General features: G+C 64.3%; 94 protein-coding genes, 1 tRNA gene and 1 pseudogene (2 of these 96 only partly in view). 55 read left to right on the top strand and 41 right to left on the bottom strand.

From position 1 onward, the window contains the following. The 10 genes from P9273_RS07455 to P9273_RS07410 all read right to left on the bottom strand — a co-directional run. Window positions 1-2,382, bottom strand: the 5' portion of a protein-coding gene (locus P9273_RS07455; RefSeq protein WP_278048298.1) for an efflux RND transporter permease subunit. 777 nt of this gene lie to the left of the window's left edge; only the first 2,382 of its 3,159 coding nucleotides appear in the window; its start codon is at window positions 2,380-2,382; its stop codon lies off the left edge, out of view. Then, window positions 2,382-3,599 carry an efflux RND transporter periplasmic adaptor subunit gene (locus tag P9273_RS07450; RefSeq protein ID WP_278048297.1) on the bottom strand — a complete coding sequence of 406 codons (1,218 nt, stop codon included), beginning with the start codon at window positions 3,597-3,599 and terminating at the stop codon, window positions 2,382-2,384. Before P9273_RS07450 ends, P9273_RS07455 begins: the two co-directional genes overlap by 1 nt. Before the next feature lie 231 nt (window positions 3,600-3,830). Next, on the bottom strand, window positions 3,831-4,907 hold the full coding sequence (locus P9273_RS07445) for an ABC transporter ATP-binding protein (protein WP_278048296.1): 1,077 nt from the start codon (window positions 4,905-4,907) through the stop codon (window positions 3,831-3,833). Further along, window positions 4,904-5,704 (bottom strand): ABC transporter permease, encoded by an 801-nt coding sequence (locus P9273_RS07440; RefSeq protein ID WP_278048295.1) that lies wholly within the window; start codon window positions 5,702-5,704, stop codon window positions 4,904-4,906. Before P9273_RS07440 ends, P9273_RS07445 begins: the two co-directional genes overlap by 4 nt. Window position 5,705: 1 nt before the next feature. Then, window positions 5,706-6,566: an ABC transporter permease gene (locus P9273_RS07435; protein ID WP_278048294.1), complete on the bottom strand. Its 861-nt coding sequence runs from the start codon at window positions 6,564-6,566 to the stop codon at window positions 5,706-5,708. 68 nt (window positions 6,567-6,634) lie between these two features. After that, window positions 6,635-7,639: an ABC transporter substrate-binding protein gene (locus P9273_RS07430; RefSeq protein WP_278048293.1), complete on the bottom strand. Its 1,005-nt coding sequence runs from the start codon at window positions 7,637-7,639 to the stop codon at window positions 6,635-6,637. A gap of 65 nt (window positions 7,640-7,704) precedes the next feature. Further along, a complete protein-coding gene (locus P9273_RS07425) occupies window positions 7,705-9,180 on the bottom strand; it encodes an aldehyde dehydrogenase (protein ID WP_278048292.1) in 1,476 nt (491 codons plus the stop codon). Then, complete coding sequence (locus P9273_RS07420) at window positions 9,177-10,229, bottom strand: LLM class flavin-dependent oxidoreductase (RefSeq protein ID WP_278048291.1); 1,053 nt, start codon at window positions 10,227-10,229, stop codon at window positions 9,177-9,179. Before P9273_RS07420 ends, P9273_RS07425 begins: the two co-directional genes overlap by 4 nt. 5 nt (window positions 10,230-10,234) lie before the next feature. Next, window positions 10,235-12,073 carry an alpha/beta fold hydrolase gene (locus P9273_RS07415; protein ID WP_278048290.1) on the bottom strand — a complete coding sequence of 613 codons (1,839 nt, stop codon included), beginning with the start codon at window positions 12,071-12,073 and terminating at the stop codon, window positions 10,235-10,237. Next, window positions 12,066-12,653, bottom strand: coding sequence for an amino acid synthesis family protein (locus P9273_RS07410; RefSeq protein ID WP_278048289.1), 588 nt, complete (start codon window positions 12,651-12,653; stop codon window positions 12,066-12,068). Before P9273_RS07410 ends, P9273_RS07415 begins: the two co-directional genes overlap by 8 nt. A 139-nt stretch (window positions 12,654-12,792) precedes the next feature. On the opposite strand from P9273_RS07410, the gene P9273_RS07405 reads away from it, so the two are divergent. Continuing rightward, complete coding sequence (locus tag P9273_RS07405; protein ID WP_278048288.1) at window positions 12,793-13,470, top strand: GntR family transcriptional regulator; 678 nt, start codon at window positions 12,793-12,795, stop codon at window positions 13,468-13,470. A 151-nt stretch (window positions 13,471-13,621) separates the two neighbouring features. Next, window positions 13,622-13,709, top strand: a tRNA-Phe gene (locus tag P9273_RS07400). Window positions 13,710-13,841: 132 nt separating this feature from the next. On the opposite strand, the gene P9273_RS07395 is transcribed toward P9273_RS07400, so the two are convergent. Beyond that, window positions 13,842-14,873, bottom strand: a complete 1,032-nt coding sequence (locus P9273_RS07395; RefSeq protein ID WP_278048287.1) for a hydroxyacid dehydrogenase — start codon at window positions 14,871-14,873, stop codon at window positions 13,842-13,844. A gap of 146 nt (window positions 14,874-15,019) precedes the next feature. Between P9273_RS07395 and P9273_RS07390 the strand changes: the two genes are divergently transcribed. The 7 genes and pseudogenes from P9273_RS07390 to P9273_RS07360 form a co-directional block, all read left to right on the top strand. Continuing rightward, the gene (locus tag P9273_RS07390; protein WP_278048286.1) at window positions 15,020-16,093 is read left to right on the top strand and encodes a LacI family DNA-binding transcriptional regulator; all 1,074 of its coding nucleotides are present in this window, start codon (window positions 15,020-15,022) and stop codon (window positions 16,091-16,093) included. Window positions 16,094-16,169: 76 nt separating this feature from the next. After that, window positions 16,170-17,159, top strand: coding sequence for a sugar ABC transporter substrate-binding protein (locus P9273_RS07385; RefSeq protein ID WP_278048285.1), 990 nt, complete (start codon window positions 16,170-16,172; stop codon window positions 17,157-17,159). Between the two features lie 122 nt (window positions 17,160-17,281). Further along, on the top strand, window positions 17,282-18,268 hold the full coding sequence (locus tag P9273_RS07380; protein ID WP_278048284.1) for an ABC transporter permease: 987 nt from the start codon (window positions 17,282-17,284) through the stop codon (window positions 18,266-18,268). Continuing rightward, a complete protein-coding gene (locus P9273_RS07375; protein WP_278048283.1) occupies window positions 18,265-19,041 on the top strand; it encodes an ATP-binding cassette domain-containing protein in 777 nt (258 codons plus the stop codon). The genes P9273_RS07380 and P9273_RS07375 overlap by 4 nt, the downstream gene beginning before the upstream one ends. Before the next feature lies 1 nt (window position 19,042). Beyond that, window positions 19,043-19,897 carry a sugar phosphate isomerase/epimerase family protein gene (locus tag P9273_RS07370; RefSeq protein WP_278048282.1) on the top strand — a complete coding sequence of 285 codons (855 nt, stop codon included), beginning with the start codon at window positions 19,043-19,045 and terminating at the stop codon, window positions 19,895-19,897. A 95-nt stretch (window positions 19,898-19,992) separates the two neighbouring features. Beyond that, the gene (gene pcaD, locus P9273_RS07365; protein ID WP_278048281.1) at window positions 19,993-20,805 is read left to right on the top strand and encodes a 3-oxoadipate enol-lactonase; all 813 of its coding nucleotides are present in this window, start codon (window positions 19,993-19,995) and stop codon (window positions 20,803-20,805) included. Beyond that, window positions 20,798-21,081 (top strand): annotated as a pseudogene (locus P9273_RS07360) (4-carboxymuconolactone decarboxylase); the annotation flags it as partial. The gene pcaD and the pseudogene P9273_RS07360, both read left to right, overlap by 8 nt. 69 nt (window positions 21,082-21,150) lie before the next feature. Here the strand turns inward: P9273_RS07360 and pcaF are convergent. From pcaF to P9273_RS07345, 3 genes are read right to left on the bottom strand one after another with little or no spacing between them, the layout of a single operon-like run. Further along, the gene (gene pcaF / locus P9273_RS07355; protein ID WP_278048280.1) at window positions 21,151-22,356 is read right to left on the bottom strand and encodes a 3-oxoadipyl-CoA thiolase; all 1,206 of its coding nucleotides are present in this window, start codon (window positions 22,354-22,356) and stop codon (window positions 21,151-21,153) included. Continuing rightward, window positions 22,357-23,160, bottom strand: coding sequence for a CoA-transferase subunit beta (locus P9273_RS07350; protein ID WP_278048279.1), 804 nt, complete (start codon window positions 23,158-23,160; stop codon window positions 22,357-22,359). Next, entirely contained in the window at window positions 23,157-24,014 is an 858-nt protein-coding gene (locus tag P9273_RS07345; protein WP_278048278.1) for a CoA transferase subunit A, read from the bottom strand. Before P9273_RS07345 ends, P9273_RS07350 begins: the two co-directional genes overlap by 4 nt. 108 nt (window positions 24,015-24,122) lie before the next feature. Between P9273_RS07345 and P9273_RS07340 the strand changes: the two genes are divergently transcribed. The 8 genes from P9273_RS07340 (at window position 24,123) to P9273_RS07305 (ending at window position 31,587) form a co-directional block, all read left to right on the top strand. Further along, window positions 24,123-24,893: an IclR family transcriptional regulator domain-containing protein gene (locus P9273_RS07340; protein ID WP_278048277.1), complete on the top strand. Its 771-nt coding sequence runs from the start codon at window positions 24,123-24,125 to the stop codon at window positions 24,891-24,893. Between the two features lie 91 nt (window positions 24,894-24,984). Further along, window positions 24,985-25,710 carry a GntR family transcriptional regulator gene (locus tag P9273_RS07335; protein ID WP_278048276.1) on the top strand — a complete coding sequence of 242 codons (726 nt, stop codon included), beginning with the start codon at window positions 24,985-24,987 and terminating at the stop codon, window positions 25,708-25,710. Between the two features lie 2 nt (window positions 25,711-25,712). Further along, window positions 25,713-26,744: an ADP-ribosylglycohydrolase family protein gene (locus P9273_RS07330; RefSeq protein WP_278048275.1), complete on the top strand. Its 1,032-nt coding sequence runs from the start codon at window positions 25,713-25,715 to the stop codon at window positions 26,742-26,744. Further along, entirely contained in the window at window positions 26,741-27,715 is a 975-nt protein-coding gene (locus P9273_RS07325; RefSeq protein WP_278048274.1) for a PfkB family carbohydrate kinase, read from the top strand. Before P9273_RS07330 ends, P9273_RS07325 begins: the two co-directional genes overlap by 4 nt. 39 nt (window positions 27,716-27,754) lie before the next feature. Further along, window positions 27,755-28,834, top strand: coding sequence for an ABC transporter substrate-binding protein (locus P9273_RS07320; protein WP_278048273.1), 1,080 nt, complete (start codon window positions 27,755-27,757; stop codon window positions 28,832-28,834). A 28-nt stretch (window positions 28,835-28,862) separates the two neighbouring features. Continuing rightward, window positions 28,863-29,732, top strand: a complete 870-nt coding sequence (locus P9273_RS07315; protein ID WP_278048272.1) for an ABC transporter permease — start codon at window positions 28,863-28,865, stop codon at window positions 29,730-29,732. After that, window positions 29,732-30,520: an ABC transporter permease gene (locus tag P9273_RS07310; protein WP_278048271.1), complete on the top strand. Its 789-nt coding sequence runs from the start codon at window positions 29,732-29,734 to the stop codon at window positions 30,518-30,520. Before P9273_RS07315 ends, P9273_RS07310 begins: the two co-directional genes overlap by 1 nt. Window positions 30,521-30,522: 2 nt before the next feature. Next, on the top strand, window positions 30,523-31,587 hold the full coding sequence (locus P9273_RS07305) for an ABC transporter ATP-binding protein (RefSeq protein WP_278048270.1): 1,065 nt from the start codon (window positions 30,523-30,525) through the stop codon (window positions 31,585-31,587). Window positions 31,588-31,617: 30 nt separating this feature from the next. On the opposite strand, the gene P9273_RS07300 is transcribed toward P9273_RS07305, so the two are convergent. Then, a complete protein-coding gene (locus tag P9273_RS07300) occupies window positions 31,618-32,646 on the bottom strand; it encodes a LacI family DNA-binding transcriptional regulator (RefSeq protein ID WP_278048269.1) in 1,029 nt (342 codons plus the stop codon). Between the two features lie 353 nt (window positions 32,647-32,999). Here P9273_RS07300 and P9273_RS07295 point away from each other — a divergent pair, with 353 nt between their 5' ends. The 14 genes from P9273_RS07295 to P9273_RS07230 all read left to right on the top strand — a co-directional run bounded on the left by P9273_RS07295 (window position 33,000) and on the right by P9273_RS07230 (window position 47,354). Beyond that, window positions 33,000-34,613 carry an extracellular solute-binding protein gene (locus tag P9273_RS07295; RefSeq protein ID WP_278048268.1) on the top strand — a complete coding sequence of 538 codons (1,614 nt, stop codon included), beginning with the start codon at window positions 33,000-33,002 and terminating at the stop codon, window positions 34,611-34,613. A gap of 80 nt (window positions 34,614-34,693) precedes the next feature. Further along, window positions 34,694-35,554 carry a carbohydrate ABC transporter permease gene (locus P9273_RS07290; protein ID WP_040984053.1) on the top strand — a complete coding sequence of 287 codons (861 nt, stop codon included), beginning with the start codon at window positions 34,694-34,696 and terminating at the stop codon, window positions 35,552-35,554. After that, window positions 35,551-36,507, top strand: a complete 957-nt coding sequence (locus P9273_RS07285; protein ID WP_278048267.1) for a carbohydrate ABC transporter permease — start codon at window positions 35,551-35,553, stop codon at window positions 36,505-36,507. Before P9273_RS07290 ends, P9273_RS07285 begins: the two co-directional genes overlap by 4 nt. After that, window positions 36,504-37,592, top strand: a complete 1,089-nt coding sequence (locus tag P9273_RS07280) for an ABC transporter ATP-binding protein (protein WP_278048266.1) — start codon at window positions 36,504-36,506, stop codon at window positions 37,590-37,592. Before P9273_RS07285 ends, P9273_RS07280 begins: the two co-directional genes overlap by 4 nt. A 199-nt stretch (window positions 37,593-37,791) precedes the next feature. Continuing rightward, window positions 37,792-38,862 (top strand): ABC transporter ATP-binding protein, encoded by a 1,071-nt coding sequence (locus tag P9273_RS07275; RefSeq protein WP_278048265.1) that lies wholly within the window; start codon window positions 37,792-37,794, stop codon window positions 38,860-38,862. A gap of 35 nt (window positions 38,863-38,897) precedes the next feature. Then, window positions 38,898-39,986 carry a Gfo/Idh/MocA family protein gene (locus tag P9273_RS07270; RefSeq protein WP_278048264.1) on the top strand — a complete coding sequence of 363 codons (1,089 nt, stop codon included), beginning with the start codon at window positions 38,898-38,900 and terminating at the stop codon, window positions 39,984-39,986. A gap of 35 nt (window positions 39,987-40,021) precedes the next feature. Beyond that, entirely contained in the window at window positions 40,022-40,936 is a 915-nt protein-coding gene (locus P9273_RS07265) for a sugar phosphate isomerase/epimerase family protein (protein ID WP_040996014.1), read from the top strand. Window positions 40,937-41,002: 66 nt separating this feature from the next. Continuing rightward, entirely contained in the window at window positions 41,003-41,947 is a 945-nt protein-coding gene (locus tag P9273_RS07260; protein ID WP_278048263.1) for a sugar ABC transporter substrate-binding protein, read from the top strand. 130 nt (window positions 41,948-42,077) lie between these two features. After that, a complete protein-coding gene (locus P9273_RS07255; protein WP_278048396.1) occupies window positions 42,078-43,028 on the top strand; it encodes an ABC transporter permease in 951 nt (316 codons plus the stop codon). Between the two features lie 5 nt (window positions 43,029-43,033). Beyond that, window positions 43,034-43,807, top strand: a complete 774-nt coding sequence (locus P9273_RS07250; RefSeq protein ID WP_278048262.1) for an ATP-binding cassette domain-containing protein — start codon at window positions 43,034-43,036, stop codon at window positions 43,805-43,807. A 4-nt stretch (window positions 43,808-43,811) separates the two neighbouring features. Next, complete coding sequence (locus tag P9273_RS07245; RefSeq protein ID WP_278048261.1) at window positions 43,812-44,993, top strand: aldose 1-epimerase family protein; 1,182 nt, start codon at window positions 43,812-43,814, stop codon at window positions 44,991-44,993. 82 nt (window positions 44,994-45,075) lie between these two features. Beyond that, entirely contained in the window at window positions 45,076-46,161 is a 1,086-nt protein-coding gene (locus tag P9273_RS07240) for a fatty acid desaturase family protein (protein WP_278048395.1), read from the top strand. Between the two features lie 44 nt (window positions 46,162-46,205). Further along, window positions 46,206-46,520 carry a MocE family 2Fe-2S type ferredoxin gene (locus P9273_RS07235; protein ID WP_278048260.1) on the top strand — a complete coding sequence of 105 codons (315 nt, stop codon included), beginning with the start codon at window positions 46,206-46,208 and terminating at the stop codon, window positions 46,518-46,520. A 30-nt stretch (window positions 46,521-46,550) separates the two neighbouring features. Further along, the gene (locus tag P9273_RS07230) at window positions 46,551-47,354 is read left to right on the top strand and encodes a 3-methyl-2-oxobutanoate hydroxymethyltransferase (RefSeq protein ID WP_278048259.1); all 804 of its coding nucleotides are present in this window, start codon (window positions 46,551-46,553) and stop codon (window positions 47,352-47,354) included. An 18-nt stretch (window positions 47,355-47,372) separates the two neighbouring features. On the opposite strand, the gene P9273_RS07225 is transcribed toward P9273_RS07230, so the two are convergent. Both P9273_RS07225 and P9273_RS07220 read right to left on the bottom strand, forming a co-directional pair. Then, a complete protein-coding gene (locus P9273_RS07225) occupies window positions 47,373-48,869 on the bottom strand; it encodes an HAL/PAL/TAL family ammonia-lyase (RefSeq protein ID WP_278048258.1) in 1,497 nt (498 codons plus the stop codon). Beyond that, on the bottom strand, window positions 48,866-49,867 hold the full coding sequence (locus P9273_RS07220; protein ID WP_278048257.1) for an ornithine cyclodeaminase family protein: 1,002 nt from the start codon (window positions 49,865-49,867) through the stop codon (window positions 48,866-48,868). Before P9273_RS07220 ends, P9273_RS07225 begins: the two co-directional genes overlap by 4 nt. A gap of 112 nt (window positions 49,868-49,979) precedes the next feature. Here P9273_RS07220 and P9273_RS07215 point away from each other — a divergent pair, with 112 nt between their 5' ends. The 7 genes from P9273_RS07215 to P9273_RS07185 all read left to right on the top strand — a co-directional run bounded on the left by P9273_RS07215 (window position 49,980) and on the right by P9273_RS07185 (window position 59,330). Continuing rightward, window positions 49,980-51,422, top strand: coding sequence for a DHA2 family efflux MFS transporter permease subunit (locus P9273_RS07215; RefSeq protein ID WP_278048394.1), 1,443 nt, complete (start codon window positions 49,980-49,982; stop codon window positions 51,420-51,422). Between the two features lie 279 nt (window positions 51,423-51,701). Next, complete coding sequence (locus P9273_RS07210; protein WP_278048256.1) at window positions 51,702-52,688, top strand: ABC transporter permease; 987 nt, start codon at window positions 51,702-51,704, stop codon at window positions 52,686-52,688. A gap of 88 nt (window positions 52,689-52,776) precedes the next feature. Next, complete coding sequence (locus tag P9273_RS07205; protein ID WP_278048255.1) at window positions 52,777-53,802, top strand: sugar ABC transporter substrate-binding protein; 1,026 nt, start codon at window positions 52,777-52,779, stop codon at window positions 53,800-53,802. An 80-nt stretch (window positions 53,803-53,882) separates the two neighbouring features. Next, window positions 53,883-56,006 carry an ABC transporter permease gene (locus P9273_RS07200; RefSeq protein WP_278048254.1) on the top strand — a complete coding sequence of 708 codons (2,124 nt, stop codon included), beginning with the start codon at window positions 53,883-53,885 and terminating at the stop codon, window positions 56,004-56,006. Further along, window positions 56,003-57,058, top strand: a complete 1,056-nt coding sequence (locus P9273_RS07195; RefSeq protein WP_278048253.1) for a hypothetical protein — start codon at window positions 56,003-56,005, stop codon at window positions 57,056-57,058. Before P9273_RS07200 ends, P9273_RS07195 begins: the two co-directional genes overlap by 4 nt. Next, entirely contained in the window at window positions 57,058-58,554 is a 1,497-nt protein-coding gene (locus P9273_RS07190; protein WP_278048252.1) for a sugar ABC transporter ATP-binding protein, read from the top strand. The genes P9273_RS07195 and P9273_RS07190 overlap by 1 nt, the downstream gene beginning before the upstream one ends. A gap of 368 nt (window positions 58,555-58,922) precedes the next feature. Next, window positions 58,923-59,330 (top strand): carboxymuconolactone decarboxylase family protein, encoded by a 408-nt coding sequence (locus tag P9273_RS07185; RefSeq protein ID WP_040984089.1) that lies wholly within the window; start codon window positions 58,923-58,925, stop codon window positions 59,328-59,330. Between the two features lie 44 nt (window positions 59,331-59,374). Here the strand turns inward: P9273_RS07185 and P9273_RS07180 are convergent, their stop codons facing one another. The 11 genes from P9273_RS07180 to P9273_RS07130 all read right to left on the bottom strand — a co-directional run bounded on the left by P9273_RS07180 (window position 59,375) and on the right by P9273_RS07130 (window position 69,645). Continuing rightward, a complete protein-coding gene (locus P9273_RS07180) occupies window positions 59,375-60,262 on the bottom strand; it encodes an amidohydrolase family protein (RefSeq protein ID WP_278048393.1) in 888 nt (295 codons plus the stop codon). Further along, window positions 60,262-61,290, bottom strand: coding sequence for a vWA domain-containing protein (locus tag P9273_RS07175; protein WP_442920193.1), 1,029 nt, complete (start codon window positions 61,288-61,290; stop codon window positions 60,262-60,264). The genes P9273_RS07180 and P9273_RS07175 overlap by 1 nt, the downstream gene beginning before the upstream one ends. Window positions 61,291-61,529: 239 nt before the next feature. Next, a complete protein-coding gene (locus P9273_RS07170) occupies window positions 61,530-62,411 on the bottom strand; it encodes an AAA family ATPase (protein ID WP_278048250.1) in 882 nt (293 codons plus the stop codon). 8 nt (window positions 62,412-62,419) lie between these two features. Beyond that, window positions 62,420-63,424, bottom strand: a complete 1,005-nt coding sequence (locus P9273_RS07165) for a xanthine dehydrogenase family protein molybdopterin-binding subunit (RefSeq protein ID WP_278048249.1) — start codon at window positions 63,422-63,424, stop codon at window positions 62,420-62,422. 1 nt (window position 63,425) lies between these two features. Continuing rightward, the gene (locus P9273_RS07160; protein WP_278048248.1) at window positions 63,426-64,793 is read right to left on the bottom strand and encodes a xanthine dehydrogenase family protein molybdopterin-binding subunit; all 1,368 of its coding nucleotides are present in this window, start codon (window positions 64,791-64,793) and stop codon (window positions 63,426-63,428) included. 10 nt (window positions 64,794-64,803) lie between these two features. Beyond that, window positions 64,804-65,286, bottom strand: coding sequence for a (2Fe-2S)-binding protein (locus P9273_RS07155; protein WP_278048247.1), 483 nt, complete (start codon window positions 65,284-65,286; stop codon window positions 64,804-64,806). A gap of 60 nt (window positions 65,287-65,346) precedes the next feature. After that, a complete protein-coding gene (locus P9273_RS07150; RefSeq protein WP_278048246.1) occupies window positions 65,347-66,141 on the bottom strand; it encodes an FAD binding domain-containing protein in 795 nt (264 codons plus the stop codon). Between the two features lie 12 nt (window positions 66,142-66,153). Further along, a complete protein-coding gene (locus P9273_RS07145) occupies window positions 66,154-66,597 on the bottom strand; it encodes an SRPBCC family protein (protein ID WP_278048245.1) in 444 nt (147 codons plus the stop codon). A 105-nt stretch (window positions 66,598-66,702) separates the two neighbouring features. Continuing rightward, complete coding sequence (locus P9273_RS07140) at window positions 66,703-67,530, bottom strand: AraC family transcriptional regulator (RefSeq protein ID WP_278048244.1); 828 nt, start codon at window positions 67,528-67,530, stop codon at window positions 66,703-66,705. Between the two features lie 305 nt (window positions 67,531-67,835). After that, entirely contained in the window at window positions 67,836-68,834 is a 999-nt protein-coding gene (locus tag P9273_RS07135; RefSeq protein ID WP_040995969.1) for an ABC transporter permease, read from the bottom strand. Between the two features lie 67 nt (window positions 68,835-68,901). After that, window positions 68,902-69,645, bottom strand: coding sequence for an ATP-binding cassette domain-containing protein (locus tag P9273_RS07130; protein ID WP_040996233.1), 744 nt, complete (start codon window positions 69,643-69,645; stop codon window positions 68,902-68,904). Window positions 69,646-70,090: 445 nt separating this feature from the next. Here P9273_RS07130 and P9273_RS07125 point away from each other — a divergent pair, with 445 nt between their 5' ends. Then, a complete protein-coding gene (locus tag P9273_RS07125) occupies window positions 70,091-71,080 on the top strand; it encodes a sugar-binding protein (protein ID WP_040995967.1) in 990 nt (329 codons plus the stop codon). Window positions 71,081-71,267: 187 nt separating this feature from the next. On the opposite strand, the gene P9273_RS07120 is transcribed toward P9273_RS07125, so the two are convergent. Beyond that, complete coding sequence (locus P9273_RS07120) at window positions 71,268-72,374, bottom strand: NAD(P)-dependent oxidoreductase (protein ID WP_278048243.1); 1,107 nt, start codon at window positions 72,372-72,374, stop codon at window positions 71,268-71,270. Here P9273_RS07120 and P9273_RS07115 point away from each other — a divergent pair. Beyond that, a complete protein-coding gene (locus P9273_RS07115; RefSeq protein ID WP_278048242.1) occupies window positions 72,358-73,254 on the top strand; it encodes an NAD-dependent epimerase/dehydratase family protein in 897 nt (298 codons plus the stop codon). The genes P9273_RS07120 and P9273_RS07115 overlap by 17 nt on opposite strands. Before the next feature lie 101 nt (window positions 73,255-73,355). Next, entirely contained in the window at window positions 73,356-74,132 is a 777-nt protein-coding gene (locus P9273_RS07110; RefSeq protein ID WP_278048241.1) for a FadR/GntR family transcriptional regulator, read from the top strand. 16 nt (window positions 74,133-74,148) lie between these two features. Here P9273_RS07110 and P9273_RS07105 read toward each other — a convergent pair whose 3' ends face one another. Beyond that, entirely contained in the window at window positions 74,149-74,436 is a 288-nt protein-coding gene (locus P9273_RS07105) for a DUF3175 domain-containing protein (RefSeq protein WP_040996231.1), read from the bottom strand. Between the two features lie 304 nt (window positions 74,437-74,740). On the opposite strand from P9273_RS07105, the gene P9273_RS07100 reads away from it, so the two are divergent. From P9273_RS07100 to P9273_RS07070, 7 genes are all read left to right on the top strand, one after another. Next, on the top strand, window positions 74,741-75,913 hold the full coding sequence (locus P9273_RS07100) for an MFS transporter (RefSeq protein WP_278048392.1): 1,173 nt from the start codon (window positions 74,741-74,743) through the stop codon (window positions 75,911-75,913). Between the two features lie 155 nt (window positions 75,914-76,068). Then, window positions 76,069-77,097 (top strand): LacI family DNA-binding transcriptional regulator, encoded by a 1,029-nt coding sequence (locus tag P9273_RS07095; RefSeq protein ID WP_040995955.1) that lies wholly within the window; start codon window positions 76,069-76,071, stop codon window positions 77,095-77,097. 291 nt (window positions 77,098-77,388) lie between these two features. After that, entirely contained in the window at window positions 77,389-78,513 is a 1,125-nt protein-coding gene (locus tag P9273_RS07090) for a sugar ABC transporter substrate-binding protein (protein WP_040995953.1), read from the top strand. A gap of 75 nt (window positions 78,514-78,588) precedes the next feature. Further along, window positions 78,589-80,133: a sugar ABC transporter ATP-binding protein gene (locus P9273_RS07085; protein WP_278048240.1), complete on the top strand. Its 1,545-nt coding sequence runs from the start codon at window positions 78,589-78,591 to the stop codon at window positions 80,131-80,133. Further along, window positions 80,130-81,110: an ABC transporter permease gene (locus tag P9273_RS07080; RefSeq protein ID WP_278048239.1), complete on the top strand. Its 981-nt coding sequence runs from the start codon at window positions 80,130-80,132 to the stop codon at window positions 81,108-81,110. Before P9273_RS07085 ends, P9273_RS07080 begins: the two co-directional genes overlap by 4 nt. Next, window positions 81,107-82,093: an ABC transporter permease gene (locus P9273_RS07075; RefSeq protein WP_040996228.1), complete on the top strand. Its 987-nt coding sequence runs from the start codon at window positions 81,107-81,109 to the stop codon at window positions 82,091-82,093. The genes P9273_RS07080 and P9273_RS07075 overlap by 4 nt, the downstream gene beginning before the upstream one ends. A gap of 44 nt (window positions 82,094-82,137) precedes the next feature. Next, entirely contained in the window at window positions 82,138-82,650 is a 513-nt protein-coding gene (locus tag P9273_RS07070; protein WP_278048238.1) for a gluconokinase, read from the top strand. A gap of 28 nt (window positions 82,651-82,678) precedes the next feature. Here the strand turns inward: P9273_RS07070 and P9273_RS07065 are convergent, their stop codons facing one another. From P9273_RS07065 to P9273_RS07020, 10 genes are all read right to left on the bottom strand, one after another. Then, on the bottom strand, window positions 82,679-83,824 hold the full coding sequence (locus tag P9273_RS07065; protein WP_278048237.1) for a hypothetical protein: 1,146 nt from the start codon (window positions 83,822-83,824) through the stop codon (window positions 82,679-82,681). 214 nt (window positions 83,825-84,038) lie between these two features. Continuing rightward, window positions 84,039-84,488: an RrF2 family transcriptional regulator gene (locus P9273_RS07060; protein WP_040984137.1), complete on the bottom strand. Its 450-nt coding sequence runs from the start codon at window positions 84,486-84,488 to the stop codon at window positions 84,039-84,041. A gap of 235 nt (window positions 84,489-84,723) precedes the next feature. Beyond that, entirely contained in the window at window positions 84,724-85,710 is a 987-nt protein-coding gene (locus P9273_RS07055; RefSeq protein WP_278048236.1) for a sulfate ABC transporter substrate-binding protein, read from the bottom strand. A gap of 197 nt (window positions 85,711-85,907) precedes the next feature. Continuing rightward, window positions 85,908-86,948 (bottom strand): sulfate/molybdate ABC transporter ATP-binding protein, encoded by a 1,041-nt coding sequence (locus tag P9273_RS07050; protein ID WP_278048235.1) that lies wholly within the window; start codon window positions 86,946-86,948, stop codon window positions 85,908-85,910. Between the two features lie 69 nt (window positions 86,949-87,017). Next, window positions 87,018-87,902 (bottom strand): sulfate ABC transporter permease subunit CysW, encoded by an 885-nt coding sequence (gene cysW / locus P9273_RS07045; protein ID WP_278048234.1) that lies wholly within the window; start codon window positions 87,900-87,902, stop codon window positions 87,018-87,020. Then, window positions 87,895-88,746 carry a sulfate ABC transporter permease subunit CysT gene (cysT, locus tag P9273_RS07040; RefSeq protein WP_278048233.1) on the bottom strand — a complete coding sequence of 284 codons (852 nt, stop codon included), beginning with the start codon at window positions 88,744-88,746 and terminating at the stop codon, window positions 87,895-87,897. Before cysT ends, cysW begins: the two co-directional genes overlap by 8 nt. A gap of 89 nt (window positions 88,747-88,835) precedes the next feature. Next, window positions 88,836-89,864, bottom strand: coding sequence for a sulfate ABC transporter substrate-binding protein (locus P9273_RS07035; protein WP_278048232.1), 1,029 nt, complete (start codon window positions 89,862-89,864; stop codon window positions 88,836-88,838). Between the two features lie 199 nt (window positions 89,865-90,063). After that, on the bottom strand, window positions 90,064-90,750 hold the full coding sequence (locus P9273_RS07030) for a M15 family metallopeptidase (protein ID WP_278048231.1): 687 nt from the start codon (window positions 90,748-90,750) through the stop codon (window positions 90,064-90,066). Window positions 90,751-90,787: 37 nt separating this feature from the next. Beyond that, window positions 90,788-92,878 carry a penicillin-binding protein 1C gene (pbpC, locus tag P9273_RS07025; protein ID WP_278048230.1) on the bottom strand — a complete coding sequence of 697 codons (2,091 nt, stop codon included), beginning with the start codon at window positions 92,876-92,878 and terminating at the stop codon, window positions 90,788-90,790. Between the two features lie 217 nt (window positions 92,879-93,095). Next, entirely contained in the window at window positions 93,096-98,576 is a 5,481-nt protein-coding gene (locus P9273_RS07020; RefSeq protein ID WP_278048229.1) for an alpha-2-macroglobulin family protein, read from the bottom strand. Between the two features lie 277 nt (window positions 98,577-98,853). On the opposite strand from P9273_RS07020, the gene P9273_RS07015 reads away from it, so the two are divergent. The 6 genes from P9273_RS07015 (at window position 98,854) to P9273_RS06990 (ending at window position 113,497) form a co-directional block, all read left to right on the top strand. Next, window positions 98,854-100,782 (top strand): autotransporter assembly complex protein TamA, encoded by a 1,929-nt coding sequence (locus P9273_RS07015; protein WP_278048228.1) that lies wholly within the window; start codon window positions 98,854-98,856, stop codon window positions 100,780-100,782. Window positions 100,783-100,784: 2 nt separating this feature from the next. Then, window positions 100,785-106,835 carry a translocation/assembly module TamB domain-containing protein gene (locus tag P9273_RS07010; RefSeq protein ID WP_278048227.1) on the top strand — a complete coding sequence of 2,017 codons (6,051 nt, stop codon included), beginning with the start codon at window positions 100,785-100,787 and terminating at the stop codon, window positions 106,833-106,835. 276 nt (window positions 106,836-107,111) lie between these two features. Continuing rightward, window positions 107,112-108,770: an ABC transporter substrate-binding protein gene (locus P9273_RS07005; protein WP_278048226.1), complete on the top strand. Its 1,659-nt coding sequence runs from the start codon at window positions 107,112-107,114 to the stop codon at window positions 108,768-108,770. Window positions 108,771-108,920: 150 nt separating this feature from the next. Further along, window positions 108,921-109,955 carry an ABC transporter permease gene (locus P9273_RS07000; protein ID WP_040995920.1) on the top strand — a complete coding sequence of 345 codons (1,035 nt, stop codon included), beginning with the start codon at window positions 108,921-108,923 and terminating at the stop codon, window positions 109,953-109,955. Between the two features lie 11 nt (window positions 109,956-109,966). Next, entirely contained in the window at window positions 109,967-111,124 is a 1,158-nt protein-coding gene (locus P9273_RS06995) for an ABC transporter permease (protein ID WP_278048225.1), read from the top strand. Between the two features lie 51 nt (window positions 111,125-111,175). Continuing rightward, entirely contained in the window at window positions 111,176-113,497 is a 2,322-nt protein-coding gene (locus P9273_RS06990) for a dipeptide ABC transporter ATP-binding protein (protein ID WP_278048224.1), read from the top strand. A 13-nt stretch (window positions 113,498-113,510) separates the two neighbouring features. On the opposite strand, the gene P9273_RS06985 is transcribed toward P9273_RS06990, so the two are convergent. Continuing rightward, a complete protein-coding gene (locus tag P9273_RS06985) occupies window positions 113,511-114,101 on the bottom strand; it encodes a transglycosylase SLT domain-containing protein (protein ID WP_278048223.1) in 591 nt (196 codons plus the stop codon). 213 nt (window positions 114,102-114,314) lie between these two features. Here P9273_RS06985 and P9273_RS06980 point away from each other — a divergent pair, with 213 nt between their 5' ends. Then, window positions 114,315-115,343 carry the 5' portion of a trimethylamine methyltransferase family protein gene (locus P9273_RS06980; RefSeq protein WP_278048222.1) on the top strand. The gene runs 510 nt beyond the window's last position, so the window shows 1,029 of its 1,539 coding nt (coding positions 1-1,029); its start codon is at window positions 114,315-114,317; the stop codon falls past the right edge of the window.

Here is a 115,343-nt window from a genome sequence, read left to right as displayed (position 1 = left end):
CGGTTTGGTGGTCCATTTCGCGATGGCCGAGAGCGGCACCTGCGAACCGCTCGACGTCGTCAGATAGATCTGGTCGAGCGCCTTGAGGTTACCGCGCAGCGACGGCAGCACCTCGAGGATCACGTCATAAGTCGAAAGCTGCGTGAAATACTGGGCGATCTGACGCTGTCCGAAGGCGTCGTTGAGCGTGTTGTCGACATCGTTCGCCGTCAGGCCGTAACGCGCTGCCTGGTCGCGATCGACCTGCAGCGTGAGCGTCGTGCCGGAGCTCATCTGGTCGGTCGAGACGTCGCGCAATTCGGGCAGGCGCTGCAAGGCCGTCAGCAGCTTGGGCGCCCAGCTGTCGAGCGTATCGAGGTCACTGCTTTCCAGCACATATTGATATTGCGACGCGGACAGCTTGCCGCCGACGCGCACGTCCTGCGAGGCCTGCATGAACAGCCGCGCGCCCTGGACGACCGAAAGCTTCGGCTGCAACCGCCGGATGACCTGATCGGCCGAAGCATCGCGCTCGTCGCGCGGCTTTAACTGGATGAACATGCGGCCGGTGTTCTGCGTGTTGCCGCTTCCGCCCGTTGATGCCGCGAAATGCGCGACCGCCGAATCCGTGGAGACGATCCGTGCGAACTGCGCCATGTAGGACTGCATCTGGCCGGCGGAGACATCCTGGCCGGCGATCACCTGGCCGAAAATCAGACCGGTATCCTGCTGCGGGAAGAAACCGCTGGGAACCAGGGTGAAGAAATAGCCGGTGAGCGCCACGCAGGCCAGGAACGCCAACAGTGTGATGAAACGATGCCTGAGCGCCCGGTCGAGGCCGCGTTCATAGGCGCGCAGCATGCCGTCGAAAACGCTTTCGCTCCACCGGTAGAGCTTGCCGTGATGCTCCTCGGCCGCCGGCTTGATGAAGCGTGAGGCCAGCATTGGCGTCAGGGTCAGCGAAACACAGGCCGAAACCAGTATGGTCATGGCCAGCGTGACCGCGAACTCCTTGAACAGGCGGCCGATGATGCCGCTCATCAAGAGTAGCGGGATCAGCACCGCCACCAGCGATATCGAGATCGACATGATGGTGAAGCCGATCTCGCTCGCGCCGCGGATCGCGGCCTGCATCGGCTTCTCGCCATGCTCGATGTAGCGGACGATGTTTTCCAGCATGACGATGGCGTCGTCGACGACGAAGCCGATGGAGATCGTCAGCGCCATCAGCGACAGATTGTCGATCGAATAGCCGGCGGACCACATCAGGCCGCATGCGCCGAGCAGCGCTAAAGGCACGGTGAAAGCCGGAATGGCCGTCGCCCAGATGTTGCGGAGGAAGAGAAAAATCACCATCACGACCAGCCCGATGGTGAGCATCAGTGTGAACTGAACGTCGGCTACCGAAGCGCGGATGGTCTGCGTGCGGTCGGAAAGCACCTGCAGCTTCAGCGACGCCGGCATCGAGGCAGTCAGCATCGGCAACTCGGCCTTGATCTTGTCGACCGTGTCGATGATGTTGGCGCCCGGCTCCTTGAAGATCACGAGCACGACGCCGCGCGTCGTGTCGGCCCAGCCGGCCTGGGTGTAATCCTGCGCGTCGAGCACCGCCCGGCCGACATCCTTGACCCGCACCGGCGCCCCGTTCCGATAGGCGATGATGGCGTTGTTCCAGTCGTCGGCCGCGGTCATCTGGTCGTTGGAGAAGATGGTGAAGGAGCGCACCTCGCCCTGGATGTTGCCCTTGGGCAGGTCGACCGTGCCGATCGAGAGCGGGGTGCGTACCGCTTCCAGCGACAGCCCCCTTGCCGCTAGCTTGGCCGGATCGAGCTGGACGCGGATCGACGGCGTCTGCTGGCCGCCGACCAGCACCTGGCCGACGCCGTCGACATGACTGATCACCTGCGCAAGCTTGGTGTAGACGTCGTCGCTCAGCGTCGTCAGCGGCAAGTCGGTCGAGCTCGCGCCGATCAGCATGATCGGCGAATCCGTCGGATTGACCTCCCTGTAGGTCGGGGGATTGGGCAGGGTCTTCGGCAATTGTCCGCCGGCGGCGTTGATGGCCGACTGCACCAGCCCGGCGGCCGCGGCGATATCGACGTTGAGATCGAATTGCAGGGTGATCTGGCTGGAGCCGGACAGGCTGCTCGACGTCATCTCGGCAATGCCGGGGATCTGGGCGAACTGCGTCTCCAGCGGCTGGGTGACCGACGACGCTATGGTGATCGGGTCGGCGCCCGGCAGGCTGGTGGATACCTGGATCGTCGGAAAGTCGACATTCGGCATCGGCGCGACCGGCAGGTTGAGATAGGCGACCACGCCGACAAACAGCACGCCGATCATCAACAGCGAGGTTGCGACCGGATAGCGGATGAAGGGTGTTGAAACACCGATGGCAGCCATCAGCCTGCGCCTTTCTCAGCCGCGCCGCCCTGGGTCTGTCCGGCACCTTGTGCCGGCGTGGCGTCGACGCTTGCGCCATCGACCACCCGGTACTGGCCGGTAACCACGACACGCTGCCCTTGGTTGAGCCCGTCGGTGACGACCGTCTCGCCGCCATCCGAAGGACCGGTCTTGACGGTTTGCCGACGGACCTTGCCGTCGTCGCCGACGACATAGGCGAAGAGCCCATCCGGGCCGTGCTGGACGGCTTCGTCCGGCACCACGATCGCGCCTGCCATCGTGCCGATGCGGATACGCGTGTTGACGGAAAGACCAGGCCACAACGCATTGTCCTGATTGGCGAATGTCGCCTTGAGCGAGATCGTGCCGGATGCCTGGTCGACCTGGTTCTGGACCGCTTCCAGCCTGCCGCTGGCCAGCACCGTCTTCATGTCGGCGCCAAGCGTGTCGATCGCAACGGGACCGGCCGCGAAGACCTTGTTGATGGTCGCAACCTCGTCCTGCGGCTGCGTGAACGACACGTAGATGGGCTGGAGCTGCACGATCGTGAACAGACCGGCGCTTTGATCGGCCTGAACGATGTTTCCGGGGTCGATGGTGCGAAAGCTCGTCTTGCCGGTCAGCGGTGAGGTGATCCTGGTATAATCAAGATTTAGCTGTGCCGCTTCGATCGCGGCCTTGTCGCCCTCGATCGTGGCGGCGGTGGAATTGACCACCGCCTGCTGATTATCGACGTCCTGCTGGGTTTCGAAGGTTTTTTGCAGAAGTGTGGAGAGGCGTTTGAGCACGACCTGCGCATTCCTCAGCGTCGCCTCGTCCTCCGCCTCCTTGGCCTTCGTCTGGTCGAGCGCCGCCTGATACGGGCGAGGATCGATCTCGGCGAGCAGGTCGCCCTGCTTGACCATCTGCCCTTGCTCGACCGGAACTTTGTCGACGACGCCGGCGACCCGGCTCGAGATGCTGACGCTGTTCAGCGGCGTGACCGTTCCGAGCCCATAGAGGTAAAGCGGGAAATCGGCCTTCCGCACGGTGGCGACGGTGACCGGGACCTTGGGCGCGGGCTGCGCCGACGCCGCAGTCGTGGCTGCCTTTGCGTGGGCGTGATTGCGCCACACGCCATAGCCGCCGCCGAGCAGGATGAGTATGGCCAAAAGCACGATGCTGCGAGAGCGCTTCGGCCGGTTGCGAATGGGCTGTTGTGTTGATGAAATGCTCATGGCGCCGTCCACCTGGCAGGCAAGAATTATCAAGCCTTTTCAGGATGGTTGGAGGTTGAGATCGACCTCGTTGATCGGCGGGACAGTAGTCCTGCCGATGCGGCGCTGTCAGCTTACAGATCGGTCATGTTGCGCTGCGGCATTCAAGGTTGCGTGAGCCCGCCTTGACCCGGCAATCGCGGCAAAATCAAAATTTGTTCATAGCGGCTCGACCCGAAGGGCAATCGACGGTCAGGCGGGAAACAGGAAAGCCGCGCCAGGATCGAAAAACACCGGGCGACGGGAAGGCGCGACTTCCTGCGCCGCGAGCGCGGCGGAGGTCGGCCGGATGTCAATTTCCTGGCCGGCGCTTGTGCGCGCGACAATTCGCCGGCGCTCGCCGTAGAAGGCGACATCGACGATCTCGACCGAAAGCTCCGCATTGTTCGGCGAGCGCTCCAAACGAAAAGCTTCCGGCCTGATCATCAGCCTGGTCTTCTGCCCCCGCTCGAAGCTGCCGTTCGCGCTTATGCCGGAGACGAGCGCGCCATCGGCGAGGCGGATGGTGGAGGTGCCGCCCACCGTTTCCAGATGTTCCGCGGCGAGGAAATTCGAGTTGCCGATGAAGCCGGCGACGAAATCGGTGGCGGGTCTGAGATAAAGGTCCTCACCGGTACCGATCTGCTCGATGCGGCCTTCGCGGAAGAGGGCGATGCGGTCTGACAGATGCAGCGCTTCTTCCTGATCGTGGGTGACGTAGAGGATGGTGACGCCGGTCTCGCGATGGATGCGTCGGATCTCGGCCTGGATTTCTTCACGCAGTTTTTTGTCGAGCGCCGAGAGCGGCTCGTCCATCAGAAGGATCGGGGGATCGTAGGCCAGCGCGCGGGCGAGCGCGACACGTTGCTGCTGACCGCCCGAGAGAGCCGCGGGCAGACGTTCGGCGAAGTTTTCCAGCCGCACCAGCGAGAGCATGTCGGCGACCTTCCGCTTGACCTCGACATCGGGCCGGCGGCGGACGCGGAGCGGGAAAGCGACGTTTTCGGCGACGGTCAGATGCGGGAAGAGTGTGTAGCGCTGAAAGACCATGCCGATGTTGCGCTTGTGCGAGGGCACCGAAAGCAACGACTTGCCTTGCAGCAGCACGTCGCCGGAGGTCGGATCCTGAAAGCCGGCAATGGCATAGAGCGTGGTCGATTTGCCTGAGCCGGACGGTCCGAGAAAGGTCAGGAACTCGCCCTTCGGGATATCCAGCGTGACATCGTGAACGGCGGTGAAGGCGCCGAACGCCTTGCGCAAGTTACGGATCGAGAGGAAGGGCTGGGTCATGTCTGCAGCTTTCGGCGCAAGAGTGCCGTCACGATCATCAGGGCCAGCGTGAGCGCGACCAGCAGGCTGGAGGCGGCGGCGATCACGGGCGTGAGATCGGAGCGAAGGCTGCCCCAGATCTTGACCGGCAAGGTCTGCAAGGTGGGGCTCGCCATGAAGATCGCCACGACCACCTCGTCCCAGGAGGCCAGGAAGGAAAAGATCGCGGCGGAGAAAATGCCGATGCGGATCGACGGCAGAGTGATGCGTAGCTTGGCCTGCAGCGGGCTCGCGCCGCAGACGATGGCCGCGTCCTCGATCGACTTGTCGAAGCCTTCGAGCGCGGTGGCGATCGGGATGATGGCGAAGGGCAGGGCAAGCACGGTGTGAGCGACGACGAAGCCGACGGTCGTGCCGCCAAGGCCAAGCCTCAGGAAGAAGGCATAGATGGCAATGGCAAAGACGACGACCGGCAGGACCATTGGCGTGAGCAGCAGCCCGCGCAGGATCTCGCGGCCGCCGAACTGGCCGCGAACCAGCGCGAAGGAGGCGAGCAGGCCGATGGCGACGGCGAGGATCGCCGTCATCGTAGCAATGCGGGCGCTGGTCAGCGCGGCCTCGATCCAGGACGGATCGGCAAACAGCTCCTGATACCATTTCAGCGTCCAGCCGGGCGGTGGGAACGCCAGCCAGCGCGACGAGCCGAAGGACAGCAGGACGATGAAGACCACAGGCAGCAGAAGGAAGGCCGCAACGAGCGTGGTGAAGGCAAGCAGCGCGACCTTCAGCCAGCCGAGACGGTCATAGTCGAGCAGCATCTCAGGCGCCTCCGGTCGTGCGTCTTGCGCCGACCAGGCGCAGTTGCAGCGCGTAGAGCGCCATGGTGACGACGAGCAGGATGAAGGCGGCAGCACTCCCCAGTCCCCAGTTGAGCAGCGACTGGATCATCTGCGCGATCATTTCGGCGAGCATCATGTTCGACGTGCCGCCGAGCAGCGCGGGCGTGACGAAATAGCCAAGCGACATGACGAAGACCATCAGGCCGCCGGCGGCGATGCCGGGAAGCGAGAGCGGCAAAAGGATGCGGCGGAAGGCGGCAAGCGGGCTCGCGCCGCAAAGGGCGGCCGCGCGCAAAGTCATCGGATCGATGGCCCGCAAGGTGCCGACCAGCGGCAGGATCATGAATGGCAGCATGATATAGACCATGCCGATGGTGACACCGGTGAGATTGTTGATGAGCGGCAGCGGCTGGTCGATGATGCCCGCGGCCATCAGCGCCCGGTTGATGACACCGGTGCGCTGCAACAGCACCATCCAAGCATAAGTGCGGGTCAACAGGTTCGTCCACATCGAGAGGATGATGATGCCGAACAGGATCGAGGCGAGCGCAGGCGGCATGATGGCCAGCATCCAGGCGACCGGGAAGGCGACGAGCACGGTGACGATGGTGACGACGGCGGCGACCAGGAAACTGTTGAAGAACACCCGCGCATAGGTGCCGTCGCCCAGCAGCGCCGCGTAATTCTGCAGGCCCGGAGCGGGATCGGTGACGCTACGCAGCAACAGCGCCAGCACCGGCACGACGAAAAACAGTCCGATAAGGATCAACGCCGGAAGCAGGCCGCCAAGGCCTGCCGGTATCCGAGGGGTTGCGATCCCTTGCTGTGCTTCTACCGACATCTCGGTATCCCGGATTGGCGATCGGGACGGCCGGTGCCGTCCCGAATTTTGTCATGAAGGAACGCGCGTCACTTCGCCTGCCAGGCGTACCAGCGCGTGGCGATCTCGTCGCGATGCTCGGCCCAATAGTTCATGTCGAGGTTGATCTGGCTCTCGACATGGGCGTCGGGCAGGCCCTTGACCACGTCAGCGGGCATCTCTGCCTTGGCCTTGGTGTTGATCGGCGCATAGCCGCTGGCCTCCGCGAACTTCGCCTGGCCGGTGGGGCTGGTCGCAGCGGCGAGGAATTTCATGGCGGCGTCCTTGTTCTTGGCGCCCTTCGGCACGACAAGCACATCGGCGGCGGTGAGGTTCTGGTTCCAGGAAACGCCGACGTCGGCGCCGTCCTTTTCCAGCGCGAAGACGCGGCCGTTCCAGAGCTGGCCGAAAGCGGCCTCGCCGGAGGCGATCAACTGCTGCGATTCAGCGCCGCCGCCCCACCAGACGATGTCGGACTTGATGGTGTCGAGCTTCTTGAAGGCGCGGTCGAGGTCGAGCGGATAGAGCTTGTCGGCCGGCACGCCGTCGGCGAGCAGCGCGATCTCGATCACACCTGGCGCCGACCATTTGTAGAAGGTGCGCTTTCCGGGAAATTTCTTGGTGTCGAACATGTCGGCCCAGCTCGCCGGTTCGCCGGAGACGGCGCCTTTGTTCCAAGCGAGCACGAAGGAATAGTAGAAGCTGCCAACGGCGTTCTCATTCGAGAAGCGCGGGTCGAGATCGGCCTTCGGCACGACGGCGAAGTCGATCGGCTCGAGCAGGCCATCCTTGGCCGCCTTGATGGCGAAGTCCATCTCGACGTCGACGACGTCCCAAGTGACGTTCTTGGCGTCGACCATGGCCTTCAGCTTGCCGTAGTCGGTCGGACCGTCCTGCAACACCTTGATGCCCGACGAAGCGCTGAATGGTTCGGCCCAGGATTTGGTTTGGGCTTCCTGGGTCGTCCCACCCCAGCTGGTGAAGACCATTTCGTCGGCCTTCGCGGCCGTCGTCGCCATCAACCCGGCAAGGATGCCGGCAAAAATCAGTTTCATGTCGTTCTCCTCTGATTTGTTTGTTCCGTTTCTTGTTCTTGTCAGTCCAACCTTCGTCACGCCCCTCAGCGCATGACGAAGGGATCGGGGATCGGGTCGTCCGAGGTGCGGATCCACACAGATTTCGGGCGCGTGTAGTCGCGGATGGCGTCGAGGCCGCCCTCGCGGCCGAGGCCGGAAAGGCCGTAGCCGCCGAAGGGCACCAGCGGCGATACGGCGCGGTAGGTGTTGACCCAGACGACGCCGGCATGGATGCCGCGCGCCATGCGATGCGCCTTGGCGAGATTCGAGGTGAAGATGCCGGAAGCGAGCCCGAAGGGCGTGTCGTTGGCTAAAGCCAGCGCCTCGGCCTCGGTGTCGAAGGCGAGCACGCTGAGCACCGGGCCGAACAGCTCTTCGCGCACGCAGGCGAGGGCCTGGTCCTGCGCCTCGATGATGGTCGGCGCGTAGTAGTATCCGTCGGTCTTGTCCTTCGGCCGCGCGCCGCCCGTGACGAGCCGCCCGCCCGCCGCCACGCTTTCCGAGACGATCGCCTCGATCCTTTCGCGCTGGCGCGCCGTCGCCAGCGGGCCCACCTCGGTCGCCGGGTCCTGCGGGTCGCCGATGACGATGGCTTCGGCCTTGCGTTTCAGCCGGGCGAGAAAATCATCCTTGACCGACCGCTCGACCAAGAGCCGCGAGCCGGCGACGCAGCTCTGGCCTGTCGCCGCGAAGATGCCCGCCACGACGGCATTGGCCGCGCTGTCGAGATCGGCGTCGGCGAAGACGACGACCGGGCTTTTGCCGCCGAGCTCGAGCGTCGTGTAGGCGAGGTTCTCGGCCGTGTTGGCGACGATCCGCCGGGCGGTCGAAGGACCGCCCGTGAAGGCGACGCGCGCGACCAGCGGATGGCTTGTCAGGCGATGCCCGCAATCGTGGCCGAAGCCGGTGATGATGTTGACGCTGCCCGCCGGGAAGCCGGCTTCGTGGACGAGTTCGGCGAAAGCGAGCAGCGGCGCCGGGCCATCCTCGGAGGCCTTGAGAACCACCGTGCAGCCGGCGGCCAGCGCCGGGCCGAGCTTGACCGCCGACAGGAAGAGCTGAGAGTTCCATGGCACGACGGCCGCGACGACGCCGATCGGTTCGGGCCGCACCGTCACCTCCATGTCGGCCTTGTCGATCGGGATGAAGGCGCCTTCGTGCTTGTCGGCCAGCCCGCCATAATAGCGGTAATAGTCGCCGACATAGGCGATCTGCGAGCGCGTCTCGCGGATGATCTTGCCGGTATCGCGCGTTTCCAGCTCGGCCAGCCGGCCGGCATTGGCAGCGACGAGATCGCCGAGCTTCACCAGCAGCTTGCCCCGCGCGGTCGCGGTCATCGCCGCCCAAGGGCCGGAACGCAGCGCCCGACGCGCGGCCTCCACGGCGCGGTCGACATCGGCAACGGACGCGGTCGGCATCGTCGCCCAGGGCAGGCCCGTGGACGGATCGACGCTGTCGAAGCTGGAGGCGGGCTCAGTGAACTGGCCGTCTATGTAGTTCCTGAAGACAGTGCTGCTCATCGCGCGTCTTCCTCCTGGAAGGCCGGCATCACCTTGTCGATGAACAGCTGCAGCGATTTCTTCTTGCGCTCGTGCGAAAGTCCGCTGTCGATCCAGATCGAGTACTGGTCGTAGCCCTGCGCCTCGTAAGTCTTCAGCCTGGCGATCACCTCGTCTGCCTCGCCGATGACCAGGTTCTGCCGGATCTTCTCCGGTGCGTATTGCGGCATCGCCGCGATCTCTTCCTCGGTCAGCGGCTCCAGGACGCCTTGGCGGACGGGTTTCTTGTTCTGAAACCAGGCGCCGAACTGGCAGTAGAACTGCGACAGGTCCTGGGTCAGGCTGTCGGCGTCGGCGGCGTCCTCTGCGACGAATGTGTGCATCAAGAGCATGATTTCCGGCCGCGGAATGTCCGGATGCGCCTGGCAGGCGGCGTTGAAGCGCTCCATCAGACTCGCGACCTCGCCGTCGCCGGAGGCGAGCGGCGTCACTTGCACCTGGCATCTGTTGGCGACCGCGAAGTCGTGCGAATTCGGGTCGCGCGCGGCCACCCAGATCGGCGGGTAGGGTTTTTGCAAAGGCTTGGGAGACGAGGTGGTCGGCGGGAACTGCCAGAACTCGCCGGAATGCTCGTAGTCCCCGTCCCAAAGGCCGCGGATCGCCGGAATCATCTCGCGCATGCGCTGGCCGGCGCCCCATGCATCCAGCCCGGGGAAGACGCGCTGATACTCATAGCTGTAGGCGCCGCGCGCGATGCCCAGATCCAGCCTGCCGCCGGTGACGACATCGGCCATTGCCGCTTCGCCCGCGAGTTTGATCGGATGCCAGAAGGGCGCGATGATCGTGCCGGTGCCGAGACGGATGGTTTTCGTCTTGGCGGCGAGATAGGCGATGTTGATGAACGGGTTCGGCGAGATGGTGAATTCCATCCCGTGGTGCTCGCCGATCCAGGCTGTCTCGAAGCCGGCCTGCTCCGCCAGCAGGACCAGTTCTTCCAGTTCCGCCAGCAGTTCGGAATGCGGCTTGGCGAGGTCCGAGCGCTCCATATGGACGAAAAGCGAAAACTTCATCGGTCTCACCGCTGGCCGGAATGGATTGGGCCGGAATGGATCGGCGCCGACGGTGCCGGCTTGGCGAGCGGCCGGACCTCGCCTTCGACTTCGTTGCCGACATAGACGCCGAACGTGTCCTCGGCGCGCTCGCGTGCGTAGCGGGCGAGCATCGAACGCACTGCCGGGTCGGCGATCTTCAATTCGGCGATGCGCTCAATCTCGACAAAGCGGATCTGGCCGTCGCCCGAGACGGGGGCGTCCACCGTTCCGCGATAATAGACGTGCGTGCGGGCAGTGTCCGTCGCGTCGTCCCACACCGCGTAGAGGAAGCCGAGCTCGGCATCGATCGCCTTGGCGGCGAGTTTTCCCCTGAGGCTGCGGGCATCGTTCGCGGCACCGAGGCCCCAGCCGGCGGGCAATTGGTGGAACCCCTCTGCGGTCTCGAAGAAGAGCACGCGGCCTTCGTTCTCCAGAATCGCGCCCACTTCCGTTCCGGGTGGAGCGGCAGCCGCAAGTGCTTCCTGGCTGAGGCCGGGCGTCACATAGGCGCCCCGGCAGTATCCGAGAGGCTGCGCACCATTGTGGCTGAAGTCATGGACGCGGCCGATGAGGATCGAATGATCGCCGGCATCGATCAACTGCTCCATGCTGCAGTCGAACACCGCGACCGATCCCTCGATCAGCGGATTGCCGGTCTGTCCCGGCTGCCACGCGACGGACGCGAACTTGTCAGGAACCTTCGAGGCGAAGATTCCGGACGCGGCCTTCTGAGCTTCCGCCAGGATGTTGACGGCAAAGCCCCTGGAGGTCGAGAAGGCCTGATGCCCCAGCGCCTTCTTGGCGATGCAGACCAGCACCAGCGGCGGATCGAGCGAGACCGAGGTGAAGGAGTTTGCGGTGAAGCCGCGCGGGTCGCCGGCCTCGTCGATGGTGGTGACGATGGTGACGCCGGTCAGGAACGAGCCCAGCGCACGTCGGAACTCCATGGCGTCGAATGCGGGGGCATCGAATGCGGGGGCGTCGAACGCCGGAGCCGCCTCGGCGCTTGCGGGAACATCTTCCACCCGGTCGAGAAAGGCCATGATGCGCGGAGTCACCTTTTGCGGCGAAGCGATTGTCATCATGTGCTTTTCGCCGCTCAGCACCAGGCACCGTCCGGCCGGAGCAAGACGCGCCATGGCTGCCGACATGGCGGGCGTGGAGTTGCGATCTTCCGAGCCGGTCATGAACAGTGCGGGTACGGCAAGGTCGGCCAGCCGATCGGCATGTGCGGTATCGGCGCTGGCAAAGAGGCGGTAGGTGCGGGCATAGCCCTCGGCGTCGACGCTTTCGAGCGCCGCGCGGGCCGTCGCGGCCGCGTCTGAGAGGCCCGGCGGAATCGGATTGCCGAACCAGCGCGCGATCGTCGCGGCGATGGCTGCCGGATCGCCGGGGCCGCCGAGCGCTGCCGCCCGTTCGCGCACTGCCTGCGCAAGCTCGGGAGGGCGGCGAAAGACAGCGTTGAGGCAGACCAGCGCGTTGACGCGAGCCGGCGCGCGAAGGGCGATTTCCTGTGCCACCAGCGCGCCCATCGAGTGGCCGACGACAGCGACGCGGCCCAAGCCGAGATGATCAAGCAGGCGGATCGCCTGATCGGCGAAGTCGGAGAGGCCGGCGTTTTCCGGGGGCAAAGGCGAAGCGCCATGGCCGAGCATGTCGATGGCGATCACGTCGAACCGATCTTGCATGGCGGCGATCTGCGGCTGCCAGATCGCCGCATCCATGCCGACGCCATGGATGAGCAGGACCGGCGCGCCCGCACCGGCACGGACGAAGCCGGTGCCGTCGGTCGCCTTGCTGCGGATCGTCGCGGCGTCAGCCATGCAGGTCTCCGAGCTCCTTCAGGTCCTGATAGCGATCGCCGATGCGGTGATGCGGCCGGCCGCCGATCGATGCGCCGAGCGCCACCACCAGCTCGTCCGGGGCAGGGGCGTCGCCGATCTGGAAATGCACGGTGAGATAATGCGAGCGGCGGCCTTCGTCGTTCTTGTCCATCAGCGGAATCATGATCGGCGTGTTGGGACCGCCGCGCAAATTGGTGAAGGCGAGATAGGTCTTGGCGCCGACGGCGCGGCGATAATGGTTGCCGAAATGCAGGGTGTGGATCAGCGCCGAGGCATGCTCGATCTCGCCTGACGTGCCGCAGATGGCGGCCTTGCCGTAGCCTTCGATTGCTTCGCCCGAACCCGCGACACCGATGATCTCATTGGTCAGCGTTTCGCCGAGTACTGGCGCGAAGGCGCGGATTTCGGGAGAGAGATCCTCGACGAAGCCGCGGCCGGCCCATGGGTTGGTGAGCACAGCGGCGACGCCGATCAGGCGCAACGGCCGCGGGGCTGCCTTGCCGCCCTCGATCAGCGTGTTCTCGGTATAGGTCACGATCTTGCGAATAGCCGGCTGCATGAAATTCCTCGGGATGGAGCCGCTCGCGGCTGCATCGATTCCTCTATCGTCTTATGGTATACCATGCTATGGAGTGCCGCGTGCCTTGTCAATCGGTCATGGAATCTGTTTTTGTGACGAGGCTAGGGATTTGAGGAAAATGGCTGACACGCTTCGCATCGACCGCTCCGCCAAGACGTTGAGGACGCTGGCGCTGGAGCGCATGCGCGAGGCGATCATGGATTTTCATTTCCAGCCCGGCGAAAGGCTGGTCGAGAGGCCGTTATGCGATCAGCTCGGGGTCAGCCGGTCGGTGGTGCGCGAGGTGCTGCGGCAACTGGAGGCCGAAGGCCTTGTGCAGATGATACCGGGGCACGGGCCGGCTGTGGCCAAGCCAGATCTCGGCCGAACCGACGAGATCTACGAGTTGCGCGCGCTGCTGGAAGGCATAGCGGCGAGGGCTTGCGCCACCTCGGCCACCGACGATCAGATCGCCTCGCTCGATGCGGCGCTGGCGAAGCTGCTCGAGGCGTGGGCGTCGGGCGTGCCGGCCGAGGTGATGCGGGCGACGGCGAGCTTTTACGAGGTGCTGTTCGAGGCCGCCGACAAGCGCATCGCCTGGGAGATCGTTACCGGCCTCAATGTCCGCATCAACCAGCTGCGCTCGATGACGATCCTGTCGCAGAACCGCCGCGAGCCGGCGATCGCTGAAATGCACGCGATCATGGATGCGATCCGTTCGCGCAAGCCGGAAGCGGCGGAGGCCGCGGCCCGACGGCATGTGGAGACGGCTTGGAAGATCGCGCGCGACGCGCTTCGGCTCGGCACGCTTGATTAGGATACAGGTGCTGGAATTCCTGACGGTGCCTCGAAAAACGAAGAGGCAGATATTGCCGCCTTGCCAGGCTGCCTGCGTCTGGAGAGCAGACATTTGTCTGGGATTGCAAAACATGCGATACAGTTAGTCCGCCGCGGTTACGCTGCGGATTGGAGGGTTGGCTCGAGTGGTCGATGGCAGCCGCCTGAAAAGCGGTACGGCGAGTAATCGTCGCGGGGGTTCGAATCCCTCACCCTATTTTGGCGCCGCTCCGGAACCCGAGAGCGGCGCCAGTCATTTGAACATCGGCGCATCGCCATGGAAATGCAGCCCTAACACCTCTTAGGGTGCTTGCGTCAATTGGGCAGGAGTGAACGCTAATGCCTTTCCTGTCAGTTCCTGTCGACCGGCTTCGAGCGCATCCGCGAAACCGTCTCACGTTCGGCGCGCTTGGAGCGCAGCGGCGGCAGGCCGCGATCGACGAGGTCCATGTCCTCCAGCACCATGTCGCCCATGCGCTTGAAGGCGATATCGAGCGCTCCGGCACGGTGGGCCGAGCGCAGGAAGCCGGGGAGCGCGCGGACGGGATGGTCCTTGGCCAGCGGCTCCTCCGGGAAGACATCGCTTGCGGCAACGATGTGGCCGCTCTTCACCGCTTGCATCAGTGCCGGGAAGTCGACGACCCCGGCGCGGCTGAGCAGGATGAAGGCCGCGCCCTTGCGCATTTTGGCGAATGAGTCTGCGCCGAGGAAACCCTGGTTCTCGCTGGTGACGGAAGCGACGACGAAGACGAAATCGCTCTGCGACAGCACCTCGTCCAGCGAGGCCGGCTGGACGCCGTTGTCGATCAGGATCGACGGCGGCAACCACGGATCATAGACCTTGGTGCGGGTGCGAAAACCTATCAGCAGACGGTTGAGCGCGCGGCCGAGATCGCCGAAGCCGATGATGCCGACATCGGCGCCGGACAAGAGCCGCGCCGTCTGATTGCCGTCGCCGCCCCACAATTCCTTGCCCTGCCGGAAGGCGAGGTCGGCATCGACGATGTTGCGCGCCAGGTTGAGGGCCATTGCAAGGCCAAGCTCCGCCACCGGCTCGGCAAAGACAAGGCCGGTGGTGACGACATGGATGCCGCGCGCGAACAGCGTCTCATAAGGCATGTTGTTGAGGAGGTTGGTCTCGACGTTGAAGATGCAGCGCAGCGCCTTAAGCTTCTCCAGCGTCTCGGCTGAAATCGGCGGCTGACCGATGATGTAGCGCGCGTCCGCCAGCGTTTCGGCGGGTAAGGCGGAAACGCCTTCCGGCGTGGTCTCGACAATGCGATAATGGCTGCGAAGGCGGGCCAGTTGCGGCGGCGTGAAGATCAGGTCGAGCGTGCGCGGTTCGGGTGCGCTGATGACCAGCGGCAAGGTGTTAGCGGACATGTTCTCCTCCCGGGACACGATTGGATCGCGTCAACACATCTTTCCAGTCTTACTCCCGGTGAAACGATTTACAAGAACGAAAAATCGATTTATCGGTTAGATTAGCGAGGCGGCGAAACCCGCTGTCTGCCCTCGGGAGGAGGTCAATGGCGCAACAGGAAGCCAAGCAGAGGCGTCCGTCGATTCACGACGTGGCAAGCCATGCCGGCGTGTCCGCTGCCACCGTCTCCAAGGTGCTGGCCGGCGTTACCACGGTGAGGCCGGAGAACGCCCGGCGTGTGTTCGATGCCGTCGAACGCCTGGGCTACCGCGTCGATCCTCTGGCCTCCGACATGCGCAGGGCCAAACGCCGCATCATCGGCGCCATCATGCCGGAATTCGAAAGCGAGTTCTTCGGCTCGATGGTCACCGAACTGGAAGGGCTTGCCGAGCAGCGCGGCTACACGCTGGTCGCGGCATCGAGCCGTGAATCGGAAACGCGCGAGAAAGAAATCCTTGCCCGCATGCATGACTGGCGCGTTGCCGGCGTGGTGCTGGCGCCGGTGCGCAACGAGCACGGGCCGGCCGCCGCCTTCATGAAAGCCAACGGCATGACCGGCGTGCTGATCGACCGCGTCTTGTCCGACGACGCTTTCGACACGGTCTCGGCCGACAGCGCCGCGGCAAGTGCCGAGGTGGCGCGCGCGCTTGTCGGCCAAGGTCACCGGCACGTCCTGGTCGTCGGGCTTGGCCAGCAGGCGGCAACGGTGCGCGCCCGCCTCGAAGGGTTTCGCACCCAGGCGCTGGCGCTCAATCCGTCGGTGCGCATCGACGTCGTGCTCTCCGAGAGCGAAGTCGAGCCTTTGCGGACGCTGCTTCGCGACTATTTCAGCAAACGAGAGGCTGGAGACGACCGGCCGACAGCGGTCTATTCGCTCTTCCTCAAGGGCACTCTGGTGGCGCTGTCGGAATTCCGTCGGCGCGGCTGGCACTGCCCGAACGACATCTCGCTTGTCGGCTTCGACGACGCCGAATGGATGCAGGCGACATGGCCGGCGATCGCAGCTGTGGTGCAGCCGGTGCGCGAGATCGCCGGCAATGCGATGGAGGTTTTGTTTCGCAGGATCGAAGGCGACGGCGGACCGCCCAGGGCGCGGCTCGAACCCTGCAAGGTTTTGATGCGGGAATCCGTTGGCTCGCCAGGCAGCGGCCCGCATTCCGGGGGAGGAGACCGACAATAGCCCCCATTGTCGACAACGCAAGAAAGGCGCCGGCCCTGGCCGAGGCATCCGGCGCAAACAACAAATGGAGGATGGAATGACATCGCTTTTCCCAAAGATGAATCGATTTGCGCTTGCCATGGGCGTGGCGCTTGCGTGCGCCACGGTCGGCGTGGCTAAAGCCGAGGACGGCGAATACGGCGTGTTGATGAAGACTTTGGCCAACCCGTTCTGGGGCGCGATGGCACAGGGTGTCGCCGACGGCGCCAAGGAAGCAGGCGTGAAATATTTCCAGCAGGCGGCTGAGAGCGACCAGGCGGCCGAGCCGCAGCTCAATCTCTGCAATACGATGCTGGAGCGCAAGCCGGTGGCGATGATCACCGCCGCCATCAACTCGACCAATCTCTTGCCCTGCCTGAAATCGGCGCAGGACGCCGGCATCAAGATCGTCGACCTCGACAACAATCTCGATCAGGCTGTGCTCGACAAGGAAGGCGTCAAGGTCACCTTCCATATCGGTTCCGACAATGTCGCCGCCGGCGCGCAAGGGGCTGAATATCTCGTCTCCAAGCTCGGCAAGGACGCCAAGGGTCCGGTGCTGGTGATCGAAGGCCTCTCCGGCAACATTACCGGCGAGAAGCGAGCCAAGGGCTTCGCCGACAAGCTGAAGGAACTCGCGCCCGGACTTGAGGTCGTTGCCTCGCTGCCTGGCGACTGGGATCGCGGCAAGGCGGCCTCGATCGCCACCGACACGCTCACCGCCCATCCCGATCTCGTCGCCATCTTCTGCGCCAATGACGGCATGGCGCTCGGCGCCGTGGAATCGGTCTATGCGGCGGGCAAGGGTTCCCAGGTGACGATCATCGGCGTCGACGGCAATATTGATGCGGTGAAATCGATCAAGGAAGGCCGCCTCAACGCCTCTGTCGCGCAGCTTCCCTATCTGGTCGGCAAGCAGGCGGTGGAGAACGTCAAGAAGGCGCTCGGCGGCGAGAAGGTTCCGGAAAGCATTGCCGTGCCCACGTTGGTGCTGACCAAGGACGTGCTCGACGCCGGCAAGGAGCCGATGCTGCAATATGTGAAGTGAGGGAATAGGCAGTAGGCAGTAGGCAGTAGGGAAGTAAGCAGCTCGCACCGCTATCATCCTTTCCCTACTGCCTAAGCCCTACTGCCTACTACCTTACTGCTCGCTCTTAAAGGTGCAAAGACATGGCTTCTGAACAGCCCGGCTTCTGGGCTCGGGTGCAGCGCGCATCCGTCGAAAGGCTCCACATCAGGCTGGAGTCGCTGGTGGTGCTTCTGGCGCTGAGCACGGCGATGGCACTTTTGTCGCCTTTCTTTCTGTCGCTCAGCAATTTCCTCAACATCCTTCTCGCTACCTCGACGATCGGTGTGCTCGCGATCGCCGCCACCTTCGTCATCGGTTCGGGCGGGCTCGACCTTTCGCTGGGTTCGGTCATGGGCCTTGCCGGCGTGGCCGGCGCCTTCGTCGCCCTCAATCTCGGATGGCCGTCGGTGCTGGCTGTGATCGCTTGCATCCTGGCCGGCGGGATCGCCGGCTACATCAACGGACAATTGGTCACCCGCGCCTTCGTGCCGGCCTTCATCGTTACGCTCGGCATGCTGGGCCTTGCGCGCGGTCTGGCGCTGGTCATCTCGAAGGGCAGGGCGATTTATGGCCTACCGCCCGAGATCGTCTATATCGGGCAGGGCAGGCCCTTCGGCATCCCGATGCCGGTGATCATCTTCGTGGTCACCGCGATTGTCGCGCATGCGGTGCTCGCCTATACGCGCTTCGGCCGCCACACGCTGGCGCTGGGCGATAGTGAAGGTGCCGCCCGCGCGGCCGGCATCCGTGTCGAGCATCATCGCCGCATCATCTACACGCTGTCGGGCGCGCTGGCCGGCCTTGCCGGGCTGCTCTTCACCGCCCGGGTGAATGCCGGCGATCCGACGGCCGGCATCAATTATGAGCTCACCGCCATCACGGCGGCGATCATCGGCGGCACCAACCTGTTCGGCGGCCGCGCCTCGATCCTTGGCACGATGATCGGCGCGCTGATCATGGGCGTGCTGCAGAACGGGCTGACGCTGCTTGCCGTGCAATCCTACTACCAGCAGATGGCGATCGGTGCGGTGCTGATCCTCGCCGTCTTCATCGACCAGTACCAGGTGCGGAAGGAGTCACGCGTATGACCCTGCTTTCGCTTCGCGGCATCCGCAAGAGTTTCGGCGCGGTCGATGTTTTGCATGGCGTCGACCTTTCAGTCGCGGCTGGCGAGGTGGTCGGCCTGGTCGGCGACAATGGCGCCGGCAAGTCGACGCTGATGAAGACCATTACCGGCATCTACCGGGCCGACACCGGCTCGATCGAATTCGATGGCAAGGACATCCTCGCGCTGGATCCCGGCCAACGGCGGCGCCTCGGCATCGAGATGATCTACCAGGACCTCTCACTGGCCAAGCAGCAGGACGTGGCGTCGAACATCTTCTTGGGACGCGAACCGACGAAGCGATTGCTCGGCCTGTTCCCCGGCTTCGTCGACAAAGGCGAGATGGACCGCCAGGCCGCCAGGATGATCGAGCGGCTCGGCGCGCATCTGCCGTCCATCAATCGCTCGGTCGGGTCCTTCTCCGGCGGCCAGCAGCAGACCGTGGCGATCGCGCGCGCGCTCACCTTCAATCCAAAACTCGTCATCATGGACGAGCCGACGGCGGCGCTGGCCGTGCGCGAGGTGCAGAGCGTGCTCGACCTCATCCGGCGGCTGAAATCGGAAGGCATTGCCGTCATCCTGATCTCGCATCGGCTGAACGACGTTTTGTCGGTCACCGACCGTATCGTGGTGCTGCGCCACGGCCGGGCGGATGCCGATCTCGTCACCGTCAACACCAACATGAACGAAGTCGTCAGCCGCATCGTCGGCGGCGGCGATACGGCCGCAGCGGCGGCGCATGAGCAACGAGGCTGACATGAACACCTTTGGACTGCACACTTTTGCCATCGCGCCGGTCTGGGACCTCGCCCGCATCGAGCCGCAGATGGATCGGCTGAAGGAGCTCGGCATCGGCCTGATGGAGATCCCGCTGCTCAGACCCGAGGAGATCGACACCAAGCGCACGCGCGGCTTCGCCAATCACTATGGCGTTGAGCTTATCCCCTCGCTCGGCCTGCCGCGAGCGCTTGACGTGGTCGAGCGGCCGGACGAGGCGCTCGACTTCCTGCAGCCGGCCTTCACGGTCTGCAACGAGGTCGGCGCCGAAGCGCTGGGCGGCGTCACCTACGGGACGATCGGCAAGACCACCGGCCGCGCGCCGACGCAGCGCGAGATCGACGGCATGTGCCGCTTTCTCGAACGTGCAGCGAAGTCGGCGAAGTCGCGCAGCCTCAAGCTCGGCATCGAGCCCTGCAACCGCTACGAGACGCATCTGATCAACCGCGGCATCGACGCGGCGCGGATCATCGAGCGGGTCGGCGCCGAGAACATCTTCATCCATCTCGACACCTACCACATGCATATCGAGGAAGAGAGTTTTGCTTCCGGTTTCGAGGCGGCGGCGCCCTATCTCGGCTACGTGCATGTGTCGGAAGCCAATCGCGGCGTGCCAGGGCGCGGCATGCTCAACTGGGCGGCCTGCATGAAGGCGATCGCCGAGATCGGCTATGAGGGCGCGATCACGCTCGAAAGCATGAACCATGTCGATGTCGATATCGCCGGGGGTCTCGCCGTATGGCGGCCGGTGGCGGAAGATCCGCGCGACGTCATCGAAGTCGGACTGCCGTTCCTGCGCGAGGAGGCGAGGAAGGCGGGGCTGACGCTCGGGTAGCATCACACTCCGAGGGAGCGGCCGAAGCAACCCTGGACGGTTTGGATTTACCGAACCAAATTGCTCTTGCAATGTGGCTTTGGAGGATTGAAATCGTGCCATTCGTCAGCATAGGCGGCGTCACGCTGCATCATCGCCATATCGAGGCGACCGGCACGTCGCGTCCGATTATCTTCATCAATTCGCTGGGCACCGATTTCCGCATCTGGGACGACGTCGTCGCGCGGCTCACCGGTGAAATGCCGATGCTGGTCTATGACAAGCGCGGCCATGGGCTGTCGGATATCGGCAGCGGCGTGCGCTCGATCGACGACCACGCCGACGATCTGAGCGGCCTCATCGATCATTTCGGTTTCGACAAGGTGGTGCTCTACGGCCTGTCGGTCGGCGGCATGGTCGCGCAGCAGCTCTATGCACGCCGGCCGGAGCTCGTCGAGGCGCTCATCCTCAGCGACACCGCCCATAAGATCGGCACGGCCGAGAGCTGGAAGGCGCGTATCGCGACCGTCGAGCGCGACGGCATCGAGGCAATTGCCGACGGCATCATGAAAGTGTGGTTCACACCGGAGTTCCATGCCAGGCGCGCGGAGGATCTGGCCGGCTGCCGCAACATGCTCACCCGGCAGGCGCTGCCGGATTACATCGGCACCTGCATTGCGGTGCGCGATGCCGATTTCACCGACAGCGCCCGGCGCATCGCGGTGCCGACGCTGTGTGTCGTCGGCGACCAGGACGGTTCGACGCCGCCGGATCTGGTCCGCTCGCTGGCCGAGCTGATCCCCGGCGCGCGCTTTGAGGTGATCCGCAATGCCGCGCACATCCCGTGCATCGAGCAACCCGACGCGCTCGTCAGCCTGATCCGCGATTTCGTCGCGTCGTTGCCCGAGGGAAAGCCTGCTCATGGATGATGTCACGAAAAACCGCTACCGGACCGGTCTCGATGTCCGCCGCTCAGTGCTCGGCAGCCGCCGTGTCGACCGTGCCGAGGATGCCGCGACCGATTTCGACCGGCGTTCCAGCAACTGATCATCGGGGCGGCATGGGGAACCGTATGGGCGCGGCCCGGCTGCTCGAAGCGCGAGCGCTCGATCGTGACGCTGGCGCTGCTTGTCGCGGTCGCCCATGACGAGGAAGTGGCAATGCGCGCCACCGCCCATACGAGCGCCACGCGGGACGACATCTGCCCGCGCAGGTCGAAAGCCAAGGTCATTGATGCACACGTTCTCGGCACACGCTAGCGTGCCTCTATCATTTCAAACGCGTTCGAGCGCTATCGCGATGCCTTGGCCGACGCCTATGCACATGGTGGCCAAGGCTAGCTTGCCGCCGCGCTCGCGCAGCTCGATCGCCGCCGTGCCGGTGATGCGCGCACCCGACATGCCGAGCGGATGACCGAGCGCGATCGCACCACCGTTTGGATTGACGTGCGCAGCGTCTTCGGCAATGCCGAGCTCACGCAGAACGGCAATGCCCTGGGAGGCAAAGGCTTCATTGAGCTCAACCACATCGAACCGGTCGGGCGTCAGGCCCAGACGCGCGCAAAGCTTCTTGGTGGCCGGCGCCGGGCCAATGCCCATGATGCGCGGCGCCACACCGGCGACGGCACCCCCGAGGATGCGGGCGATGGGCGTCAGGCCGTGCTTCTTCGCCGCGGCTTCCGACGCGATGATGAGTGCGGCTGCGCCGTCATTGACGCCGGAGGCATTGCCGGCCGTGACGGTGCCGCCCTGGCGGAACGGCGCCGGCAACTTGGCCAGCGCTTCGATGGTGGTGCCTGCTCGGGGATGTTCGTCCTTCGACACGACGATCGCGTCGCCTTTCCGCTGCGGGATGGTCACCGGCGTGATTTCCTTCGCCAGGCGGCCATTGGCCTGTGCGGCCATTGCCTTGTCCTGGCTGCGCACGGCGAAGGTGTCCTGATCGGCTCTGCTGACGGCAAAATCCTCGGCCACGTTCTCGCCGGTCTCCGGCATGGAATCGACGCCATATTGCTTCTTCATCAGCGGGTTGACGAAGCGCCAGCCGATGGTGGTGTCGTAGATTTCGGCATTGCGCGAGAAGGCGGTGTCCGCCTTCGGCATGACGAAGGGCGCGCGGCTCATCGATTCCACGCCGCCGGCGATCATCAGCTCGGCCTCGCCGGCCTTGACGGCGCGCGCGGCGATGGTGATGGCATCCATGCCGGAACCGCACAAGCGATTGATGGTCGAACCCGGAATGTCCTGGGGCAAGCCGGCAAGCAGCAGCGCCATGCGCGCGACATTGCGGTTGTCCTCGCCCGCCTGATTGGCGCAGCCATAGATGACGTCGTCGACAGCCGACCAGTCGACGCCGACGTTGCGCTCGACCAACGCTTTGAGCGGGACGGCCGCGAGATCATCGGCGCGCACGGAGGACAACGAGCCGCCGAAACGGCCGATGGGCGTGCGGATGTAATCGCAGATGAAGGCTTCTGTCATCTAGGCAGCTTTCCCTTTGGCGGTTCGTTGATGCGCCGCCTGGGTGCGGGCCTGCAGGTCGCGCAATGTCTTCAGCTCGAGTTCCGTCGGCGCCGGTGTCTCGTCAAGGGCCTCGGCGAATTTTACGACCCAGCCACAAGTCTCCTGCACCTGCGCGCGCGTGACGCCGGGATGCAGCGACACCACGGTGAACTCCTTGGTCGCCGGGTCCGGTCTCCAGATGGCGAGATCGGTGATCAAAAGCGTCGGGCCGGCGGTGTCGATGCCGAGCCGCTTGCGGTGGTCGCCGCCCTCGCCATGGCCGAAGGAGGTGAAGAAGTCGATCTTCTCGACCATGCCGCGCTTCGACTGCGCCATGGTGATGTAGACCTGCCTCGACGAGGTGGCGATCTCCGGTGCGCCGCCGCCGCCAGGCAGCCGGGTCTTGGGATGCGCATAGTCGCCGATGACGGTGGTGTTGATGTTGCCGAATTTGTCGAGCTGGGCGGCACCCAGGAAGCCGATCGAGATGCGGCCGCCCTGCAGCCAGTAGCGGAACATCTCCGGCACCGCGACGGTGGTGACCGCCGTCTCGCACAATTCGCCGTCGCCTATCGACAGCGGCAGGACATCGGGCGCCGTGCCGATGGTGCCGCTCTCATAGATCAGCGTGATATCGGGCGCATGGGTCAGCCGCGCGACGTTGCAGGCGGCCGACGGCGCGCCGATGCCGACGAAGCAGACATCGTCGCTTTTCAAGGCGCGACTGGCGGCAATCGTCATCATCTCGTTGGGAGTGAAGCCCATATCGTTGGCGTCGCTCATGCGGCTTTCCTCAGATGCTCGACGCGGCCGGCAAAGTCGTCCGCGTCGCTCTCGATGACGTTCTTCCGGATCCAGGCCTGGAAGCGGTCGCGGTCGGCGGCGATCTCGTCCCATTCCAGATAGGCGGCGTTGTCGCGTTCGTAATAGCCATGCGTGTAGGAGGGATGCGATCCGCCCGGAACGACGGAAATCGCCGCGATCGTCCAATTCGGCAGCACGGTGAGGTTGGGGTGGAGGTCGTCGAAATTGTCGACCACTTCCTCGACCGTCACCACCGCCCGCTTCGCCGCCAGCACCGCCTCCTTCTGGATGCCGATGATGCCTTCGACCAGCACATTGCCCTTCCGGTCCGCCTTCTGCGCGTGGATGAAAGTGACGTCCGGCCGGATCGCCGGGACGGCGGTCAGCACCTCGCCGGTGAAGGGGCAAGTGACCGACTTGATGTTGGGATTGACCGCGGCGAGCCCGGCGCCGCGATAGCCGCGGAACACCGCGCAGGGTAGGCCCGCGGCGCCCGCCTCGTAGGCGTTGGCCATGCCGGCGTGGCTGTGCTCCTCGACCTCGATGGCGCGGGGAAAACCGTTCTCTATGGCGTCGCGAGCGCGTCGCAACAGGCCAACGCCCGGGTTGCCGAGGTAGGAGAAGATGATCTTCCTGGCCATGCCCATGCCGATCATCTGGTCGTAGATCAGGTCGGGCGTCATGCGGATCAGGGTCAGGTCGCGAAAGCCCTGGCGGATCGCCTCATGCGCGGCGGCGGTCGGGATGAGATGGGTGAAACCCTCGAAAGCGACCGTGTCGCCGTCATGCAGGTTTTCCGCGACCGCTTCTTTCAGCGGCAGGAACTTGACCATCTCAAAGGCTCCGTCGATGAAAAAAGTTCGTATTGCGAACATTTGTTTTAAATGAGATACTTCTAACTCCAAGCTCCGCATTGAGTCAACGCAGGTCTGGAGGTGCTCGTGGAAGAAGAAGCCATTTCACGCGATCACATCGGCTCGCTGGAACGCGGCCTGGCGGTGATGGAGATTCTCGCGCGCCATCCGGCCGGCATGACGTTGACCGAGATGGCCGAGGAGGCGGATCTCACCCGCGCGGGCGCTCGCCGGTTCTTGCTGACATTGGTCGCCACGGGCTACGCGTCGCAGTCCGGCCGGCTGTTTTCGCTGTCGCCGCGCCTTTTGACCGTCGCGCGGACCTGGCTCGGCGGCGCTTCGCTCTGGACTTTTGCCGCGCCGATCATGCGCGAGGTGGCCGGCAAATTCGACGAAGCCTGCAATGCGGCGGTGCTGTCGGGCAAGGACGTTGTCTATGTCGCGCGTATTCCCGGCCGACGAATCTTAAGCGTCGCGCTCGATGTCGGCACCAGGCTGCCGGCCTATTGCACGTCGATGGGGCGGGTGCTGCTTTCCGGTCTGTCGGTGGATGACTTGAAGGCCTACCTGGCGGAAGCATCCATCGAGCGGCGAACGCCGAAGACGATCACCGGCCGCGCCGCGCTCGGCAAGGCCATCGACAAGGCAAGGGCCGATGGTTTCGCCATCGTCGACGAGGAACTGGAGCTCGGCCTGCGCTCGATCGCGGTGCCTATAATCGATCGCGCCGGCCGAACCGTTGCCGCCATCAACGTCTCCACGCAGTCGGCGCGTTTCTCGCTCGAGGCGATGGAGCGCGAAATATTGCCGGTGCTGCGGCAAGCCAAGCAGCGCATCGAGGAGTTTTTCTTCGTTTGACCCAACGGAGCGTCGGACCGCAAGCCGTTGACGCTTCCTTTCAGATACATTACTGAACAGGATTATACAGGTTCATTGAACAGGTATCGATATGGCCCGTCGCGCGATGCAGCTCTCACCCGGCACGGGCAAGCCCGAGCAGATCGCGACGGTTCTGGAGCATGAGATACGCTCAGGCCTGCTCGGCTTCGGCGACCGCCTGCAGAGCGAAAACGAGCTTGTCCAGCGCTTCTCCGTCAGCCGCAACACGGTCCGCAAGGGGCTGGAGGAACTGTCGAGCCGGGGCCTGATCACCACCAAGGTCGGCATCGGCTCCTTTGTCACCTTCGACGGCATGCCGGTCGACGATGCGATCGGCTGGTCGCGCGCGCTGGCCAATGCCGGCGCCAATGCCGAGACGCGCACGTTGCGGCTCGAGATCATCGAGGACGCGGAGCTGGCGGCCAGGCTCGGGGTCGAGAGCCCGTCCTTCATCGCCGTCGATCGCGCCCGCACCAACGCCGATGATGGCCACGCCATTTCGATCGAGCGCAGCCGCTTGCCCTTGTCGCCCGAGCTGGAAGAGGTGCCGCTGCGCGGCTTGCGTGAAGGCTCGCTGCATCAGACGCTGCGCGGGGCGGGGCTCGTTCCCGACCACGGCGAGGAGTGGGTCGACATCGAGATGCTGAGCGCGGCCGATGCGGCGATCCTCGCTTGCGCGCCCGGCACGCCTTTCTTGCGCACCCGCCGCCTGACGCGCGCCGCCGATGGGCGCGCCATCGAATTCGTCACCAGCCTGCTCAACCCGACGCATTTCGCGCTGCATCTGGAGTTCTGAGCATGGCGGAGGAAGCGATCGATAGGGCCATGGGCGCGCTGGTCGGTGGGGCGTTGGGGGACGCGCTGGGCATGCCGACTCAGCTTCTGTCGCCCGCCCGCATCGCCGCGCTCTATGGTCATGTCGAGGATTTCGTCGCGCCCTCAGCCGATCACCCAGTGTCGAAAGGGCTGCCCGCCGGCACAATCACCGACGACACCGAGCAGGCGCTGTTGCTTGGCCGCATCCTCGTCGAGTCCGGCGACCGCTTCGACCACGCGCGCTGGGTCAACGCGCTGCTCGACTGGGAGCGCGACGTCAAGGCGCGCGGCAGCTATGACCTGCTCGGACCATCGACCAAGCGCGCCATCGACGCCATCAACAAGGGCGTGCCGGCCGAGGAGGCTGGACGCGGCGGAGACACCAACGGCGCTGCGATGCGGGTCGCGCCGGTCGGCATCATGATGCCGCCGGAGCCGCTCGAGGCGCTGGTCGCCAAAGTCGCGGAAACCTGCCGGGCCACGCACAACACCTCGATCGCCATTGCCTCGGCTGCGGCGGTCGCGGCCGCTGTCAGCCTTGGCGTTTCGGGCGGCGACTGGCGCGCCGCTTCGAGCCATGCGGTCGCAGCCGCAAAGCTTGGTGGCACGCTCGGTCATTGGGTTACTGGTGGCGACATTGCCCAGCGCATCCTCTGGGCGCAGGGGCTCGTTCGCGGCAAGGCGGAGAAGGAAGCCATCAAACTGATCGTCGACCTGGTCGGCACCGGCGTCGCCAGCCAGGAATCGGTGCCAGCGGCCTTCGCGGTGCTGGAGGTCGCGCAAGGCGACGCGTGGCGGGCCGCCGTCATCGCCGCCAATCTCGGCGGCGACACGGACACGATAGGGGCGATTGCCGCCGGCATGGCCGGCGCCTGCGCCGGGCTGTCGAAGCTGCCGCAGGATCGCATCGCCCAACTTCGTGGCATCGAGATCGCGCAGGTTCGCGCGCTGGCTGAGGATCTGGTCGCCGCACGCAGCCGCAAGGCCAGCCCTGGCAAGGAGGATGCCGCATGAGCGGACGGCTCGTCCACGTCGGCAGCGCGGTGGTCGACTATGTCTACCGCATCGACGCCCTGCCCGCGGCCGGCACGGAAAAGACCGCGACGAGCTACGCCCGCGTCGCCGGCGGCGGTTTCAACATGATGGTCGCGGCAAGCCGCACCGGCATGAAGGTGGTGTTCGGCGGCCAGTTGGGCACCGGGCCGGACGGAGACTTCCTGCGCGCCGCTTTCGCCGCCGAAGGCATCGAAACGCTGACGCCGCCGTCGCCCTCGATGGACAGCGGCAATTGCGTCGCCATGATCAGCGGCGACGCCGAGCGCACCTTCGTCTCCTGGCCGGGCGCCGAGAGCCGGCTCACGTTCGCCATGATGAAGCCGGTTCAAGTCGTTCAAGGCGATTGGGTTTTCGCCTCGGGCTATACGCTGAGCTATCCCGGCAGCCGCGATGCGCTCGCGGATTGGATCGAGGCGCTGCCGGCCGGCATTCCTTTCGTGTTCGATCCGACGCCGGTGATCGCCGACATTCCGCGGCCGATCCTGGACAGGGTTCTGGCGCGTACGACCTGGCTGAGCTGCAACACTGACGAGGCCGCCGAGATTGCCGGCGCCGGCGATGCCCAGACCGTCGCCATCCGGTTGCTCGCCGACCATTGCCCCAAAGCCGAAGGCGTCGTCATCCGCGCCGGCGCGCATGGCTGCCTAGTGCGCATGGCCGATGGCGGCACCCGTGCGGTGCCGGGCTTCAAGGTGGAAGCCGTTGACACCAACGGGGCCGGCGACACGCATATCGGCGCTTTCGTCAGTGGCCTTTCGCGCGGCATGTCCCCTTGCGAGGCGGCACGCTACGCCAATGCGGCCGCCGCGCTTTCGGTGACCCGCCATGGCGGGTCTTCGGCGCCGACCGACACGGAAATCCAGGAATTCCTGACCCAGCGCGGCGAAGCGACGACCGCGCTTGGCCGGGCCGAAGCGACTGCAACTTAACAAGCTCGTCAACCGGGCGAACAATGAGAGGAAAATACCATGCGCATGCCCAGACTGACTGCATTGCTTACGGCGACCGCCGTCTTCGTCTCAGCCTTCACGGCTTGTGCATTCCCCTTGGCAGCGCAAGCCGCCGAGGAGGTGCATGTGCTCAACTGGAAAGGGTATGGCGCCGACGAGCCGTGGGCGGTCGCCAATTTCGAGAAGGCGACCGGCTACAAGGTGGTCAACGACTTCTTCAACTCCGAGCAGGAGATGCTGACCAAGATCCGCACCAATCCCGGCCTGTACGACGTCGTCATGATCAACGCCGCCTTCAACGATCAGGCGATGGCCGGCAAGCTGATCCAGCCGATCGACGTCTCGAAGCTCTCCAACTACGCCGACGTTGCCAAGGATAAGGCGGGCTCGCCGATGCTCAACCATGACGGCAAGGTCTATGGCGTGCCGTGGGTGTGGGGCCTGACGGCTCTGGCCATCAACGACAAGAGTTTCGACAAGCCGCCGACGAGCATCGCGGAGATGTGGGATCCGAAGCATAAGGGCCGCGTCATCATCCGTGACGACGCCGTCGAGGCGGTGCAATTCGGCGCGATCGCGTCGGGGCAGAACATCAACGACATCAAGGATATGGATGCGGTCAAGGCGAAGCTCACCTCGCTGATGCCGCAGATCAAGACCTTCTGGAGCTCGGAGAACGACTGGAACCAAATGGTCGCCTCCAACCAGATCGACATCGGCACCTATTGGAGCGGCTCGGCCGACCGCGCCAAGACGCATTTCAAGCTGCCGGTCTCGCTGGTCATCCCGCAGGAAGGCGCCGTCGCCTGGCTCGACGCGTTCTCGATCCCGGTCGGCTCGAAGAACGTCGCGGGCGCCGAGGCCTTCATCAACTACATGATCGACCCGAAATTCTATGTCGAATGGGTCACCAAGGTCGGTGCGCCGGTCTCGGCCAATACCAAGGCGGTCGAGGCGCTGCCCGAGGACGCCTTCAACCGCAAGGTCATGGGCAGCCCGGATGTCGCCAAGCGCATCCAGTTCCAGGCACCGATCACCGACGAGCAGCGCGAGAAGTATCTGGCGCTGTGGCAGGAACTGAAGGTCAATGTGAAGTAGTCAGGCTGCTTCGGGGAGGAGAGGGCAAATGGCTGACCAGCTTGCGATCGGTTCGCGCCGCGGACTGAGGCCGGCCCTGCCGCTTCTCCTTCCCGCCTATCTGTGGCTGACGGTGGCGATCTTCCTACCGCTGTCGGCCATGGCCTTCTTTTCGTTCATGACCGACCTGCCGCTGGCCGGAAAGGAGTGGTCGTTCACGCTCGGCAATTACGCGGCTTTCTTCTCGCAAAGCCTCTATTCGACGCTGCTGATTGCATCGCTGCGGCTCGGCCTCGAGGTGACGCTGTGGTGCGTCGTCATCGGCTACCCGGCGGCTTATGTGCTGGCCAAGGTGCTCAAAGGGCGCAGTCGCGAGGCGATCTTCCTGCTCGTCATCCTGCCCTTCTGGTCGAACGGGCTGGTGCGCATCTTCTCCTGGGCGATGGTGCTGCGCGAGGGCGGCATCCTCGATACTGCACTCAACGCGGTGCTGCCGTTCAAGATCAACATCGATCTCATGTATTCCTATCCCGCCGTCATCATCGGCCTGGTGCACTCCTACGTGCCCTACATGGTGCTGACCTGCTACCTCACGCTGCAGGCGATCGACGACTCGCTGATCGAGGCGGGACGATCGCTTGGCGCGTCGCGGCGGCAGGTGCTGTGGCGGGTGATCATCCCGCTTTCGATGCCGGGCCTGATCGCCGGAGCGGCGCTGATCTTCGTGCCGGTGGTCGGCTCCTTCATGGAGCCGCGCATCCTCGGCGGCCGCACCGGCACCTTCTACGGCACCGTCATCGAGGACCAGTTCGTCGCCGTCTTCAACTGGCCGCTGGGCGCCGCGCTCTCCTTCATCCTGCTCGCGGTCGTGCTGATCATCCTGGCTTTAGCCGCGCCGGTCCTGCGGAGAGCCGGCTGATGGCGACGACGCGCATCCTCGAAGGGCTCGGGCGATTCTACATCGTGCTGCTGCTCGCCTTCCTCTATCTGCCGATCATCATCATGGCGGCGATGTCCTTCAACGCCTCGCCCTTCTACCAATTGCCGTTCGAGTGGACGACGGACTGGTACGCTTCGCTCTGGCAGAACGACCAACTGATCGCGGCGACCTGGAACAGCATCGAGATCGCAATCATCACCACTTTGATCTCGACCGTGCTTGGATCGATGGCGTCGCTGGCACTCTACCGCTACGAGTTCCGCGGCAAAAAAATCCTGCAGGCGCTGCTCTTTCCGCCGATCGCCATTCCATGGCTGATCACCGGCACCGCGATGCTGATCTTCTTCTTCGGAGTCGGCATCGGCCGCGGGCTGGTGGCAATCCTGCTCGGCCATGTCGCGCTGGCGCTGCCCTACGTGATCGTCGTCGTCTCGGCGCGGCTGCAGACCTTCGCGCCGGAGCTGGAGGAGGCGGCCCGCTCGCTCGGCGCCAACCAGTGGCAGGTGACCATGCGCGTGACGCTGCCCTGGATCATGCCGGGCGTGATCGCCGGCGGGCTGTTCGCCTTCGCCGTGTCGTTCGACCAGTTCGTGGTCTCGTACTTCCTGTCGACGCCCGGCCAGACGACGCTGCCGGTCGAAATCTATGCCGCGATCCGCAAGGGTTTTACCCCGGAGATCAACGCGGTCTCGACCATCATCATTGTCGTGTCGATGGCGCTGATGCTGCTCACGGCGCGCTTCTTCAAATTCGGCGGAGAGAAATAATAATGGCCGGCGTCCAGGTAGCGAACGTCTCCCGCAGCTTCGGTGCGCACAAGGCGCTGGACGATGTCTCGATCGATTTTCCGGACGGCGGCTTCTACGCGCTGCTCGGGCCATCCGGCAGCGGCAAGACGACGTTGCTGAGGCAGATCGCCGGCTTCGACTTTCCGGATTCGGGCCGCATCGCCATCGGCGGCGAAAGCGTCGAGCGCGTGCCGGTCGAAAAGCGGCGCATCGGCATGGTGTTCCAGAACTATGCGCTGTTTCCCAACATGAGCGTCGCCGACAATGTCGCTTTCGGCCTTTCGGTACGCGGCGAGCCGAAGGCGGCGATCGCCACAGAAGTGCAGCGCGCGCTCGACCTCGTGCAGCTCGGCAAGCTCGGCGGGCGAAAGCCGCACCAGCTCTCGGGCGGCCAGCGCCAGCGCGTGGCGCTGGCGCGCGCCATCGTCACCAAGCCGCGCGTACTGCTTCTCGACGAACCGCTCGGCGCGCTCGACAAGGCGCTGCGCGTTGACATGCAGATCGAGCTGAAGCGCATCCAGCGCGAGATCGGCATCACCACGATCTTCGTCACGCATGACCAGGAAGAGGCGCTGACGATGAGCGACCGCATCGGCATATTGCGCGACGGCCGGCTGGTGCAGGAAGGGCCGCCGGAAGAGATTTACGACAGGCCGCAAAGCGAATTCGCCGCGACCTTCCTCGGCGACGCCAATATCTTTCGCGGCGACGCGACCGGCTCCGGGATCAAGCTGTCGGACGGCACGACGATCGCCGCTTCGACAGGCGCATCGGTGCCGGCCGGCGCCAAGGCGAGCTGTGCCGTGCGGCCGGAGCGCATCCGGATCTCGACCGGCGCTGCGACTGCCGGTGCCGGCAATGCGAACGTGCTCGCAGGGTGGGTCTCGAAGCGCATCTTCGCCGGCAACAACAGCACCTATTTCGTCGAGCGCGACGGCCAGACGCTGAAGGTGATCGTCCAGAACACCGGGGCCGAGAGGCTGGCCGAAGGTCAGCCCGTGGTGCTCAGCTGGTCGCCGGACAGCACTGTGCTGATCGCGGCCTGAGACTGCTGCTCGAAGCCAGGCCGAGACGATTCAAATCTCCGGGATGCTTTCGCGGAAGATGACCTGCAACCGTGGCTGATGGAGCTCGTAGGGCAATCCCCTGACCGAATGCGACAGGATGTTGAGCGCCTCCCTGGCCTCGACGCGCGGATTCTGATCGATCACCGCGTCGAGCGTGCCGTCGAGCAAAAGCTCCTTCGTGCCGTCTGTCACTTCATGGCCGAGGAAGAGGATCTCCTTCGCGCGTCCGCGCTCCTTCAGCGCGCGGGCGATGCCGGTATTGCCGGCGCCGACATTGTAGATCGCGGCAAGATCCGGATGGCGCTCGAGCAAAGCGGAGGCTTCCGAATAGGCCTTTTCGCGGTCGTCGAGCATTTCGCGCATCTCGACGATTTCGAGGTTGGGAGATTCCTCGGCGACGATATGGCGAAAACCCATCTCGCGTTCCTCATGGCCGCGATAGGCGAGCGAGCCGGCGAACAACGCCACCTTGCCCGGACGGCCGGCGCCCATGAAGCGGTTGAGCAGATAGCCGGCGAGCCGCCCTGCGGCGCGGTTGTCGATGCCGATATAGGCGACCCTCGGCACATGCAGGATGTCGGAGGCGATGGTGACGACCTTGATGTCGCTGGCCGACAGCGAGCGGATCGCCTCGCGCACCGTCGGGTGGTCAAGCGCGATGACGCCGACACCTTGCGTCTGGCCGTGCAGATCCTGCAGCAGGCGGGCGAGCCGGTCGGGGTTGAAGCCTTCGATGGTGGTGACGCGGACGTCGAGATCGGGCCGCGTCAACGCCTGCGCCTCGATGTGCCGGTGCAAGAGCTTGATGAAGGAGTTGGTGCCGGCCGGCAGCGCGAAGTCGAGCCTTATCGTCTGCCCCGGCACGGCGCGCTGCTGACTTCCGTTCGGCGTTTCGGCGATGTAGCCCAGGCGCTGCGCCATCTGGATGACGATCTCGCGCGTGCGTGCCCGCACCCCCGGGCGGTTGTTCAGCACACGGTCGACCGTGGCAGGAGAAACGCCGGCTTCCCGGGCTATGTCTGTCAGGGTTGACCGCACGTCGAGCACCTCATCGCAAGCATCAGAATCACGCAGCTTCCACTCATTTCCGCGGAAAACGCTCAGCCGCAACCGCGATTCTGATGTGAAATGATGTAACCGCCCTTGGCTTGCGCGCAAGCCGGCGCGGTACATAAGGCGGCGAAGGTCCGGCCAAGCTGGTTGGATCGCGGCGAAAGCCCCTCAAATCCAAGCAATGGGAGCGATATGATGGGTTCGGCGGACTGCATTTTCTCCCTCATTTGCGAATTTATGACGTGTTTTGAGTATTTATGATGTTGACAGGCTTCATGTGCTGTCGTCAATATCCCTCACGCGGGCCATGGAGGAACAGGCCCCGAGGGAGGAATTCGATGTCTCAAATGATCCGCATGTCGCGGCGCCGCCTTTTGGCGTCCGGAGGAAAGGCCGCGGTGTTCGTCGCCGCGACCGGTATTGCACCGCAGTTTATTCGTCTTGGCCGCGCCTTCGCGGCGGACGCGCTAGCGCCGGGCATGATCGGCGGCCCGACCGGCTTCGACGGCGCGGAGCGCTATCAGTACGGGCCCGACACGCCGGAAGGGCGCGCGGTCGAGGCGGCCAAGGCGCTGAAGGCGGCCGGCAAGGCGCCGGCGAAAATCGTGCTCGGCCTGTCCGACGGCTCGATCGGACAGCTGACCAAGCCTTTCCCGGCCGGCGCGCCGTCGATCAAGGATCTGTGGGAGAAGGAAACCGGCATCCAGATCGAGATCGTCGGCCTGCCGAACGGCCAGGAATTCACCAAGACGATGCAGGATATCTCCACCAAGGGTGGGGCCTACGACATCTATTCGACGGAATGGAACCGCCTCGGCGATCTCGCCGAAACCGGCGGCATCGCCAAGCTCGACGACTTCGTCGCCAAGCACAAGCCGGAATGGGACGACCCGAAGCAGGGCTACGTCAACGGCGCCAAGGGCGTGTCGCTGCTCAACCAGTATCGCGGCTCGACCTATGGCGTGTCGCTCGACGGCGACTTCCAGACCTGGGTCTACCGCGCCGACCTGTTCGGCGACGCCGCCGAGCAGAAGGCCTTCAAGGACAAATATGGCTACGACCTTGCCCCGCCGAAGACCTGGAAGCAGCACAGCGACGTCGCGGCCTTCTTCCAGCGGCCGGACAAGGGCCTGTTCGGGTCGACCGATCTGCGCAACCAGGGCTGGGGCTACACCAACTGGTACCAGCGCTATGTCTCGATGGCCTCGCCCAACCAGTTCCTGTTCGGCGACGACGGCAAGCCGCTGATCAATTCCGAGCAGGGCATCGCGGCGACGAAGGAATATGTGGAGTCGCTGGCGCACCATTCGCCGGACGCGATCTCGTGGGGCTGGCCGGAGCAGTATGGCAACTTTGCCAAGGGAGGTGCTGCGATGACCTGCGCCTTCTCCAACCTGCCGAAATTCCTCGACAATGCCGGCAACAAGGATTCGGCCGTCACCGGCAAGATCGGATCGATGCTGCCGCCGGGACGCGAGATCGACGGCAAGCTGATCAGCCGTTCGGTTCTGTGGTTCTCGCTGACCGGCATGGTCTCGTCGCAATCGAAGAATCCGGAGGCCGCCTACCTTCTCCTACAGTGGCTGGGCTCTGCCCGCATCTATGCCTGGATGAGCGCCAATCCCGGCGGCTATCTCGATCCGTTCCGGCTCTCGGACTTCTCCGATCCGCTCGTGCGCCAGACCTATCACGCCTACCACATGGATGTGGTGCGCGAGACGGTGGCGCGCACGGTGCCGACCATCAACTATCCGGGCGCCACGGCCTTCCACAACGCGCTTGACGAGAACCTCGTGGCCTCGCTGACCAAGGCCAAGACGCCGGAGCAGGCAATGGCCGACACCGAACGCGAATGGAAGAAAATCGCGCGGCGCATCGGCGAGGACAAGCTCCTCGAAGCCATCAAGACCAACAAGGAGGCCTGGCCCACGGTTCTCGATCCAATCAGCTGATCCGCCTCCCTGGATCAGAACCGGAGGGGAGGGGCGTCAGCTCTTCCCCTCCTTCCTAACGCCACCAGCAAAGCAGCCAGATGAAGCGTTCCGTTCCCTTCGAGATATTCCGCTACGCCGCGATCCTCGCGGCGATGGCGGTGACGCTGGTGCCGATCCTGTGGATGGTGTCGATGGCCTTCAAGCCGATCGGCGAATGGTCGGCGACCGGCGCCGACCTGACCTGGTGGCCGAAGCAGCCGACGCTTGCCAATTTCCAATTCGTGTTCGGCCATTCCACCAACGACCTGATCGTCGCGCTCGACCACACGGCGGTGAAGCCGATCCTGTCGTCGCTCTTGTCGGCGGTGTTCGGGACCGTGATCGCCATGTCGGCGGGCACCGCCGCCGCCTATGGCCTGTCACGCTTCGGCTCCGGCCAGAACCTGCCGCTGGCGCTGATCCAGCTCAGGCTGTTTCCGCCGATGGCGGTGATGATCCCGGTGATGATCATGTGGGCGTTCCTCAACCTCAACGACACATGGTGGGGGCTGGCGCTGATCTACGGCATCGTCACGCTGCCCTTCGCCTTCTGGCTGATGAAGACCTTCTTCGACGACATGCCGCGCGAGATCGAGGAGGCGGCGCTCGTGGAGGGCTGCTCGCGGCTGCGCGTCTTCACCCGCATCACGCTGCCGATGATGCGCGCGCCGCTGGCGAGCGCCGCGCTCTTCGTCTTCATCCTCAACTGGTCGGATTATCTCATTGCGCTGCTGCTCACGACGCGCGAATGGGTGACGATTCCCGTCTACATGGCGTCGCTGTCGTCCTCGATGACCGGACAGCTCTACGGCGCCAAGGCCGCGCTCGGCCTGATCGCGGCGGTGCCGCCGGTGATCATGGGCATCGCCATCCAGCGCCATCTGGTGCGCGGGCTAACCTTCGGAGCGCTCAAGCAATGAGCGCGCTGACGGCGACGATTTTGGAGGACAAGATGGACGCGCGGACGAAGTCCGTCGCGCCTGACGAGGGTGCGCGGCTGGGCTTCCGTCTGACCTTGCCGGCGCAGATCCTGGTGCTGTTCATCTCGGCCTTTCCGCTTCTGATGCAGCTCTACATCAGCGTCACCGACTGGTCGCCGCTTTCGGGCGTCGGCTGGTGGAACGCCTGGGAGATGTGGAACAGCTTCGCCAACTATACCGACCTCGCGGCCGATACGCGCTTCTGGAGCGCCTTGCAGCGCACCGCGATCGTCATGCTGGTCTGCGTGCCGGCGGAATTCCTGCTCGGCCTGGCGCTGGCGACGCTGTTCGCCGACGACTTTCCCGGCAAGCGCATCTTCTATTCGATCCTGCTGATGCCGATGATGGTCGTGCCAGCGGTCGCCGGCTACATGTTCTTCATGCTGTTCCAGTCAGGCGGCCCGGTGAACGACATCCTGTCGCGCATCGTCGGCACGCCGGTGACGATCGCCTGGCTTTCCGATCCGAACCTGGCGCTGATCGCGGTGATGATCGCCGACATCTGGCAGTGGACGCCGCTGATGTTCCTCATCCTGCTCGCCGGCCTGGTCGGTGTACCGGAGGATCAAATGAAAGCGGCCACATTGCTCGGCGCCAATGCCTGGCAGCGCTTCACCACCATCGTGCTGCCGAAGATGAAGACGATCATCATCATCGCCTTGGCGATAAGGGTGATTGAGAACTTCAAGATCTTCGACACGCTCTATATCATGACCGGCGGCGGCCCGGGCGTCGCCACCGAGACGATCTCCGTCTACATCTACAAGGTCACCACCCAGGACCTGATCTGGGGCTATGTGGCGGCCATCGCGCTCGCCATCCTGATCGTGCTTTCGATCGTCGCGGTCTACGCCATGAAGCGCATGGCGAAGAGCCGGGAGGTGCCGGCATGAGCGCGATCCACTTGCAAAACCTGGTCAAAAAGTTCGGCGACTTCGCCGCGCTGAAGACGATGGACCTCGAGATCGCCGATGGCGAGTTCATGGCGCTGCTTGGACCATCGGGTTGCGGCAAATCGACGACGATGAACATGATCGCCGGCATGGAAGAGCCGACCAGCGGCAAGATCCTGTTCGGCGAGCGCGACATGGCAGGCGTCCCGATGGGGCGGCGAGGCGTCGGTTTCGTCTTCCAGAACTATGCCATCTTCACCCATATGACGGTGCGCCAGAACCTCGCCTACGGTCCGAAGATGCGCGGCACCGCCAAGGCCGAGATCGGTCGCCGCGTCGGCGCCATCGCCGAGATGCTGCAGCTTTCGCCGCTGCTCGACCGCAAGGCCGACAGGCTGTCGGTCAACATCCTGCAGCGCGTGGCGATCGGCCGCTCGGCGATCATGGAGCCGGCGATCTTCCTGCTCGACGAGCCGCTCTCCAATGTCGACGCGGCCTTCCGCGCGGTAATGCGCACCGAGCTCAAGCAGCTGCAGCGGCAGTTCAGGCAGACCATGGTCTATGTCACGCATGACCAGCTCGAGGCCATGACCATGGCCGACCGCATCGCGGTGATGGATCACGGCGTGCTGCAGCAGGTCGGCACGCCGCTCGAGGTCTACAACAACCCGGCCAATGTCTTCGTCGCGCGCTTCATCGGCGCGCCGGGCATGAACCTGCTGAAGGGCAGACCGGCGCAAAGCGACCGCGGGCTGGTGATCGACCTGGGACCGCTCGGCGTCACACCGCCCTTGTCGGATGACCTGGCTTCGGCCGTGCGCGCGGTGCGTGGCGACGTGCTTTACGGTTTCCGGCCGGAGCAGGTGACGCTTGCCGAGCGCGGGCTCTCGATGCCGGTGAGCTTCGTCGAGCGGATCGGCGCGCGCACCATCGTCCATCTGGGCGAAGGCGAGAGCGCGGTCAAGGCGGTGTTCGAGAACGATGTCGGCCTGTCGGTCGGGCAGACGGCGGTCGTGGCGCCGCCGGCCTCGTCGGTGCGTGTCTTCGACGCGGGCACGGGTCGCGCCATCAAGGTCGGGGGGTGAGATGCTCATGCAAGTATCCCCAGGTCCGCGCTGCCCCTCACCCTTACCCTCTCCCCGTGAAAGACGGGGAGAGGGGGTCGCCGGCGTCGCGGCCAGCCTCCTTCTCCCCGTCACTATACGGGGAGAAGGTGCCGGTAGGCGGATGAGGGGCGGCGCCAAGACCGGTAGTTTGCTCGCAACCAACGGAGCGGGCTGAGCCATGGCCGATATCGTTTTCCGCAACGTCACCAAACGCTACGGCACCACGCTTGCCGTTGACGATGCTTCCTTTACCGTCAACGACAACGAGTTCTTCTGCTTCTTCGGGCCGCCGCTGTCCGGCAAGTCGACGATCCTGCGGCTGGTGCTTGGGCTGGAAATGCCAGATCAGGGTGAGATCCTGATCGGCGGCAAGCCGGTCAACAGCGTCTCGCCAGCCGAGCGCAACGTCGCCATGGTGTTCCAGAACCTTGCGCTGTTCCCGCATATGAGCGCGCGCGACAATGTCCGCTTCCCGCTGGTCGAGCGGAAGGTGGCCGAGGCCGAGATCGAAAAGCGCCTCACCGACGTCGCAGCTAAGCTGCATATCGGCCATATCCTGCACAAGCCGCCGGCGCAGCTTTCCGGCGGCGAGCGGCAGCGCGTGGCGATCGCGCGCGCCCTGGTGCGCGACCCGTCCGCCTATCTGATGGACGATCCGATCTCGGCGCTCGATGCCAGGCTGCGCGAGGAAACGCGCGTCGAGCTGAAGCGCATCCAGCGCGAGCTCGGCAAGACGCTGATCTATGTCACGCATGACCAGGAGGAGGCGATGTCGGTCGCCGACCGCATGGCGATCCTGGAGAACGGCCGGATCAGGCAGATCGGCGCGCCGGCCGAAATCTACGATCGTCCGGCCAGCGCCTATGTGGCGCGCATGCTCGGCTCGCCGATGATGAACATCCTGCCGTCGGTGCGCGGCGCAAGCGGGATCGAGGCTGCGGAAGGCGCGATCCGCATCGCCGACGACAAAGCGCCGGCCGAGGCGATCGAGATCGGGCTCAGGCCGGAAGACATCAAGGTCCGGCCGTGGACGGACAACGAGACGGCGGAAGGGGGCTCGGGCCGCCCGGCGCGGGTGTTCGAGGTCGAGCCGCTCGGCGGCTACACCGTGGTGACACTCGCTGCCGGGCAGGCGCGGCTCAGGGCGCTGCTGCGCGGCCAGCCCGACATCAGGCCGGATGCGATGGTGGCGATATCCTGCGAGCCGGCCAGAGTGCATTATTTCGGCCAGGACGGAAGCGCGCTGTGACGGCCGCCGCGGCGACAGAATTTCGGGAGGAAGAAATGGCAGAAAAAAGCTTCGAGCCGGACGTCAAGGTTCGCACCAGGGACTACAAGATAGGCTGCGTCGGCGCCGGTATGATCATGGCCGAGTGTCATCTGGCGGCCTACAAGGAAGCAGGCTTTCCGGTTGTGGCGATCGCCTCGCGCACCAAGGCGAACGCCGAGAAGGTCGCCACCCGCTGGGGCATTCCGACGGTGCACGACACGCCGGAACATCTGATCGAGGACGAACAAGTCGAGATCATCGATCTTGCCTTCCCGCCCGACCAGCAGCCGGCGCTGATCCGCCATGCGCTGAAGCAGAAGCACATCAAGGCGATCCTGGCGCAAAAGCCGCTGGCGCTGTCGGTCGAGGAGGCCGTCAAGCTGCGCGACGAGGCGGCGAAGTCCGGCAAGATCCTCTCGGTCAACCAGAACATGCGCTACGACCAGTCGATGCGCGTGTTGAAGCAGATCATCGACAGCGGCGCGCTCGGCGACATCGTCTTTGCGCAAATCGACATGCATGCGATCCCGCACTGGCAGACCTTCCTTCAGGGCTACGACCGGCTGACGCTCGCCAATATGAGCGTGCATCACCTCGACGTGCTGCGCTTCCTGTTCGGCGATCCGGACGAGATCACGACGCTGACGCGAAAGGACCCGCGCACCCAGTTCGATCACTCCGACGGCATCACCGTATCGACGCTGCGCTTCCCGTCGGGCGTGCTTGCCGTGTCGCTGGAGGACGTTTGGTCCGGCCCGCGGCAAGAGGGTTATAAGGACGACCAGCATATCAACTGGCGCGTCGACGGCACCAAGGGCGTCGCCAAGGGCACGATCGGCTGGCCGACGGGTGCCGCCTCGACGCTGACCTACGCTTCGGCCGAGACGACCGGCGGGGAATGGGTGACCCCGAGTTGGGAGACGATGTGGTTCCCGCATGCCTTCATCGGCGTGATGGAGCAGCTGCAGCATGCCGTGAAGACGGGCACGCCGCCGGCGCTTTCCGTTGCCGACAACGTCAAGACCATGGCGCTGGTCGAGGCAGGCTATCGCTCGATGGCCGCGGGCCGCACGGTCAAGCTCTCCGAGATCCCGACAAACTGAATCAACTGAATCGCTTACAAGGAGGAACTCATACCATGATGCAGGCAGGCATTTTCACGGGCTATTTCCCGTACGGCCTCGAAGAGACGGCAAAGAAGATCCGCGGTCTCGGTTTCAACACGGTGCAGCTCGACCTGCACTTCAAGGACATCGACCTGTCGGCGGGCCAGATCACCAAGGACAAGGCGAAGAGGGTGCGGGATGTCTTCCGCGACCATAACCTGCCGGTCTGCTGCGTGTCGGGCTACACCAACATCATCCATCCGGACAAGGCGGAACGCGAGAAGCGCGTCGGCTATCTCAAGGAGATCATCCGCAATGCGCGCCATTTCGGCTCGCCTTACGTGATCTCGGAAACCGGCACCTACAACACAGAGTCCGACTGGGTGCATCACCCGAAGAACAAGACCGAGGAAGGTTTTGAGGAATGCCGCAAGGTGATCGCCGACCTTGCCCAGACGGCTTACGATCACGGCGCGGTGTTCCTGCTCGAGACCTATGTCAACAACGTCGTCGGTTCGGTCGAGGAGACGGTGAAGATGTTCGCGCAGGTCGACCATCCCGGCCTCGGCCTGCTGATGGACCCGACCAATTATTTCGAGACCCACAACATCGACCGCATGGACCAGATCCTCAACCAGGTCTTCGACACGCTGACCGACAAGATCAAGATAGCCCACGCCAAGGACGTGAAGCGTTCGGGCGACGACAAGTCGGAGAAGCATGCCGATATCGGCGACGCCGACGCGATGGAAAGCCACACCTTCCGCGGTGTCGGCGAGATCGAGCTGCCGGCCCCCGGTCTCGGCTCGCTGAACTACGACCTGTACTTGAAGCGGCTCGCCGAGAAGCACCCGAACATCCCGGTGATCATCGAACATCTGTCGGAAGACGACGTGCCGCGCGCCAAGAAGTTCCTCGACGGGAAGTTCCGCGAGAACGGCCTCTGAGATTGCGCAGGCGCCGCGCTTCGCGGCGGCGCCTGCGGCTTGCACCAGACAAGTGGAGGAAACGAAATGTTGAAGTTTGGATTGAAGCTGGCGGCCGCGGCGACTGTGCTTGCGGGCCTCGCCTTCGGCTCAGCTGCGCAGGCGCAGGACGGCCAGAAGACGTTCTATCTCTTGTCGCATGGCGGCCCGTCCGATGCGTTCTGGATCGACTGGAACGCCGGCGCGACCAAGGCCTGCGACCAGCTTAAGGTCACCTGCAAGATCTCCTTCAGCGGCGGCGACATGGCGGCGCAGAAGGAGGCTTTCAACTCGGCGCTCGCCGCCAAGCCGGACGGCATCGCCACGACCTCGGCGCAGCCCGGGCTGTGGACGGAGGAAGTGAAGGCCGCCAAGGCCGCCGGCATTCCGATCGTGTTCTTCAACACCGACGACCCGGCAACCGGCCGCCAGGCCTATGTCGGCGCTGACCTTAAGGAAGCCGGCGCCATCTGGGCGAAGTATCTCGTCGACCATAAGATGGTGAAGCAGGGAGACAAGGTGTTCCTGCCGGTCGAGGTGCCCGGCGCCAGCTACCAGCAACTCGAGACCGAGGGCATCGCCGGCGTCTTCGATCCGCTCGGCATCAAGTATGACGTGGTCGACTGCGGCACCGATCCGGCCGGCATCATCGCCAAGATGACCGACTATATGGTCGCCAACAATCCGCCGGCGATCATTGCGCTGGGCGATTCCGTTGCGGCCAGCGTCAAGCGGGTGTTCGACGGCGCGGGCATTCCGGCCGGCAAGATCCCGGTCGTCGGCTGGGGCAATTCCAAGGAGACGGCCCAGGCGGTCAAGGACGGCTTCGTCAACGCCGCCGCCTGGCAGTATCCGTCGGCCCAGGGCTTCATGCCGGTCGCGCTGCTCGGCCTCGCCGCTTCGGGCGAGCCGATCGGCTACGACATCCACACCTTCGGCCTCTACGACGCCTCCAGCGTCGAGCCGATCCTGAAGCTCTACGACAAGAAGTGAGAGAACTGGCGCCCGTCGTGTGAACGTCGGGCGCCACGCAGAAAGCATGGTTCAGCAAGTCATGGTCCAGCAAGCCGGGGCAGTTACAGCGGAAGATGGCGCGGGGCGTGCGAAGGCCAAGTCGAGTCTGATGCGCTCGCCGCAATTCTCCTCCTTCGTCATCCTCGTCGTGCTTCTGGTGGTGTTCGCGGTCGCCGACGGCAACTTCCTGTCGCCGCTCAACATCTCCAACATGATGGCGTTCCTGCCGGAGCTCGGCATTATCGCGCTCGGCATGACGCTGCTTCTGACCGCCGGCGAATTCGACCTGTCGGTCGGCGCAGTCTTCGCGCTCGCCCCGGTGGTGGTGATGCTCCTGGTACAGAACGCCGGGGTCGATATCGGCATGGCGCTGCTGGCCGGTCTGCTGCTCTGCATCGCGATCGGCGCCATCAACGGCGTCATCGTCACCAAGATCGGCATCTCGTCCTTCCTAGTGACGCTGTCGATGCTGCTTATCGTACGCGGCGCCGCGCTCTACATCACACAAGGGTTTCCGCTGAAGTCCTGGGACCAGCCGGGCTTTTTCGTCACGCTGCTCGCCGGCAGCTTCAACATCGGCGCGTTCCGCTTCTACACCTCGCTCTGGTGGTTCATCGGGCTCTCGCTGCTTGCGGTTTATGTGCTGCGCTACGCCAAGCTCGGCAACTGGATCGGCGCCATCGGCTCCAACCGCAACGCGGCGGTGGCGCGCGGCGTGCCGGCCGACGCCGTCAAGATCTGGCTTTTCATCCTGACCTCGGTGCTCGCAGGGCTTGCCGGCATGATCAGCGCCTTCCGCATCTCGGCGGCCTCGCCGGTGGCGGGAACCGGCTATGAGCTCGAAGTGATCGCCATGGTGGTGGTCGGCGGCACGGCGCTGACCGGCGGGCGAGGCACCATCCTCGGCACCATCGTCGGCGCGCTGATGCTGCGCGCGATCCGCAACGGCATCGTGCTCGTCGGCGTGCCGGGGCTTGCCTACAACATCTTTGTCGGCGTCATCATCCTCGCCATGCTCATCCTGCACGCTCTGCTGCAGAAAAACGCCGCAAGGAGCTGACGACAATGCAGGAAGTGCTCCGGCTGCAGAACTTACAAAAATCCTTCGGCAGCGTGCGCGCGCTGAAGAATGCCTCGCTGACGCTCAAAGAGGGCGAGGTGGTCGCGCTGCTCGGCGATAACGGCGCCGGCAAGTCGACGCTGATCAAGGCGATCTCCGGCGTCTTCCCGATCGATCGCGGCGACATCTATGTGCGGGGCGAGAAGGTCTCGATCCGCTCGACGCGCGAGGCGATGGATCTCGGCATCGAGACCATTCATCAGGACACTTCGCTTGCGCCCGACCTCAGCATCGCGCGCAACCTTTTCCTCGGCCGCGAGCCGGTCAATCTCAAATGGCTCGGCGTGTTCGCGCCGCTCGACCTCGCCAAGCTGCGCGATGCGGCCTCGGCGCTGCTCAAGCGCGTCGGCATTTCGAAGAAGCTCGACGCCGACGCCTTGGTCTCGACGCTGTCCGGCGGCGAGCGCCAGTCGATCGCCATCTCGCGCGCCATGCAGTTCGCCGCCAAGGTGATCATCCTCGACGAGCCGACCAACAATCTCGGCGTTGAGGAAACGCATGGCGTGCTCCGCTTCGTGAAAGAGATGCGAGCCGCCGGGCATTCGGTGCTCTTGATCACCCACAACATCCACCATGTGTTCGAAGTCGCCGATCGCATCATCGTCATGCGCCGCGGCGAGATCGTCGCCGAGCAGACGGTCGCCGACACCGACCTTCTGACCGTGGAAAGCCTGATAACCGGCGCCGACCTGTCGGCCCTGATGAAAAGGGCGCAGTGACGGGATGGTGAAGCTCTACGGACAGACGCTTTCACGGCGGCAGGTCGCGGAACGTTCCGGCATGCTGTCGCAATTCGCGGGCGTGCGGCTGATGACGCTCGGAGACGGCGTCGAGCGCGGCATCCGCATGCTCGAATTCCGCACAGGCTCGGGCCTGCGCTTCACGGCGCTCATCGACCGCGCACTCGACATTGCCGATTGCGAATACAAGGGCCAGGCGATCGGCTGGCATTCGCCGAGCGGTTTTCGCAACCCGGGCCTCCACGACTATGAAGGCGAGGACGGCTTCGCCTGGGGACGGTCCTTCTCCGGCCTGCTGGTCACCTGCGGCCTCGACCACATCCTCGGCCGCAACGAGGTGCCGGCGGAGAACTACAACTATCCCGGGCGCAAGACGGTGACGCATTCGCTGCATGGCCGCGTCAGCACCATCCCAGCGCGGCTCACCGGCTATGGCGAAAACTGGGACGGCGACCGCTGCGTTTTGTGGGCGGAGGGAATCGTCCAACAGGCAAGCGTGTTCGGCGAAGATCTGCATCTCATCCGCCGCATCGAGGCCGATGTCGGCGGCAGCGAAATCCGGCTTTCGGACCGGGTCGTCAATCACGGCTTCCATCGCACCCCGCATATGTATTTCTATCATGTCAATGTCGGGCATCCGCTGCTCGACGAAGGCTCGCGCTATCTGGCGCCGATCCGTGACGTGGTCTGGGCAGCACACGCCGGCGAACGCTACGAGGCGCAGAAGGTCGGCTACCGTACCGTTTCCGGGCCTCAGCTCGGCTTCAGCGAACAGGTCTGGCAGCATGAGCTGGGCGCCGACGGCAAGGGCGAAGTGCCGGTCGCCGTCGTCAACGACCGGCTTGGCCTCGGCTTCGAAGTCGTCACCCGCAAGGACCAGTTGCCTTGTTGCTACGAGTGGCAGAATTTCCAGGCCGGGCAGTATGCGCTTGGCATCGAGCCCTCGACGCACCATGTGCTCGGCAACCTGGCTGCGCGCGAGCGCGGTGAGATGATCTGGCTGGAGCATGGCGAGACCCGCGCCTATGACGCGGTGTTTCGCGTCCTCGATGGCAAGGATGCGATCGCAGATGCGGAACGAAGGATCGCGGCCATCGCCCGTCAGCCAGAGCAGGATTATCCTCAACCATCCGGCAATTTCCCAAGACTGGCGGGGAGGGCATGAGCGCGACATTTATCCATAGCGAGCTCTCCGGCCGGCGGACCGGATTGCCAGCTCTGCGTGAAGATTGGAGGCCGATGTGACGGTGGCAAAGAAGCGCGACTACAGCCTTGTCGGCGAAAGCACGCGCAGGGCGATTGAGACCGGGCTCGCCTCGGCCGAATGGTACCACACGGACGTGCCGCGCAAGACGATGAAGGAATTGATGCAGCGCTCCGACGGGCCGGCGATCCGCGACACCATCATATGGATTTCCGCGATCCTGGGCTCGGCGGCCGGCATCGTCTGGTTCTGGGGCACATGGTGGGTCGTTCCGTTCCTGTTCGTTTATGGCGTGCTCTATGGCTCTTCGAGCGACTCACGCTGGCACGAATGCGGCCACGGCACCGCCTTCCGCACGCGCTGGATGAACGACGTCGTCTACCACATCGCCTCCTTCATGCTGATGCGCAACCCCGTGCAGTGGCGCTGGAGCCATGCGCGCCACCACACCGACACCATCATTGTCGGCCGCGACGCCGAGATCGCGGTGATGCGGCCGCCGGACCTCATCAAGGCGGCTTTGGCCTTCACCGGCATCCTCGACTTCCGCTATTCGCTGCCGACGTTGGTGCGCCAAGCCTTCGGTACATTGTCGGACGACGAGAAGAGCTACATCCCTGAGATGGAGCAGCACAAAGCAGTGATCGCGGCGCGCTGGCATATGGTCGTCTATGCCGCGACGATCGCTGTCGCGATCGCGCTTAGGTCGTGGATACCGCTGGTGCTGATTGGCGTGCCGCGCCTTTACGGCACCTGGCACATGGTGCTGACGGGGCTGTTGCAGCATATCGGACTGGCCGACAATGTCACCGATCACCGGTTGAACACGCGCACCGTCTACATGAACCCGATCAGCCGGTTCATTTACTGGAACATGAACTACCATGTGGAGCACCACATGTTCCCGATGGTGCCTTATCACGCGCTGCCGAAGCTGCATGAACTGATCAAGCACGATCTGCCGGTGGCGAACCCGTCGATGTGGCACGCCTATCGCGAGGTCTGGCCGGTGCTGCTCAGGCAGCTGAAATATGAGGACTATTATCTCAAGCGCGAATTGCCGCCGACGGCCAAGCCCTATCGCGGCGAATTCCATGATCTCGACATAACGGCGGCCGCCGCCGAATAGGCGCCGCATGGCAATCCAGAGAATATGATGGCCGGAGAAGGACGATGGCGGAGTGGGTCGAAGCATGCGCGGTGGACGATGTGGACGAGGAGGATGTGATCCGCTTCGACCATGGCGGCCGCACGTTCGCGATCTACCGCTCGCCGGACGACGCATTCTTCGCCACCGACGGCTACTGCACGCATGAAAAGGCGCATTTGGCCGACGGGCTGGTGATGGACGACATCATCGAATGCCCCAAGCACAATGGCCGCTTCAACTACAAGACCGGCGAGGCCAAGGGCGCGCCGGTCTGCGTCAACCTCAAGACCTATCCGGTCCGGGTCGAGGCCGGTAAGGTGATGATCGATATCGGCTGAGGCCGTGGGCGAATCAACAGGGACACATCAATGAGCCGAAAGAGACCAACCGTTGCCGATCTGCGCGCCATGAAGGGCAAGCGGCAATTGACCATGCTGCGCGTGCTGACGCTGGAGGAGGCGGAGGCCGCCGAGCGGGCAGGGGTGGATATCGTCTCCGTGCCGCCGGAGCTGGTGCTCAATCCGCAATATCGCGATGCCGCGCCCAGCCTCTTCACCATGCCGGGCGACAATTTTTATGAGATCGGCACGGCCGACGATTTCGTGCGCTGGGCGTTCCGCCTCTACAAGGCAAGCGCCGACGCCGTCTATTGCAGCGCCGGCTACGCTACGATCAAGCGCATGGCCGATGACGCCATCCCCGTCATCGGCCATGTCGGTCTGATTCCGTCTCGCGCCACCTGGACCGGCGGCTTCAAGGCCGTCGGCAAGACCGCCGACACGGCGATGAAGGTGTTCGAGGCGGTGAAGCAGCTGGAGGCCGCCGGCGCGATCGGCGCCGAGATCGAGGTCGTGCCGGTCGAGGTGGCGAAGGCGATTTCGGAGCGCACCTCGCTGATCATGCTGTCGATGGGCGCGGGCACCGGCTGCGACGCCCAGTACCTGTTCGCCGAGGATATTCTCGGCACCAATCGCGGTCACATGCCGCGCCACTCGAAAGTCTACCGCAACTTTGCCGCCGAATATGACCGGCTGCAGCAGGAGCGCATCGCGGCGTTCTCGGAATATGTCGCCGACGTCAACAGCGGCGCCTATCCGGAAGACAGGCATATCGTGCACATGGATCCGGACGAGCTTACCCTCTTCATGAAGAAGGTGGAGGCAAAGCCCTGAGCCAAGGGTCGAAAAGCGTCAGCCGGTTGCCGGGGGACCTTGCCAAATTCCGCTGGCGAGGGCGGCGTAAAGCGCTTCCGCATCGATGCCGAGCGGCCTGTCTTCCTTGAGCGTCGCCACATGAGAGCGCACGGCCGCGTGGATTGTGCCCGTGGCCGGCGCGAGCGTAATGCCCTCGCGCAAATCGACAGCCTGCGCTGCCGCCATCAGCTCGAAGGTAATCAGCCGCCGCCACAGCACGATCATCTCAGCGCATTTCGCGACGGCGAGCGGCGTCTGCGTGGCGTGATCCTCGACGCCCTCGGACACAGGCAGGAAATCGAGCATCACCGGATTGGCCTTGTGGCGGATCGCGGCCAGGATGGCCGTCACCGTCTTCTGCAGCGGCACGAAGCCGGCGGAAGCGCCGCCCACCGGCGAGAGGTATTTCGGCAGGCCATGACGCGTCGAGCCGGTGAGCTGGACGAAGCGCGCGGCGGATGCCGCCGCGCATTGCGCGATCGCAAGGCCAAGCGTCTCGAAGGCGAGCGCCAGCGACGCGGTGTGGAAATTGCCGGTCGACATGACCAGCTCATCCTCGGCAAGCACCAGCGGATTGTCGGCGGCGGCGTTGAGCTCGATCTCGACAGCCAGCCTGGCATTGTCGATCGCCTGGATCAGCGCGCCATGGATCGAGGGCATGCAGCGGATCGACAGCGGATCCTGGATGGTGGTCGGTGCCGGCGCTTCATCGCGGGCCAGCAGGTCGCGCAGGGCTTTCGCCGCAAGTTGCTGGCAGGCACCCGGACGCGCCTGATGCTGGCGCGGATCGAGGATGGTGCGGTTGGCGCCGATGGCTTCCATCGTCAGCGCGCCGGCCTGTTGCTGCTGGTCGAGCGCCGACAGCGCATCGGTAAGCGCCAGCGCTCCGGTCCCAGCTGAAACCGCCGAGGCGTTGATCAGGGAAAGGCCGTCTTTGGGCGAAAGGCTGACGGGTGCGAGCCGCGCCATCATCAGCGCCTTGGCGGCAGGCATGCGGCGGCCCTGATATTCGGCTTCGCCATCGCCGATCAGCACGCGGGGGATCGCCGCCATCAGCAGAAGGTCGCCGGCACCGATCGAGCCCAGCGACGGCATCACCGGATGCACGCCGGCATTGAGCGCGTCGACCAGCGCGGTGAACACGCGCGGCGACAGGCCCGAGCCGCCGGGCGCGAGCATGGCAAGACGGGCAAACATCGCCGCCCGCACCGCCGGCGTCGGCAGGGCCTCGCCGACCGCGGCGCTGCGGCCTTCGATCAGCTGGCGCTGGAAGGCGCTCGCGTCGCCTTCGACCGCGGTGACGAGATTGGCGCCGAGGCCCCTGTTCAGCCCGTAGATCTGCTGGCCCGCGGCCGCGGCGGCATCGAGGACCTGGCGTGCGTTGTCGAGCCTTTCGAGGACGGCCGGCGTGACCTCGACCTTGCAGGCGTTGCGCGCGGCGGCAACCACATCATCGATGCTGACGCCCGCACCGGTGAGAACGAGCGGGCTCATGCGAAGCGCAGCCTCTGGCCGATGCCCTTTTCGCTGGCCTTGGCGAGCATGGCCTTACCGAGCGCGATGTCGGACAGCGAGAGGCCGCGATGCCAAAACAGGATCGTCTCGCCATCGCTTTGCCGGCCTGCCTTGAGGCCGGCGGCGATCTGGCCCAGCTCGGCATGCAGCGTCGCTTCGCTCAGCCGTCCCGTCTCGACATGGGCGCGCAGCGAGCCGAATTTGCCGCTTTTGCATTGGCCCCAGTCGTCGACGACGATCTTCTGCATGATGTCGGTCAGCGACAGCTCGACCGCGCTCATCGTGCCATAGGGCACCACCAGCGCGCCCCGCTTGATCCATTCGGTCTTGAGCAGCGGCTGCGGTTCCGGCAGCCGCGAGGCTTCGACGACGATATCGGCGCCTTCGACGCAGCCTTTCCAGTCGGCCACGGCGATGACCGGCTTGCTCAGGTCGGCCGCGAGCTTCGCGGCAAAGCTATCGCGGCTGTCGGGCCGTCGCGAATGGACGCGGATCTCGTCGAAATCGAAGAGATGGTCGAGCAGGCGCACGTTCCAGTAGGCGGTGCCGCGCGCGCCGATATGGGCGAGCACTTTTGACGACTTCTTCGCCAGATGCTTGGCACCGATGGCGGTGACGGCGCCGGTGCGCATATCGGTGATGACGGTGGCATCGAGGATGGCGCGCGGCGTGCCGGTGCGCGGATCGAAAAGATTGAGGATGCCGAATTCCGACGGCAGGCCATGCATGTAGTTGCCGACATAATCGCCGACGATCTTGACGCCTGCCGCATCGAGCGGCGCCACATAGCCGCGCAGCACGTTGAAGTGGCCGTGGAAGGAGGGATCGGGCTCGAGATGGACGCGCGGCTCGATAACGGTCTGGCCGTTACCCTGCGCGACGAGCCCGGCCTCGACGGCGCCGATGATCTCGGCGTCGGTCATTGCAAGTGCGTCAATGTCGAGAGCATTGAGGTAGTCGATATAGATGGGCTTCATGCGTTTTCCTCGGCCACCCCCGGGCTCATCCATAACAGGCGAAACCGGGACACGGAAGTTTGTTGGATAAGCTCTGGACTGTACCAGGTTTATGCTGTTCAACCACCGCGTCATGACCAGCATCTCCGACAACGAAGACGTGTCCCGGCCGATAGTTTCCGCAGGGCAATCCCGACGCGTCGCTCTGATCGTTGCGGTCGCCTTCTTCATGCAACTACTGGATTCGACGATCATCTCGACGTCGCTGCCGCAGATGGGCCGGTCCTTCGGCGTGCCGGCGGTGGCGATGAGCATCGGCATCACCGCCTATATGCTGACCATGGCGGTGTTCGTGCCGCTGTCGGCCTGGCTTGCCGACCGGTTCGGCGCGCGCAACATCTTCCTTGTTGCGATCGCGCTGTTCACGCTGGCCTCGATCGCCTGCGGCATCTCGCAAAGCCTGACCGCGTTCGTCGCCGCCCGCATCGTGCAGGGCCTTGGCAGCGCGCTGATGACGCCCGTGGGCCGTATCCTGGTGCTGCGCAACGCCGAAAAGTCGGAGCTGCTCAACGCCACGGCACTGATCACCTGGCCGGCTTTGTTCGCGCCGGTGGTCGGGCCGGTGCTCGGCGGCTTCATCACCACCTATCTCTCCTGGCATTGGAATTTCTTTATCAACGCTCCGCTGGGGCTGGCCGGGCTGGCGCTCCTCGCCCGGTTCGTGCCGGGCGACCGCGATTCCGAGGCCAAGCCATTCGATTGGCCGGGCTTTTTCCTCACCTCGCTCGGCCTTGCGGTGATGCTCTACGGGCTCGAGCGCCTGGCGCATCCCGAGGACGGCTTGCTGCCGACGATAGGCTCCATCGGCATCGGCATCGTGATCGGCTGGCTCGCCGTTCGCCATCTTCTGCAGGCCCGGCATCCGCTGCTCGACCTTTCGGCTTTCAAGGTGCTGACATTCGCGATCTCGACGCTTGCCGCGGGTACGGTCTTCCGTATCGCCATCAATGCCACACCCTTCCTGCTGCCGCTGCTGTTCCAGGTCGGCTTCGGCCTGCGTCCGGTCGATGCCGGCCTGTTGGTGCTGGCCTATTTCCTCGGCAATCTTGGCATGAAGACCGTGACGACACCGACGCTGAGGCGCTTCGGCTTCCGCACCGTGATGGTGGTGAACGGGGTGATCGCTTCGCTGGCGATCATGGCCTGCGGCGCGATCTCGCCGCAGACGCCGCTGGCGCTGGTGGTGGCCCTGATGGTGATTGCCGGCCTCACGCGCTCGATGCAGTTCACCGCGCTGAACACGCTTGCCTTCGCCGATATCGGCGCGCCGCAGCGAAGCTCGGCGGCGACGCTCTCCTCGATGCTGCAGCAGATTGCGATGCTGTTCGGCGTGGCGATCTCGGCGGCGATCCTCAACCTTTCGCAGATCGTCAGGGGCGAAGCCTTGCCCGACCTCGTCGACTTCAGAATCACCTTTGTCGCCATCGGCCTGCTTGGTCTTGTCGCGGCGATGCGCTTCCTGATCTTGCCGGCCAATGCCGGCGCCGAGGTTTCAGGCCATTCGACGAACAATTGAGGTCGCGCCGGGCGCATTTTGCGGACGCAAATTGCGCCAGCGGCGCCGCCTTCGAACGGGTTCTTCCACAGATCGCGCGATCGCGTTGGCGAACCGCCAAAAAGCACAAGAGTTTCCGCCTATTGCGCCAGTTTCGGCAATCGATGCGTCCACTCGGCAAATAGTCGGAGAGGCGCGGGTCTTGAAGCGGATTCATTTGACGAGCCGCTGTTGAGCCGATTAGCTTTCGTGCGGGATGGAGGCCGGCAAGCCTTGCCATCGGGGCGAAAGACATAAGCCATGAATGCGACCGGCTGGCTGAACTGGAGGCGCCTTAATCAGGAAGGCATCGTTTTTGCAATCGCCATCCTGCTGTTCGCTGCCGCTGCGCTCGGCCTGCCTGGGTTCCTGACAGCCGATAATCTGGTCGCCATCGTCCGCTCGGTCTCGGTGCTCGGCATCCTGGCGCTTGGCATGGCGGTCGTCATCATCGGCCGCGGCATCGACCTCTCGGCGGTCGCGATCATGGCGATGTCGGTCGCCTGGTACCTGCAATTGCTCAACACCGGAACCTCGGACGGGCTCGCCTTCGTCTATGTGCTGGCGGGCGTACTCGCCATCGGCCTGCTCAACGGTTTCCTCGTCGCCTATGCCGACGTGCCGGCGATCTTCGTCACTTTGGCCACCGGCTCTTTCGTGTTCGGCTATGTGCGGTCGCAACTGATCACGCAGGATGCCGTGCCGGTGCCCGGCGGACACTGGGTCGAGCTGCTCGGCGGCGTTCGCTTCCTCGATATTCCGGTCGAGGTGTTCGTCTTTGCCGGGCTGGCTTTCCTGGTCTTCCTGTTCCTGCGCTACACCAAATGGGGCCGTTTCATTTATTTCGCCGGCGACAATCCGGTCGCTGCCCGCAACATCGGCGTTCCGGTGCGGCCCATGCTGGTGCTGCGCTATGTGCTCTCGGCTTTCGTGGCGCTGATCGCCGGGCTTCTGACGGCGGCCAGCCTGCATTCGATCAACACCCGCATCGTCAATTCGACGCTGCTCTACGACATCGTTTTGGTGGCGGTGATCGGCGGCATCGGCCTTTCGGGCGGCAGGGGCGGAGTGCGCAACGTGCTGGTGGGGGCGGCGCTGATCGGCATCCTGCTCAACGCCATGACCATTATCGACATTCCGCTACTCTACCAGAACCTGATCAAGGCGGCGATCCTGTTAGGCGCCATCATCGTCGACGGCATCATCAATCCGCGCGACGAGCAGACGGCGCAACAGGGTGACATTTAGAGCAGATGGGCTAGCCCATCCTGCTCAGGGGTACCCGGAGCGATCGCGACGATCGGCCGGCAATGAAAACCGAACCAGAGGATGTAACATGAAACTGTTGAAAACATTGATGGCCGCCGCCACGGCGCTCGCCATTACCGCCTTCGCAGCGCCGGGCTTCGCCGCCGACGATCCTGGTCCCGCCGCCTATGCCAAGGCGCTCAACGGCAAGCGCGTCATGCTGGTGCCGCTGGCCATGGGCTTCGACCTGGCGCAGGGCTGGGCGCATTATCTGAAGAAGGAAGTCGAGGCCTGGGGCGGCACGTTCGAGACCCGCGATCCGAACTGGGTGGTCGATGCCGGCGCGCAGGCGATCACCGACGCCATCGCGTCCGACACCCGGCCGGACGTGCTGATCATCCATGCGCCCGACCTCAACTCCTATTCCAAGCTGATGAAGAAGGCGCAGGCCGTCGGCACCTACGTTATCCTGGTCGACAATCCAGCGAACTTCCCGGCTGACGCCTTCGTCGGCAGCGACTGGGACAAGCTCGGCCAGCTCGAGGCGGAAGCGGCGATCAAGGGCTGCGGCGAGAATTCGTCCAAGAAGATCGGGCTGGTGCAGGGCGACCAGGCGAACTCCTCCAGCCTTTACCAGTATGCCGGCATCATGAAGGTGCTGGAGAAGCATCCCGACTTCCAAGTGGTCGCCAAGCCGGATTCCAATTGGGACGCGACCACCTCGCGCAACGTGACGACGACGATGCTGCAGCAGCATCCGGATATCTGCTCGATCATCGACTTCTGGGATGGCGACGCCACCGGCGCCTCGGCCGCGATCCGCGACGCGAAGCTCGAGGGCAAGGTGTTCCTGGTCACCACCGGCGGCGGCGAGAAGGCGGCCGATTGCGACAAGCTGGAAGACGGCACCTATGGCGCCGTGGTGATGACGGATCTTGCCCGCCAGTCGGGCGACATGAACGCCATTATCAAGTTCCTGCTGCAGAGCGGCCAGCCGGCCGGCACGTCGCACACCTACATCTACACGCTGGAGAAGGCGACGACCAAGGCCGACCTCAAGCCCGACAGCTGCTGGGACCTGAAGGCGCTGCAGGCCGAAGCGGCGGCGAAATAAGCCGCGCGCCCAAAAAGCATCCCGTGAGGTGGCCGGATCGTTCCGGCCATCTCTTTCCCGTTTCATGACAGCAGCAGCCGATGACTTTCCGTGAACGCCTCCAGGCCTGGCGCTACAATTTCGTGCCCGACCATCTGGTCGGCGAGATCCTGACCAAACGCTGGACCGACAACGCTATTCCTTTCCTGGCGCTGGTGGCGACGCTCGGCGTGTTCGGCTCGGTCATTCCGGGCTTCTTCAAGCTCACCTCGCTGCAGGAATCGACGCGCCAGCTTGGCGAGTTCTCGCTGGTGGTCATCGGCATGACCGTGGTGATGCTGGGCGGCGGCATCGATCTTTCGGTCGGCTCGATCTTCGCGCTGTCCTGTTTTTCCGCCGTCTATGTCTTCTTCATCCTCGAACAGTCGATCTGGCTGGCCTTGGTCGCGGCGCTTTGCACCGGGCTCGTCTTCGGCGCCATCAACGGTTACCTGGTCGGCTATCTCAGGTTGCGCGCCTTCCTCACCACGCTGGTTACCTTCATCTTCGGGCGAGCGCTGTTCGATATCCTAGTCACCGCCTATGCCGCCGACGTGCAGCTGTCCCAAGCGAGCTCCGACGTGCTCGACTTCATCGGCGACGGCACCTTCTGGGGCCTGTCGGTCTCGGTCTGGCTGGCGATCATTCTTGCCGTCGTCACGCATATCGCGCTGACGCGCTCGCGGCCGGGCTGGCATGTGCTGGCGGTGGGCGGCTCCCGACGCTCGGCGCACAATGCCGGCATCCGTGTGCGTCGCACCGTGTTCATGACCTATGTCTTTTCCGGCTTCTGCTGCTCGATCGGCGGCTTTCTCATCGCCTGCCGCTTGAGCGGGGCGGGGCCGGGCACCGGCCTCAACCTCGAAATCATGGCGCTGACGGCGGCGGTGGTCGGCGGCGTCAGCCTTGGCGGCGGACGCGGCTCGGTGGTCAAGGGGCTGATGGGCGCGATCATCGTGCTCACTATGACCAACGGATTGATCCGGCTGGGCTACGGCACCGGCACCAACCAGATGGTGCTCGGCATCCTTTTGGCGGTCGCCGTCACCATCGACATCCGCTGGCTGAAGAACCGCCACAAGGTGCTGAACGAGGTCTATGTCGCGCCGGTCTACCTCAAGATGGGCGAGACGCAATCGGCCGCGCCGGGCTCCGGCACGTCCTACGAGCTCGACAACCGGCTGTCGGCCGCGGACCATATCGGGCTTGGCGAGCTGGAGGGACCCGAAGACGTTATCCTCGATCGCGACGACCATCTCTATTGCGGCACGCGCCATGGTGAGATCGTCCGCTTCTTCGCGCCTGACTACAAGCGTTCCGAGGTCTTTGCCCATATCGGCGGCTTTCCGCTGGGGCTCGCCTTTGACAAACAAGGCAATCTGATCAGCTGCGTCGGCGCCATGGGTCTCTATTCGGTCTCGCCGGAGCGCGAGGTGAAGCGCCTGTCGGCCGAAACGGCGCGCTCCTGGACCTCGATCGTCGATGACGCAAGGCTGCGCGACCCGAACGACTGCGACATCGCGCCCGACGGCCGCATCTATTTCACCGATTCCACGAAACGCTACGACGCCCACGATTGGGCGCTGGACTCGATCGAGAACCGCGCCACCGGTCGCCTTTTGGTCTACGACCCGAAGGACGGCTCGACCAAAACGCTGCTCGACGGTTACCGCTACACCAACGGCGTGTGCATGGCGCATGACGGCAAGTCGCTGTTCTTCGCCGAAAGCTGGGCCTGCCGTGTGCATCGCTACTGGTTGGAAGGGCCGAAGGCCGGCACCGCCGAATGCGTCATCCGCGACATGCCGGGCTATCCCGACAACATCAATCGCGCCTCCGACGGCAATTACTGGATGGCCTGGCTCGGCATGCGCACGCCGAGCTTCGATCTCTCCTTGCGCCATCCCGATATGCGCAAGCGCATGACCCGGCGCCTGCCGCAGGACGAATGGCTGTTCCCCAACATCAACACCGGCGGCGTGGTGAAATTTAACGAGAAGGGCGGCATCGTCGAGACGCTCGGCGATCTTTCGGGCAACGCGCATCCGATGGTCACCTCGATGCGCGAGCACAAGGGCTATCTTTTCGTCGGCGGCATCCTCAACAACCGCATCGGGCGCTACAAGATCGAGGGCGCCGACCCGACCTGGACGAGCCCCGCCTCCTATTGGGGAGGCAAGCCATGATCCTCGATCCCATCCTGGACGTCTTTCGCGGCAAGGCGGTCACCATTCCGCCGCTCGACGGCGCCTTCCGTCCCAACACGCGGCTGGACGACGCGCCGGCCTTTGCCGAGCTGACCGAGCCGGACAACCTGCTGATGGCCGATGGCCAGTTGCTCGTCTCCAGCGGCAACGCGATCCTTGCGGTTGCGGCCGGTTCCGAGCCCGTCGTGGTCGAGACCTTTCAATCCCCCGTCACCGCGCTGGCGCTGTCGCCCGCCAGCGAACTGACGGTCGGGCTCGAAAGCGGCAGACTGCTGATCGCCGGCAAGCAGGTCTCGTTGCCCGCCGAGATCCGCTGCATCACGGCGCTTGCCTATGCCGATGACGGCACGCTGTGGCTGGCCAACGGCTCCACCGAACATGCGCCGTCGCAATGGGCGGCCGACCTGATGAAGAAGGGGTCGTCCGGTGCGCTGTGGCGATGCGGCCGAGGAGGCATCGGTTTTCAGAAGATCGCCGGCGACATTGCCTTTCCCTACGGGCTTCACCCGGTCGGCAGCGACGTGCTGGTGAGCGAAAGCTGGCGCCACCAGCTCGTGCGCTTCGACGGCGCGAACGGAACCCGCTCGACCGTGCTGACGCATCTGCCCGGTTATCCTTCGCGGCTGTCGCCGGCCAGCGATGGTGGGGCGTGGCTGACGCTGTTTGCGCCGCGCAACCGGCTGATCGAATTCGTGCTGCAGGAAACGCATTATCGCCAGGACATGATCGACCAGGTGCCGCCGGCCTACTGGATTGCGCCGGCTTTGGCCTCCAACCGCAGCTTCCTCGAGCCGCTGCAATGCGGCGGCATCCGCACCATGGGCATCCATAAGCCGTGGTCGCCCAGCCGCTCCTACGGGCTCGTCGTGAAGCTCGATCGGACCCTGCAGCCGCAATTCAGCCTGCACAGCCGCGCCAACGGCACGCGCCACGGCATCTGCAGCGTTGCAGAAAAGGATGGCCGCCTGTTCATCGCCGCGAAGGGCGGCGATTGCGTGCTGGCGCTCGACGCAATCACGGGAGGTTTCTGATGGAACCGATCGTCCGTCTCGAAAACGTCACCAAGACCTATCGCGGCGTGCCGGCGGTGAAGAACGTCACGTTCGATCTGAGGAAGGGCGAGATCCACGCGCTGCTCGGCGAGAACGGCGCCGGCAAGTCGACGCTCACCAAGATCATCGCCGGCGTCGTCGACGCGACATCGGGCAAGATGATCCACAAGGGGCAAGAGATCGCTTACGCCTCGCCGCATGCCGCGCTGGAAGCCGGCATCGCCATGGTGTTCCAGGAGACCAGCCTGGTGCCGTCGATGACGGTGGCGCAGAACCTCTATCTCGGCACCGAGAAATTCCTCAACCGGCTGCGCGGCACCTATATTTCGGCGCAGCAGTTCCTGCAGTCGCTGAATTTTCCCGTAGATCCCAATGCCATGGTGGCGACGCTTGGCGCGGCCAAGCGGCAGATGGTCGAGATCGCGCGCGCCGTCCACCACAATGCCGAGATCATCATCTTCGACGAGCCGACGGCGACGCTGACGCCGGAGGAGAAGCGGCATTTCTTCGCGCTGATCCGCCGGTTGAAGACGCGCGGCGTGTCGATTGTCTTCATCAGCCATGCGCTGGAGGAAGCGCTGATGATCGCCGACCGCATCACCATCCTGCGCGACGGCGAGCTGGTCATCACCGACGAGACATCGGCCTTCGACCGCGACAGGATCGTCGCCGCCATGGTCGGGCGCTCGCTGACGGGGCAGATCTACCGCCAGCGCGACGAGACGAAATTGCGCAAGGCCGGCAAGAAAGTGCTCTCGGTGCAGGACATCTCGATGAGCAACATCGTGCGCAACAATTCCTTCTCGATCTTCGAGGGGCAGATCACCGGCGTGTTCGGGCTGATCGGATCCGGGCGCACCGAGACGTTCAAGATCGTCTCTGGCATCTACAAGCGCGACTTTTTGCGCGGTGGCGCGATCGAATTGGACGACAAGCCGGTGCGCTATCTGGTGCCGAGCGAGGCGGTGGCCGACGGCATCGTTTATGTCACCGAGGACCGCAAAAGCGAAGGCATCTTCGAGACAATGGGCATTGCCGAGAACCTGTTCGGCGGCCTGCTCGCCGCGGGCCGCGAGAAGGCGTGGGTGATCAACCAGCAGGAGATGCGGCAGCTCTCGGCCGAATGGACGAAGACGCTGAACATCAAGGCGATCAACGACAATGCCCGCGTGGTCGAACTTTCCGGCGGCAACCAGCAGAAGGTGGTGATCGGCAAGGGGCTGGTGCAGCAGCCGCGCATCGTCATCCTCGACGAGCCGACGCGCGGCGTCGATGTCGGCGCCATCGCCGAGATCCACCAGATCATCAACCGGCTGGCCGATGAAGGGCTCGCCGTGGTCGTCATCTCGTCCTACCTGCCCGAGATCATGAACCTATCCGACCGTATCCTGGTCTGCCGCCAGGGCCGCATCGTCGAGGAGTTTTCGCCGGCGGAGGCGACGGAGGAGAAGATCATGTATGCGGCAGTGCACTAGGGTGTTGGCTGGTAGGCACGTCGACCGTTGGCCGAGTCGTCCGTCCCATTGTCATCCACGGGCGGAGCAAGGAGCGAAGCGACGCGCGCAGACCCGAGGATCCATGCCGTTACCTTCGAGCGCTGCTCACGGTGCAAAATTCTGCTCCGCTGCATTCCTCGACTACGGTCACGGAATGGATTCTAGGGTCTGCGCGCGTCGCTACGCTCCTTGCTCCGCCCTAGAATGACGAAGCTGAGGTGCTTCGGCCAACCTTCGCGGTCGCGTGCTTTCCCGCGCTAAAAACTCAATCGGACAAATGGGTTAGCCGTCTATGCGCAACGCTTGATTCAACGACCTCTCCCATAAAAAACTGAAAGGACCACCCCATGGCCACCACAAAACTGCTCAGCGATGCCGAGGTCGAAAAAATCCCGGCGGTGAAGGCCGTGTTCGACGATATCCGGGCGACGCGGAAATCCGACTTCGTCAACAATTTCTGGCGCGGGCTCGCCAACGATCCCGCATCGCTGAAGCGGGTGTGGGAGCAGCTCAAGGCGGTGATGGTCGCCGACAGCGCCATCGATCCGCTGACCAAGGAAATGATCTACATCGCCGTCTCCACCGCCAATGGCTGTTCCTATTGCATCCACTCGCATACAGCCGCGGCGCGGGCCAAGGGCATGACCGATGCGCAGCACGGCGAGCTGGTGTCAATCATCGGCCTGGCGGGGCAGACCAATCATCTCGTCACGGCGATGCAGATTCCGCTCGATCCGCAGTTTGAGGTGAAGTGAGGCGCGGCTTCTCCTTCTCCCACAGGGGAGAAGGGGAAGCCGCGCTACACTGGCCGGTAAACCCTCTCCGCCGTATTCCAGAAAATATCCGCCTCGGCCTTGGAGCCATGCGGCATCACCGCTGCCCGGTGCGCCTTGATCAGCTCGGCGTGGCTGGTCCAGAGCTTTTCGATCGGAAAGTTCGAGCCGAACATCAGCCGCTCGCTGCCGAGGATTTCGATCGCGTTGTCGACGATGTAGGCGATAAGTTCGGGGTTGTTACGGTGCTCGAACGTGCCGAGCCCGGAGAGCTTGGCGTGGAAATTGGGCGCGGCGGCGAGCGTGCGCAGGCCGGCCTTCCATGCTTCGGTGGTTTCCGGCTCCATGCCGGTCAGCATGCCGGCATGGGTGAGGATGAAATTCGTCTCAGGGTTTTCACCGACAAGGGTCAGTCCGTCCTTCATCTGCGCCGGGAAGAGCTGGAGGTCGAAGGAGAGGCCGTAATCCTTCAGCCGCGCTACATTCTTCCGCACCTTCGGATCGATCACCTGGTCGGCCGCAGCCGCGAAGCGGAAGGCGGGCGTCTCGTGCCAGTGAAGCTGCATGCGCACGCCGCGCAGCAGCTTGTATTTCATCAAACGGTCGATCTGCGGGCGCACGTCGTCGACCGTCATGTCGGCATAGCCGACGATGGCGTGCGGCCAGCCGGTTTCGTCGGCAGTCTTCTGCAGGAAGGCGACTTCCTTCTCGAAATCCTCCTTGGCCCAGTTGGTCTGCACATACACAGCCTTGTCGACGCCGGAGCCTTTCTGGTCTTCGAGGAACTCCGTGATCGGATAATCGCGGCGGATCGGCTCGTAGGGGCCGAAGATGCGCGGCACCATCGGCCCGACCAGCCAGGGCTGGTCCTGCTGGCGCCAGATGTGGAAATGCGCGTCGATGGCTTTCTGCATCACGATACCCTTTTCCAGATGGAATCGGCCGCAGGCGCCGGGCGGGCGAGCGACAGGATGAAAGCGGTCAGGCTTCCGACCGACGAGCCGTCGACCAGGTCGTCGAGCACCGGCAAGATGGCGCGGAGCGCCGACGTTGCGGGCCGAAAGCGCGGATCGCCGGCGAGCGGCGTCGCCAGCGACAGCCGGAAGGCACGGGCACTCAGCCGGCGCATTGCGATCTCCAGTTCGGCATGGCTGCCGCGTTCCAGGCCATCGGACAGGATGACGACGCAGGCGCCGCGCGCGAAGGCTGAAAAGCGCGGCACCGAAAGGAAGGCGAGCAGTGTCGGACCGATGCGGGTGCCGCCGTCCCAATCGTCGACAAGCGCCGCGGCACGGGCGAGCGCCTGCTCACGGTCGCGGATGCGCAGCGCCGAAGTGATGCGGGTAAGCCGTGTGCCGAAGGTAAAAACTTCCGCGCGGTCCGCGCCTTGCACGGCGGTGTGGGCCAGGTTGAGGTAATCGGAGGTGTGCAGCTTCATCGAGCCGGAGACATCGATGAGCAGGAGCAGTTTTCGCGGCACGGTCTGGCGGTGGCGCAGCAACGGCGTGGGGATGTCGCCATCGGCGCTGACGATTTCGCTGAGCGAGCGGCGGAGGTCGAGCGTTCCGCGCCAACGGGCGCGGGCGGTGCGAAAAGAGCGGCGCGCGGGCAGGGCGGATGCAAGCTTGCGGCGAAACTGGCCAAGGCCATTGGCGTCATGCTGGAAATCGCGGCTGCTCAATTGCTCGAGCGCCGAGGAGAGCTCGCCGCCTTTTTCCTGGCGGGCGACTTGGTTCTCTTCCTCGCGCGTGCCGCGATCGTCCTTGACGCGGGTTTCGTCGTCCTCCTCGCCTTCGATCGAAGGCTTGGCGTCGCCGTAGAAATAGGCGCGGAAATGCGCCTCGAATTCGCCGCGGCGATCGGGCGAGGGGGCAAGCGTCGCAAGGGCCGCCTCGCGGATGTCGTCCATCGAGCGCGGGCCGAGCAGGGTGACCGCCTGCATGAAGCTGGTGATTTGTTCTGGGGCGATGGGAAAGGCGTGATCACGGAGCAAACGGGCGAAGCCGAGGAAAGGCGCGGCGGCGCGAGGTAAGTTTTCCTCTCCCCGTTCACGGGGAGAGGATGCCGGCAGGCAGGTGAGGGGCGGCGCCGAGTTCTGCCCAGTGTGGCGCTGCCCCTCATCCGCCCCTTCGGGGCACCTTCTCCCCGTGAACGGGGAGAAGGGATTGTCGAAGTCGCGCATCACCCCAGTGCCCCCTCGACAATCCTCCCCAGTTCCGGCGCGATAGCGGACAAATCCTCCTCGTCCTTGATCAGCACGCCGATGGCCCGCCGAAAGGCTTCCGGCCACGGGCTGCCGCCTTTTTCGAGAATGGTGGCGGCATTCGCCCATTCGACAGCCTCGGCGATGCCCGGCGGCTTGGCAAGCGGCCGCGCGCGGATCTCCTGCACGGCGTTCGCCACGGCTCTCGCGGTCGCCTCGGCGACATCGCTTGCGCGCAGCATGATGATCTCGGCTTCGCGCTGGGCATTGGGGTAACCGATCCAGTGGTAGACGCAGCGCCGGCGCAGCGCCTCGGCCAGCTCGCGGGTGCGGTTGGAGGTCAGGATGACGATCGGCTGCCTTGCGGCGCGGATGGTGCCGCGCTCCGGAATGCTGATCTGGAAGTCGGAGAGGAATTCGAGGAGCAGCGCTTCGAACTCATGGTCGGAGCGGTCGATCTCGTCGACCAGAAGCACGCGCTGATCCGGCGCGCGCAGCACCTGCAGCAATGGCCGGGCGATCAGAAAGCGGTCGTCATAGATGTCGATCTCGTGCTCGCCGGCATGGCGGATCGCAAGCAGCTGGCGCTGGTAGTTCCATTCGTAGAGCGCATGCCCGGCATCGATGCCTTCATAGCATTGCAGGCGTACGAGCTCGCGGCCGAGCAGTTGGGCAACCGCCTTCGCGGCTTCGGTCTTGCCGACGCCCGGCGCGCCTTCGAGCAACAGCGGCTTACCCAGGCGGATCGCCAGGAAGATCGCGGTGGCGAGGCTGTCGTCGGCCAGGTAGCGCGAAGCGGCAAGGCGCTCGGCGATCGCCTCCGGCGAAGCGGCGACTTCAACAGCGTCGGCGCGGGTCATCGTCCCGCTCAGCCCGCGGCCTGCGCCTTCAGCGCGCGCAGGATGCGTTCGGGCGTGATCGGCAACGTGTCGATGCGCACCCCGACCGCATCGAACACGGCATTGGCGATGGCCGGGATTTGCGGGTTGGCGCACATCTCGCCCGGTCCCTTGGCGCCGAACGGCCCATCGGCCGAGGGACGCTCCAGCACGATGATCTCGGTCTCGGCGAGATCGCCCGGACCCGGCATCAGATACTGGTTGAAATCGGTGCCGCCATGGTCGCGGTTCGGATAATAGGGCTCGGTCGTTTCGTAGAGCGCGTGGCTGATGCCCATCCAGGAGCCGCCGACCAGCTGCTGCTCGACCATCTTCGGGTTCAGCGCACGGCCGATCTCGAACACGTTCTTCACTGTGAGCACCGTCACTTCGCCGGTTTCGTCGTCGACCTCTACCTCGGCCACCGTGCAGGCATGGGCATAGCAGGTGGACGGCTTCATTGCGCCGGTCTCCTTCTCCGGATAGGAGCGCGGGATCAGGAACATGCCGCGGCCGGAGATCGAACGGCCTCGCTTGAAGTGCGCCGACAGCGCGACGTCGAAGATCGAGATCGATTTCTGCGGCGCGCCTTTGACCTGGATGTTGCCCTGGCCGTCGGTCTCGAGATCGGAGGCGTTCACCTCAAGCTCCTCGGCGGCCACTTCCAGCATCACCTGGCGCGCTTCCTTGGCCGCCTGGATGACGGCGTTGCCGGCCCGGTGCGTGCCGCGCGAGGCGAAGGTGCCCATGCAGTGCGGGCCCGTGTCGGTGTCGGCGGTGTCGATGACGACGCGATCGGTCGGCACGCCGATCGTCTCGGCGCAGATCTGCGCCATGATCTGTTTCATGCCCTGGCCGAGATCGACGCTGGAGAGCGTGACCATGAAATTGCCGGTCGGCGTCGAGTGCACCAGCGCCTGGGTCGGGTCGCCGCCGAGATTCATGCCGGTCGGATAGTTGATCGCGGCGACGCCGCGTCCACGCCGGATCGCCATCTCAGGCTCCCTTTCTGTAGGAGGACATAGCCATGTATTTTTCGGCCACCGGCCAGTTGGCGGCGCGCGAGGCTTCCTGCATGCATTCGATCAGCGCCGCGCCTTCGGTCGGCTGGCGATGCGCCTTCATGTCGCCGTCGCGATAGGCGTTGAGGAAGCGGAACTCGAGCGGGTCCATGCCGATCAGCCGCGCCAGCTTGTCCATCTGCACTTCCAGCGCGAAGTCGCCGACGGTGACGCCGAAGCCGCGCATGGCCGACGAAGGCGTGCGGTTGGTGTAGACGCAGTAGGTGTCGATCCAGACATTCGGGATCGTATAGGGGCCGGGATAGTGCGCGGCGCCCTTCTGCGCGCCATAGGGGGAATGGCGCGAATAGGCGCCGGCATCGGTGTAGCCGGTCACCTTGCGCGCGACAATGCGGCCGTCCTTCATGACGCCGTCCTTGATCACGACCTTCTCGGCCGCGCGCGGGGACGAGATCTGCATCTCCTCCTCGCGGCTGTAGATAAAACAGACCGGGCGTCCGGTTAACTTGGCCCCGAGGATGGCGATCGGCTCGACGATGACGTCGACCTTGCCGCCGAAGCCGCCGCCGACGGTGCCGCCGACGAAGTGCAGCTTCGAGCCCGGCATCTGCAGGATGATCGAGGTGTTGTCGAGGGTGAAGAACATCGCCTGCGTGTTGGTGTAGCAGGTGAAGCGGTCATTGCCCTCGGGCGCCACCACGCAGCCGGTCGTCTCAGTCGGCGCATGCTCGATCGGGGAGGACTGGTAGGACTGCTCAAGAATATGGTCGGCCTGGGCAAAGCCTGCCTCGACATCGCCGAAGCGCACCTTGCGGCACTCGCCGCTGTCGTAAAGATAATAGTTCTGGCCGTGATATTCGTTGACCAAAGGCGCGCCGGGCTTCAGCGCTTCCTCCATGTCGAAGACGGCCGGCAACACTTCGTAGTCGACCTTCACCTTGGCGGCGGCTTCTTGCGCCGCGCGCTCGGTCTCGGCCAACACCGCCACCACGGCCTCGCCCTTCCAGCGCACCTTGCCGTCGGCAAGCACGGTTTCGTCCTCGGGGCCGATCTGGATCAGGATCAGGATGGTGTAGACATTGTGCGGCACGTCCTTGGCGGTCAGCACCTTGACGACGCCCGGATGCTTCTCCGCCTCGGACGTGTCGATCGAGCGGATGCGGGCATGGTGGTGCGGGCTGCGCACCATCTTCAGATGCAGCATGCCCGGAAAATTGCGGTCGGCAAAATAGGCGGTCTTGCCAGTGACATGTCCCGGCGAATCCAGGCGCGGCCGCGGCTGGCCGATCTCGTTGAGGCCGTCCTTGCGGACATCGGCGAAGTAATCTTTGCGCAGTTCCATGGGCGGTCCCTCAAGCGGCGTTCTGCGAATTGGCGCGCGCGGCGGTCAGCACCGCCTGGATGATCGGCTCGTAGCCGGTGCAGCGGCAGATGTTGCCGGAGAGCGCCTCGACCACGTCCTCACGGCTCGGGTTCGGCGTGCGGTCGAGCAGCACCTTGGCGGCCATGATCATGCCCGGCGTGCAGAAGCCGCATTGCGTAGCGAAGGCATCCAGGAAGGCGCGCTGCAGCGGATGCAGCACGCCGCCTTCGGCAAGACCTGCGGTCGTCCTGATGTCGGCGCCGTTGCAGGTTTCGGCCAGTGTCAGGCAGGAGAGCCGCAACTCGCCATCGATGATGACCGAGCAGGCGCCGCAGGTGCCTTGGTGGCAGCCGCCCTTGGGCGACGTATCGCCGATCTTGTCGCGCAGGGCGTGGAGCAGCGTCGTGCCGCTCTCAATGAATTCGGCCTTTTCGGAACCGTTGAGCGTGAATTGAACTGGGACCTTAGCCATTTTTCCTCCCTGCGCGCCTGCCCGAGACTTCGGACAGACGCACGCCCCCGACGGGCAAAACTAAGCAAGCAGCAACCTGCCGAGATGGACAGGCAGTATCTCGGCACGATACCGGGCGCTGGCGATCGGGTCGGTGATCGGCGAGATGCCTTCGCCAGCCGCTGCAAGCGCCGGCGCGATTTCCTCGGGCGTGAGCTTACAGCCAAGCAATGCCCTTTCCGCAGCTTTGGCGCGCATCGGCCGGTCGGCCATGCAGCCAAGCGCGATGCGGGCGGAGGTGACGGTGCCGTCGGCAGTGCGTTGCATCAGCGCCGCGATGCTCAGCACCGAGATCCCTTTCGGCTTGACGCGCGATATTTTGAGGAAGCGGAAGCTCTCCGTCTTGGGCATCGACAGGCTGACGGCGGTGACGACGGCGCGGCTGGTGTCACGGCCCGCCAGGAACGTCTCGATCGGCAGTTCGCCGTCTTCGGTGACGACGGTCGCGTCCAGCGCCAGCAGCGCCACGGCGAAATCGCCGTAAGGGGCGGGGGCGAACAGATTGCCGCCGACGGTCGCCATGTTGCGGATCGCCGGCCCGCCGACAGCGCGCGCGGCCGGCGCGAGCGCGGCAAGCTCTGGATGACGGTCGATCGCGGCCATGGTGACGGAGGCGCCGAGCCGGACCTTGCCGCCGGAAACCGCGATCTGCGACAGGCCGGGATCGCTGACGCGCACGAGTCGGGAGACGGAAACGTCGCCTTCATTGGCCGCGCGCACGACAAGCGTGCCGCCGCCCATGTAGCGTGCGCCCGCTGTCTGCAGCGCGGCGTTCGCGTCTTTCACGGTGGAAAAAATCTGCAGCGCAAGCGACATGGCGCGCTCCCGTCAGCTCTGGCCGGCGAAATGGGCTTTCAGGGCGTTGAAGCCGCCCTGGAAGACGTTGGCGCCCATGCCCTCGGCGAGCTTGTCGGCTTCCTCGGGCGCGGCGTCGAAGCTCGCCGTCCATTCCGCATAGGTGCGGTTGCCGTCGGTGACACGCCGCAATTGCAGCGTCGCCTTGTGGTTGGTGAGCGGCTGCGGCGTTTCGAGGATCGAGTAGCTGACCAGGAAATTCTCGTCGGAGAAGTCGAGCAGCTTTTCGCGCAGCGTCGCACCGCTGACCAGTTTGAAGTTGCGCACGCAGCCGATCGCGGTGGGGTCCTTGCCGTCCTCGATATGGCTTTCCACCATGCGCGGATGCCAGCTTGGCAGGCCGTTGAAGTCGCGGATGCGCGCCCAGACCTGCTCGACCGGCGCATCGATGACGCTGGAAATGGTGACTTTCGCCATAGACTGGTTCCCTTGCAAAGATCGGGAGCAGGTTAGGGCGGCCGACGAGCCGGCGCTTATCAATGCGTCTTGAGCGCGTATCAACCAGTCGGAAAAACCGGCGCCTTAGGCTGTCGCTCGAGCGGCTTCACGATAGAGTGTCGGCGGCACGCCGACATGGTCGCGGAAGAAGCGCGAGAAATTGCCCTGGGTGGTGAAGCCGAGATTGCAGGCCACCGAGATCAGCGGCTCCTGCGACCACTGCAGCTGGCGAACGGCTTCCTCCATGCGCAGCGTGTTCCAGTAGACGTTCGGCGTCAGGTTGGTCTGTTCCTTGAACAGCGCGAAGAAATGCGGCCGCGACAGACCGACGGAACGGGCGACATCGTCGAAAGAGATGCGCTCGCAGACATTGGCCTTCATCAGCTGGATCGCCTTGCGGACACGGAAGTCGAGCATCGTGTTGATGCGCGCGCGGGCTACCTGCGGCGCCGAAGCATCCGCCGCGTCGAGCACGCTGTCGATGAAGCGCTCGATCTCGTAATTGGCGACATCGTCGATGCTCTCATTGTCGGTCAGGTGATCGAGCAGGTTCGCCGCCGCCTGGTGCAGCCAAGGCTCCAGCGTGATTGCGGCTTGCGTGAACAGCGGCGCCGACGAAGGCAGGTCGCGGCGCCGGCGCGCCCAGTCCGGGTCGATGTAGAAGGCCAGGAACAGGCCGGGCCTGCCGTCGCGGGAAAGAGCGTGGCTGTGCGGCTGGAACGAATTGATGCCGGCCGCGGTGTCCGGTCCAAGCCGCACCGTGTCGCGGCCGATGGTCATTTCTCCTGCGGTGCCTTCCAGCCAGATGATGAGATGTGCCTCGCCATGGGCATGGGTGACGAAGTCGTTGGCGACATTCAGCACGGAAACATGTCCGAACCGGCCCCAGTAGAGCCTGATCGCGTCCGTCATGGGTATCGTTCCTCCCGCAGGCGACTGGCCTCCCTTCGCCTGCTTCTGAATAGTGCGGCCGGGGTGCGGCCGCGTCAAGGCGGGCAGGCGCGGCGGAACTTGCGTTCAAAGCGCCTGGATGGATTTTCAGACTGAGCGATAGGGGGCGGTTTCTCCTTCTCCCCTTGCGGGAGAAGGTGGATCGGCGCGATAGCGCCGAGACGGATGAGGGGTGTTCCGGCGGAGTGAGACGTTGGCCTTCCCTGGAGCCCCCCTCATCCGTCGCCTTCGGCGACACCTTCCCCCACAAGGGGGGAAGGGGGAACCTAATCGCTGCGGCGGAAATTGCGGATGCGGTCGAAGAGCACCGCCAGGATGATAGCGCCGCCGATGAAGGTGCCTTGCCAGAAGGCGTTAATGCCAAGCAGGCCCAAGCTGTTGCGGATCACCTCGATGAGGGCGGCGCCGACGATGGCGCCGAGCGCGGTGCCGACGCCGCCGGCGAGATTGGCGCCGCCGATGACGGTGGCGGCGATGACCTGCAGTTCCATGCCGGTGCCGAGATTGGTGGTGACGGCGCCGAGCCAGCCGGTCTGGATGATGCCGGCGAGCCCCGCCGACAAGGCCGAGATCATGTAGACGGCGACCTTGATCTGCTTGACGGGAACGCCGGTCAGCGTCGCCGCGTGCTCATTGCCGCCGATGGCGAAAATGTGCCGGCCGAACTTGGTCCAGCGCAGGATGAAGCCGGTGATCAGCGCCAGGATGATCATGTAGAGCACCGGATTGGCGATGCCGAAAACCCAGGCGCCGCCGCCCAACGCCAGAAGCTTCTGGTGGTCCGGCCCGAACTGGAAGACCACGGTGTTGTTCGAAGCGACCATGGCAAGGCTGCGCGCCACCGACAGCATGCCGAGCGTCACCACGAAGGGCGGGAAGCCGAGATAGGCGATGAGCACGCCGTTGAAGGCGCCGATGGCCAGCGCGGTCGCGATCGTGGCCAGGATGCCGATCTCGATCGAATAGCCGGCATGCATGGTGACGGCGAGCACCATGGAGCACAGGCAAAGCACCGAGCCGACCGAGAGGTCGATGCCGCCGGTGATGATGACGAAGGTCATGCCCAGCGCGACGATGGCGACGAAGGTGACGTTGCGGGTGATGTTGAAGAGGTTCTTCGAGGTGGCGAAGGAATCGGTGGCGAAGGACAGGAACAGGCAGGCGAGGATGACCGCGATCACCACCCAGAAAGTCTGGTTGGCAAAGAGCCGCGACAGGAAAGTGTGCTGCTTCTGCGCGATCGTCTGGTCAAGGGTGACTGCCATTATCGACCTTTCCTGAGAGGTGGGGCGCGGAACCCTTTGCGTCACGCCACCCGTTCAAATCCGTGGGTCATGCCACCTGTTCGATGGCGCCGGTGATCAGCCCGGTGACTTCCTCGGGCGAGCTCGAGGCGATCTTCTTGTCGGCGACCTTGCGGCCGCGCCGCATGACGATGACGCGGTCGGCGACGTCGAATACGTCGGGCATGCGGTGGCTGATCAGCACCACGGCGATGCCCTGGTCGCGCAGATGGCGGATGAGGTTCAGCACTTCGGCGACCTGCCTGACCGAGATCGCCGCCGTCGGCTCGTCCATCAGCACGATCTTGGCCTGCGACAGCATGGTGCGGGCAATCGCCACCGCCTGGCGCTGGCCGCCCGACATCTGCTTGACTAGGTCGCGCGGACGCGTCTCGGATTTCAGCTCGGCAAAGAGCTGGCCGGCGCGCTTGTACATTGCGGCGTAGTCGAGGATGCGGAACGGGCCGACGCCGCGGCGCAGCTCGCGGCCGAGATAGACGTTCGCCGCGGCCGTCAGATTGTTGCAGAGGGCGAGGTCCTGGTGGACGATCTCGATGCCGTGCTGGCGAGCGTCCGCCGGCTTGTGCATGACAAGCTCCTTGCCCTCCAGATGCATGGTGCCGTGGCTCGGGCGGAAATTGCCGGCGATCATCTTCACCAGCGTCGACTTGCCGGCGCCGTTGTCGCCCATCAGGCCGACGACCTCGCCAGCCTCCAGCGAGAACGAGACGTCGTTGACCGCCTGGATGGCGCCGAAATGTTTCGAGATATTGGCGAGTTCGAGAACCGACACCAGCCTTAGGCCTCCCCATTTGTCGACGCAGCCTTCCGCCGGACCCGCCGGCGCCACTTACGTCCCGCCCGTCCATCTCCTCACGAACGGCGCGGTAGATGCATTTAGGCAAAAGCCGGCAAAGGCGTCAATCAATTGTCTGACGATTAATTTCGAGACTCGACAAAAAATCTGTTTTGTAGGACAAATAAGAATTGACGCTGGCGAAAAGCCGATATTAGCTAAGTCTCGGAGGAAGACTTTGCTCCACGTCCGCCTGTCCGGCGGAGGGCGGGCGAATGGTTTGATGATCCGGCTGCGCAATATTTTGGGCAAACGGATCGGGAAATGCTTGTCAGCCCGGTGCAGGACGCGACCATCATGAGATGCTGGTCATGGTCTTGTGCATCCGGGCTGATCAGTGTGGCGGGCACGCGGTGTCCGTCTGTTTCAAGGGAGGACTGATATGAGGAAAACACTTTTGCTTGCCGCCGTCGCCGCCATGGCGTTGGGCGCCGGGCCGGCTTTGGCCAAGAAACAGCTCGTCATCGTTGTGAAAGGTCTCGACAATCCGTTCTTCGAAGCCATCCATCAGGGCTGCGAGAAGTGGAACAAGGAAAACGCCAGCTCGGAATATGAATGCTTCTACACCGGCCCGGCATCGACTTCGGACGAAGCCGGCGAAGCACAGATCGTGCAAGACATGCTGAGCAAGCCCGACACGGCGGCGATGGCGATCTCGCCGTCCAACGCGCCGCTGATCGCGCAGACGATCAAGAGCGCCAATCCGTCGATCCCGATCATGACGGTCGACGCCGACCTTGCCAAGGAAGACGCAGCCCTTCGCAAGACCTATCTCGGCACCGACAACTATCTGATGGGCAAGAAGATCGGCGAGTACATCAAGAAGGCCAAGCCCAATGGCGGCACGATCTGCACCATCGAAGGCAATCCGGCGGCCGACAACATCCTGCGCCGCGCGCAAGGCATGCGCGATGCGCTGTCGGGCAAGGAAGGCCTCGCGGCGCTGAAGGGTGAAGGCGGCTGGACCGAAGTCGCCGGCTGCCCGGTGTTCACCAATGACGACGGCGCCAAGGGCGTGCAGGCGATGACCGACATCCTTGCCGCCAATCCAAAGCTCGACGCCTTCGGCATCATGGGCGGCTGGCCGCTGTTCGGCGCACCGCAGCCCTATCGCGACCTGTTCAAGCCGATGGCCGACAAGATCGCCAAGAACGAGTTCGTCATCGGCGCCGCCGACACGATCGGCGACGAGGTGGCGATCGCCAAGGAAGGCCTAGTGACCGCGCTGGTCGGCCAGCGGCCGTTCGAAATGGGCTATAAGGCACCGTCGGTCATGCTCGACCTCATCGCCGGCAAGAAGGTCGACGATCCGGTCTTCACCGGCCTCGACGAATGCACCAAGGAAACGGCCGACACCTGCATCCAGAAGTAGGCGCCGGCTGCATCCGGGACCTCGAAAAGGAGGGGGCGCCCGCAAGGCGCCCCCTTTTCTTTCGATGCCGACTTTCCTTGTTGTACAGAGCAGAGGCGCTTGCCGGTCCTCTGTTTACGCAATTCCGGGTGGAAGGCCACGGCGAAGGCGCCGAGCCCAACCGCTGCACGCTTCCTGGAATTGCTCGTCAAATCTCCTGCTTCACGCCATCTTTCGAAGGCATCAGGTCGACGCCGTTGAGCTTGCCGATATGGGTGGCGAGCATCGGCACATATTGCTCGGCGGGACCGGTGGCAAAGGCCGTGGCGAAGGAATTCTTGGTGGCGTTGCCCAGAGGGTTGGCGATGCCGGCGGCGCCCGCCATCGATTCCAGATAGGTCAGGTCCTTGAAGGCATTGGCGATGGTGAACTTGTGCGCGTCGCGGTCGCCCTCCAGCGTCCAGCGCATGAAGGTCTGGTAGAAGCCGCAATCCATGCGGCCGTTGCGGATGACGCTGTCGAAGCGCTGCGGCGAAATGCCGACCTTCTCAGCCAGTGCCAGAGCCTCAGAATAGATCGCCGCGTAGCCGAGCGAGACGAAGTTGTTGAGCAGCTTCATGCGATGGCCATCGCCGGTGTCGCCGATGTGGACAATGCGGCCGGCCCAGGTATCGAGCACCGGTTTCAGCCTGGCGAACACCGCGTCCGGCGCGCCGACCATGGCGTCGAGCGTGCCTTCCCAGGCCTCCTTCGGCGTGCGGCTGAGCGGGGCGTCGACATAGTCGACGCCGAGCGGCTTGAGCTCGGCGGCCAGGGCCACCGTGGAGACCGGATCGGAGGTCGAGCAGTCGACGACGACCGAGCCTTGCTTCAAGCCCTCCTTCAGCCCGCTGGGGCCGCGGATGATCGCTTCCACCTCGCGGGAGCCGGTGACGCAGATGAAGACGATGTCGGATGCCGCGGCCACTTCCCTGGAGGTGGCCGCTTCCCTGGCGCCGCGTCCCAAGAGGTCTTCCGCCGGCTTGCGGTTCTTGCGGCCAAGGAAGGTGAGCGGATAACCCTTGTCGACGATGTTCTTGGCTATGCCGTGCCCCATCAGGCCTAGGCCGATGAAACCGATGTTCTCGCGGGCAGCGGTGGTGCTCATGTCGTCTCTTCCCTGTCTTTCGTGGTGATGGGCGCCCGCGGCGCGGCGGGCAGCTGTCGAGAAGGTTTCCGCGGATCGCGGGTGGCGGGCGATTGCAGAATACCATATTGTCTGACAATACACATAATTCCCGAGCCTTGTGGAGAGCAAAATGACGAAGCGGATCATGTTCACCGGCGGCAGCGGCAAGGCCGGCCGGCATGTCGTTCAGTATCTGGTCGAACATGGCTGCCAGGTGCTCAACATCGACACCAAGCCGCTCGACAATCCGAAGGTGCGCACGCTGATCACCGACATCACCGACAGCGGGCAGGTGTTCAACGCGCTGTCGAGCTATATGGGTCTGCACGAATTCGACCCGTCGCTGAGGGCACAGCCGGTCGATGCCGTGGTGAATTTCGCCGCTATCCCGCGCATCATGATCACGCCGGACAACGAAGTGTTCCGCATCAACGCGATGGGCACCTACAATGTCATCGAGGCGGCGGTGAAGCTCGGCATCCGCAAGGTGATCATCGCTTCCAGCGAGACGACCTACGGTCTGGTTTTCGCCAACGAGCCGCGCAATCCGACGCATTTCCCGCTCGACGAGGACTATGACGTCGATCCGATGGACTCCTACGCGCTGTCGAAGATCGTCAACGAAAAGACGGCGCGGGCCTTCGCGCTGCGCAGTGGTTTCGACATCTATGCGCTGCGCATCGGCAACGTCATCGAGCCGCACGAATATTCGCTGTTCCCGAAATGGTTCGCCGATCCCGGCTTCCGCAAGCGCATCGCCTGGAGCTACATCGATGCGCGCGATCTCGGCCAGATCACCTTGCGCGCCATCGAGAAGGACGGCCTGGGCTACCAGGTGTTCAACGCGGCCAACGACGATACCTCGTCGGACCTGCCGACAGCGGAGTTGTTGAAGCGCTTTTATCCGGACGTGCCGGTCAAGGCCGAGCTCGGCGAATATGAGACGCTGCTTTCGAACCGCAAGGCGCGCGAGGTGCTTGGTTTCCGGCCCGAGCACAGCTGGCGCAAATACGTCAAAACCGCGTGAGGCGACGCCAAATGCTGGTTGAGCTGTGCACATCTCGGCAGGTTGCGGCAAAGCGGGCTTGCCGTGCTTGACAGGCTCTGAAAACGGGATTTTGTGGACCTATGCGGGACGCGAAGCCGAATAACGAAAAAAGGCCGACGAAGACGGCGGCCGCAGAGCGTCCGGCCGGCGTTCGCCGGTCCGACGCGCCTCGCATCCCCGGCGCCAGCGTGCATACCTCTTTGGCCAGCGAGATCGGGTTGCGCATCGTGCGCGGCGACTATCCGCCAGGCACCATTCTGCCCAATGAAGCGAAATGGTCGGAGACTTTCGACGTCAGCCGCTCCGCGGTGCGCGAGGCGATCAAGATGCTGATGGCCAAGAGCCTGCTGGCGTCACGGCCGAAGATCGGCAGTTGGGTCGAACCGAAGGAACGCTGGAACCTGCTCGACCGCGACGTGCTGTCCTGGTACGCGACGTCGCCGGACCGCGAGGTTTTCCTGAAGACGGTGCAGGAGTTCCGCCATATCATCGAGCCGGAGGCAACGGCCTTCGCGGCGATGCGGCGCACCGACGAGCAGATGGCCGAGATCAGCCAGGCCTGCCGCGAGATGCGCGAGGCCACCAATCTGCAGGAGCGAACCCGCGCCGACACGCGCTTCCACCTCGCCATCCTCAGGGCCTCGGGCAACGACCTCCTGGTTCCGCTTGGCGTGCTGATCGAATCCGCCTTCGATCATCTCTTCACCTATACGACGCGCGAGCTGGACGATCTGCAGCATGCCCAGAAGCTGCACGAGGCGATCGAGAGAAACATCCGCCTCAAGAGGCCGGATGCCGCGCGCAACGCGGTCCGCAAATTGCTGGCCAATACCGACGAAGTCATTCAATCGCGTTAGGGCCTGCCTGGCAGACCTAGTCCTGCTTCTCGCGGCCGAAGGCGACGCGCAGCTCGTCCTTCGCCTTTTCCAGCACTTTCTTGCGCTCTTCGGGCAGGTTCTTGCCGGCGCGGTTGATGTAGAAATTCAACATCGACATAGCGGATTGAAACGGCTCGGCCTTGCGCCGGTCGCTGTGCTCGGCCGACCGCTTCAGCGAGGCGGCTATCTTCTTGGCGTCGTCGGATTCGAAGACGTGCTCCTCAAGATCGAGCGCATCGCTGTGCTCGGTCACGTCGGCCGACCATTTCTTTTTGGCGGTCATGGTGAACTCCTTCCTGGAGCGCTTCAGCGTTTCACGGAAAAGGCCGAACCGCTCTATCGCTTTGTTTCACGCAATTCCGGACGGACACTTTTCCTGGAATTGCTCTCAGGCAAACTCCAAGCGGTGAGGCGGGTTCCGGTTCTGGAGCCACGGATTTGCCCGTCGTGGCGCTGCTCGGCTCGGAAAATGGGCCGATAGTGCGTTCAAACACGCGATCTCGAAGAAATCGCGGACAGGAGACGCCGTGACGACACTTCCAGGAAACGCGGCAAGCAAAGCCGGCATAGACAGTTTCTATGCATGGATGCGGCTCGGCATCTCCTTGCTGCTGGCGACGATCGGCGGCGTCGGCACCTGGGCGGTGGTCGTGGTCCTGCCTGCCGTGCAGGCCGAATTCGGCATCGATCGCGCCGGCGCCTCCATGCCCTATACGGCGACCATGGTAGGCTTCGCCGCCGGCAATGCGCTGATCGGACGCGCCATAGATCGTTTTGGATACTGGATACCGGCGCTCGCCGCTTCGCTCGCGCTTGGCGCGGGGTTTCTGCTGGCATCGCTCGCCAATTCGATCCTGGGCGTCACGCTTGCTCAAGGCTTGCTGATCGGCGTCGGCTGTTCGGCGATCTTCGGGCCGCTGATCGCAGACGTCTCGCACTGGTTCGATCGCCGCCGTGGGGTCGCGGTGACGGTGGCGGCATCGGGCAATTACATTGCCGGAGCGATCTGGCCGACGATCATGCCTTATGTGATGGAAGGCCATGGCTGGCGTTTCACCTATGCGCTGATCGGGGTCCTCTGCATCGTCACCATGGTGCCGCTGGTCCTGTTGTTGCGCCGGCGCGCGCCGCATGAGGGGATTTCCGGCGCGCCTCGGGCGCGGCCGGTGCAGCCGATCTCGCTGTCGCCCTCGCAATTGCAGGTCCTGCTGGTGATCGCGGGCTTTGGCTGCTGCATGGCTATGTCGATGCCGCAAGTGCATATCGTCGCCTATTGCATGGATCTCGGCTACGGCGTCGCGCGCGGCGCCGACATGCTGTCGATCATGCTGGCGGCCGGCGTCGTCAGCCGGATAGGCTCCGGCTTCCTCGCCGACCGCATCGGCGCGGTGAAGACGCTGCTGATCGGTTCGGCGCTGCAGTGCCTGTCGCTGCTCTTCTACATTCCCTTCGACGGGCTTGCCTCGCTCTATATCGTTTCGCTGGTCTTCGGCCTGTCGCAAGGCGGCATCGTGCCCTGCTATGCCATCATCGTGCGCGACTATATGCCGGCGAGGGAAGCCGGCCAGCGCGTCGGCATCGTCCTGATGGCGACGATCTTCGGCATGGCGGTGGGCGGCTGGATGTCGGGCTGGATCTACGACCTCACCGGCTCCTATGCCGCCGCGTTCCTGAACGGAATCGGCTGGAACCTCGTCAACCTCGCGGCCATCATGCTCTTGATGTGGAAAGCCAACCGCAGCGCCGCCGCGATCGCCTGACGGGCCTTGGGCGCCGACATCGGCTTGCTTGACAACGGCTGACGCATGCGCGACGCCAATCGGCAATGCTGACTTGGTGAGCTGACTGGTGGCGCGATGACACGGATGCCGATCCGGACATTGCGGTCGTGTGTCGAGGGCGGGGGGACAAGGCGTTGACCAGGCCGCGCTCCCGCCGCGGCGGCGGACGTCCGACCATTGCCGATGTGGCGCGCAAGGCCGGTGTCGGCGCGATCACCGTGTCGCGGGCTCTGCGCGAGCCCGGGCGGGTGTCGGAGGACCTTCGCCGGCAGATACTGGCCGCGGTCGACGAACTCGGCTACGTGCCCGACCCGAACGCCCGCGCGCTTGCTTCGGCGCGTGCCGAAGTGTTCGGCGTGCTGGTGCCGTCGCTCACCAACAACGTCTTCGCCGAAGTGGTGCGCGGCATCTATGACAGCCTTTCCGACAGTCCATTCCGCATCCAGATCGGCAATACCCACTATTCGGGCCTGGAAGAAGAGCGGTTGCTGCAGGTCTTCGGATCGCAACGCCCGGCGGCACTCATCGTGGCCGGCATCGACCAGACGCCCAGCGCGCGGCGACTGCTGGAGAATGCCGGCTGCCCGGTGGTGCAGGTGATGGAGACCGGGCCGGATCCGGTCGACATGATGGTCGGCTTTTCGCATTTCGATGGCGGCAGGACGGCCGCCGAGCACCTCCTTGAAGCCGGATACCGCAAGATCGGCTTCATCGGCGCCAGGATGGATCCGCGATCGCAGCGGCGCCTTGCCGGCTATCGCGCCGCCATGGAGGCCGCCGGCCTGTTCGATCCGCGGCTGATTACCACAACGCCGGTGCCGTCAAGCGTGAGCCTCGGGCGCGAGCTGTTCCGCGACGCGCTGGCCAAGATGCCGACGCTGGACGGCGTGTTCTGCAACAATGACGATATCGCGCTCGGCGTTCTGTTCGAATGCCATCGCGCTTCCATCGATGTGCCCAAGCAGATCGGCATTGCCGGCTTCAACGATCTCGACATGATGCAGGTGTCGTTTCCTTCGATCACCAGCGTGCGGACGCATCGCTACGAGATCGGCACGCGCGCCGTCGCCATGGCGCTTGCGGCAATCGCCGGAAACCGGCCGGAACAACGGATCGTCGACCTCGGTTTTGAGCTCATGCCGCGCGAGAGCACCGCGCGTTGAAGAGCCCCGGAAAAATGTCTAAGCCGGCGCTTTACACCCAATCATGGTAGCGCTACCATTTGTCTGTAAAATCAACATTCGGCGGAGATCCGAGGCTGTTTATTATACATAAGCAACAGCCGTTGCTTGTTTATTATGTATAATATGATAGTTTTCTAAACTGCCGAGGAGGTGAGGGAGGAGGATCGGGGCGACGCGGCTCCCCGGTGGGCGTGTGCGGTTGGGCAGAGGGTGCCGACCGGCAGCGCCAGGAGTGATTACAAGCAGAAACTGCAACTGGGAGGAATATCGATGATCAAGTCACTGGTTGGCGGCGTCATTGCCGCCACTGCATTCGTCATGCTGGGTTCATCGGCGATCGCCGGACCTGAAGTGGTCAAGGGACCCGCGGCAGAACCGGACTGCTTTGTCCCCTGGACAGCCGATACGCAGTTTTTCAAATATCCGAAGAAAGAGGGTCCTTACCGCATCGCGCTTGCCAACGGCTACATCGCCAACACCTGGCGCATTCAGATGATCCAGACGGCCAAGGCCTATGCGGCGCAACCGGATGTCGCCAAGAAGCTCAAGGAATTCAAGGTCGTGTCGACTGGCGAGGACGTGCCGGCGCAGATTTCGGCGATCAACAACTTCATCGATTCCGGCTTTGACGCGATCGTGGTCAACGCACAGAATCCGACAGCGTTCGGGCCGGTCATCAAGCGCGCCAAGGAAGCCGGCGTCGTGCTCGTCGCGTTCGACAACATCCTCGACACCAAGGATGCCATCAACGTCAATGTCGACCAGAAGGGCCTTGGCGAGCTCTGGGGCAAGTGGCTGGTCTCCCATGTGCCGAATGGCGGCAAGGTGCTGGAGGTACGCGGCGTTGCCGGGACCTCGGTCGACACCGATCGCCACAACGGTATCCATGAGGTGCTGGATGCTTCCGGCAAGAAGTGGAACGTCACCGAGGTGGTCGGCAAGTGGGATGACGGCGTGGCGCAGAAGGCCACGGCCGATGCGATCGCCACCAGCGGGCCATTTGACGGTATCACCGGGCAGGGCGGCGACACCGGGATCGTGCAGGCGATGATCGACGCCAAGCATCCGTTCGTGCCGTTCGGCGGCGAGACGGAAAACGGCTTCCGCAAATTCTGTGCCGCGCATGCGGCCGACGGGCTGAAATGCTCGTCCGCCGGTACCGGCCCGGCCCAAGTTGCGGTCGCCATCAAGACGGCGATTGCCGCGCTCGAAGGCAATGTCGTGCCACAGTCGATAAAGCTGCCTTTGGCTATCGTCGAGGATCCGAACTTCAAGGCAGGGCAGGATTTCTTCCCCGACCAGTCCGACAATTTCTTCGTCGGCAATTCCTTCCCGACCTGCGGCATCAATTTCACCGCGCAGGAAATCATGGGCCAGACCAAGGAAAACAAATAGTCTGACCGGACGGTGCCGCGGCGAGCTCGCGGTACCGTCCTCCTGTTCTCAACTCGAAACGGCCGGGGAGGGCCAATGGACGGCGCGGCTCCGCTCTTCCGCATGGAAGGCATCTCCAAGCGTTATGGCGGCGTGCGAGCCCTTGAAAAGGCCGACCTGACGGTCACCGCGGGCGGCATCCACGCTATTCTGGGCGAGAACGGCGCCGGCAAATCGACGCTGATCAAGGTCATGGCCGGCGTCGTGGCGCCCGACGAAGGCACGATGACGCTCGACGGCCGCGAAGTGAGCTTCGCCTCGCCGGCTGCGGCCAACCAGGCCGGAATCGTCTGCATCTTTCAGGAATTGTCGCTCATCCCGGAATTAAGCGTCGCTGACAACATCGTCATTTCCGATCCACCGAAGCGCTTCGGCATGATCGACCGAAGGGCGCAGCGGCGCATCGCGGAAGAGGCGCTGGCACGCGCCGGCGCCTCCGACATCCACCCTCGCGCGCTCGTCAAGGACCTGCCGCTGTCGCGCCGGCAGATGGTGGAGATCGCCAAGGCGCTGGCTCGCAAGCCGCGCATCCTGATCCTCGACGAAGCGACTTCGGCGCTGACGGCGGCGGACGTCGCCAAGGTCTTCGAGGTATTGAAGCGGCTGCGCTCGGAAGGACTGGCGCTGCTCTATATCTCGCACCGCATGAACGAGATCGCCGAACTTGCCGACCATTGCACGGTGTTCCGCAACGGCCGCAATGTCGCGAGCTACCCGGCGGGCTCGAAGAGCGACAATGAGGTGGTCGAGCTGATGATCGGCCGCGAATACAGCCACATCTTCCCGCCGAAACCCGTTGGTGTCTCGGCCGCCACGCCGGTGCTCGAAGCGCGTAATCTCTCCTGGGCCGACCGGCTGGACAATATTTCGCTGACCGTCAGGGCCGGCGAAGTCGTCGGCCTGGGCGGTCTCGACGGGCAGGGTCAGCGCGAATTGCTGCTGGCCTTTTTCGGCGTGCTGCGCGGTCTGCGCGGCGAGGTGCTGATCGACGGCAAGCCGGTTTCGATCGCCAGCCCGACCGCAGCCAGCCACGGTCGCATCGGAATGGCGCTGATCCCCGAGGATCGCAAGACCGAGGGGCTGATGCTGCCGATGACGGTGCGCGAAAACCTCTCCTTCGCAGCCCTCGACCGGCTGGCCAAGGGCGGCATCATAGACCGTGCCGCGGAGCAGCGCCTGATCGACGACATGGTCGGGCTGCTGGCGATCAAGACGGCGGGGCTCGACATTCCCGTCGGCGCGCTCTCGGGCGGAAACCAGCAGAAGGTGGTCATCGCCAAATGGCTGATGCGGCAACCGCGCATCATCCTGCTCAACGATCCGACGCGCGGCATCGATGTCGGCACCAAGCAGGAGCTCTATCAGCTGATGCGCAAGCTGGCGGATGCGGGAGCCGCGATCCTGTTTTATTCGACCGACTACGACGAGTTGATCGGCTGCTGCGACCGCGTGCTGGTGCTCTATGACGGCGCGGTCAAGCGCGAGCTGGTCGGCGATGGGATCACCGAGCACGCGCTGATTGCCAGCGCGCTCAACATCCACGGGGACAACTCCCGCATCGACTTAGGAGCGAAGGTGTGAAGGACTGGCGCTACTTGTTGGCCGAGCAGCGCGGAACGCTTTTGGCCTTCGGCATCTTCATCGTCATGTTCGCCATCTACAGCGCGAACCATCCGGCGGGCTTCACCCCCAATGTCGTGCAGACGGCCGCCAACAAGGGCGTGTTGCTTGCCTTCGTCGCCATGGCACAGACGTTGGTGGTGATCACCGCCGGCATCGATCTGTCGGTCGGCATGATCTTTACGCTCACCAACTGCATGGCTTCATGGCTGGTGATCGGCACCGGCCTGGAGACGGCGTTTGGGGTGTTGGCGGTGCTTGGCACCGGACTGCTCTGCGGGGCGGCCAACGGCGCCATCGTTATTTATGGCAGGCTGCAGCCGATAGTCGCCACCATCGCCACGGGCGCCGTCTTTTTCGGTCTGGCGCTGCTTTTGCGTCCGGTTCCCGGCGGCTCGGTCAACGAGGACCTCGCGGATTTCCTGACCGGACGTTTCTTCGGCTTGGTGCCGGCGAGCCTCGTGGCGCTGCTCGTCGTCGTGCTCGTCGTCTGGGTGCCGTTCAGCCGTTCCGAACTCGGGCGCGCCGCTTATGCGGCGGGCTCTTCAGAGACGGCGGCTTACATGTCGGGCGTGCCGATCCGCAGGGGCAAGTTTCTGGCATACACGCTTGCCGGCCTGCTTGCGGCCATCGGCGGCCTGTTCCTCACCTTCTTCACTTATACCGGCGAGGCGGCCTATGCGAGCGGCAATTCCTACACGCTGTTCTCGATCGCGGCGGTCGTGCTCGGCGGCGTTTCGCTGTTCGGCGGCAAGGGCAGCGCCATCGGCGCGATCTTCGGCGCGCTCGCCTTCCGCACCATCGGCGATCTGTTGTTCGTCTTCGACTTCGATCCGCTCTGGCAGCCGCTGTTCCAGGGCGTTATCCTGCTGATCGCGGTCAGCCTCGGCGCTTTCGCGCTGTTTCGGGTGCGCAACCGGTTGGAGTGGTTCCTGTGAGCGAGACGACGCTTGGCGGCATCGCCAACCGCATGCCCAAGTTTCTGCGACGCGCTGATCCGGCGGTGCTCACGGCATTTGCCTGCATCGTCATCCTGCTTTTGCTCGGCAGCCTCTATTCGCGCAGCTTTCTTTCGCCGGAATATCTGCTGCAGCAGCTGAAGGTCGCGTCCTTCCTCGGCGTCATCGCCACCGGCATGATGCTGGTCATCCTGCTCGGCCAGATCGATCTGTCCGTGCCATGGTCAGTGGCTACAGGCGCCATGATGGCCTGCGCGGCCGCCGCCTATGGCCCGGCCGGCGTTGCCGTGGCCATCCCTTTTGGGGTGCTGTGCGGCGTGGCGATCGGCATCGTCAACGGCATCGGCGTCGCCTATCTGCGCATCCCCTCGATGATCATCACTTTGGCCACCAATGCCGTCGCGCAAGGGTTGATGGTGGTCTATACGGGCGGCTTCTCGCCGCAGGATTCGGCGACCGCCGCGATGCGATACCTGGCGACCGGCTTCACCATTCCGGGCGTTCCCAACGCCGTCATCATCTGGGCGCTGATCGGCGCCGCGACGGTCTTTGTTTTAACCCGCACCAGCTTCGGCCGCGCCGTCTACGGTATCGGCAACCGTGAGCGCGCCGCCTATCTTTCCGGTATCGACACGCGCCGCGTCGTGATGATCGCCTTCGCCGTCTCCGGCGGGCTGTCGGCCTTTGGCGGCGTGCTGCTGGCGGGCTATGCGTCGAAGGCGGCCCAATCCATGGGTGATGCCTATCTGCTGCCCTCGATCGCCGCGGTGGTGCTTGGCGGCACTTCGATCCTCGGCGGGCGCGGCTCCTATCTCGGCACGGTGGCCGGCGTGATCCTGATCACGCTCTTGCAGTCCATCCTCTCGGTCATGCAGATGCCCGAGGCGGGACGGCAGATCATTTACGGCGTCGTGATCGTCGCCATGCTTCTGCTCTATGGACGCGCGCCGGCGAGCCGCTGACCGTGGATGAGGCGAGCGCAAGACCGCAGATCCCGGAGCTCCGCATGAACCATCTTCGGACGGTGCCGGCCATCGTCGTGATGGGTGTCGCCGGTTGCGGCAAAACGGCCGTGGGCGAGGCGCTCGCCACGGCGCTTGGCGCCGACTTCATCGAAGGAGACCGGCTGCATCCGCCGGAGAACGTATCACGCATGTCACGTGGCGAGCCGCTGACCGATGCGCTGCGCGAGGGCTGGCTCGACGCCATAGGCGAGCGCATCGCAACCTCCGTTGCCGATGGACGAAAGGCAGTGGCGGCGTGCTCGGCGCTCAAGCGAGCCTATCGTGACCGGCTGAGCCGCTTTTGTCCCGGTATGGTTTTCCTCTATCTCAAGGTCGATCGCGAGACCGCCTGGCGCCGGGTCGCCAACCGCAAGGGCCATTTCATGCCCACAAGCCTCGTCGACAGCCAGTTCGCCACGCTGGAAGAGCCTTCCGCGGACGAACGGGCGGTGATGGTCGACGGAACGCGAAGTGTCGCAGGGATCGTGAAAGAAGTCATCGGCCGGGGTCAGTGATTTCCGCCATACGCACCGGACAGGGGCTTCAGGCGCCCTCATTGCCGATCGCGGCCTCGGTTGGCCGCTCGGTCAGCCGCACGGCGCTCGACCAGGCCATCATCTGCTCCGGACAGAGTTTGAGCGTTTCCAGCATCTGGTCACGCTTCGATAGGATAAATCCCGCCTGAAGGACGAGGTTCTTCCCTGTCGTGTCCTTGGAAGGCGATGTAGGCGCCTCCGGATTCGCGCTCAACTCGCTAAGGATCGCCCGATACTGGCGAAAAGGGACCGTCTCGATCGTCGCCATATGAAACAGCGCCGCACCCGCGCGCGCGGCGAAGTTTGCCGGCGCCGAGGCGAGGTGGGTCCAGCCGCGCTCGCCCATGGCGACCTCGGTGAAGGCGGAGCCGGCATAGATGGTGTTGGTCATCAGCACCACGCCGTTTGCTTTCAGCACCTTCTGGATGCGCGTGGTGACCTGATAGGCGTCGGTGCGCTCAAAGACGATCCGGCTCTTCAGGAACCGGTTCTCGACCTTGACCAGCGGCGGGTTGATCACGCGGAAGCCGAATTGGCTCGGGGTGAAGCCGTGATACTGGGCGCTCACCTGATGGGTATCGACGCCGGCCTCGTGCAAGGCGCGCTTGCCCATGATCGTCTGCGACGTGAACTGATCGCACCATATGATGGCGCCGCGCCCGTTGCGCAGGGCTTGTCGCAGGGCCCCGAGGCCTTCGAGCCGGATCGCCGGCGACCAGCGCCAGTCGGCGACGAGATGCGCCGCAAGCGTCAGCCGCCGGCGGTGAATGGCGGCGAGCTGCGCCTTGAACATCTCTCGCGTGTCGACGGCGTTGCCGAGCACGGCCCTGACCGCGACGTCGTAGCGGGCGAAGTCCTTGCGAAAGTGGCGCTTGCGCCGAAGCCTGGACACCCAGCCGCAGATGGGGCTCCACCAGGAGACCGGCAGGATCGCCGCGACGCCGAGATAGAAACAGGACAGCAGGCTCTCCCGCAGGTCCCGATTGGTGAAACGGCGCAGTTTTCCGGGGCGGATAACCTTGCGAGTGAAGAAGCGAACGGACTCGTCGCGCTCCGGCACCGGCACGTCGGCGGTGATCTCGGTGTGATAGATGTCGTTCGACGTTGGCTGCCGGCTGGCCCTGCGGGAATTGCCAAGCCAAGGCAGCCTCATGCGTCAGAGCCCTGTTCCACTCTTTGTGATGGAGCATGATCTTGCCCGAAACCGGTTACCACTTCGGGACCATGCTCTGCCGCTTTACTGCGTCCGCAGTGGACTGGCAACCAAGAGCGACAAGTCGGGGCCGGGGCTTATCGTCTGGCGCAATTGTGGGCGGAAGCTTGGCGAAGCGGTCGAGCCTGGCCGCCGCGCTTTTCCACGATCTGCCTCAAATCTGAGACGTGAGCTCCGCCGGGAAATCGTCGTTGTCGGCATCGCGCATGGCAGCGAGGCTGCGGTTGTCCAGCACCTCGGCGATCGCCTGGCGCACTTCCAGCATCATGTGGCGGACCTGGCAGGTGGCCTCGTCGCAATCCTCGCAGCGCTGGTATTGCGTGCGGCTGGCGCAAGGGATCGGCGCCAGCGGGCCGTCGAGCACGCGCACGACATGGCCGATCTTGATCTCGGAAGCGGGGCGAGCGAGGCGGTAGCCGCCTTCCTTGCCCTTGCGGCTCTGGACGAAACCGGCATTGCGCAGCTCACCCAGGATCGCATCAAGGAATTTCTTCGGGATGTTGTTGGCCACCGCAATGTCGTTGACAAATGCAAGCTGGCCAGCCGGCAGGCCGGAAAGATGCACAAGGGCCTTGAGGCCGTATTTGCCTTTTTTGGTCAGCATGCCCGATTCAATTCATCAAACCCCAATGCGCCTGCATCTGGCGGTTGTTTGTGTGCAAATCATGACAGTTGACCGCCTGGCCTAACAATTTGCCCGGCAACTTAGGCACAAACGCGTTGATTCTTCGTAACGTTTTTCACGTTGGATGCCGGATTTCCCCTGCGAAGTGCCGGCCGGCCCAAATGAGGAAACCGGCTAAAGCCGGCTTTCCTGCGCTTCCTGATTGTACGGCGGCTCAGCGGCTGCCGTAGGCCTGATCGAGCAGTCCGCCGGCGGCGAAATGCTCCTTCTGCACCTTGTCCCAGCCACCGAAGATTTCCTCGACGGTCAGTAGCCGGACGTCCGGGAAGTCGGCCTTGTGCTTGGCGGCCACCGTAGCGTCGCGAACCCGCAAGCCGTTCTCGGCGGCGATCTCCTGGCCGTCCGGCGTGTAGAGGAAGTCGAGGTAGGTTTTGGCGAGATCGCGGCTGCCATGCTCGTCGGCTACCTTGTCGACGATCGCCACCGGGAACTCGGCGAGCAGACTGACCGAAGGCGTGACCTGCTCGAATTTGTCGTCGCCATACTCCTTGCGGATGCCGCGCGTCTCCGACTCGAAGGTGATCAGCACGTCGCCAATTTCGCGCTGGACGAAAGTCGTGGTGGCGGCTCGCCCGCCGGTGTCGAAGATCGGCACGTTGTTGAAGAGCTTGTTGATGAACTCCTTCACCTTGGCGTCGTCGCCCTTGAAGGCTTCCTTAGCGTAGGCCGTTGCGGCGAGATAGGTATAGCGCGCATTGCCCGACGTCTTCGGATTCGGGAAGATCACCTGCACGTCGTCACGCACCAGGTCGTTCCAGTCCTTGATGTGCTTGGGATTGCCCGCGCGGACAAGGAACGAAGGCAAGGAATAGAAGGGCGAGGCGTTGTCAGGGAAATCCTTCTGCCAGTCGGCTGAGACAAGGCCCTTCTTGACCAGGAAGTCGACGTCGGTGACCTGGTTGAAGGTGACGACATCGGCGCCAAGACCTTCGGCGATGGCGCGCGCCTGCGCCGAGGTGCCGGCATGCGACTGATCGATCGTGATGCCGGGGTGCTTGACAATGAAGGCCTTGTTGATGTCGGCGAACAGCTCGCGGCCGACGTCATAGGATGCATTCAAGAGCTTGTCGGCCGACCAGGCTTGGGAGGACGCGAGGGCGAGAACGGCAACAGCCGCGATGCCGAGCAATAGACCCTTCATGAAAGCAGGCTCCTTGGAAATGGATCGAAGCTATGGCGCGACCATAGTCGGGAAAGGCTGGCGCGACGAGGCACGCGCTCAGAGCGGCGAGCGAGGGTTTGGAAAATATCTCGCCGAAACAGCTCTTTGCTAGGATTTTCTTCCAAGCAGATTCATGGATAACGCCAGGCCTGGGCGCTGGAGGGCATGAAGTTAATTCACGACTTGGGAAAAAGCTTCCAGCGTCGCGGCCTGAAAGCCACGCGGCTCTTCTGCGCGGCGGGATGGTCGACGGGCAGCTCGATCTCGACGCGCTGGCGCTCGCCGCCGACCTCGAGCTCGACGCGCCTGGTGCCGGCGACGCGGCGGCTGGCGGCAACCGTGCCGGCGATGCAGCCGCTGCAGCCGTCGAGCAGGTCGACATCGTGCGGACGGAAATAGAGAACCGCCTCGCCGGACGGCGCATGCGGCGCGTGCAGGCCGATCGGCCGGTCGGCGATCCAGACCTCACCGTTCTCGACCTTGACCGGCAGCGAGCTCGACTCGCCGATGAAGGAGTAGACGAAGGGCGAGTTCGGCGTGTCGTAGATATCGTCAGCGGTGCCGACCTGCTCGATGCGGCCCTGGCTCATGACGACGACGCGGTCGGCGAGCTCCAGCGCTTCCTCCTGGTCATGCGTAACGAAAACCGTCGTGTGGCCGGTGCGGTCATGGATCTCGCGCAGCCAGCGGCGCAGCTCACGGCGAACCTGGGCGTCGAGCGCGCCGAAGGGCTCGTCGAGCAGAAGCACCTTGGGCTCGATCGCCATGGCTCGCGCCAGAGCCACGCGCTGGCGCTGGCCGCCGGAAAGCTGCGCCGGATAGCGCTTTTCCAGGCCCGACAGTTGGACGAGGTCGAGCAATTCGAGCGCCCGGCGGCGGATTTCCTGCCCCGACGGTCTTGCGGCGCCGTGCCGGACCTTCAGGCCGAAGCCGATATTGTCGGCAACCGTCATGTGGCGGAACAGCGCGTAATGCTGGAAGACGAAGCCGACATTGCGCTCCTGGATCGACTTCTGCGAAGCGTCCTCGTCGCCGAAGAAGATCGCGCCCTTGGTCGGCCGCTCGAGCCCGGCGATCAGGCGAAGCAGCGTCGTCTTGCCGGAGCCGGACGGCCCGAGCAGCGCGATCAGCTCGCCGGACCTGATGTCGAGCGACACGTCATGGAGCGCCGGAAACCGCTCGAACTCCTTGCGCACATTGACGACGCGAACTTCCATACAGATCCCTCAGTTCTTTGATGCATATCATTATCCCAAAACCGCTACGCATTTTTGGGTGACATGCACCTAGTGTCCGCGTGTCGCGGCGATCTCGGCGCCGTAGCGCATCTCGAGAAGCGTTTTCAAGACCAGCGTCACCAGCGCCAGGCCGGCGAGCAGCGAAGCGACGGCAAAGGCGCCGACGGCGTTGTACTCATTGTAGAGGATCTCGACATGCAGCGGCATGGTGTTGGTGAGGCCGCGTATGTGGCCCGACACCACCGATACCGCGCCGAACTCGCCCATGGCTCGCGCATTACACAGAAGCACGCCGTAGAGCAGTCCCCATTTGACGTTGGGCAGCGTCACATACCAGAAGGCCTGCCAGCCGCTGGCGCCCAGCGACAGTGCCGCCTCTTCGTCACCATTGCCCTGTTCCTGCATCAGCGGGATCAGCTCGCGCGCGACGAAGGGGAAGGTGACGAAAATGGTGGCCAGCACGATGCCGGGCACGGCGAAGAGGATGACGATGCCATGCGCCTTCAGCCAGGCGCCGAGCAATCCCTGCGCGCCGAAGAGCAGCACATAGACCAGGCCGGAAATGACCGGCGAGACCGAGAAGGGCAGGTCGATGAGCGTCGTCAGAAACGCCTTGCCCTTGAACTCGAACTTGGCGATCGCCCAGGCGGCCGAGATGCCGAAGATGACGTTGAGCGGCACCGAGATCGCCGCCACAAGCAAGGTCAGGCGGATGGCGGAGCGCGTGTCGGGGCCGGAAAGGGCTTCGGTATAGGCGCCGATGCCTTTGGCAAGCGCTTCGTGGAAGACGACGATCAGCGGCAGAAGCAGGAAGACGGCGAGGAAGGCAAGGGCGATTGCCATCAGCACGGCCTTGACGGGCCGGCTTTCGGTCACCGCGGCCGACTGGCTCTCGTGGAGCGGCTCGTAGGATTTGATCTCGGGATCAGCCATAGCGCTTGCGGCTCCATGTCTGGACGAGATTGACGACCAGAAGCATCAGGAAGGACAGCGCCAGCATGATCGCGGCGATCGCGGTCGCCGCCTCGTAATTGTATTCCTCGAGCCGGATCACGATCAGAAGCGGCGCGATCTCCGACTTGAAGGGCAGGTTGCCGGCGATGAAGATAACCGAGCCGTATTCGCCGACGCCGCGCGCGAAGGCGAGCGAGAAGCCGGTGATGATCGCCGGCGCCAGGCCCGGGAAAAGCACGCGGGTGATGATCTGGAAACGGCTGGCGCCGAGCGTGGCGGCTGCTTCCTCGACCTCCTTGTCGAGCTCTTCCATGATCGGCTGGACGGTGCGCACGACGAAGGGCAGGCCGATGAACACCAGCGCGATGACGATGCCGAGCGGCGTGTAGGCGACCTTGATGCCGAGCGGCATCAGCAACTGGCCGATCCAGCCATTCGGAGCATAGAGCGTGGTGAGCGCGATGCCGGCGACGGCCGTGGGCAGGGCGAAAGGCAGGTCGACCATCGCGTCGGCGATGCGGCGGCCGGGGAAACGGTAACGGACCAGCACCCAGGCGACGACGGTGCCGAACACGACGTTGACGGCCGCCGCCAGGAAGGCGGTGCCGAAGCTTATCTTCAGCGCGTTGAGGGTGCGCCGGTCGACTGCGATCGCCCAGAAATCGGCCCAGCCGAGCGCGGCCGAACGCCAGACCAGCCCGGAAAGCGGGATGAGGATGATGAGCGTGAGGTAGGCAAGCGAGAAGCCGAGCGTCAATCCGAAGCCCGGAATGACACTCGGCTGCCTGAATCGCCACCCCGCCTTGGCGGGTGCTGTGGTCATGCTGTTCTGGATCGTCCTTCTATTCAAACCGGAATGGCTTTGCCAGTCGCATTCGGCCGGCATGCCCGAGGCTCACCGGCTGTCCGGCCTCACTGCGCCGGCTTGTAGATCTGGTCGAATATACCACCGTCGCCGAAATGGTAAGGCTGGGCTTTCTTCCAGCCGCCGAATTGCGGGTCGTCGATGGTGACCAGCTTGATTGCCGGGAGTTTGGCAAGGTCCTCGGCCGGCACCAGGTCGGGCTTGGCCGGGCGATAGTGGTTCTTGGCGATGATGGTCTGGGCTTCCTTGGAATAGAGCCAGCTCAGATAGGCCTCAGCGACCTTGCGCGTGCCCTTGGCATCGACATTGGCGTCGACGACCGCGACCGGCGGCTCCGCCAGGATCGACGTCGGCGGATAGACGATGTCGAAATTGTCCGCGCCGAATTCGTCGAGCGCGAGATAGGCTTCATTCTCCCAGGCTATCAGCACATCGCCCAGGCCCTTCTGCGCGAAGGTCACCGTCGAGCCGCGCGCGCCGGTATCGAGGACCGGGACGTTCGCATAAAGCTTGCCGACGAACTCCTTGGTCTTGGCTTCGTCGTTGCCGTCATTGGCGTTCGCATAGGCCCAGGCGGCGAGATAGTTCCAACGCGCGCCGCCGGACGTCTTCGGGTTCGGGGTGATGACCTGGACGCGGTCCTTGACCAGGTCGCTCCAGTCGTGGATGCCCTTGGGATTGCCCTTGCGCACCAGGAAGATGATGGTCGAGGTGTAAGGTGCCGAGTTGTTCTCGAATTTCGTGCGCCAGTCCGGGTTGATCTTCTTCGTCTTCGAGACGATGGCGTTGATGTCGCCTTCGAGCGCCAGCGTCACGACGTCGGCATCCAGGCCGTCGATCACTGCCCGGGCCTGTGCGCCGGATCCGCCATGCGACTGCTGGATGGTCACAGTTTCGCCTGTCTCCGCCTTCCAGTGCGCGGCAAAGGCCTCGTCATAGGCTTTATAGAGTTCACGTGTCGGGTCGTAGGACACATTCAGAATGGTCGTATCGGCAAATGCGAAACCGAGCGTGCCGAACTGGACTGATGTGGCGACCAGGGCGCCGAGCAGTTTCCTGAAATGAGGTTTGGTCATTCCCGCCTCCGTTGAACTGCACGAACTCTACCGAGTTTATAGAATTTAGATGCATTGAATGTTGCCTTTTTCACCTCCTCGAAGCAATTTTTCGCCGTGATTGGGCCGAAAGAAGAAATGACGTCCTCAGCGTTGCCCCTTGGCTCCTCGTCAGCCGAGCTAATTAGAAACCGTCGAGCTCAGGGCAAGCCTGGGCGGTTCAATCGGCGGTGACCGGAAAATCGAAGCGCTGTTTTGGAAAAGGCTCTTTGGCCAGGCTGAAGTGCCACCATTCGCGCGCATAGTTGCGGAAGCCGGCGGCACGCATGGCGCCAAGCAGCATCTTGCGGTTCGCCGCCGCTTCGGCGGCAAGCGGGCGGTGCGCCGTCTCGCTCATCGGATCGAAGCAGTCGAAACCGGTGCCGAAGTCTAGCGTGCCGCCATCGGGCGCGCCGCAAGCCTGATGAACCGGGCTTTTCCTGGCGGCCTCGGCGATGGCGAGGTCGACCGTCGAGCCGCGCGAATGACTGGACAACTCACCGACATAGCCCTTGGCGATCAGATCTCCGCGTTCGACCGTTGGGTACCATTGCGGATCCGGCGGGCCGCCCTCTCTTGTCCATCTGTCCATATCGGCAACCGCGCGCGCCGGGCGGTAGCAGTCGAAGACGACCAGCGTCAGGCCCTTGGCGGCTATCGCTCTCTGCACGCCGGAGAGTGCCTTCGCCGCCTGCGCGGTCAGGATGCAGACCGGCGCGTCGTAACCATCGACCTTGCGGTGCAGGAAGTTTTCGCGGCCGGCGTAGCGGATATCCTGGCGGATGGTCGGGTCGATATCGGCCAGCCTGACGAAGCCGGCGGGCAGGGGATCGGCGCCGGCTGCGAGGGTGCCGGCGATCGAAAGCAACGCGCAAAACGCAATCTTCTGAATCGCTTGCCGCGTTCTACTCAACGAACACCTTCACGCTTGCCGCGCGGCCGGCGGCGTCGATCACGGTCAGAGTCGAATAGCCGGTGCCGTCCGGTTGCCAGGTGGCCGTGCGGCGGCGGTCGATGCCTGCGAGCGGCTTGCCGTTGGCGAGCCAGCGGAACGGCGCCCGGCCGCCCTGCAGCTTCAGCACCAGCGGCGTGGCCTCGGCCGAATTGGTGCCGAGATCCACGCGCGCGCCATTGGGCGGGAAGATGATGGTCGGCGCGGGCTCGGTGGCGGTGGCCTGCACCAGCCCGTCCGATCCGGCGCCGAAGCGGGCAAGCGTTACCGGCAATTCCTCGCGCTTGGGATTGAAGACACCCGGCGGCCGGCCGGGCAGCGGCACGCTGGCAAGGCCGGAACGGACGAAGCCTTCGAACAGAATGGGCGCCGCCGAGACATAGCCCGACAGGCCGGGGACGGGGCTGGCATCGGCGCGGCCGACCCACACACCCAGCACGTAGCGGCCGTCGAAGCCGACGGACCAGGCATCGCGATAGCCGTAGGACGTGCCGGTCTTGTAGGCGATGCCGCGCTGCATGGCGCCTTCAGGCGGCTTCACGCCGGACAGGATGTCGTTGATCTGCCAAGCCGCCTGGTCATCGAGGATGGTGGCCGTGGTGCGCTCCGCATTGGCCGGCTCGGTGCCGTCATGCAGCGTGTGCGTCTTGCCGCCATTGGCGAGCCCCATATAGAGCTGCACCAGATCGCGCAAGGTCACGCCGACGCCGCCTAGTCCGATCGCCAGGCCGGGCGCCTCGTTGACCGGCAGGATCGGGTTGACGCCGGCCTGGCGGAAACGCGCCGTCAGCCGTGCCGGGCCGACCGCGTCGAGCACGCGGATCGCCGGCACGTTGAGCGACAATTGCAGCGCCTGGCGGATCGAGACATCGCCCTGGTAGCCCATGTCGAAATTCTTCGGACGGTAGCCGCCGAAATCGGCAGGACTGTCCTCGATAATGGTTTCCTGCGCCACCAGTCCCTGCTCGAAGGCAAGCCCGTAGATGAAAGGCTTCAGCGTCGAGCCGGGTGAGCGCACCACCTTGGTCATATCGATCCAGCCGGAGCGGCTGGCGTCGAAGAAATTGGCGGAGCCGACCTCGCCGAGAATGTCGCCTGTGCGCGCATCGGCCATGACCATGGCGACGGAAAGTTTCGGCCCGAGCTTCCTGGCGGCATCCTTTGCCACCTGTTCCAGCCCTTGCTGCACGCTTTTGCGAATGGTGAGCTGCAGCGGCTTGCCGGGCACGGCTTTGGGCAGCATGGCATAGGAGGCATGCGCGGCCAGTGCCGGCAATTTTCTGCGCAGGCCGGAAACATCGTCCAGCGCAGCGCGCGCGGCTTCGCGTTCGCCGAGCAGGCCGGCCGAGACCATGCGGGTGAGCACGCGGTCGCGCGCGCTATGGGCGATGCCGAGATTGCGGTCGGGCCGGCGCCTTTCCGGCAATTGCGGCAGCGCGACCAGAAGGGCTGCCTCCGAGACAGTCAGCCGCTTCGGCTCCTTGCCGAAATAGGCGAGCGAGGCGGCGCGTACGCCTTCGAGATTGCCGCCATAGGGCGCCAGCGTCAGGTAGCGCTCAAGGATTTCCTGCTTGGACAGACGCCGCTCGATCTGGATGGCGCGCAGCATCTGCTTGAGCTTGGAGCCGATACTGCGGCTGTCACGCGGCTCGATCAGCCGGGCAAGCTGCATCGACAAGGTTGAGCCGCCGGAGACGATGTGACCGCTGGTGACGAGCTGGCCGGCGGCGCGGCACAGCGCCAGGACGTCGACGCCGCGATGGTCCCAGAAGCGCTTGTCTTCATAAGCGACCAGCATGTCGACGAACTGCCTGTCGACCTGGTCGAGCCGGGTATCGAGCCGCCAGTAGCCGTCCGGGGTGGCGAAGGCGCGCAGCAACTGGCCGTCGCGGTCCTGGACCTCGGTGGAGACCGTCAGCTTTGCCGGCAGCGGCGGCGGGAAGGCGCGGTCGAGTTCCCTGAGCGCGGGGATCGATGCGGCCGCAACGCAAGCAAGCGAGATGCCTGCAATCGCGGTGCGTTTGAGGGATTTTCTGGAGAGCACGGCGCTGCCCCTTTATTGCCCTGCCGGGCATTTCTCCCCGTATAGTGACGGGGAGAAATGGGCCTGCGCAGAGGCTTTCGCCAATTTCCAACGCTGCAGAATAGGTGCCGACGATCGCGACAATCCCCTTCTCCCCGTCACTATACGGGGAGAAGGTGCCGGTAGGCGGATGAGGGGCAGCGCCGTCGCCATGTTCATTTTCGTGCCATCGGCGAAATTACTCCGCCTTGACCTCCATCACGCCGGTGGCGGTGCGGGCCGAGTATTGCGGCCGGTACATGTCCTCCACCGTCGCCGCCGGATGGGCGTAGGTGCCGGGGGTTACGGCGCGAACGACATAGGCCAGCGTGATGTTGCGGTCGCCGTCGCCTTCATTGGGGTTGAAGGCGGCGACGAAGCGGTCGTCGCGGAACTCCAGATGCGCGGCGTCGGTCTGCGCCAACCAGGAGAAGTTCGACAATTGCGCACTGGAAACCAGGCTCGGATTGTCGATCTCGAAGCCGGCCGGCAACAGATCGGTGATCAGGAGCCGCGACGGCCATTTGTTTTGCTCATAGACCTTGAGCACGACCACATAGCGCTCGTTCTGCTTGGCTTCGGTGACGTTGGCCTCGGTGCCGTCGAGCTTGTAGTAGGTGCGATCGATGGTGAAGCCGTCGCCGCCGGCGGGCAACGGCTCGACCGGCGCGGCGACCGCCGTGACCACCGCCTGCAGCGGCGTCGCGCCGGTGTTGGCGATGGTGACCGGGCTGTCGACGAGGCTGCTGCCGGCGATCTGGTCGGAATAGCCGCCCGAATGCGGCGCGCCGTTGACGGAAAGCGTGATGGAATCATTGCCTTCCTTCAGCGCCCGCGCGGCAAGCAGCATCCAGGATTCGTCCTGCGTGCTCGTCCAGCGGGCATCGGCGCGTGCCACGCCCACGAGCTTGATCAGCTGGGGCATGATGCTTGGCACCGGCTTCGATTCCGCCGCCAGCGCCAGCATCGCCGCGCCGTCACGCAGCCGCGAGCCATAGTCCGAGCGGAAGTAGTCGTAGTCGGTCTGCGACTGCGCCAGCCGGAGCGCCGTCTGGAAGGTGGCTTCCGAACGCTGCGTGTCGCCGTAGAGTGCCAGGCTCGCCGCCAACTGGGCGACGGCCATCGGGCTGGAGAAAGCTTCGAGCTGGGTGTCTGCGTAATAACGCAAGTCGCCGATCGAAGCCTTCTTGTTGCGGGCGAGCACATAGAGCGCATAGGCGATCTCGCTGCCCTTATCCTGGACGTCCTGGTCGTAGCCGAGCGAGTTCTGCAGGTTGTTGAGCGCCTGGTTCATCGCCAGCGCCGGCACATCGTATTTCTCCTCGCGCGCCCGGGTCAGGAACTCGGTGACGTAGGCGTCGAGCCACAGATCGCCGGAGCCCGGCCCCCAGAGGCCGAAACTGCCGCTTGACGACTGGTAGGACAGCACCTTGTAGATCGCGTCCTGGATGCGGCCATGCAGGTCGGGGTCGTTCTCCATGCCGATGCTCTTGGCCATGTCGTTGACATAGAGCAGCGGCATGGCGCGGCTTGTCGTCTGCTCGGCGCAGCCATAGGGATAGCGGTCGAGCGACATCAGGAGCGACGGCACGTCGAGTGCGGAGGACTGCGAAACGCCGACACTGACCGAAGCGCCGTCGAGCACGCTGGCGGCAAGCAGCTCCTTATCGACCCGCAGCGAGCCGCCATGGGGCTTCAGGTCGACAACCATGCGGTTGGTGAGCGGAAGCTGGGCCGGACGCACCGGCAGATGGAGCGTCTGCTCGACTTCCGTACCGTCGGCATGCGCGAGCTTTACCGTGACCGAGGCATCGCCCGCGGTCTTCGCGACCAGCGGGAAGGTGAGCGACTGGCGCTTGCCCTGGGCGAGCGTCAGCTTCTCGGGCAGGGGCTTGTCGCCCGTCGACAGATCACCGGTCGTGGTGACAGACAGGGTGTAATCGCCGGCCGGGCCATCGGTATCGGCGATATCGAGACGCATGGTCGCGGCATCGCCCGGCGCCAGGAAGCGCGGCAGGCCGGCGGTAATCACCACCGGATCGCGCACGATGACGTCGGTCTCAGCATGGCCGACGGCATCCTTGGTCCAGGCGACCGCCATGACGCGCACGGTGCCGTTGAACTGCGGGATGTCGAAGTCAATGCGGGCCTTGGCATTGGCATCGAGCTCGACCGGGCCGGAGAAGAAGGCGACCAGCTTTTCGGTCGGTGGGCTGCCCTGCGCCTGCATGTTCGCCCCGTCACCGCCGGTGCGTATCTTGCCCATGGTGCCGAGCGAGCCGTCGATCAGGCGTCCGTAGAGGTCGCGGATTTCCAGCCCCAGCATGCGCTGGCCGAAGAACCAGCCCTCCGGATCCGGCGCTTTATAGTTGGTGAGGTTGAGGATGCCGACATCGACGGCCGCCACCATCACGTAAGCGTTGCTGCCGGCCTGAGCGCCGTCGACGGCAACGGGGATCGACAACTGCTGCCGCGGCACGGTCTTTTCGGGCGGCGTCAACGTGACCGCCAGCTTCTTCGAGCCGGGATCGACCGCCAGCCATTTGACGCCGATGGCGCGGGCCGGCATGCGCGATTCCTGCGCGTCGCCGGGCCGGAACAAGGTCGCCGTGACATAGGCGCCGGCGCCCCAGTCGTCGCCGACAGGAATATCGACGGTGCTGCCGCCGGCGGGCACCGAGGCGGTGACCGTCTTCAACAGCTTCTCGGCGCCGATGGTGACCAGCAATTCGCCGGCAAAATGCGGCGAGACCTTCAGCCTGGCGACCTCGCCGGCGGCGTAAGTGTCCTTGTCGAGCGCGATCTCCAGGCCGTCGGGGGTTTCGGTGGTGGTCGAGGCGACATACCAGCCGGCGTCGAACTCATAACTGGTCGCCGGACCATCCGGATCTGCGGTCTCGACCTCGAGCCGGTAACGGCCCCAGTCGACGGGAAGGGACACGGTCGCCTCGCCATCGGCCTTCAGGTCGACCGCGCCATTGGCGACCGCCTTGGTGAGGTTCACCGCCTCGTAGTTCCAGGAATTGTTTGAACGGTACCACTGATAATTCCGCTCGACCTTGACCAGCGACCACTGGGCGCCTTTCAGGTCCTCGCGCTTGCCGTTCGGGTCGACGGCGATGATGCTGAATTTGGCGGTTCCGCCTTGCGGCACCTCATCGCCTTCGAAATCCGGCCGGATGCCGATGACGTCGCGCTGCGGGCGAACGCCGATGTCGAGCGAGCGCTCGACGGCGCGGCCGCCGGCCTCGCGCATGCGCACGGTGACCTTGGCGTTGACCAGCTTGGTGGTCGACGGCAACTGGTCGATCGTGATCGGGAAGGTCGCCTTGCCGTCGTCGCCGACGACCGGAAGGTTGGCGAGAGGCGTCACGGTCGGCTCGCTCGACTGCTCGTCGGCCAGACCGAAAGTGAAGTCCTTGAAGCTGTCCCAGCTACTGGTGGTCGACAGCGTCATCTCGCCTTCAAGGGCGAGGCCCGCGGCCGGCGCGCCATAGAGGAAGCGGCCGTCGACGGTGGCGTTGGCGGTCTCGCCCTGGGCGATCTCCTTCTTGTCGGCGGTCAGATCGAATTCGATGCGATCCGGCACGAAATCCTCGACAAGGAACATCTGGCTGGCGACCGGCGCCTGCTTGGGATCGGTGTAGATCGACACCGTCCAGGTGCCGCGCATGGCGTTGGCCTCGAGCGGCAGATCGACGGCATGCCCGCCGGCGGATTCGCCGTTGCTGACGATGCGACGGTTCTCGACGCCGTCGGGACGGGTGAAGATGAAGGTGAGCGGCAGGTTGTCGACCGCTTTTGCCGCGCCGTCGCGGGCAAGGGCGGCGACGTGCACATCCTCGCCGGCGCGGTAGATGCCGCGCTCGGTCCAGGCATAGACGTCGAGCGCGCCTGGCGAGGCACGCCCCGCGACGCCGCGATCCGACAGGTCGAAACCGGCCTTGCCCATGTCGAGGAAGACGAAGTCGTTGTCACCCTGCTTGGCCATCAGCACCGCCGGCACCATGCCGTTTTCGCCGCGCGTCAGGCCTGGATTGAACACAGCGTGGCCCTCGGCATCGGTGGTCGCGGTGCCGAGGATTTCGTTGTTCTTGGCAAGCAGCGTCAGTTCGGCGCCGGAAATCGGCTTGGCCGATCCCAGCGAACGGGCAAAGACGTTGAGACCGTCCTGGCCGGTATAGGTGGAAAGGCCGATGTCGGAGACGACGAACCACTGCGTGGCGCGCGAACCATAATCGTCGCTCTTGTCGTCGACCGGTTGCGCGGTCAGCACATAGACGCCGGGCTTGCGCTGCGGGATCGCCTCATCCACCGGGAACGAAGTGGTAACCTCCTTATTGAGATCATTGGCGATATCGAGCGTGCCCGACCAGACGGGGGCGCCCATCTGGTCCGAAATGGTGGAGACGTCATAGCCATCGAGCTGATGCAGGAACTGATAGCCGGACAGAAGCTGCGCCAGCGAACGATCGCCGATGCGGTAGAGCGTCATCTTGGCGGCGTTCATGTTGACGGTGACGACCGGAATGCCGCGGCGGGCGCCTGCCGGCAGCACGAAGCTGTCGCCGGTGAAGCGGGCGGACGGGGCGCGATCCTGGACATAGATCGACAGCACGACGGGCGCGGCGATCGTTTCGCCGATCGCCGCCGGCAGGCCGGCGCGGAAGGTCACGTCATAATGTTGGCCGTGTTCAAGACCCTCGACGCAAATCTGCTTGTCCTTGGCCTCGACGGCCTTGGGCGCGGCGTTGTCGACGGTGACGAACTGCGAATAGTCGACGCCGGTCTTGACCAGCTCCTCGGAGAACTGAGCGCAGATGCGCGGCGAGGAGGAATCGGCATCGACGGTGTGCTCGACGACGCGAAAGCCCTTGCGCGCCTTGAGGTCGGCATAGTCGGCCTGGACGGCGGGCGAGCTCACCAGCGCAAGGCTCGCCTCATAGGCCTGCAGCGAAGGCCGGTAGAGATCGCGCTTGTCGAGGCCGGCGGCAAGCAGCGCCAACGCCTCGGCGCGGGTCTTTGCCGTGCGCACCAGCTTGTAGGCGTTGAAAGCTGCCGAGGTGGCGTTCATCGGCAAAGTCGCGGGTTCGGTGGTGTTCGACGCCGGCTCCACGGCGAGTATCTCGTGCGCCAGCGCCAGCCAGAGCGCGCCGTCATCGGGCAGAACGGAGATCGCGGCCTGGTATTTCTGCATGGCGAGGCGATGATCGCCGGTAAGCGATGCCTGCTCGGCGGCAGCCTGCAGGGCGGCAAGGCCCTCGGTCGGCTTGTCATAGGCCGGGTCGGTCAGCTTGTTGCGGAACTGCTGGGCCTGGTCGGCCATCCAGTTCGGGAAAAAGGCCAGAGCCGGCGGAGCGCCGATATCGGGGTCGCCATCGACATTCGCGACCTTGCCGGCGACGGCACCGGTGAAGGATTTCAACTGGTTATAGTCGGATTTGAGAAAACACCATTTGGCCTTGGTGTTGTAGGTGAAAGCGCGGCAGGCGGGGTCGCCGAGGCAGCTTGTCTTGCATTGGTCGAGGCTGACATTCTGCTCCGACCTGAGGTCGAAACCGAAATAATCGGAATTGTCGCTCGTCACGATTCGCCGGGCTTCGGCCGCAAAAGCCGCCCCGCCCAGGGCGAAAAAGATGAGAAGAAGGAAAGAGAGACCACGAGCCGCGCGCATTGCCATACCACCCTCCAGACATCGCCAGCGTCCGGGCATGATCAAGCTTCGTGCAGGCTTGTCAACGCCGGAACGCCGCAGGTTCATCACCCGCGAACGGTTTCCATGCCGGCCAAAGGCCGGTATTTCGACAGAACCTCTGTGAGACGGATCACACTTTCTTGCGGAATCGCAAAAGGTGTGAATTCCAAGCCCATTCTATTTCAGACAATTGGATTGTGGCCCCTTTACGAACGTTGCGGAACTTCATTCCAATTTTAGTTTTGTCGACTAGGTTGTCTTAATGCCGGCGCGTGAAGTGCAGATGTCAGGAGGGTTCGCGCCAGGGCGCGGGCTTTCGCGCGCCCTGCTTTTCGCGCTCGTCTGCTCGACGGTGCTGGCCGCTGAGGTGCGGCAGGCGGCGGCTTTCGAGATTTTCGGCATCAAGCTTTGGGGCTCGTCCAAGGACGAGGATGCCGACATCGTCGATCCGCTGCGCTATTCGGTGACGATCAATGCGCCTGACGCCGACAAGGATCTGATCAAGAGGCTGGAAAACGCCTCGGCGCTGAAAAATGACGAGGAGCATCCGGTGTCGGGGTCGCTCGGCCTGATGGCCAAGGCACGCGGCGACCGCGAACAACTCGTCGCCGCCCTCTACGCCGATGCCCGCTACGAGGGCGTGGTGACTATCACGATCGAGGGCAAGTCGATCGACGAATTGCCGCCGGATGCCGAGTTCAAGGGGCCGCAGCCCATTCCGGTGGTCATTACGGTTTCTCCCGGAGCGAAATTCACGTTGGGCAACATCCGGCTGAAGGGTGATGCGGCGGGGTTGGCGGCAGCCGATTTCGGCCTGATCGCCGGCGGCGATGCCGGCTCGGGCGCGGTGCTCAAGGCCGAAGCGCTGATCGTGCGGGCGCTGAAGGAAGAGGGCAGGCCGCTTGCCAAGGTGACCGACCGCGAGATCGTCGCCGAACACACCAGCTCGACGCTGGACGTGACGCTGACGGTGGCCGCCGGCCCGGTCGCCGGCTATGGCGACACGACGGTAGAGGGCACGGAAAAGGTCGATCGCGACTTTACCGAATACATGACCGGGCTGAAACGGGGCCAGCAATATTCGCCGCAGGAGATCGACGATGCTCGCGACCGGCTGCTCGGCCTCGAGGTCTTCAACAGCGTGACCATCAAGGAAGGCGAAAAGCTCGACGCCAACGGCAATATTCCGATCGATGTCCAGGTCAGCGAGCGCAAGCCGCGGTTCTTCGGCGTCGGCGGCACCTTCTCGAACACGGAAGGCCTGGGGCTCGAAGGCTATTGGGGCCATCGCAACCTGTTCGGACAAGCCGAGAAGCTGCGTTTCGACGGCTCGATCAGCGGCATCGGCAGCAACAGCATTTCGGCGCTCAACTACAATGCCGGCGTCATGTTCGAAAAGCCGGGCGTGCTCGGGCCGACATCGAAATTCTTCACCGGCATCAAGACGGTGTTCGAACATCCCGACGCCTACGACCATTTCTCGGTCAAGGGCGACGTGGGCGTCTCCTACGACCTCGACAAAAAGCAACGGGTCTCGGCCGAGTTCGACCTCGACTATTCGCGGATCACCGACGCCTTCGGCAAGCACACCTATCTGATCGCCAGCGTGCCGCTGCAATATGTCTATGACAGCCGCGACGACAAGCTGAACCCGACCAGGGGATTCCGCTTCCTCGCGTATGCGGAACCCAGCTACGACATATTGAACGGCGCAACCTTCCTGAAGCTGAAGGGCGAGGGCTACACCTACCAGTCGCTCGACACGGCAAGCCGGTTCGTGCTCGCCGAGCGCGCGACGCTGGGTTCGATCGTCGGCACAGGGCTGCAGAATGTGCCGGCCGACCGGCGCTTCTATTCCGGCGGCGGCGGCTCGGTGCGCGGCTATTCCTACCAGGGCATCGGCCCGAAGGATATTGACGGCCAGCCGATCGGCGGCCTCTCCTCGTTCGAAACCTCCGTCGAGATGCGCATCGGCGTCACCGACACGATCGGCATCGTGCCCTTCGTCGATGCCGGCACGGTCTCGACCAAATCCTTTCCCGATTTCTCGAACGTGAAGGTCGGCGCAGGCGTCGGCCTGCGCTATATTACGCCTTTCGGACCGCTGCGCATCGACGCGGCCGTGCCGCTCAACCGCGATCCGGGCGATCCGCATTTCGGTATTTATGCCGGCATCGGTCAGGCGTTCTGACAATGAAGATTTTCTGGCGCGTCCTTCGCATCTTAATCTACACGCTGCTTCTGCTGCTGGTGGTGGCGATCGGCGCGCTGGTCGTTTTGACCGGCACCGAAGGCGGCCGCCAGAATCTTGCCAGCCTGATTTCGAAGATGGCCTCCAACGAGGACCGCAAGATCACGGTCGCCGGCATCGAAGGCATCTGGTCAGGTGCGCTCAGGGTGGACCATGTCGTGCTGGAAGACCGCGCCGGCCCCTGGATGGTGGCGCGCAAGGTGGCGCTCGACTGGTCGCCGACGGCGCTTCTGTCCAGGAATTTCAGTGCCGATCGTTTTGCCGCCGAGCGCATCGAGCTGGCGCGGTTGCCGCGGCCAAGCCAGCAGCCATCGCAAGGCGGGTCGACGAGCCTGCCGGTGTCGATCGACGTGAAGCGGATCGATCTGCCGGAGATCGCGCTGGGACAGGAGCTTGCCGGCAGCGGCATCGCCGAGCTGGCCGCCAAGGGCTCGCTCAAGGCCGATCCGTCGCCACTGGCGTTCGAAAGCGTGCTCAATGTTTCCCGCCATGACGGCAAGCAGGGCAATGTCGACGCCAAGATCCACTTTGCGCCGGCAGACAACAAGCTCGACCTCGATCTCAAGGCGTCGGAGCCGGCCGGCGGCATCATCGCCAATCTGCTCAAGCTGCCGGATGCGCCGCCCATCAACATCGTCGTTTCCGGCAGCGGGCCTTTGGCCAATTGGAGCGGCGTCGGCACCTTCATGGTCGATGGCCGGATCGTCAGCCAGCTGACCGGTCGGCACCAGCTCACCGACAAGGGCCACCGCGTCGAGGCCAAGGGCGACGGCGAATTCGAAGGATTCCTGCCGGAGAAGATAAAGGCGCTGTTTGCCGGCAAGACGCGCTTCGACCTGGCCGGAACGGCGACTGCATCGGGTGGGATCGATATCGAGCAGGCCACCATAGAGAGCGATTCCGTGCACGGCGCCGCGACCGGCAATGTCGATCCGAAGGGCGCCAGCGACCTGGCGGTCGAGCTCTCCGCCAAGGACAAGCCCGTCACCGTCGATGTCGGCAACAGCGCGGTTCCGATCCTGGTCGCGGTCGAAAAGGCCACGGTGCGCGCCTTCGGCGACGGCAAGGCACCGACGGTCGATATCGGCACGTCGCTTATTTCGGTCGCCGTCGGCGGCACCCAGCTCAACAATATTACAGGCGAGATCCATTCCGACGGCTTCGATGTCGAGACCCTTAGCGGCCCGGTCAGCATCAAGCTCGCGGCCGCCGGTCTGAAGACCGATGTGGCGACGCTGGCGCCGCTGGTGACCGGCAAGCTCGCGGCGGATCTTTCCGGCACGATCAGCCGCGAGACCGTCATCATCGACAAAGGCACCTTGCGCAGCGATGCGCTCAATGCCGGGCTGACGGCAAATGTGGCGTTGGCCGACCTGTCGATGACGCTGAAAATGAATGCCGACGCAGTCTCGAAGGCATTGCCGCCGCAGATCAGCTCGCTGCTTGGCGAGCGGGTGAAATTCTCGGCCACCGCCACGCGCGATCCGCAAGGCGCGTTCGCCGCCAACTCGCTGGAGATCAGCTCCGGCTCGCTCAGCGCCAGCGGCACAGGCAGCATGCAAGGAACGAATATCCAGGCCAGCGTCAGGGGCACGTTGGGCGACGTCTCGCCGCTGTCGTCGCTGGCTGGCACGCCGCTCGCGGGCGAGGTCAATTTCGCGCTGAGCGCAAGCGGTCCGCGCTTGGCGCCGGATTTTACGGTGTCGGCCGACAGCGCCAGCCTGACGGCGGCCGGCCGCACGGTGAAGGACATCAAGCTCTCGGCCAAGGGCAAGGCCGATGTCGCCAATCCGACCGCCGAAATCTCGCTGACCGGCAGTGCCGAGGGGCAGGCGCTCGACATCGAGGCCTCGCTGGTGACCGCCGATGGCAAGCGCTCGATCAAAGGGCTCAGCCTGGCGCTCGGCGACAATAAGGTGTCGGGCGATCTCGTGCTCGACGACAAGTTGCTGCCGCTCGGCACGCTCACGCTCGCCGTGCCCGATATCGGACCGCTCGCAGCACTCGCGGATCAGGCCGCCACCGGCGACATCAACGGCACGATCGCCTTTGCCAAGGACGGCGAGGCGCCGACCGTCACCATCAACGCGGCCAGCACGTCGATCGCGCGCGGCGATCTGGCGGCGAAAGCCATCACCGTCAACGCGCTGATCGCCAACTACCTGAAAGGGCCGGCCATCTCAGGCACGATCAAGGCCGACAGCGTGACCTCCGGCAGCACGGTCATCAGCGGCATCGGCATCGATTTGAAGCGCGACGGCGACTGGACCAATTTTACCGGCGGCGCAACAGCGTCCGGGATTCCGGCGACCGCCACCGGGCGGGTGAAGATAGCCAACGGCACGACGAGCGTGGAAATCGCTTCCGGCGAGGCGACGGTGCGCGGCATCAAGGCGGCCATCGCCGAGCCTTCCAGCCTCTCCATCGCCAATGGCGTGACTTCCATCGAGAAGCTCGCGCTCAATCTCGGCGGCGGCTCGGCGACGGTTTCCGGCAGCGCCGGCCAGACCTTGGACCTCACGGCCAACCTCGCCAATCTCCCGGTGGCGCTCGCCAACGATTTCGTGCCTGGCCTAAACGGGGCGGGAACGGTGGAAGGCACTGCACATGTCACGGGTCCGTCGTCCAATCCCGACGTGCAGTTCAACGTGAAAGTGGCGGGCGCCGAGACCAGCCAGACCCGGCAGGCTGGGCTCGGGCCACTGGATCTGGACGCTGCCGGCATCTACACGCTGGCCGGCGGCGTAGCCCTCGACCACGCCTCGTTGTCGGGCGAAGGGATTTCCGGCAAGGCCGCCGGCACGCTCAACCCGAACGGCGCCAGCGATTTCTCCCTCGACCTCACATCGTCCGGACCCAGCCTGCCTTTGATGGTCGGCAGTGCTGAAAGCCCGGTCAAGATCGCGGTCCAGTCCTTGTCGGCAAAGATGGCGGGGGAGAGCACGCAAGCGCGGCTCGATCTATCCGCGATCCTGCCCTCCATTGCCGCCAGCCAGGCGAAGGTGGACGGTCTCACCCTGATGCTGCATTCGGACGCCTTCGACCTCAAGGGGCGGGCAGGACCGGTCTCCGGCACGGTCTCCGTGGACAGGATCGGCCTCGATAATCCCATGCTGGCACCGCTGATCGCCGGCAAGGTCACGGCGAAGGTCAATGGCCGGCTGGCACCCGATTCCGTCGCCGTCAACAGCGGCTCCTTCAAGAGCGATGCGCTCAACAGCCAGGTCGCCGGCCGGATATCGCTTGGCGACGGCGCGGTCGATCTCAACGTAAAGGCCGATGTCGCTTCTTCCGCCTTGCCGGCCGCGGTGCGCGGCATGCTTGGCGAGCGCGCTGAGTTGAGCGCCGCGCTGAAGCGCGATGCCAATGGCAACGTCAATGTCGACGGCCTGAGGCTGAATTCGGGAGCACTCAGCGCCGACGGGCAGGCGAGCCTTGCCAACAGCAAGCTTGCCGCCGACATCAGGGGTGCGCTGAGCGACGTTTCAGGGCTGTCGAAGGACGCCAAGGGCGCCATCGCCTTTGCCCTGAATGCGCAAGGCCCGGTCACCGCGCCCGACCTGTCGATGACGGTGAGCAGCGATCGGCTTTCGGTGGCGGCGCGAGAGATCACGGGGCTGAAGCTCACGGCCAGCGGCAAGGCCGATGCCGCCAATCCGGCGGCCAATGTTGAGCTCACCGGCAATGTCGCCGGGGAAAATTTGCAAGGCAGCGCGGTGCTCGCCACGACCAATGGCAGCCGCGCGATCAACGGGCTTCTGCTCTCGCTCGGCCCGAACAGGATATCGGGCGATCTCGCCCTCGACGACGCCTTCGTGCCGGTCGGCACCGTTTCGCTCGACCTGCCCGATATCGGACCGCTGGCCGCGCTGGCCTTGGAAAAGGCCGAGGGCAATGTGCGCGGCACGATCGCCTTCTCCAAGACCGCCAACGGGCCGAATGTCGTGGTCAAGGCGAACACCTCGGAGATCAAGCGCGGCGATCTCTCGGCCAGGAATGTCGCCATCGACGCGCAGATCGCGAATTATATGGCTGCTCCGGTCATTGCCGGCACGGTGCGGGCCGAGAGCGTGACTTCCGGCGGCACCGCCATCACCGGCATCGACGTCGATCTCAAGCGCGACGGCGACTGGACCGGTTTTTCCGGCGGCGCCACCGTCAAGAACATTCCGGCCAAGGCCGCCGGCCGCGTGAAGGTCGCCAACGGCACGACGACCGTTGAGCTCGCATCTGGGCAGGCGACCGTGCAGGGCATCAAGGCCGCGATCGCGCAGGCCTCGACGATCACTGTCGCCAACGGTGTGACGACGCTCGACCGGCTGGTGCTCAACCTCGGCGGCGGCACGGCGACGGTGACGGGAAAGGTCGCGCAGGCGCTCGACATCAACGCCAATCTGGCGAGGGTGCCGATCTCGCTCGCCAACAGCTTCTCGCCGGGTCTCGACGCGGCCGGCTCGGTCTCGGGCACGGTCAAGGTCACCGGCGCGCCGCCGACCCCCTCGGTCGCCTTCAACATCGATGCCGCCGGCGTGCAGACCTCGCAGACGCGCGGCGCCGGCCTGGGCGGCATGAATGTGTCGTCCTCGGGAACCTTTGTCGACAACAAGCTCGCCTTCGACGCCAACATCAGCGACGGCGCCGGCCTCGGGCTCAAGGGCGGCGGCACCGTGAGCACGGCAGGCACGCCCACCTTGGCGCTCGACTTCAAGGGCAAGGTGCCGTTTTCCTTCCTTGCCGCCAAGCTCGCCGCGCAAGGTCTGGCGCTCAACGGCACCGCCAATGTCGATGTGCAGGTGCGTGGTCCTGCATCCGCGCCGGTGATCAGCGGCAAAGTCACGACATCCGGCGCGCGCCTCATCGATGCGCGCTCCGGCCTGGCGGTGAACGACATCGCGGCGGACGTCTCGATCGCCAGCAGCGTCGCCAGGATCAACCGGCTGACCGGCACGCTTTCGACGCGCGGCAATCTCTCGGCGAGCGGCACGGTGGGCATCACGCCGGCGCAAGGCTTCCCGGCCGACCTGTCGATCAAGCTCACCGATGGCCGCTACACCGACGGGCGAGTGGTGACCGCCAATCTCGGCGGCGACCTGACCATCAAGGGGCCGCTGGTCTCGGCGCCGGTGATCGCCGGCACGATCAACCTGGCGAGAACGGTCATCACCGTTCCGGACAAACTGCCGGGGTCGCTTTCGGAACTCAACGTCAAACATAAGAATGCGCCTCGCGCCGTGCGGGCACAGGACAAGGCGTTGCACCCGGCCACATCCAGCGGCGGCAATAGCGGCAGCGGGCTCACCCTCGATCTGACAGTGAACGCGCCCAACCAGATTTTCATCCAGGGCAGGGGCGTCGACGCCGAACTGGGCGGATCGCTCAAACTTACCGGCCCGGCGTCGTCACCGCAGGCCGTGGGCACCTTCACCTTGCAGCGCGGGCGGCTAACGATCCTCGCCAAGCGGCTGACGTTCACAGAGGGTACGGTCGGATTCCAGGGATCGCTGGTGCCTTACCTCAATCTCACGGCGACCACAACGACAAGCAGCGCCACCGTGACGATCGTGGTTTCCGGCGAGGCGACCAACCCGAAATTCAACTTCTCCTCTGTTCCGGCGCTGCCGGAGGATGAGGTGCTGGCACAGCTTATCTTCGGCCGCTCGATGTCGAACCTTTCGCCGCTGCAGATCGCCCAACTCGCCGACGCTGCCGCGCAATTGGCAGGCGCCGGCGGCACGACGTCGCTGCTCGACAACCTGCGGAACGCGATCGGCATCGACGACCTTGACGTGACGACGGACGAGAAGGGCGGCACGGCGGTTTCGGCCGGCAAATACCTCAACGACCGCACCTATGTGACTATACAGAAGGGCGACAAGCCAGGTTCCGGCAAGGCTACGATCGACCTCGATGTCGGGCGCGGCGTGAAGCTGCGCGGCGAGGCCAACGACGCCGGAGAAGCCAAGGGCGGCGTCTTCTACGAACGCGAATATTGAGGCCGCGCCGGCGTTCCTCTGCGAAACGGCGGGCCGTCCGCCACGCGTAGTGAACTCGCTATCCGTGTAAAATGTATTGATTTAATCGCCCGCGACGATTTTTTGGGAAATCCGCGTCGCGATAACAAATTTGCGTCAAGACTGTCGCTATCGCGCGAACCGGGTTGCGGCCAAAGATGCACATTCCCTGGCATGTTCCTGCTCCACACCGTCTTTTGACAACGCGGTCTGGATGCGGAATGTTAAAAGGCGGAAAGCCAACAATGGGAGCAAGTCATGGCAATCTACAAAAGCAATGGTGATCGTGTTCCGGATCACATCCTGAAAATGGCCGAAGAAGCCAAGACGGGTAATGTGGACCGGCGCGAATTTCTGGCTTTGGCCAGCGTCTTCGGCGCATCGACGGCAATGGCCTACGGCATGCTCGGCCTCGCCGCGCCGACCTCGGCCCGGGCCGAGGACGTGCAGGGCAAGAAGGGCGGAGTGATCAAGGTCGCCATGTCGATCAAGGATCCGAAGGATCCGCGCACCGCAGACTGGTCCGAAATCGCCAATGCCGAGCGCCAGGCGCTCGAGCCGCTGGTGAAATACACGAAGGAATATACCTTCGCGCCCTACCTCCTGGAGAGCTGGGACATCAATGACGACGCCACCGAATACACGCTGCATGTGCGGCCGGGCGTCGAATGGAACAACGGCGACAAGTTCACCGCCGACGACGTGATCTACAATTTCACCCGCTGGGCCGACAAGGCGGCGGAAGGCAACTCGATGCCTGGCCGCCTCGGCAGCCTCGTCGACGACACGACCAAGAAGCTGCGCGAAGGCTCCGTCGTCAAGGTCGACGACATGACGATCAAGCTCAAGCTGACCAAGCCCGACATCGCCATCATCCCGAACCTGTGCGACTATCCGGCGCTGGTCGTGCACAAGACCTTCGACGAGAAGGGCGCCAACTTCAAGAACTGCCCGATCGGCACCGGTCCGTTCGAGCTGGTCTCCTACGATGTTGGCCAGAAGGTGGTCTACAAGCGCCGCACGACCGGCAAGTGGTGGCAGGGCGAAGCCTTCCTCGATGGCGTCGAGTTCATCGACTACGGCACTGATCCGGCCGCGACCGTCTCGGCTTTCGAATCGGGCGAAGTCCAGACCAACCACGAAACGACCGCCGACTATATCAAGATCATCGCGGATGTCGGCGCTCCGGTATCGGAAGTCGTGACGGCGGCCACCGTGGTGTCGCGCTTCAACGTCACCCACAAGCCCTATGACAACCAGAAGGTTCGTCAGGCGATGCTGCTTGCCGTCGACAACGCAACCGTCTTGCAACTCGGCTACGGCAATGCCGGGACGCCTGCCGAAAACCACCATGTCGCGCCGATCCATCCGGAATATGTCAAGCTTCCGGAGGTCAAGCGCGACATCGCCAAGGCCAAGCAGATGCTGACGGAAGCCGGCGCGATCGATTTCGAGCACGAGCTGATCAGCAACGACGAGGACTACCACAAGAACACCACGGACGCGATCGCGGCGCAGCTGCGCGAAGCCGGCATCAAGGTGAAGCGCACCGTGCTGCCGAGCTCGACCTTCTGGAACGACTGGACGAAGTATCCGTTCTCGGAAACCAACTGGAACATGCGTCCGCTGGGCATCCAGGTGATCGCCATCGCGTATCGTACCGGCGAAGCGTGGAACGAGACGGCCTATTCCAATCCGGAGTTCGACAAGAAGGTCAACGAGGCGCTCGGCATCGCCGATGCGGAGAAGCGCAAGGTTGTGATGAAGGATATCGAGCAGATCCTGCAGGATTCCGGCATCATCATTCAGCCTTACTGGCGCAAGCTCTACATCAACATCAAGCCCGAGGTGAAGAACCACTCGATGCACCCCACCTACGAGCACGACTTCGGCAAGGTCTGGCTCGAGCAGGCGTGATACATGGCGCGATGAATGCGAGGGGCAGCCGCCCCTCGTATTTGCAGCTTCGTTGCCGTTGCATAACCTGCAGCGGCGGCGGGGCGCTATCCGCATTACGAAACAGGGTTGAATGTATCTGACCCCAACCCGGCCGGCAGGGGGGCACACATGTTCTCATTCATCGCCAGACGCATCGGCACGATCCTGCTCACGATGCTGTGCCTGACGCTGGTCGTCTTCTTCCTCGTCAATCTCGAGCCCAATCTGAAGAAGCTGGCGATCAGCCAGACCGAGATGCACACGCCCGCCGACCAGCTTGAGAGCTGGCTGGTCAATCACGGCTATCGGCAGAATTTCTTCCTGCGTTACGGCCAGTGGCTGGGCGTCCTGCCGAAGCATCCGATCACCGATCCGGCAACCGGCAAGACCACGCAGCGCTTCTCCTTCTGCAACGACCCCACGGAGCCGCAATTCTCCGGCGTGCTGCAGGGCGATTTCGGCTGCTCGACCAAGTTCAAGACGACGGTCGCCGCCAAGCTTTTCCCGGCGCTTGGCGCCACCGGATTGCTGATGTTCTGGGTGCTGGCGGTGATGGTGCCGATCTCGCTGCTGATCGGGATTCTCGCCGGCATGCGCGAAGGCTCGCGCACCGACCGCGTGCTGTCGGTCGCCTCGATCGCCTCGACGGCGACGCCTGAATATGTGTCGGGCGTCATCTTCACCGTCATCTTCGCATCGTGGCTCGGCTGGCTGAACGGCTCGGCGGCGTCCGCCAGCCAGGGCATTACCTTCTACAATTTCACCCTGCCGGTGATCACGCTGGCGATCTACGGCACAGGATACATCGCGCGCATGACGCGCGCCTCGATGGTCGAGGTAATGACGCAGCAATATATCCGTACCGCCCGGCTGAAGGGCCTGTCCTTCAGCAGCGTGGTCATCAAGCACGCGTTGCGCAACGCGCTGATCGCGCCGTTCACCGTCATCATGCTGCAGTTCCCGTGGCTGCTCACCGGCGTCGTCATCGTCGAGGTGATGTTCCGCTACCAGGGCTTCGGCTACACGCTGGTCGAAGCCGCCGGCAACAACGACATCGATCTGCTGCTCGGCTGCTCGCTGGTCTCGGTGTTCATCGTGCTGATCACACAGCTCATCTCGGATGTCGGCTACGCGTTTCTCAATCCGCGTATCAGGGTTCAGTAGGGGCAGGGCCGATGCAAACGGAATATATCAGCGCCTTCGATGTGGTTATCGGCGTGCTCTGGCGATTCTGGCCGGTCTGGGTCGCGCTCATCCTGGTGATGGGCGCGAGCTTTAGCTACCGGAGGAAGCTCGGGCTCTACGGCCAGCTCTTCGACAGCGGCGTCGGCATTGCCGGTGTCTTCATCTGCCTGTTCTGGCTGTTCACGGCGATCTTCGCCTCCACCATCTCGCCCTTCGACCCGCTGGCGCAGGTCTCGGTGATGAAGGACACGCTGCCCGGCGCGATCGAACCGGCGTCGAAGCTCGTGTACTATTTCGGCGGCGACAAGCTTGCGCGCGACGTGTTCTCGCGCATGGTCTATGGCAGCCAGATCGTTCTCATCATCGCGCCGGCCGCCACCGGCTTCGCGCTGATGGTGGGCATCACGCTCGGCCTGCCGGCCGGCTATTATGGCGGCAAGATCGACACGCTGCTGTCGTTCCTCGCCAATCTGGTGCTGGCCTTCCCGGTGATCCTGTTGTTCTATCTGCTGGTGACGCCGGGCATCATGGACACGCCGATCCCCTATGCGATGGCGGGACTGTTCTTCCTGTTCCCGATCATCTTCTTCTGCGTCCTGTTCTGGACCCGCTACAAGAACCGGCCGGACCGGCTTTATATCCTGCTCGGCATCACGCTGGTTGTCGGCGGCTGGATCTATGCGGGCCTGGTCTTCGACAAGGATCCGCTGCACATCGTCCACATCGATCCCAACCAGCTCAACATCTTCGTGGCGGTGGTGTTCGCCTCCAGCCCCGGCGTGTTCCGCATCGTGCGCGGGCTGACCATGGACATCAAAACGCGCGACTATGTGGCGGCGGCGCAGACACGCGGTGAATCGCCGTGGTACATCATGCTGTGGGAGATCCTGCCCAATGCGCGCGGTCCGCTGATCGTCGATGCCTGCCTGCGCATCGGCTACACGACGATCCTGCTCGGGACGCTCGGCTATTTCGGCCTGGGCCTGGCGCCGGAAAGTCCCGATTGGGGCACCGCGATCAAGGACGCCAGCCGGCTGTTGCGTTCCTTCATCCACCCGGCGCTGCCGCCGACGATCGCCCTGATGTCGTTCGTGCTGGGGCTGAACCTTTTGGCGGATTCGCTGCGCGAACAGTCGATGAAGGATTGATGGCGGGGCCCTAGGCCCTACCTGCTGGAACAACTAGGATTGGAGCGACCCATGAACGAGGCAGTTCGAAATCCGGCTCAACCAATCATCGAGATCGAGAACCTCTCGATCTCCTTCTTCACCCGCAAGGGCGAAATCCCGGCCGTGATGGATTTTTCCTGCACGGTCATGCCCGGCGAGGCGATGGGCATCGTCGGCGAGTCCGGCTGCGGCAAGTCGACCGTGTCGCTCGGCATCATGCGCGATCTCTCCAACATCGGGAAGATCGTCGGCGGCCGGATCAAGTTCCAGGGCCGTGACATGGGCGAGATGTCGGAGGAGGAGCTTCGCGCCATCCGTGGCAACAAGATCGCAATGATCTACCAGGAGCCGATGGCGAGCCTCAATCCGGCGATGAAGATCGGCCAGCAATTGATGGAAGTGCCGCGGATCCACGACAAGGTGTCCAAGGAAGAGGCGTATAACCGCGCCCTGGAGATGGTGCGGGCGGTGAAGCTGCCCGACCCGGAGCGCATGATGCGCTCCTATCCGCACCAGCTTTCCGGCGGCCAGCAACAGCGCATCGTCATCGCCATGGCGCTGCTGTCGAAACCGGCGCTGCTCCTGCTCGACGAGCCGACCACCGCGCTCGACGTCACCGTCGAGGCCGGCATCGTCGAGCTGGTCAAGGGACTCGGCGAGAAGTTCGGCACCTCGATGATCTTCGTGTCGCATAATCTCGGCCTCATCCTCGAGACCTGCGACAAGATCACAGTGATGTATTCCGGCGAGGCGGTCGAGACCGGCAAGATCGAGGACGTGTTCGACCGGATGCGCCACCCCTATACGCAAGGGCTGTTCCGTTCGATCCCGCTGCCCGGCGCCGACAAGAATTCCCGGCCGCTGATTTCCATTCCCGGACAGTTGCCGCTGCCGCATGAGCGGCCGAAGGGCTGCAATTTCGGGCCGCGCTGCCACCATTTCGTCGAGGGTGTCTGCAACGCAGCGGAAATCCCGATGATCCCGGTGGAGGGTCATGAGGGGCATTTCTCGCGCTGCGTGCGGTTCAACGAGATCGACTGGGAGGCGCTGCCGCCCGGTGCCAAGAAGGTCAACGAGAAGGTCGAGCCCGGCGCGCCCGTGCTGAAGATCCAGGACCTCAAGAAATACTACAAGGTCGGCGGCAGCGAGGTGTTCGGATCAAGCGAAGGCCGCGTCGTCAAGGCCAACGAGACGATCTCGTTCACCGCGCGCGAATCCGAGACGGTCGCGATCGTTGGCGAGTCCGGCTGCGGAAAGTCGACGCTCGCCAAGGTGCTGCTCGGCCTCGAGACCGCGAGCTCCGGCACGGTGATTTTGGCCAATAAGGAGATCCAGTCGACGGGCATCGAGAACCGCGGCGTCGATACCGTCTCGTCGATCCAGATGGTGTTCCAGAATCCGTTCGACACGCTGAACCCCAGCCATAGCGTCGGCTCGCAGATCATCCGCACGCTGGAGAAGTTCAACGTCGGCAAGACGGTCGCCGAGCGGCGCCAGCGCATGCTGGAGCTGCTCGACCTGGTGAAGCTGCCCAGGGCCTTCGAGACCCGCAAGCCGCGCCAGCTTTCGGGCGGCCAGAAGCAGCGTATCGGCGTTGCGCGCGCCTTCGCCGGCGATGCCAAAGTGGTGGTGGCCGACGAGCCGGTCTCGGCGCTCGACGTCTCGGTGCAGGCGGCGGTGACCGAACTGCTGATGGACATCCAGCGCAAGAACAAAACGACGATGCTGTTCATCAGCCACGATCTGTCGGTGGTGCGCTACATCGCCGACCGCGTCGTCGTCATGTATCTCGGCTATATCGTCGAGCAGGGCACGACCGACCAGATCTTCTCGCCGCCCTACCATCCCTATACCGAGGCGCTGCTGTCGGCGATCCCCATCGCCGACACCAGCGTGGTCAAGAAGCACATCGTGCTCGAAGGCGACATTCCCTCGGCCATGAACCCGCCGACCGGCTGCCCGTTCCAGACGCGATGCGGCTACAAGAAGCTGGTGCCGGACAATCTGTGCGAGACGCAGGTGCCGCCGGTGAAGAATCTCGGCGGCGGCCATACGAGCCTGTGCTGGCTTTCGGACGACGTGCTGGCCAAGATGGAGCCGGTCATCAAGTTCGACAAGGAACACGCCGCGCGTGAGGGCGTGCCGGATGATGCGCCGCACGGCGAGGGGCCGGGCTTTGCCGGTACGCCGCCGCAGCGTCCGGACGGCAAAAACGCCAGTGCGGAAGCTGACGCGATCAAAGAGGGTGCCGAGGAGAACGACGCCGTGCTCAAGGCCCGTCGCCACGAAGTGCGCGACGAGGATTCGGAAACCGGTGTCTCAAGGCCGAAGGACACGACAAGGCGGCACTAACCCAGGACGGGTGTCAGCTGCCGCATTGCCGTAGCTGCGCTGCGTAGTCGCGCGCCATCTGGTCGGTGGCGCGCGCGTAGCTTTGAACGCCGGCGTCGCCGCGGTTGCCACGGCCATAGGCGGTCCAGCCGAGATAATAGGCCAGGTAGAGGTCGTAGGTGTCGTTGCGGGCGACACCGAAAGTGTCGGCGGTCTTGGAGTGATACCAGCCGACGAAATCGATGGCGTCGGCAAAGCGTGTCCGGCGCGCGGCCCAGTTGCCGGTCTCGCTTTGATATTGCGACCATGTGCCGTCGAGCGCCTGCGAGTAGCCGGTGGCGCTCGAGACATGCTTCCACGGGATGAAGCCGAGCAGCTTGGTGCGCGGCGGGCGGGCATTGCTCTTGAAGCCGGATTCCTTGCGCACCGTCGCCATCAGCACGGGAACGGGAACCCCGTATTTCTGTTCGGTTCGCTCGGCGGCGGACTGCCAGTTGTCGAACCAGCCGTCATTCTGGTCGAAGACGGCGCAGACATTGTTGATGTGGCTGGGCGCCGTCGCGCAGGCCGAAAGCGCCAGCAGCACGGAGGCAGCGACAATTTTACTAAAACTCGACCTACGCATTGGAAGACGAATAGGCCGAAATCATAAAAGGAGTCTTGCTCGCTTCCTTAACGCGGACGGGGGAGGTGCGAAAAAGGCGAGTGCTGATATTACGACTGTTTGTGTCGCTATTCTTTTCTTCGATTTTGAAAAATGCCGCCTTGGCTAAAATCGCGCCGGCAAATGGCGAATTCCTGACAGCTCGCATGCGATGCCGGCGCTCTGATGCGGGGCATGAGCGAACCAAGACGCAAGCGCGGCGCCGAGCGCACCAGCAACCGGGGACCTGCCGCCATCCCGCAACTGCCGCGGCGGCGGGTAGAGAACCCCTATCCGCCGATGGCGCTGCTGTCGGCCGACCAGATCGAGGCCATCCACCAGGCATCGATGCATATATTGGAGAATTTCGGCATCGAGGTGATGAGCCCGCGGGCGCTGTCGCTGTTCGAGCGCGCCGGCGCCAAGGTCGACCGCGGCTCGATGAATGTGCGCGTCGATCGCGGGATGGTCGAGGAGGCGCTGAAATCGACGCGCAGCAGCTACACGCTTACTCCGCGCAATCCCGCTCGAGCCATCCATCTCGGCGGCAGCACCATCAATTTCACCCTCGTCGCCGGCCCGCCCAACGTGCACGACATGGAACGCGGCCGCCGCGCCGGCAACCTTGCCGACTACTCGGATCTCATCCGGCTAGCGCAGCATTTCAACTGCATCCACATGCTCGGCAACCAGGTCTGCGCCCCGATCGAGCTGCCGGCGAACACACGGCACATGGACACCTACTTCGCCAATCTGACGCTGACCGACAAATGCTTCCATGTCTCGGCGATCGGCCGGGGCAGGGCGCTTGACGGCATCGAGATGATGGCGATCTCGCGTGGGCTGACGCTGGATGAGATGGCGCAGGACCCCGGCGTCACCACCATCATTTCGGTCAACTCGCCGCGCCGTTTCGACGAGATGATGGCGGAAGGGCTGATGACGATGGCCGAATACGGCCAGTCGGTGGCGGTCACGCCGTTTACGTTGATGGGCGCGATGAGCCCGGTGACGCTCGCCGGCGCGCTGGCGCAGCAGAATGCCGAGGCGCTGTTCGGCATCGTGCTGACGCAGCTGGTGCGGCCGGGCGCGCCGGTGATGTATGGCGCCTTCACCTCCAATGTCGACATGAAGTCGGGCGCGCCGGCCTTCGGCACACCGGAAAACACCAAGGCCAATATCGCTTCGGGGCAGTTGGCGCGACGCTATAATCTGCCCTACCGC

The sequence above is a fragment of the Mesorhizobium sp. WSM4935 genome (genome assembly GCF_029625735.1).
GTDB lineage: Bacteria > Pseudomonadota > Alphaproteobacteria > Rhizobiales > Rhizobiaceae > Mesorhizobium.
Note: the sequence above shows the minus strand (reverse complement) of the source record. Positions and strands in the feature narration are given on the sequence as shown.

What these genes read in the sequence shown, in the direction of transcription:
- P9273_RS07450 (WP_278048297.1), bottom strand. Translation starts at nt 3,599, where the DNA reads ATGAGCATTTCATCAACACAACAGCCCATTCGCAACCGGCCGAAGCGC.
- P9273_RS07445 (WP_278048296.1), bottom strand. Translation starts at nt 4,907, where the DNA reads ATGACCCAGCCCTTCCTCTCGATCCGTAACTTGCGCAAGGCGTTCGGC.
- P9273_RS07440 (WP_278048295.1), bottom strand. Translation starts at nt 5,704, where the DNA reads ATGCTGCTCGACTATGACCGTCTCGGCTGGCTGAAGGTCGCGCTGCTT.
- P9273_RS07435 (WP_278048294.1), bottom strand. Translation starts at nt 6,566, where the DNA reads ATGTCGGTAGAAGCACAGCAAGGGATCGCAACCCCTCGGATACCGGCA.
- P9273_RS07430 (WP_278048293.1), bottom strand. Translation starts at nt 7,639, where the DNA reads ATGAAACTGATTTTTGCCGGCATCCTTGCCGGGTTGATGGCGACGACG.
- P9273_RS07425 (WP_278048292.1), bottom strand. Translation starts at nt 9,180, where the DNA reads ATGAGCAGCACTGTCTTCAGGAACTACATAGACGGCCAGTTCACTGAG.
- P9273_RS07420 (WP_278048291.1), bottom strand. Translation starts at nt 10,229, where the DNA reads ATGAAGTTTTCGCTTTTCGTCCATATGGAGCGCTCGGACCTCGCCAAG.
- P9273_RS07415 (WP_278048290.1), bottom strand. Translation starts at nt 12,073, where the DNA reads ATGGCTGACGCCGCGACGATCCGCAGCAAGGCGACCGACGGCACCGGC.
- P9273_RS07410 (WP_278048289.1), bottom strand. Translation starts at nt 12,653, where the DNA reads ATGCAGCCGGCTATTCGCAAGATCGTGACCTATACCGAGAACACGCTG.
- P9273_RS07405 (WP_278048288.1), top strand. Translation starts at nt 12,793, where the DNA reads ATGGCTGACACGCTTCGCATCGACCGCTCCGCCAAGACGTTGAGGACG.
- P9273_RS07395 (WP_278048287.1), bottom strand. Translation starts at nt 14,873, where the DNA reads ATGTCCGCTAACACCTTGCCGCTGGTCATCAGCGCACCCGAACCGCGC.
- P9273_RS07390 (WP_278048286.1), top strand. Translation starts at nt 15,020, where the DNA reads ATGGCGCAACAGGAAGCCAAGCAGAGGCGTCCGTCGATTCACGACGTG.
- P9273_RS07385 (WP_278048285.1), top strand. Translation starts at nt 16,170, where the DNA reads ATGACATCGCTTTTCCCAAAGATGAATCGATTTGCGCTTGCCATGGGC.
- P9273_RS07380 (WP_278048284.1), top strand. Translation starts at nt 17,282, where the DNA reads ATGGCTTCTGAACAGCCCGGCTTCTGGGCTCGGGTGCAGCGCGCATCC.
- P9273_RS07375 (WP_278048283.1), top strand. Translation starts at nt 18,265, where the DNA reads ATGACCCTGCTTTCGCTTCGCGGCATCCGCAAGAGTTTCGGCGCGGTC.
- P9273_RS07370 (WP_278048282.1), top strand. Translation starts at nt 19,043, where the DNA reads ATGAACACCTTTGGACTGCACACTTTTGCCATCGCGCCGGTCTGGGAC.
- pcaF (WP_278048280.1), bottom strand. Translation starts at nt 22,356, where the DNA reads ATGACAGAAGCCTTCATCTGCGATTACATCCGCACGCCCATCGGCCGT.
- P9273_RS07350 (WP_278048279.1), bottom strand. Translation starts at nt 23,160, where the DNA reads ATGAGCGACGCCAACGATATGGGCTTCACTCCCAACGAGATGATGACG.
- P9273_RS07345 (WP_278048278.1), bottom strand. Translation starts at nt 24,014, where the DNA reads ATGGTCAAGTTCCTGCCGCTGAAAGAAGCGGTCGCGGAAAACCTGCAT.
- P9273_RS07335 (WP_278048276.1), top strand. Translation starts at nt 24,985, where the DNA reads ATGGCCCGTCGCGCGATGCAGCTCTCACCCGGCACGGGCAAGCCCGAG.
- P9273_RS07330 (WP_278048275.1), top strand. Translation starts at nt 25,713, where the DNA reads ATGGCGGAGGAAGCGATCGATAGGGCCATGGGCGCGCTGGTCGGTGGG.
- P9273_RS07325 (WP_278048274.1), top strand. Translation starts at nt 26,741, where the DNA reads ATGAGCGGACGGCTCGTCCACGTCGGCAGCGCGGTGGTCGACTATGTC.
- P9273_RS07320 (WP_278048273.1), top strand. Translation starts at nt 27,755, where the DNA reads ATGCGCATGCCCAGACTGACTGCATTGCTTACGGCGACCGCCGTCTTC.
- P9273_RS07315 (WP_278048272.1), top strand. Translation starts at nt 28,863, where the DNA reads ATGGCTGACCAGCTTGCGATCGGTTCGCGCCGCGGACTGAGGCCGGCC.
- P9273_RS07310 (WP_278048271.1), top strand. Translation starts at nt 29,732, where the DNA reads ATGGCGACGACGCGCATCCTCGAAGGGCTCGGGCGATTCTACATCGTG.
- P9273_RS07305 (WP_278048270.1), top strand. Translation starts at nt 30,523, where the DNA reads ATGGCCGGCGTCCAGGTAGCGAACGTCTCCCGCAGCTTCGGTGCGCAC.
- P9273_RS07295 (WP_278048268.1), top strand. Translation starts at nt 33,000, where the DNA reads ATGTCTCAAATGATCCGCATGTCGCGGCGCCGCCTTTTGGCGTCCGGA.
- P9273_RS07290 (WP_040984053.1), top strand. Translation starts at nt 34,694, where the DNA reads ATGAAGCGTTCCGTTCCCTTCGAGATATTCCGCTACGCCGCGATCCTC.
- P9273_RS07285 (WP_278048267.1), top strand. Translation starts at nt 35,551, where the DNA reads ATGAGCGCGCTGACGGCGACGATTTTGGAGGACAAGATGGACGCGCGG.
- P9273_RS07280 (WP_278048266.1), top strand. Translation starts at nt 36,504, where the DNA reads ATGAGCGCGATCCACTTGCAAAACCTGGTCAAAAAGTTCGGCGACTTC.
- P9273_RS07275 (WP_278048265.1), top strand. Translation starts at nt 37,792, where the DNA reads ATGGCCGATATCGTTTTCCGCAACGTCACCAAACGCTACGGCACCACG.
- P9273_RS07270 (WP_278048264.1), top strand. Translation starts at nt 38,898, where the DNA reads ATGGCAGAAAAAAGCTTCGAGCCGGACGTCAAGGTTCGCACCAGGGAC.
- P9273_RS07265 (WP_040996014.1), top strand. Translation starts at nt 40,022, where the DNA reads ATGATGCAGGCAGGCATTTTCACGGGCTATTTCCCGTACGGCCTCGAA.
- P9273_RS07260 (WP_278048263.1), top strand. Translation starts at nt 41,003, where the DNA reads ATGTTGAAGTTTGGATTGAAGCTGGCGGCCGCGGCGACTGTGCTTGCG.
- P9273_RS07255 (WP_278048396.1), top strand. Translation starts at nt 42,078, where the DNA reads ATGCGCTCGCCGCAATTCTCCTCCTTCGTCATCCTCGTCGTGCTTCTG.
- P9273_RS07250 (WP_278048262.1), top strand. Translation starts at nt 43,034, where the DNA reads ATGCAGGAAGTGCTCCGGCTGCAGAACTTACAAAAATCCTTCGGCAGC.
- P9273_RS07245 (WP_278048261.1), top strand. Translation starts at nt 43,812, where the DNA reads ATGGTGAAGCTCTACGGACAGACGCTTTCACGGCGGCAGGTCGCGGAA.
- P9273_RS07235 (WP_278048260.1), top strand. Translation starts at nt 46,206, where the DNA reads ATGGCGGAGTGGGTCGAAGCATGCGCGGTGGACGATGTGGACGAGGAG.
- P9273_RS07230 (WP_278048259.1), top strand. Translation starts at nt 46,551, where the DNA reads ATGAGCCGAAAGAGACCAACCGTTGCCGATCTGCGCGCCATGAAGGGC.
- P9273_RS07225 (WP_278048258.1), bottom strand. Translation starts at nt 48,869, where the DNA reads ATGAGCCCGCTCGTTCTCACCGGTGCGGGCGTCAGCATCGATGATGTG.
- P9273_RS07220 (WP_278048257.1), bottom strand. Translation starts at nt 49,867, where the DNA reads ATGAAGCCCATCTATATCGACTACCTCAATGCTCTCGACATTGACGCA.
- P9273_RS07215 (WP_278048394.1), top strand. Translation starts at nt 49,980, where the DNA reads ATGACCAGCATCTCCGACAACGAAGACGTGTCCCGGCCGATAGTTTCC.
- P9273_RS07210 (WP_278048256.1), top strand. Translation starts at nt 51,702, where the DNA reads ATGAATGCGACCGGCTGGCTGAACTGGAGGCGCCTTAATCAGGAAGGC.
- P9273_RS07205 (WP_278048255.1), top strand. Translation starts at nt 52,777, where the DNA reads ATGAAACTGTTGAAAACATTGATGGCCGCCGCCACGGCGCTCGCCATT.
- P9273_RS07200 (WP_278048254.1), top strand. Translation starts at nt 53,883, where the DNA reads ATGACTTTCCGTGAACGCCTCCAGGCCTGGCGCTACAATTTCGTGCCC.
- P9273_RS07195 (WP_278048253.1), top strand. Translation starts at nt 56,003, where the DNA reads ATGATCCTCGATCCCATCCTGGACGTCTTTCGCGGCAAGGCGGTCACC.
- P9273_RS07190 (WP_278048252.1), top strand. Translation starts at nt 57,058, where the DNA reads ATGGAACCGATCGTCCGTCTCGAAAACGTCACCAAGACCTATCGCGGC.
- P9273_RS07185 (WP_040984089.1), top strand. Translation starts at nt 58,923, where the DNA reads ATGGCCACCACAAAACTGCTCAGCGATGCCGAGGTCGAAAAAATCCCG.
- P9273_RS07180 (WP_278048393.1), bottom strand. Translation starts at nt 60,262, where the DNA reads ATGCAGAAAGCCATCGACGCGCATTTCCACATCTGGCGCCAGCAGGAC.
- P9273_RS07175 (WP_442920193.1), bottom strand. Translation starts at nt 61,290, where the DNA reads ATGCAGGCGGTCACCCTGCTCGGCCCGCGCTCGATGGACGACATCCGC.
- P9273_RS07170 (WP_278048250.1), bottom strand. Translation starts at nt 62,411, where the DNA reads ATGACCCGCGCCGACGCTGTTGAAGTCGCCGCTTCGCCGGAGGCGATC.
- P9273_RS07165 (WP_278048249.1), bottom strand. Translation starts at nt 63,424, where the DNA reads ATGGCGATCCGGCGTGGACGCGGCGTCGCCGCGATCAACTATCCGACC.
- P9273_RS07160 (WP_278048248.1), bottom strand. Translation starts at nt 64,793, where the DNA reads ATGGAACTGCGCAAAGATTACTTCGCCGATGTCCGCAAGGACGGCCTC.
- P9273_RS07155 (WP_278048247.1), bottom strand. Translation starts at nt 65,286, where the DNA reads ATGGCTAAGGTCCCAGTTCAATTCACGCTCAACGGTTCCGAAAAGGCC.
- P9273_RS07150 (WP_278048246.1), bottom strand. Translation starts at nt 66,141, where the DNA reads ATGTCGCTTGCGCTGCAGATTTTTTCCACCGTGAAAGACGCGAACGCC.
- P9273_RS07145 (WP_278048245.1), bottom strand. Translation starts at nt 66,597, where the DNA reads ATGGCGAAAGTCACCATTTCCAGCGTCATCGATGCGCCGGTCGAGCAG.
- P9273_RS07140 (WP_278048244.1), bottom strand. Translation starts at nt 67,530, where the DNA reads ATGACGGACGCGATCAGGCTCTACTGGGGCCGGTTCGGACATGTTTCC.
- P9273_RS07135 (WP_040995969.1), bottom strand. Translation starts at nt 68,834, where the DNA reads ATGGCAGTCACCCTTGACCAGACGATCGCGCAGAAGCAGCACACTTTC.
- P9273_RS07125 (WP_040995967.1), top strand. Translation starts at nt 70,091, where the DNA reads ATGAGGAAAACACTTTTGCTTGCCGCCGTCGCCGCCATGGCGTTGGGC.
- P9273_RS07115 (WP_278048242.1), top strand. Translation starts at nt 72,358, where the DNA reads ATGACGAAGCGGATCATGTTCACCGGCGGCAGCGGCAAGGCCGGCCGG.
- P9273_RS07120 (WP_278048243.1), bottom strand. Translation starts at nt 72,374, where the DNA reads ATGATCCGCTTCGTCATTTTGCTCTCCACAAGGCTCGGGAATTATGTG.
- P9273_RS07110 (WP_278048241.1), top strand. Translation starts at nt 73,356, where the DNA reads ATGCGGGACGCGAAGCCGAATAACGAAAAAAGGCCGACGAAGACGGCG.
- P9273_RS07105 (WP_040996231.1), bottom strand. Translation starts at nt 74,436, where the DNA reads ATGACCGCCAAAAAGAAATGGTCGGCCGACGTGACCGAGCACAGCGAT.
- P9273_RS07100 (WP_278048392.1), top strand. Translation starts at nt 74,741, where the DNA reads ATGCGGCTCGGCATCTCCTTGCTGCTGGCGACGATCGGCGGCGTCGGC.
- P9273_RS07090 (WP_040995953.1), top strand. Translation starts at nt 77,389, where the DNA reads ATGATCAAGTCACTGGTTGGCGGCGTCATTGCCGCCACTGCATTCGTC.
- P9273_RS07085 (WP_278048240.1), top strand. Translation starts at nt 78,589, where the DNA reads ATGGACGGCGCGGCTCCGCTCTTCCGCATGGAAGGCATCTCCAAGCGT.
- P9273_RS07070 (WP_278048238.1), top strand. Translation starts at nt 82,138, where the DNA reads ATGAACCATCTTCGGACGGTGCCGGCCATCGTCGTGATGGGTGTCGCC.
- P9273_RS07065 (WP_278048237.1), bottom strand. Translation starts at nt 83,824, where the DNA reads ATGAGGCTGCCTTGGCTTGGCAATTCCCGCAGGGCCAGCCGGCAGCCA.
- P9273_RS07060 (WP_040984137.1), bottom strand. Translation starts at nt 84,488, where the DNA reads ATGCTGACCAAAAAAGGCAAATACGGCCTCAAGGCCCTTGTGCATCTT.
- P9273_RS07055 (WP_278048236.1), bottom strand. Translation starts at nt 85,710, where the DNA reads ATGAAGGGTCTATTGCTCGGCATCGCGGCTGTTGCCGTTCTCGCCCTC.
- P9273_RS07050 (WP_278048235.1), bottom strand. Translation starts at nt 86,948, where the DNA reads ATGGAAGTTCGCGTCGTCAATGTGCGCAAGGAGTTCGAGCGGTTTCCG.
- cysW (WP_278048234.1), bottom strand. Translation starts at nt 87,902, where the DNA reads ATGGCTGATCCCGAGATCAAATCCTACGAGCCGCTCCACGAGAGCCAG.
- cysT (WP_278048233.1), bottom strand. Translation starts at nt 88,746, where the DNA reads ATGACCACAGCACCCGCCAAGGCGGGGTGGCGATTCAGGCAGCCGAGT.
- P9273_RS07035 (WP_278048232.1), bottom strand. Translation starts at nt 89,864, where the DNA reads ATGACCAAACCTCATTTCAGGAAACTGCTCGGCGCCCTGGTCGCCACA.
- P9273_RS07020 (WP_278048229.1), bottom strand. Translation starts at nt 98,576, where the DNA reads ATGGCAATGCGCGCGGCTCGTGGTCTCTCTTTCCTTCTTCTCATCTTT.
- P9273_RS07015 (WP_278048228.1), top strand. Translation starts at nt 98,854, where the DNA reads ATGCCGGCGCGTGAAGTGCAGATGTCAGGAGGGTTCGCGCCAGGGCGC.
- P9273_RS07010 (WP_278048227.1), top strand. Translation starts at nt 100,785, where the DNA reads ATGAAGATTTTCTGGCGCGTCCTTCGCATCTTAATCTACACGCTGCTT.
- P9273_RS07005 (WP_278048226.1), top strand. Translation starts at nt 107,112, where the DNA reads ATGGCAATCTACAAAAGCAATGGTGATCGTGTTCCGGATCACATCCTG.
- P9273_RS07000 (WP_040995920.1), top strand. Translation starts at nt 108,921, where the DNA reads ATGTTCTCATTCATCGCCAGACGCATCGGCACGATCCTGCTCACGATG.
- P9273_RS06995 (WP_278048225.1), top strand. Translation starts at nt 109,967, where the DNA reads ATGCAAACGGAATATATCAGCGCCTTCGATGTGGTTATCGGCGTGCTC.
- P9273_RS06990 (WP_278048224.1), top strand. Translation starts at nt 111,176, where the DNA reads ATGAACGAGGCAGTTCGAAATCCGGCTCAACCAATCATCGAGATCGAG.
- P9273_RS06985 (WP_278048223.1), bottom strand. Translation starts at nt 114,101, where the DNA reads ATGCGTAGGTCGAGTTTTAGTAAAATTGTCGCTGCCTCCGTGCTGCTG.